Origin of the sequence: Caballeronia sp. LZ028, from assembly GCF_031451415.1 — a bacterium.
Lineage (GTDB): Bacteria > Pseudomonadota > Gammaproteobacteria > Burkholderiales > Burkholderiaceae > Caballeronia > Caballeronia zhejiangensis.
Genome location: NZ_JARUXN010000004.1, coordinates 845,721 through 958,091 on the forward strand (window position 1 = coordinate 845,721; position 112,371 = coordinate 958,091).

The 112,371-nt window shown below is 64.1% G+C and carries 108 protein-coding genes, 1 pseudogene and 1 riboswitch (2 of these 110 running past the window's edge); of the genes and pseudogenes, 43 read left to right on the top strand and 66 right to left on the bottom strand.

What is annotated here, in order from left to right:
- The 3 genes from QCE58_RS26655 to QCE58_RS26665 all read right to left on the bottom strand — a co-directional run.
- Positions 1–1,022, bottom strand: partial view of an ABC transporter substrate-binding protein gene (locus QCE58_RS26655; RefSeq protein WP_008353271.1) — the 5' portion only. It extends 190 nt beyond the left edge of the window; the window shows 1,022 of its 1,212 coding nt (coding positions 1–1,022); its start codon is at positions 1,020–1,022; its stop codon lies beyond the left edge, outside the window.
- Between the two features lie 395 nt (positions 1,023–1,417).
- Complete coding sequence (locus QCE58_RS26660; RefSeq protein ID WP_250521697.1) at positions 1,418–2,137, bottom strand: anti-sigma factor; 720 nt, start codon at positions 2,135–2,137, stop codon at positions 1,418–1,420.
- Positions 2,127–2,798, bottom strand: coding sequence for an RNA polymerase sigma factor (locus QCE58_RS26665; protein ID WP_008353267.1), 672 nt, complete (start codon positions 2,796–2,798; stop codon positions 2,127–2,129). The genes QCE58_RS26660 and QCE58_RS26665 overlap by 11 nt, the downstream gene beginning before the upstream one ends.
- Positions 2,799–3,103: 305 nt before the next feature.
- Between QCE58_RS26665 and QCE58_RS26670 the strand changes: the two genes are divergently transcribed.
- Both QCE58_RS26670 and QCE58_RS26675 read left to right on the top strand, forming a co-directional pair.
- Positions 3,104–4,093, top strand: a complete 990-nt coding sequence (locus QCE58_RS26670; protein WP_175979380.1) for a metallophosphoesterase — start codon at positions 3,104–3,106, stop codon at positions 4,091–4,093.
- A complete protein-coding gene (locus QCE58_RS26675; RefSeq protein WP_008353264.1) occupies positions 4,090–4,503 on the top strand; it encodes a cupredoxin family copper-binding protein in 414 nt (137 codons plus the stop codon). The genes QCE58_RS26670 and QCE58_RS26675 overlap by 4 nt, the downstream gene beginning before the upstream one ends.
- A 6-nt stretch (positions 4,504–4,509) precedes the next feature.
- Here QCE58_RS26675 and QCE58_RS26680 read toward each other — a convergent pair whose 3' ends face one another.
- The 3 genes from QCE58_RS26680 to QCE58_RS26690 all read right to left on the bottom strand — a co-directional run bounded on the left by QCE58_RS26680 (position 4,510) and on the right by QCE58_RS26690 (position 6,574).
- Complete coding sequence (locus QCE58_RS26680; protein WP_250456796.1) at positions 4,510–5,604, bottom strand: 4-hydroxyphenylpyruvate dioxygenase family protein; 1,095 nt, start codon at positions 5,602–5,604, stop codon at positions 4,510–4,512.
- Positions 5,605–5,784: 180 nt separating this feature from the next.
- Entirely contained in the window at positions 5,785–6,033 is a 249-nt protein-coding gene (locus QCE58_RS26685) for a hypothetical protein (RefSeq protein ID WP_033537064.1), read from the bottom strand.
- Positions 6,034–6,070: 37 nt separating this feature from the next.
- Complete coding sequence (locus QCE58_RS26690; RefSeq protein WP_250440632.1) at positions 6,071–6,574, bottom strand: lecithin retinol acyltransferase family protein; 504 nt, start codon at positions 6,572–6,574, stop codon at positions 6,071–6,073.
- Positions 6,575–7,019: 445 nt separating this feature from the next.
- Here QCE58_RS26690 and QCE58_RS26695 point away from each other — a divergent pair, with 445 nt between their 5' ends.
- A complete protein-coding gene (locus tag QCE58_RS26695) occupies positions 7,020–7,358 on the top strand; it encodes a hypothetical protein (RefSeq protein ID WP_250521698.1) in 339 nt (112 codons plus the stop codon).
- Positions 7,359–7,464: 106 nt separating this feature from the next.
- On the top strand, positions 7,465–8,235 hold the full coding sequence (locus QCE58_RS26700) for a protein phosphatase 2C domain-containing protein (RefSeq protein WP_250435870.1): 771 nt from the start codon (positions 7,465–7,467) through the stop codon (positions 8,233–8,235).
- A 7-nt stretch (positions 8,236–8,242) separates the two neighbouring features.
- Here the strand turns inward: QCE58_RS26700 and QCE58_RS26705 are convergent, their stop codons facing one another.
- The 9 genes from QCE58_RS26705 to QCE58_RS26745 all read right to left on the bottom strand — a co-directional run bounded on the left by QCE58_RS26705 (position 8,243) and on the right by QCE58_RS26745 (position 20,880).
- A complete protein-coding gene (locus QCE58_RS26705; protein WP_008353257.1) occupies positions 8,243–9,556 on the bottom strand; it encodes a sigma-54-dependent Fis family transcriptional regulator in 1,314 nt (437 codons plus the stop codon).
- Complete coding sequence (locus QCE58_RS26710; protein ID WP_250521699.1) at positions 9,553–12,612, bottom strand: peptidase domain-containing ABC transporter; 3,060 nt, start codon at positions 12,610–12,612, stop codon at positions 9,553–9,555. The genes QCE58_RS26705 and QCE58_RS26710 overlap by 4 nt, the downstream gene beginning before the upstream one ends.
- A 21-nt stretch (positions 12,613–12,633) precedes the next feature.
- Positions 12,634–13,386 carry a peptidylprolyl isomerase gene (locus QCE58_RS26715; protein WP_008353254.1) on the bottom strand — a complete coding sequence of 251 codons (753 nt, stop codon included), beginning with the start codon at positions 13,384–13,386 and terminating at the stop codon, positions 12,634–12,636.
- Positions 13,387–13,459: 73 nt separating this feature from the next.
- The gene (locus QCE58_RS26720) at positions 13,460–14,833 is read right to left on the bottom strand and encodes an HlyD family efflux transporter periplasmic adaptor subunit (RefSeq protein WP_008353252.1); all 1,374 of its coding nucleotides are present in this window, start codon (positions 14,831–14,833) and stop codon (positions 13,460–13,462) included.
- The gene (locus QCE58_RS26725; protein WP_250521751.1) at positions 14,811–17,336 is read right to left on the bottom strand and encodes an FHA domain-containing protein; all 2,526 of its coding nucleotides are present in this window, start codon (positions 17,334–17,336) and stop codon (positions 14,811–14,813) included. The genes QCE58_RS26720 and QCE58_RS26725 overlap by 23 nt, the downstream gene beginning before the upstream one ends.
- Positions 17,337–17,587: 251 nt before the next feature.
- On the bottom strand, positions 17,588–19,000 hold the full coding sequence (locus QCE58_RS26730) for an efflux transporter outer membrane subunit (protein ID WP_239294402.1): 1,413 nt from the start codon (positions 18,998–19,000) through the stop codon (positions 17,588–17,590).
- 315 nt (positions 19,001–19,315) lie between these two features.
- Positions 19,316–19,615, bottom strand: a complete 300-nt coding sequence (locus QCE58_RS26735) for a hypothetical protein (protein ID WP_008353246.1) — start codon at positions 19,613–19,615, stop codon at positions 19,316–19,318.
- A gap of 341 nt (positions 19,616–19,956) precedes the next feature.
- A complete protein-coding gene (locus QCE58_RS26740; RefSeq protein WP_250440635.1) occupies positions 19,957–20,415 on the bottom strand; it encodes a DUF4399 domain-containing protein in 459 nt (152 codons plus the stop codon).
- A gap of 27 nt (positions 20,416–20,442) precedes the next feature.
- Entirely contained in the window at positions 20,443–20,880 is a 438-nt protein-coding gene (locus QCE58_RS26745) for a DUF4399 domain-containing protein (RefSeq protein WP_033537047.1), read from the bottom strand.
- Between the two features lie 319 nt (positions 20,881–21,199).
- Between QCE58_RS26745 and QCE58_RS26750 the strand changes: the two genes are divergently transcribed.
- Positions 21,200–23,137 (top strand): SUMF1/EgtB/PvdO family nonheme iron enzyme, encoded by a 1,938-nt coding sequence (locus QCE58_RS26750; protein ID WP_250521700.1) that lies wholly within the window; start codon positions 21,200–21,202, stop codon positions 23,135–23,137.
- A gap of 3 nt (positions 23,138–23,140) precedes the next feature.
- Here QCE58_RS26750 and QCE58_RS26755 read toward each other — a convergent pair whose 3' ends face one another.
- Positions 23,141–24,988: a DUF3857 domain-containing transglutaminase family protein gene (locus QCE58_RS26755; protein WP_409014181.1), complete on the bottom strand. Its 1,848-nt coding sequence runs from the start codon at positions 24,986–24,988 to the stop codon at positions 23,141–23,143.
- A 256-nt stretch (positions 24,989–25,244) separates the two neighbouring features.
- On the opposite strand from QCE58_RS26755, the gene QCE58_RS26760 reads away from it, so the two are divergent.
- From QCE58_RS26760 to QCE58_RS26770, 3 genes are read left to right on the top strand one after another with little or no spacing between them, the layout of a single operon-like run.
- Positions 25,245–26,399 carry an HPP family protein gene (locus QCE58_RS26760; protein ID WP_008353239.1) on the top strand — a complete coding sequence of 385 codons (1,155 nt, stop codon included), beginning with the start codon at positions 25,245–25,247 and terminating at the stop codon, positions 26,397–26,399.
- A gap of 19 nt (positions 26,400–26,418) precedes the next feature.
- On the top strand, positions 26,419–26,829 hold the full coding sequence (locus QCE58_RS26765; RefSeq protein ID WP_008353238.1) for a MarR family winged helix-turn-helix transcriptional regulator: 411 nt from the start codon (positions 26,419–26,421) through the stop codon (positions 26,827–26,829).
- Positions 26,830–26,846: 17 nt separating this feature from the next.
- On the top strand, positions 26,847–28,631 hold the full coding sequence (locus QCE58_RS26770) for a chloride channel protein (RefSeq protein ID WP_250521702.1): 1,785 nt from the start codon (positions 26,847–26,849) through the stop codon (positions 28,629–28,631).
- Here QCE58_RS26770 and QCE58_RS26775 read toward each other — a convergent pair.
- On the bottom strand, positions 28,588–29,853 hold the full coding sequence (locus QCE58_RS26775; RefSeq protein WP_250521703.1) for a glycosyltransferase family 9 protein: 1,266 nt from the start codon (positions 29,851–29,853) through the stop codon (positions 28,588–28,590). The two genes, QCE58_RS26770 and QCE58_RS26775, sit on opposite strands and share 44 nt — an antisense overlap.
- A 279-nt stretch (positions 29,854–30,132) precedes the next feature.
- Between QCE58_RS26775 and QCE58_RS26780 the strand changes: the two genes are divergently transcribed.
- The 5 genes from QCE58_RS26780 to QCE58_RS26800 all read left to right on the top strand — a co-directional run bounded on the left by QCE58_RS26780 (position 30,133) and on the right by QCE58_RS26800 (position 33,397).
- The gene (locus QCE58_RS26780; protein ID WP_250521704.1) at positions 30,133–31,035 is read left to right on the top strand and encodes an aldo/keto reductase; all 903 of its coding nucleotides are present in this window, start codon (positions 30,133–30,135) and stop codon (positions 31,033–31,035) included.
- Positions 31,036–31,045: 10 nt separating this feature from the next.
- Complete coding sequence (locus QCE58_RS26785; RefSeq protein ID WP_175979389.1) at positions 31,046–31,468, top strand: DUF1810 domain-containing protein; 423 nt, start codon at positions 31,046–31,048, stop codon at positions 31,466–31,468.
- A 54-nt stretch (positions 31,469–31,522) separates the two neighbouring features.
- Positions 31,523–31,738 carry a DUF2945 domain-containing protein gene (locus QCE58_RS26790; protein ID WP_175979390.1) on the top strand — a complete coding sequence of 72 codons (216 nt, stop codon included), beginning with the start codon at positions 31,523–31,525 and terminating at the stop codon, positions 31,736–31,738.
- A gap of 161 nt (positions 31,739–31,899) precedes the next feature.
- Entirely contained in the window at positions 31,900–32,337 is a 438-nt protein-coding gene (locus QCE58_RS26795; protein WP_008353227.1) for a PRC-barrel domain-containing protein, read from the top strand.
- 64 nt (positions 32,338–32,401) lie between these two features.
- The gene (locus QCE58_RS26800) at positions 32,402–33,397 is read left to right on the top strand and encodes an MDR family oxidoreductase (RefSeq protein ID WP_008353225.1); all 996 of its coding nucleotides are present in this window, start codon (positions 32,402–32,404) and stop codon (positions 33,395–33,397) included.
- 7 nt (positions 33,398–33,404) lie between these two features.
- On the opposite strand, the gene QCE58_RS26805 is transcribed toward QCE58_RS26800, so the two are convergent.
- Entirely contained in the window at positions 33,405–35,099 is a 1,695-nt protein-coding gene (locus QCE58_RS26805; protein WP_250435881.1) for a methyl-accepting chemotaxis protein, read from the bottom strand.
- 263 nt (positions 35,100–35,362) lie between these two features.
- Between QCE58_RS26805 and QCE58_RS26810 the strand changes: the two genes are divergently transcribed.
- A complete protein-coding gene (locus QCE58_RS26810; RefSeq protein ID WP_250435882.1) occupies positions 35,363–36,619 on the top strand; it encodes an aminotransferase class V-fold PLP-dependent enzyme in 1,257 nt (418 codons plus the stop codon).
- A gap of 3 nt (positions 36,620–36,622) precedes the next feature.
- On the opposite strand, the pseudogene QCE58_RS26815 reads toward QCE58_RS26810, so the two are convergent.
- Positions 36,623–37,459: pseudogene (locus tag QCE58_RS26815) on the bottom strand (NAD-dependent protein deacetylase); the annotation flags it as partial.
- Positions 37,460–37,638: 179 nt separating this feature from the next.
- Between QCE58_RS26815 and QCE58_RS26820 the strand changes: the two are divergent.
- Positions 37,639–38,649 carry a zinc-binding alcohol dehydrogenase family protein gene (locus tag QCE58_RS26820; protein WP_008353221.1) on the top strand — a complete coding sequence of 337 codons (1,011 nt, stop codon included), beginning with the start codon at positions 37,639–37,641 and terminating at the stop codon, positions 38,647–38,649.
- 9 nt (positions 38,650–38,658) lie between these two features.
- Here QCE58_RS26820 and QCE58_RS26825 read toward each other — a convergent pair whose 3' ends face one another.
- The 3 genes from QCE58_RS26825 to QCE58_RS26835 all read right to left on the bottom strand — a co-directional run bounded on the left by QCE58_RS26825 (position 38,659) and on the right by QCE58_RS26835 (position 40,446).
- A complete protein-coding gene (locus QCE58_RS26825) occupies positions 38,659–39,054 on the bottom strand; it encodes a GFA family protein (RefSeq protein WP_250521705.1) in 396 nt (131 codons plus the stop codon).
- A complete protein-coding gene (locus QCE58_RS26830) occupies positions 39,051–39,623 on the bottom strand; it encodes a hypothetical protein (RefSeq protein ID WP_033537049.1) in 573 nt (190 codons plus the stop codon). The genes QCE58_RS26825 and QCE58_RS26830 overlap by 4 nt, the downstream gene beginning before the upstream one ends.
- 205 nt (positions 39,624–39,828) lie before the next feature.
- Complete coding sequence (locus tag QCE58_RS26835; protein WP_175979572.1) at positions 39,829–40,446, bottom strand: OmpW family protein; 618 nt, start codon at positions 40,444–40,446, stop codon at positions 39,829–39,831.
- Between the two features lie 248 nt (positions 40,447–40,694).
- Here QCE58_RS26835 and QCE58_RS26840 point away from each other — a divergent pair, with 248 nt between their 5' ends.
- Positions 40,695–40,988 carry a hypothetical protein gene (locus tag QCE58_RS26840; protein ID WP_144403815.1) on the top strand — a complete coding sequence of 98 codons (294 nt, stop codon included), beginning with the start codon at positions 40,695–40,697 and terminating at the stop codon, positions 40,986–40,988.
- 1 nt (position 40,989) lies between these two features.
- On the opposite strand, the gene QCE58_RS26845 is transcribed toward QCE58_RS26840, so the two are convergent.
- Entirely contained in the window at positions 40,990–41,487 is a 498-nt protein-coding gene (locus QCE58_RS26845) for a hypothetical protein (protein WP_309780493.1), read from the bottom strand.
- 115 nt (positions 41,488–41,602) lie between these two features.
- The gene (locus QCE58_RS26850; protein WP_250521706.1) at positions 41,603–42,571 is read right to left on the bottom strand and encodes a GlxA family transcriptional regulator; all 969 of its coding nucleotides are present in this window, start codon (positions 42,569–42,571) and stop codon (positions 41,603–41,605) included.
- A gap of 186 nt (positions 42,572–42,757) precedes the next feature.
- Here QCE58_RS26850 and QCE58_RS26855 point away from each other — a divergent pair, with 186 nt between their 5' ends.
- Positions 42,758–43,447 (top strand): HD domain-containing protein, encoded by a 690-nt coding sequence (locus QCE58_RS26855; protein ID WP_250521707.1) that lies wholly within the window; start codon positions 42,758–42,760, stop codon positions 43,445–43,447.
- A gap of 1 nt (position 43,448) precedes the next feature.
- On the opposite strand, the gene QCE58_RS26860 is transcribed toward QCE58_RS26855, so the two are convergent.
- The 10 genes from QCE58_RS26860 to norR all read right to left on the bottom strand — a co-directional run bounded on the left by QCE58_RS26860 (position 43,449) and on the right by norR (position 53,507).
- Complete coding sequence (locus QCE58_RS26860) at positions 43,449–44,159, bottom strand: extensin family protein (protein WP_250503012.1); 711 nt, start codon at positions 44,157–44,159, stop codon at positions 43,449–43,451.
- Positions 44,156–45,211: an NAD(P)/FAD-dependent oxidoreductase gene (locus QCE58_RS26865; protein ID WP_008353206.1), complete on the bottom strand. Its 1,056-nt coding sequence runs from the start codon at positions 45,209–45,211 to the stop codon at positions 44,156–44,158. Before QCE58_RS26865 ends, QCE58_RS26860 begins: the two co-directional genes overlap by 4 nt.
- Positions 45,212–45,328: 117 nt before the next feature.
- Positions 45,329–45,841 carry a GNAT family N-acetyltransferase gene (locus QCE58_RS26870; RefSeq protein WP_175979400.1) on the bottom strand — a complete coding sequence of 171 codons (513 nt, stop codon included), beginning with the start codon at positions 45,839–45,841 and terminating at the stop codon, positions 45,329–45,331.
- Between the two features lie 541 nt (positions 45,842–46,382).
- A complete protein-coding gene (locus QCE58_RS26875) occupies positions 46,383–47,198 on the bottom strand; it encodes a cytochrome c (protein ID WP_250521708.1) in 816 nt (271 codons plus the stop codon).
- A complete protein-coding gene (locus QCE58_RS26880) occupies positions 47,195–48,820 on the bottom strand; it encodes a b(o/a)3-type cytochrome-c oxidase subunit 1 (RefSeq protein ID WP_008353201.1) in 1,626 nt (541 codons plus the stop codon). Before QCE58_RS26880 ends, QCE58_RS26875 begins: the two co-directional genes overlap by 4 nt.
- Positions 48,810–49,376, bottom strand: coding sequence for a cupredoxin domain-containing protein (locus QCE58_RS26885; protein WP_175979402.1), 567 nt, complete (start codon positions 49,374–49,376; stop codon positions 48,810–48,812). The genes QCE58_RS26880 and QCE58_RS26885 overlap by 11 nt, the downstream gene beginning before the upstream one ends.
- Before the next feature lie 18 nt (positions 49,377–49,394).
- Positions 49,395–49,565: a hypothetical protein gene (locus QCE58_RS26890; RefSeq protein WP_250435895.1), complete on the bottom strand. Its 171-nt coding sequence runs from the start codon at positions 49,563–49,565 to the stop codon at positions 49,395–49,397.
- Positions 49,566–49,579: 14 nt separating this feature from the next.
- Positions 49,580–50,797 (bottom strand): cytochrome c, encoded by a 1,218-nt coding sequence (locus tag QCE58_RS26895; protein WP_008353197.1) that lies wholly within the window; start codon positions 50,795–50,797, stop codon positions 49,580–49,582.
- A gap of 58 nt (positions 50,798–50,855) precedes the next feature.
- Complete coding sequence (locus QCE58_RS26900) at positions 50,856–51,467, bottom strand: c-type cytochrome (RefSeq protein WP_081851858.1); 612 nt, start codon at positions 51,465–51,467, stop codon at positions 50,856–50,858.
- 438 nt (positions 51,468–51,905) lie between these two features.
- Positions 51,906–53,507: a nitric oxide reductase transcriptional regulator NorR gene (gene norR, locus QCE58_RS26905; protein ID WP_250503015.1), complete on the bottom strand. Its 1,602-nt coding sequence runs from the start codon at positions 53,505–53,507 to the stop codon at positions 51,906–51,908.
- A gap of 124 nt (positions 53,508–53,631) precedes the next feature.
- Between norR and hmpA the strand changes: the two genes are divergently transcribed.
- The 5 genes from hmpA (at position 53,632) to QCE58_RS26930 (ending at position 57,326) form a co-directional block, all read left to right on the top strand.
- A complete protein-coding gene (gene hmpA, locus QCE58_RS26910) occupies positions 53,632–54,813 on the top strand; it encodes an NO-inducible flavohemoprotein (protein WP_008353194.1) in 1,182 nt (393 codons plus the stop codon).
- A 190-nt stretch (positions 54,814–55,003) separates the two neighbouring features.
- Positions 55,004–55,441 carry a carboxymuconolactone decarboxylase family protein gene (locus QCE58_RS26915; RefSeq protein ID WP_008353193.1) on the top strand — a complete coding sequence of 146 codons (438 nt, stop codon included), beginning with the start codon at positions 55,004–55,006 and terminating at the stop codon, positions 55,439–55,441.
- 10 nt (positions 55,442–55,451) lie between these two features.
- Entirely contained in the window at positions 55,452–55,862 is a 411-nt protein-coding gene (locus tag QCE58_RS26920) for a cupin domain-containing protein (protein ID WP_008353191.1), read from the top strand.
- A 7-nt stretch (positions 55,863–55,869) separates the two neighbouring features.
- Positions 55,870–57,099, top strand: coding sequence for an NnrS family protein (locus QCE58_RS26925; protein WP_008353189.1), 1,230 nt, complete (start codon positions 55,870–55,872; stop codon positions 57,097–57,099).
- A gap of 83 nt (positions 57,100–57,182) precedes the next feature.
- On the top strand, positions 57,183–57,326 hold the full coding sequence (locus QCE58_RS26930) for a hypothetical protein (RefSeq protein WP_167561851.1): 144 nt from the start codon (positions 57,183–57,185) through the stop codon (positions 57,324–57,326).
- Positions 57,327–57,375: 49 nt separating this feature from the next.
- Here the strand turns inward: QCE58_RS26930 and QCE58_RS26935 are convergent, their stop codons facing one another.
- The 8 genes from QCE58_RS26935 to QCE58_RS26970 all read right to left on the bottom strand — a co-directional run bounded on the left by QCE58_RS26935 (position 57,376) and on the right by QCE58_RS26970 (position 67,380).
- Positions 57,376–58,431, bottom strand: a complete 1,056-nt coding sequence (locus QCE58_RS26935; RefSeq protein ID WP_250521709.1) for an acyltransferase — start codon at positions 58,429–58,431, stop codon at positions 57,376–57,378.
- Between the two features lie 228 nt (positions 58,432–58,659).
- Positions 58,660–59,976, bottom strand: a complete 1,317-nt coding sequence (gene oxlT / locus QCE58_RS26940; protein ID WP_008353183.1) for an oxalate/formate MFS antiporter — start codon at positions 59,974–59,976, stop codon at positions 58,660–58,662.
- Positions 59,977–60,323: 347 nt separating this feature from the next.
- Entirely contained in the window at positions 60,324–61,766 is a 1,443-nt protein-coding gene (locus QCE58_RS26945; protein ID WP_250521710.1) for an OprD family outer membrane porin, read from the bottom strand.
- A 171-nt stretch (positions 61,767–61,937) separates the two neighbouring features.
- Positions 61,938–62,921 carry a murein tripeptide/oligopeptide ABC transporter ATP binding protein OppF gene (gene oppF, locus QCE58_RS26950; protein ID WP_250521711.1) on the bottom strand — a complete coding sequence of 328 codons (984 nt, stop codon included), beginning with the start codon at positions 62,919–62,921 and terminating at the stop codon, positions 61,938–61,940.
- On the bottom strand, positions 62,914–63,900 hold the full coding sequence (locus tag QCE58_RS26955; RefSeq protein WP_175979411.1) for an ABC transporter ATP-binding protein: 987 nt from the start codon (positions 63,898–63,900) through the stop codon (positions 62,914–62,916). Before QCE58_RS26955 ends, oppF begins: the two co-directional genes overlap by 8 nt.
- Before the next feature lie 3 nt (positions 63,901–63,903).
- Complete coding sequence (locus tag QCE58_RS26960) at positions 63,904–64,794, bottom strand: ABC transporter permease subunit (protein ID WP_409014175.1); 891 nt, start codon at positions 64,792–64,794, stop codon at positions 63,904–63,906.
- An 11-nt stretch (positions 64,795–64,805) separates the two neighbouring features.
- A complete protein-coding gene (oppB, locus tag QCE58_RS26965; protein WP_008353177.1) occupies positions 64,806–65,726 on the bottom strand; it encodes an oligopeptide ABC transporter permease OppB in 921 nt (306 codons plus the stop codon).
- 16 nt (positions 65,727–65,742) lie between these two features.
- The gene (locus tag QCE58_RS26970; RefSeq protein ID WP_250521712.1) at positions 65,743–67,380 is read right to left on the bottom strand and encodes a peptide ABC transporter substrate-binding protein; all 1,638 of its coding nucleotides are present in this window, start codon (positions 67,378–67,380) and stop codon (positions 65,743–65,745) included.
- 439 nt (positions 67,381–67,819) lie between these two features.
- Between QCE58_RS26970 and QCE58_RS26975 the strand changes: the two genes are divergently transcribed.
- From QCE58_RS26975 to QCE58_RS26990, 4 genes are all read left to right on the top strand, one after another.
- The gene (locus QCE58_RS26975; protein ID WP_008353175.1) at positions 67,820–68,749 is read left to right on the top strand and encodes a LysR substrate-binding domain-containing protein; all 930 of its coding nucleotides are present in this window, start codon (positions 67,820–67,822) and stop codon (positions 68,747–68,749) included.
- 92 nt (positions 68,750–68,841) lie between these two features.
- A complete protein-coding gene (locus QCE58_RS26980; RefSeq protein WP_008353174.1) occupies positions 68,842–69,603 on the top strand; it encodes an SDR family NAD(P)-dependent oxidoreductase in 762 nt (253 codons plus the stop codon).
- 134 nt (positions 69,604–69,737) lie between these two features.
- On the top strand, positions 69,738–71,405 hold the full coding sequence (gene ggt / locus QCE58_RS26985) for a gamma-glutamyltransferase (protein ID WP_409014182.1): 1,668 nt from the start codon (positions 69,738–69,740) through the stop codon (positions 71,403–71,405).
- Positions 71,406–71,741: 336 nt separating this feature from the next.
- Positions 71,742–73,148 carry an NCS2 family permease gene (locus QCE58_RS26990; RefSeq protein WP_008353171.1) on the top strand — a complete coding sequence of 469 codons (1,407 nt, stop codon included), beginning with the start codon at positions 71,742–71,744 and terminating at the stop codon, positions 73,146–73,148.
- Positions 73,149–73,220: 72 nt separating this feature from the next.
- On the opposite strand, the gene QCE58_RS26995 is transcribed toward QCE58_RS26990, so the two are convergent.
- From QCE58_RS26995 to QCE58_RS27025, 7 genes are all read right to left on the bottom strand, one after another.
- Positions 73,221–73,658, bottom strand: coding sequence for an SRPBCC family protein (locus tag QCE58_RS26995; RefSeq protein ID WP_008353168.1), 438 nt, complete (start codon positions 73,656–73,658; stop codon positions 73,221–73,223).
- Positions 73,651–73,974 carry a helix-turn-helix transcriptional regulator gene (locus QCE58_RS27000; RefSeq protein ID WP_250440656.1) on the bottom strand — a complete coding sequence of 108 codons (324 nt, stop codon included), beginning with the start codon at positions 73,972–73,974 and terminating at the stop codon, positions 73,651–73,653. Before QCE58_RS27000 ends, QCE58_RS26995 begins: the two co-directional genes overlap by 8 nt.
- A 119-nt stretch (positions 73,975–74,093) precedes the next feature.
- Positions 74,094–74,243 carry a hypothetical protein gene (locus QCE58_RS27005; RefSeq protein WP_157695790.1) on the bottom strand — a complete coding sequence of 50 codons (150 nt, stop codon included), beginning with the start codon at positions 74,241–74,243 and terminating at the stop codon, positions 74,094–74,096.
- A 109-nt stretch (positions 74,244–74,352) separates the two neighbouring features.
- The gene (locus tag QCE58_RS27010; RefSeq protein ID WP_250521714.1) at positions 74,353–74,820 is read right to left on the bottom strand and encodes an RbsD/FucU family protein; all 468 of its coding nucleotides are present in this window, start codon (positions 74,818–74,820) and stop codon (positions 74,353–74,355) included.
- A 69-nt stretch (positions 74,821–74,889) separates the two neighbouring features.
- Positions 74,890–76,014 (bottom strand): succinylglutamate desuccinylase/aspartoacylase family protein, encoded by a 1,125-nt coding sequence (locus tag QCE58_RS27015; RefSeq protein WP_008353162.1) that lies wholly within the window; start codon positions 76,012–76,014, stop codon positions 74,890–74,892.
- Positions 76,015–76,100: 86 nt separating this feature from the next.
- Entirely contained in the window at positions 76,101–76,889 is a 789-nt protein-coding gene (locus tag QCE58_RS27020; RefSeq protein WP_175979415.1) for an ABC transporter substrate-binding protein, read from the bottom strand.
- A 105-nt stretch (positions 76,890–76,994) separates the two neighbouring features.
- Positions 76,995–78,089, bottom strand: coding sequence for a calcium:proton antiporter (locus QCE58_RS27025; protein ID WP_250440658.1), 1,095 nt, complete (start codon positions 78,087–78,089; stop codon positions 76,995–76,997).
- 254 nt (positions 78,090–78,343) lie between these two features.
- On the opposite strand from QCE58_RS27025, the gene QCE58_RS27030 reads away from it, so the two are divergent.
- The 3 genes from QCE58_RS27030 to QCE58_RS27040 all read left to right on the top strand — a co-directional run bounded on the left by QCE58_RS27030 (position 78,344) and on the right by QCE58_RS27040 (position 81,002).
- Complete coding sequence (locus QCE58_RS27030; RefSeq protein WP_175979417.1) at positions 78,344–79,318, top strand: diguanylate cyclase; 975 nt, start codon at positions 78,344–78,346, stop codon at positions 79,316–79,318.
- A 349-nt stretch (positions 79,319–79,667) separates the two neighbouring features.
- Positions 79,668–80,450 carry a DUF2092 domain-containing protein gene (locus QCE58_RS27035; RefSeq protein ID WP_250521715.1) on the top strand — a complete coding sequence of 261 codons (783 nt, stop codon included), beginning with the start codon at positions 79,668–79,670 and terminating at the stop codon, positions 80,448–80,450.
- Positions 80,451–80,579: 129 nt separating this feature from the next.
- On the top strand, positions 80,580–81,002 hold the full coding sequence (locus tag QCE58_RS27040; RefSeq protein WP_309792415.1) for a DUF6515 family protein: 423 nt from the start codon (positions 80,580–80,582) through the stop codon (positions 81,000–81,002).
- Positions 81,003–81,020: 18 nt separating this feature from the next.
- Here QCE58_RS27040 and QCE58_RS27045 read toward each other — a convergent pair whose 3' ends face one another.
- The 3 genes from QCE58_RS27045 to QCE58_RS27055 are packed head-to-tail and all read right to left on the bottom strand — an operon-like array spanning position 81,021 to position 83,963.
- A complete protein-coding gene (locus QCE58_RS27045) occupies positions 81,021–82,337 on the bottom strand; it encodes an MFS transporter (protein WP_008353154.1) in 1,317 nt (438 codons plus the stop codon).
- 40 nt (positions 82,338–82,377) lie between these two features.
- Positions 82,378–83,121: an SDR family NAD(P)-dependent oxidoreductase gene (locus QCE58_RS27050; RefSeq protein WP_250521716.1), complete on the bottom strand. Its 744-nt coding sequence runs from the start codon at positions 83,119–83,121 to the stop codon at positions 82,378–82,380.
- Positions 83,118–83,963, bottom strand: a complete 846-nt coding sequence (locus QCE58_RS27055; protein ID WP_008353152.1) for a fumarylacetoacetate hydrolase family protein — start codon at positions 83,961–83,963, stop codon at positions 83,118–83,120. Before QCE58_RS27055 ends, QCE58_RS27050 begins: the two co-directional genes overlap by 4 nt.
- 132 nt (positions 83,964–84,095) lie before the next feature.
- On the opposite strand from QCE58_RS27055, the gene QCE58_RS27060 reads away from it, so the two are divergent.
- Positions 84,096–85,034 (top strand): LysR family transcriptional regulator, encoded by a 939-nt coding sequence (locus QCE58_RS27060; protein WP_008353151.1) that lies wholly within the window; start codon positions 84,096–84,098, stop codon positions 85,032–85,034.
- Positions 85,035–85,073: 39 nt separating this feature from the next.
- On the opposite strand, the gene QCE58_RS27065 is transcribed toward QCE58_RS27060, so the two are convergent.
- Complete coding sequence (locus QCE58_RS27065) at positions 85,074–85,505, bottom strand: OsmC family protein (protein WP_008353150.1); 432 nt, start codon at positions 85,503–85,505, stop codon at positions 85,074–85,076.
- Positions 85,506–85,675: 170 nt separating this feature from the next.
- Here QCE58_RS27065 and QCE58_RS27070 point away from each other — a divergent pair, with 170 nt between their 5' ends.
- Both QCE58_RS27070 and QCE58_RS27075 read left to right on the top strand, forming a co-directional pair.
- Positions 85,676–87,016 carry an FAD-binding oxidoreductase gene (locus QCE58_RS27070; RefSeq protein WP_250521717.1) on the top strand — a complete coding sequence of 447 codons (1,341 nt, stop codon included), beginning with the start codon at positions 85,676–85,678 and terminating at the stop codon, positions 87,014–87,016.
- A 131-nt stretch (positions 87,017–87,147) separates the two neighbouring features.
- Positions 87,148–87,801, top strand: coding sequence for a DsbA family protein (locus QCE58_RS27075; RefSeq protein ID WP_033537055.1), 654 nt, complete (start codon positions 87,148–87,150; stop codon positions 87,799–87,801).
- A 16-nt stretch (positions 87,802–87,817) separates the two neighbouring features.
- Here QCE58_RS27075 and QCE58_RS27080 read toward each other — a convergent pair whose 3' ends face one another.
- The 3 genes from QCE58_RS27080 to QCE58_RS27090 all read right to left on the bottom strand — a co-directional run bounded on the left by QCE58_RS27080 (position 87,818) and on the right by QCE58_RS27090 (position 90,978).
- Complete coding sequence (locus tag QCE58_RS27080; protein WP_008353144.1) at positions 87,818–88,720, bottom strand: flagellar brake protein; 903 nt, start codon at positions 88,718–88,720, stop codon at positions 87,818–87,820.
- Between the two features lie 176 nt (positions 88,721–88,896).
- Complete coding sequence (gene waaC, locus QCE58_RS27085; protein ID WP_008353143.1) at positions 88,897–89,910, bottom strand: lipopolysaccharide heptosyltransferase I; 1,014 nt, start codon at positions 89,908–89,910, stop codon at positions 88,897–88,899.
- 195 nt (positions 89,911–90,105) lie between these two features.
- Positions 90,106–90,978, bottom strand: a complete 873-nt coding sequence (locus QCE58_RS27090; RefSeq protein WP_175979423.1) for a neutral zinc metallopeptidase — start codon at positions 90,976–90,978, stop codon at positions 90,106–90,108.
- A gap of 403 nt (positions 90,979–91,381) precedes the next feature.
- On the opposite strand from QCE58_RS27090, the gene QCE58_RS27095 reads away from it, so the two are divergent.
- Genes QCE58_RS27095 through QCE58_RS27105 form a run of 3 tightly spaced genes read left to right on the top strand, consistent with a single transcriptional unit; the run spans position 91,382 to position 93,900 of the window.
- Complete coding sequence (locus QCE58_RS27095) at positions 91,382–92,779, top strand: cytochrome ubiquinol oxidase subunit I (protein ID WP_175979424.1); 1,398 nt, start codon at positions 91,382–91,384, stop codon at positions 92,777–92,779.
- A gap of 4 nt (positions 92,780–92,783) precedes the next feature.
- Positions 92,784–93,785 (top strand): cytochrome d ubiquinol oxidase subunit II, encoded by a 1,002-nt coding sequence (gene cydB, locus QCE58_RS27100; RefSeq protein WP_008353140.1) that lies wholly within the window; start codon positions 92,784–92,786, stop codon positions 93,783–93,785.
- Entirely contained in the window at positions 93,763–93,900 is a 138-nt protein-coding gene (locus QCE58_RS27105) for a hypothetical protein (protein WP_167357759.1), read from the top strand. The genes cydB and QCE58_RS27105 overlap by 23 nt, the downstream gene beginning before the upstream one ends.
- A gap of 14 nt (positions 93,901–93,914) precedes the next feature.
- Here the strand turns inward: QCE58_RS27105 and QCE58_RS27110 are convergent, their stop codons facing one another.
- Positions 93,915–94,964, bottom strand: coding sequence for a permease (locus tag QCE58_RS27110; RefSeq protein WP_008353139.1), 1,050 nt, complete (start codon positions 94,962–94,964; stop codon positions 93,915–93,917).
- A 29-nt stretch (positions 94,965–94,993) separates the two neighbouring features.
- Positions 94,994–96,058 (bottom strand): tRNA 2-selenouridine(34) synthase MnmH, encoded by a 1,065-nt coding sequence (mnmH, locus tag QCE58_RS27115; protein ID WP_008353138.1) that lies wholly within the window; start codon positions 96,056–96,058, stop codon positions 94,994–94,996.
- 145 nt (positions 96,059–96,203) lie between these two features.
- Between mnmH and QCE58_RS27120 the strand changes: the two genes are divergently transcribed.
- Together QCE58_RS27120 and eutC are read left to right on the top strand one after the other, a co-directional pair.
- Positions 96,204–97,580: an ethanolamine ammonia-lyase subunit EutB gene (locus tag QCE58_RS27120; RefSeq protein WP_008353137.1), complete on the top strand. Its 1,377-nt coding sequence runs from the start codon at positions 96,204–96,206 to the stop codon at positions 97,578–97,580.
- A complete protein-coding gene (gene eutC, locus QCE58_RS27125; protein WP_008353135.1) occupies positions 97,577–98,335 on the top strand; it encodes an ethanolamine ammonia-lyase subunit EutC in 759 nt (252 codons plus the stop codon). Before QCE58_RS27120 ends, eutC begins: the two co-directional genes overlap by 4 nt.
- On the opposite strand, the gene QCE58_RS27130 is transcribed toward eutC, so the two are convergent.
- The 3 genes from QCE58_RS27130 to QCE58_RS27140 all read right to left on the bottom strand — a co-directional run bounded on the left by QCE58_RS27130 (position 98,332) and on the right by QCE58_RS27140 (position 101,805).
- Positions 98,332–100,194, bottom strand: a complete 1,863-nt coding sequence (locus QCE58_RS27130) for a sigma-54-dependent Fis family transcriptional regulator (RefSeq protein WP_250521718.1) — start codon at positions 100,192–100,194, stop codon at positions 98,332–98,334. The two genes, eutC and QCE58_RS27130, sit on opposite strands and share 4 nt — an antisense overlap.
- Before the next feature lie 118 nt (positions 100,195–100,312).
- Entirely contained in the window at positions 100,313–100,486 is a 174-nt protein-coding gene (locus QCE58_RS27135; protein ID WP_008353131.1) for a DUF1328 domain-containing protein, read from the bottom strand.
- 161 nt (positions 100,487–100,647) lie between these two features.
- Complete coding sequence (locus QCE58_RS27140; protein ID WP_175979428.1) at positions 100,648–101,805, bottom strand: OpgC domain-containing protein; 1,158 nt, start codon at positions 101,803–101,805, stop codon at positions 100,648–100,650.
- 268 nt (positions 101,806–102,073) lie between these two features.
- Here QCE58_RS27140 and QCE58_RS27145 point away from each other — a divergent pair, with 268 nt between their 5' ends.
- Positions 102,074–102,814, top strand: a complete 741-nt coding sequence (locus tag QCE58_RS27145) for a TerC family protein (protein ID WP_008353127.1) — start codon at positions 102,074–102,076, stop codon at positions 102,812–102,814.
- Positions 102,815–102,870: 56 nt separating this feature from the next.
- Positions 102,871–104,079: a glycosyltransferase family 87 protein gene (locus QCE58_RS27150; RefSeq protein WP_008353125.1), complete on the top strand. Its 1,209-nt coding sequence runs from the start codon at positions 102,871–102,873 to the stop codon at positions 104,077–104,079.
- Positions 104,080–104,085: 6 nt separating this feature from the next.
- Here QCE58_RS27150 and QCE58_RS27155 read toward each other — a convergent pair whose 3' ends face one another.
- The 5 genes from QCE58_RS27155 to cbiE are packed head-to-tail and all read right to left on the bottom strand — an operon-like array spanning position 104,086 to position 108,266.
- Positions 104,086–104,493, bottom strand: coding sequence for a DUF4186 domain-containing protein (locus tag QCE58_RS27155; protein ID WP_008353123.1), 408 nt, complete (start codon positions 104,491–104,493; stop codon positions 104,086–104,088).
- A gap of 4 nt (positions 104,494–104,497) precedes the next feature.
- Positions 104,498–105,226, bottom strand: coding sequence for a precorrin-4 C(11)-methyltransferase (gene cobM / locus QCE58_RS27160; protein ID WP_250521719.1), 729 nt, complete (start codon positions 105,224–105,226; stop codon positions 104,498–104,500).
- A complete protein-coding gene (locus QCE58_RS27165) occupies positions 105,223–105,954 on the bottom strand; it encodes a cobalt-precorrin-6A reductase (RefSeq protein ID WP_250503034.1) in 732 nt (243 codons plus the stop codon). The genes cobM and QCE58_RS27165 overlap by 4 nt, the downstream gene beginning before the upstream one ends.
- On the bottom strand, positions 105,951–107,048 hold the full coding sequence (locus QCE58_RS27170; protein WP_250503035.1) for a cobalt-precorrin-5B (C(1))-methyltransferase: 1,098 nt from the start codon (positions 107,046–107,048) through the stop codon (positions 105,951–105,953). The genes QCE58_RS27165 and QCE58_RS27170 overlap by 4 nt, the downstream gene beginning before the upstream one ends.
- A 6-nt stretch (positions 107,049–107,054) precedes the next feature.
- Positions 107,055–108,266, bottom strand: coding sequence for a precorrin-6y C5,15-methyltransferase (decarboxylating) subunit CbiE (cbiE, locus tag QCE58_RS27175; RefSeq protein WP_250521720.1), 1,212 nt, complete (start codon positions 108,264–108,266; stop codon positions 107,055–107,057).
- A gap of 76 nt (positions 108,267–108,342) precedes the next feature.
- Positions 108,343–108,532: riboswitch (cobalamin riboswitch) on the top strand.
- A 63-nt stretch (positions 108,533–108,595) separates the two neighbouring features.
- Between cbiE and cobG the strand changes: the two genes are divergently transcribed.
- The 4 genes in view from cobG to cobJ are tightly spaced (each overlapping or abutting the next) and all read left to right on the top strand, a layout consistent with a single transcriptional unit that may run on beyond the window.
- Positions 108,596–109,864, top strand: coding sequence for a precorrin-3B synthase (gene cobG / locus QCE58_RS27180; RefSeq protein WP_250521721.1), 1,269 nt, complete (start codon positions 108,596–108,598; stop codon positions 109,862–109,864).
- Positions 109,857–110,483, top strand: coding sequence for a precorrin-8X methylmutase (locus QCE58_RS27185; RefSeq protein WP_008353117.1), 627 nt, complete (start codon positions 109,857–109,859; stop codon positions 110,481–110,483). Before cobG ends, QCE58_RS27185 begins: the two co-directional genes overlap by 8 nt.
- Complete coding sequence (locus QCE58_RS27190) at positions 110,480–111,208, top strand: precorrin-2 C(20)-methyltransferase (protein WP_250521722.1); 729 nt, start codon at positions 110,480–110,482, stop codon at positions 111,206–111,208. Before QCE58_RS27185 ends, QCE58_RS27190 begins: the two co-directional genes overlap by 4 nt.
- On the top strand, positions 111,196–112,371 hold the 5' portion of the coding sequence (cobJ, locus tag QCE58_RS27195) for a precorrin-3B C(17)-methyltransferase (protein ID WP_008353115.1). It continues 477 nt past the right edge of the window; 1,176 of the gene's 1,653 nt are visible here — the first part of the coding sequence; it begins with the start codon at positions 111,196–111,198; the stop codon falls past the right edge of the window. Before QCE58_RS27190 ends, cobJ begins: the two co-directional genes overlap by 13 nt.

Sequence of the window (112,371 nt, forward strand, 5' to 3'; positions counted from 1 at the left end):
AAATTCTCGAGCGCTTCCTTGACCTTCGGCCCATCCGTCGTCCCCGCCTGCTTGATCGCCGCAGCAAGCAAATACACCGAGTCATAACCTTGCGCAGCAGAAACCGGCGAATCGATCCGCTCGTTCTTCGGCTTGAATTCCTTCAGATAAGCCTCGATGAAGGCCTTGCGCTTCGGCGTGTTCGCTTCCTGAATGAAAGTCTGCGGCATGCGCGCACCTTCGCCGTTAGTGCCGGCATTGTCGATGTAATTGGCCATCGAAAGCGTCCAGCTACCGATCAAAGGCACCTTCCATCCAAGCTTGGCCATGCCGTTCGCGATCTGCGCAAGCTCGGGCCCGATGCCGTAAGTCAGCACCGCTTCCGCACCCGCCTCCTTCGCCTTCAGCAACTGGGCCGTCATGTCGACGTCCTTGATGTTGAACTTCTCCACGGCGACGGGCTTCACGCCTTTCGCGGCAAGCGCCTTTTCCAGATCCTCGCGGCCGAGCTGGCCGTAGTTGGTCGAATCGGCGAGAATCGCGACCTTCTTGAAGCCACGCTTCGTCACCGCTTCCTCGACGATCATCGGTGCCTGAATGCGATCGGCGGCAGCGTTGCGGAACACGTAGTTATCGGGCTGATCGTCGAATTGCTTCGTCACCACCGTGCCGGTCGCGACATTGTTGAACACCGGAATCTTCGCTTCCTGAAAGAAGCGCTGCGATGCGAGCGCTACGCCCGTGTTGATATAGCCGACAACCGCGACAACCTTCTCCTTGTTGATGAGCTCCTGCGCGATCTGCACGCCGCGCTCGTTCTTCGCTTCGTCATCGCGCTCGACCAGCACGATCTGACGCCCAAGCACGCCGCCAGATTTGTTGATCTCGGCGGTGGCAAGACGCACGCCATCGCGCATGCTGACACCCATGGAAGACGAACCGCCCGTGAACGGACCATCGACGCCGATCTTGATCGGGTCGGCCGCGTGCGCCAACGAGAAAACGCCGAACGCGAGCGTGCTCGCAATGAGCTTCATCTTCATGTGTGTCTCCGTCGCCTGATTCGTTATTTGAAAGTCCCATGCAACGCGGCGAATTTCGCAATGCCTTTTAAACGCATTCCGCGTTATCGATTACATCGACTGTGAGCGAGTTTAGAAAAATGTAAGGATATGACCATATTCGGACATACCCGAAGAGCACGAGCGTTAGGCCACACCCAATGCATCGCAACTGTGCAAAGCCCGGCATAACCCGGAAAAGATGCGAATTTAGACAGCATCCCAAAGCGTTTTCAAAGCTTTCGAAACGGAGAAAACAGCGGGTATACGCGTAACGCCAAAGAAAAAAACGCGCGGCATCCCGGAGGATGACCGCGCGTAACCTTGCGCACTCTTCAGGCTATCGCAGCGATGACAGCGTTTGCGCGATGCACTTGTTATCGCGGCGCACCGGTTTCGATCGCGTGCGCGAACTGACGCAGCACCGCGCCCGATGCATCGGTGACGGCCCAGAACGTCATGCCATCGTGATTCCAGCGCGCGAGCGCGTAACCATCGTCGGATTGCGTGACGACCGGCTCCGTCTTCGCTTCGCCCTTGCGCTCGGGAAATACGTACACGTCGATCGGATGCTTCAGGTAGCGATACACGACGACCGCCACCGGCCGATGATCGATGTAATCCAGCCGTCCGCCGACGAGCGCGAAGCCCGGACCCGCCGGATCGATCACCGGCGGCGCATAGTCGATCCGGCCGTTGAACCACGGCTTAACCGTGTGCTTGTCGCTGGACAACACGTCGATCGGACGATCCGACATCAGCGCGCGCACATGGCTCGACACGATCTCCTGCGCGATGGGCGAGCCCGTCGATACGGACGAGACGAGCGGCAGCGCCTGGAACCACAGCATCGTGCCGAGCACGAGCGCCGAGAGCGTCGCGCCCGCGAATGCGCCGCCGAAGAACGGCCACGGCGCGGCAAACGGATTGCGCGAGCCGCGTTTCGCCGGACGCGCCGGCTCGCGCCTGCGCGCCTCTTCCTCGGCCTGAGCCCGCACGCGCGCCAGCACTTGCGTGCGCAGATGCACCGGCGCGCGCTGATACAGCGAACCATCGGTAAGCCTCGCATCGAGCGAGGCAATTTCGTTATTTTCCATTTCCCGACTCCTCTGCGTGACCCGGTCCCGCGCGGCGCACGAGGCGCACGCTCGGCTTGTCCTGCCCGCCCTGGGCCGCGCGCACCGCCCCCGCCAGCATCTTGCGGCCGCGCGCGAGCCGTGACATCACCGTGCCGATCGGCACGCCGGTCACGGATGCAACTTCCTTGTAGCTCATGTCTTCGAGTTCGCGTAACACCAGCACCTCGCGAAAGGCGATCGGCAGCGCCTCCAGCGCGCGATGCACCAGATGAATTTCGTCGCGGCGCACGGCGAGCGTTTCGGGATCGGCCGCGCCTTCCTCCGACCATCCCGGCAAGGCTTCGTCGCCGCCCAGTTCCTCGTCGTAGGGCGTCGCGTCGGCGAGTTGCACGCGCCGCCGCCATTCCGTGAACCACGTATTGCGCACGATCGCGAGCAGCCACGCACGCGCGTTCGCCTCCTCGCCGCCTTCGAATCCGCCGAAGAAACGGAACGCGCGCAGATAGGCTTCCTGCACGACATCGTCGGCATCGTTCGCGCTTCCCGATAGCCAGCGCGCGAGGTTGTACGCGGCGTCCAGATGCGGCATCACCGTCGCTTCGAAGCGCGCGTGGACCGCCTCGGCGTCCGCCTGGCCGCGGCGCCCGGACCTGTCTTCTTTCGACCTGCCTGGCCACATCGCGCGGGTCTCCTTTCCACAATCACGTTCGGAAAACTTCGTTCGGGCGCGGCGGCATCGCTTTTCCGCGCCTTCCCATCCGTTACTCCTCACGCGGGCGCTTTATTCCCGTTTGCAACGGCGACTCAAAAAAATATAGCGGGAATATCCCGCCGCATTCGCTGGTTCGATGGACGGATGCCAACGCGATCCTGCCCGCCGCAACGGGCATCGCCGGCTTCGCGCCCATGCACCGAGCCGCCGTGGGCCCGACTTCACCGATTCGAACGACAAGAACCGCGGCCGTCATCATCAAAGGAACCATCATGAAACCCGACCCGAACGCACTGCCGCCCGCGCAGCAACGCGACGAACTCGACGAGCACGGCAAGCGCCGCCGCACCGCACTTTCGTGCATGGCCTGGGCGGGCGCCGGCGTCATCTGGACGGTGAGCGGCGGCGTGCCCGTTTCGCGCCTGATCTCTTCGGCGGAAGCGGCCGAGCAGACCGGCTCGTTTAGCTTCGTGCAGATCAGCGACAGTCACATCGGCTTCAACAAGGATCCGAACACGGAGCCGACGAGCACGCTCGAAGAAGCCATCAACCGCGTGAGCGCGATGGAAAAACGCCCCGCGTTCATGATCCACACGGGCGACATCACGCATCTGTCGAAGCCCGCGCAATTCGACACGGCGACGCAGATCATCGGCAAGTCGGGCATGGACGTGCATTACGTTCCCGGCGAGCACGACGTGCTGGTCGAAGAAGGCAACGCGTTTTTCGACCGCTTTTCCGGGCAATACGGCAAAGGCAGCACGCGTCACTGGTACAGCTTCGATCAGGGCGGCGTGCATTTCATCGGCTTGACCAACGTGATCGACCTGAAGGGCGGCGGCCTCGGCTTTCTCGGCGATGCGCAGCTCGCGTGGCTCAAGGCGGATCTGCAGGGCAAATCGAGCAGCACGCCGATCGTCGTGTTCGCGCACATTCCGCTGTGGGCGTTGTATCCGCAATGGGGATGGGGCACCGACGACAGCGCGCAGGCGCTCGCGCTCTTGAAACGCTTCGGCTCGGTAACGGTGCTGAACGGCCACGTCCATCAGGTGGCGCAGAAAGTGGAGGGAGAGATGCGCTTTTATTCGGCGATGTCGACGGCGTTTCCGCAGCCCGCGCCGGGCGCACCGTCCGGTCCGGGGCCGATGAAAGTGCCATCCGAACAATTGCGCACGATGCTCGGCCTGCGCGAAGTCACGCATATCGCGGGACGCGGGCAACTTGCCGTCACCGATACGTCGCTCGCGGGGGTGCAGTCATGATCGCATCGACGATTGCGCACTACGTTTCGCCCGACAATCTCCGCCCGCTCGCCGGCAAGCTGCTGCGCCAGGCCGCGCTTGCGCTGGTCGTGAAAGGCGTCATCGGCGTGGCGATTCCGTCGGCGTGCGCGGCAGAACCCGCGCAACAGGTCGCGCTGGCGAACGCGCCGACCGTTTCCATCGACAACTTCGCGTTCAATCAGGCGACGATTACCGTGCCCGTCGGTACGAAGGTGACGTGGGTGAATCACGACGACATGCTGCATACCGTCGCCGACGAGGGAAAGAGCTTCAAGTCCGATCCGCTCGACAGCGGCGACAGCTTCTCGCATGTGTTCGACAAACCGGGCACGTACAAGTACTTCTGTTCGCTGCATCCGCACATGACGGGGACGGTCGTCGTGCAATGAGTCGCGTCAGCCGCGCGCCTTCGCGATCGCGGCGAGATTGCCCTCGCCGAATCCGTGATGCCCGCGCCGCTCGACGATCTCGAAGAACATGTCGCCGGGCTTGCGCTCGACGAACGTCTGCAGAAAAAGCTGCGGCGTGCCGTCTCCGAGAATCTCGCCGTCGACGAGAATGCCGCGCGTGCGCAGCTTTCCGATGTCGAGACCGTGGCCCGGCAGACGCTCGTCGATCTCGTCGTAATAGCGCGGCGGCGGCTGCAGGAAGCGCACGCCGCGCGCCATCAATGCATCGACGGAAGCGAAAATATCCGCCGATGCCAGCGCGATATGCTGCACGCCCTCGCCTTCGTGATCGGGCAGATATTGCTGCATCAGATCCGTGCGATAGGTGCCTTCCTCGTACACCGGAATGCGGATCGAGCCGCACGGCGAAAGCGTGACGGCGGAATCCTGCGAGACGTGCCAGTCCGGATGCACCTGATGAATCTCCGAGAAGTGCAGCACTTCTCGATAGAAATCGAGCCATTCCTGAATGCGGCCTGCGCCGACCGTCTGCGTGAAGTGGTCGACTTCGAGCAGGCCCGTGCCGTTGAGATCCGCGCGTGCTCCCGGAATCGGACGAAAGTCGATGTCGTAGATCGATGTCTCGCCGCTGTTCTTGCCTGGCCAGTGATCGACGAAATAGATATGCGAATCGCCGATGCCTTGAATCGCCGGAATCGCAAGCTCGTTCGGGCCGATTTTTTCGCCCTCGAAATCCCACGCGCCGTATTCGAGCGCGCGCTCGTGGGCGACCTGCGCATCGAGCACGCGAATGCCGATCGCCGCGATGCCGACGCCATGCGACTCGGCAAAGCGCGACGCGAACGAATCCGGCTCCGCGTTCAACAGAAAATTCATGCTGCGCTGGCGAAAGAGCGTCACCGCCTTGCTGATGTGCTGCGCGACGGGCACGAAGCCGAGCGTCTCGAACAGTCGGGCGAGCCCTTCAGGATCGGGGCTGGAAAACTCGACGAACTCCAGCCCCGCGATGCCGAGCGGATTGTCGCCGAGGTTCGAATCGGGCGTCGCGCGGGCGGAGGAAGAGGAGTCGGGCTGGGTCATCGGCAATACCTCGAAAATGTACGATCTGGTTCACGGACGCAAAACTACCACGACCTGCTGCTTCCGTGCGACCGGCGGCTTCATCCAAATGGCCGCGACGATGCGCCTAGAGTAGCGGCAGCGGGATTGCCGTGTCAAAGCCGGGGCCGCCCGACGCGTCCCGGCCGATCGTACGCGCCTTCAGGCGGCGAGGCGCGCCGCGCTCATCGACGGACGCTTCGCTTGCGGCGGAAACACGTTCCAGGTGCCGTCGTCATGGCGGAAGAAGATGATCGCGAGCGGGCCGCCCGGATGCTGCGCCTCGATGCAGACGTAGCGCGCGCCGGTGACATGCGAACGGCACAGACGCACGACGCGTGCCGGATGCGCGGCAGTCGGGGCGAGCCATTTGTCGACGGCCCAGTGCAGCGAGTTTTCGGTGGTTTGCATGATGGTCTCCTCGGAATCGATCGGCAAAACGTGAGGTTCAGGCTGCGAGCGCCACATTCATGCGGCGGCGGCGTTCGGCGGCGACATAGGCGCGGAAGAGTCCCGCCACGGCTCTGACGGCCGCGTGGGGATCGATGAAGCACGCTTGCACCTGACGGCTGCGGGCGCGGCCGTCGAGGCACCACGTAACGAAGTGCTCGCAGTTGTTGGTGAGCAGGTGATAGTTGTCTTCGCCGAGGCGGCTGCGGGCGCGGCGCACCGCTTCCATGCCGACGAACTTCGCGGCCGGGTTCTGGCGGATCGTGACTTCATGACCGGCGGCGAACTGCTCGACCGGGACTTCCTCGACCGGGCCGCGATGCAGCGACTTCGCGAAACCGGCATAGTGGATGACCATGCCGTTGCCGGCGTAGATGCCGTGATGTTCATAGCCGGAACGGCGCGTGACGAGTTCGGTGCCGAGCGCGGGTTCGTCGTCGAGCGAGAAGCCGTTCGCGGCGGCTTGCTGTTCGATCAGTCCGATTTGCTGGATGGTTGACATGGCTGGCTCCGATTTTTCTTTGCCTGGCGCCAGGTGTTTGTTCGGCGCCGGGTTGCCTAGCCTTTCGCATCTTCCTTGCCAGTTCCGATAAGCCATTGATTACGCGTGGTTATTGCGGAATCGGGAGCGTGTTTCGACGGCGTTGTGTTTTTCATCGGCCAACAGTTTTCTTGCGCGTTTGTTGGACCTGCTGCACCAGAATTCGCGTCGTGCGGGCCGATCGGACGCGCGCCGCGTGTGTTGGTTATGCGGCGCGACGCCAACATCGCTTGTTGGCGACGATCCAACGGATGCGATTCGGCACCCTGCCATTTCGTTTGCGCCGATGCCGCCAGAACGCCGCCCCATCGGCGATTCGGACGCAATCTCCGCCATTTGGCGTGCGTCGGCATGGGCCTTGCATTGATCCGTGCGTCCTGCTCACAGGCCATCCCGGAGAAACGACATGTGCGCCTTGACCGTCAGCGATCTCGAATACGACCGCGTGCTGGATCGCGCGGCGATGTCGGCCATCAGCGGCGGAGGCGGTGCGCCGTGGGTGTTCGGCTGGATCACGCCTTTCGTGGAGCGTTCATCGGGCGGCGGGGCCGCAGCCGGCGCGATTACCCTGGTCGATGTGACCAACAACATCTACGCGGTCACGAACAACATCACCAATAACGTGACGAACATCACGGTCGGCCAGATGGTCAATCAGTTTCAGAACGTCGCGGTCAGCAATACGGGCAACGGCGCGACCCTTACCGTCAGCCCGAATTCGGTCGCGGGGAATCGCGCGGGCTAAAGCGGTGCAGATCAAGATTCGCTTCGGACGCGCGTTGGTACACAATGAGCGGGATCGTCCGCAAGGCCCGCCCGACGCCGCGTCACCCACCATTCCGGAGGTTGCCGTGACCTTCACCACCGAGTTTCGATGGACATCCGCCGCCCGCACCGACACCGGCTGCGTCCGGCAGATCAACGAAGACGCGCTGCTCGATGCGCCCGAGCGCGGACTGTGGGCCGTCGCCGATGGCATGGGCGGCCACGCGGTCGGCGATCTGGCGAGCCGGATGGTGATCGAGAGCCTCGCGAAGGTATCGCCGGCGAACGATCTTGCGGGCACCATCGCCGATGCCCGCGCGCGTCTTCTCGACGTGAACGACAAGCTGCGTGCGGAAGCGGCGCGGCGCCAGGTGTCGCGCATCGGCAGCACGGTCGTCGTGCTCGCTGCGCGCGATGGCGCGTGCGGTTATGTATGGGCCGGCGACAGCCGCATCTATCTGCTGCGCCAGGGACGGCTCGTGCAGCTCACGCGCGATCACAGCCACGTCGAGGAACTGAAGGCGCGCGGGCAACTCACGGCGGAAGAAGCGCTGCATCATCCGGCGCAGCATCTGATCACGCGCGCGGTCGGCGCGCTCGATGTGCTCGAACTCGACGAGAACACGCTCGCCCTGAACGACGGCGATACGTTCCTGCTATGCAGCGACGGTTTATCGAACGAAGTCAGCGAAGCCGAAATGATGAGCGAGCTCGCGCCGGGCAATTGCGATGTCGCCGCGCAAAGGCTGCTGGAAATCGCGCTCGCGCGGGGCGGGCGCGACAATATTTCAGTGGTCGTCGCGCATGCGGTCGATTTGATGGCGACGGATAAGACGCAGGTGAATCCGTCGATTTAAAGGCGGCTCAACCGCCCGCCTCCTTGTTCTTCTGCGCCGCCGCTCGAAACTCCTTCGAATGCAGCCCGTGCTTTTTCAAAAGCATCTGCAGATGCGAGCGGTTCATCTCGTACCGTCTCGCAAGCTCGGCCACCGTTCCGCCGGTTTCCTGCAAGCCTCGTTCGAGAAACGCGCGCTCCGCTTCGTCGCTGGCGACGCGCTTCGCTTCCGCGAGCGAGCTCGCCGTCGCGATTCCGTTTCCGCTCGCCGCCGGCCCGCCCATTGCGAGCGAGAGCGATGACTTCGGCCGTATGTCGACCGGCAGATGATCGATGTCGGCCATATCGCCCGCAAGACACGCGAGGCGGTACACCACGTTCCGCAACTCGCGGATGTTCCCCGGATAGTCATAGTTGCGCAGAAAATCCCGTAGCCGCGGCGACAACTTCACCGGCCGGCGCTTCAATGTCGCGGCCGCTTCGTCGCCGAAATACGCGAGCAGCAGCGGAATTTCATCGCGCCGTTCACGCAAAGCAGGCAGCGTCAGATGAATGACGCTCAGCCGATAAAACAGATCCTCGCGAAAACGCCCCTCGTCGCAGAACTTGCGCAAGTTGCGATTGGTTGCCGCGACGATGCGCGTATCCACCGCGATGGGCTCGTCCGAACCCACGCGCTGAATTTCATGCGCTTCCAGTACGCGCAACAGCTTCACCTGCCCCTGCAAAGGCAGTTCGCCGATCTCGTCGAGAAAGATCGTGCCCGTGTGCGCGCTTTCGAATTTTCCCTTGCGATCATTGCTCGCTCCGGTGAACGCGCCCTTGCGATGCCCGAATAGTTCGGACTCCAGCAGATTGTCCGGAATCGCGCCGCAGTTCACCGAGATATACGGCTTGTCGGCACGCGATCCGTTCGCGTGAATGACCTTCGCCATCAATTCCTTGCCGGTGCCGCTTTCGCCATCGATCAATACCGGCAAGTCCGTCGGCGCGGCTTTTTCCGCGATTTCCAGCGCTTCCAGCAACTTCGGGTTATCGCCGAACGTGCCTTCGAATACGAAGCTGCGTTCGATCAGCGCCTGCCGCCGCGCGCCTGGCGGAAGATCGCGCTTCGGTTCGGCGGCCGCCGCCTGCACGAAGCGCTCCTTGTGCGACAGTTGCATGACTTCGTCGCGCAGGGTGCTCGCCTGCCGCAACAGCTTTTCGATCTCGGGACGCTCGAGCCGCGAGGTCCATCGAAGCGTCGAGCGCAAGATCTCGATCTTCTCGATGAGCCCCGCATACGAAATCGCCGATGACGCGGGCGCGCTGGTATCGCTTTCCGGTTGGTCGAGTATTTTCATGCTGCGCTCAGTTGCTTTTGCACGAGTTGGTAGTACATGCCCTTTCTCGCGACGAGTTCGTCATGCTTGCCCTGTTCGACGATGCCGCCTTCGTACAGCACGAGAATCTTGTCGGCGCGCATGATCGTCGAAAGGCGGTGCGCGATGATGACCGCCGTTCGCCCTTTCAAAATCTCCTGCATGTTGCCGAGAATATTGCTTTCAGATTGCGTATCGAGCGCGGACGTCGCTTCGTCGAATACGAGCAGACGTGGATCGTGATACAGCGCCCGCGCGATGCATAAGCGCTGGATCTGTCCGCCCGACAACCCTACGCCGCGCTCGCCGACCACCTGCTCATAACCGAGCGGCATCTTCGCGATGAACGCGTGCGCGTCGGCCATCTTCGCGACTTCTTCGATACGCCTTCTGTCCGGCGCTTCATCGCCGCTCGCGATGTTCTCCGCGATCGTCCCCGAAAACAGCAGGTTGCTCTGCATCACATAGCCGATCTGCGCGCGAAAGAAACCTTTATCGACGACGTTGATGTCGTAGCCATCGACGGTCATCTTGCCTTCGCTCGGCGCATAGAAGCCGACGAGCAGTTTCGCGAGCGTCGTTTTACCGGAGCCGCTGCGCCCGACGATCGCAATCAGCTCGCCCGGCTTGATATCGAAGCTGATGTTCTCCAGCACGTAGGGCGCATCGCCTTCACCATAACGGAAGTACACGCCGTTGAAACTGATATCGCCCTGCAGGTCGGGCAGCATGACGCGCTGCTGCATGTCTTCGGGCTTCTGCTCCGGCTCGATATCGAGCACGTCGCCGAGCCGCTCCATCGCGACGCCCGCATCGTTCAGCAGGCTCCACAAGTTGATGAGACCCATCAGCGGCGCGAGCACGCTGCCCATGTAGGCATTGAACGCGATCAGTTGCCCGATGGTCAGTTCGCGCGCAAGCACGAGATTCGCGCCGACCCATAACACGCCGATGGTCGTCGCCGCATTGAGCAACTGGCTGCACAAGCCCACCACGATATTGAAGCGCTGCGACTTGTATTGCACTTCGAGCGACTTCGCATACTTCTTTTCCCACTTGAGACGCACCGCGCGCTCGATACCCATGCCTTTCACCGTCTCGACGCCGCCGAGTGCTTCCATCAGATACGAACGCGCATCCGTTCCCGCTGAGAACGTTTCGCGCGCGTTCTGCTTGATGCGCGGCGTCGCGACGACCGTGAGCACCATCATCGGGATGACGAACGCAATCAGCAGCAACGTGAGCTTCACGTTGTAGAGGAACATGATCGTGAAGTAGATGAAGATCATCAGCAGGTTCAGCACGGTCGATACCGTCGATTCGGTGAGAAACGCGCGAATCGTGTGATTCTCCTGAAAGCGCGCGAACACATCGCCGGTCTTGCGCTTCGCGAAGAAGCCGAACGGCAGCGAGAACGTGTGCCTGAAGAACTGCGACATCATCGCGAAGTCCATGTTGCGGACCATGAAGTTCGCGAGATACGCACGTATCGTCGTCATGAGCTGCGTGAACAGGCTCGCGATGATGAGCCCTGCGATCAGCACATGAAGCAGGTTCACGTTCTGATGCACGATCACGCCATCGAGAATGTTCTGGATGATGAGCGGCGGTATCACGCCCAGCACTTGAATGACGAAGGTCGCGAGAAAGAGATGCAGCAGGATCTTCTTGTACGGCTTCAGATAGCCGACGAAACGCAGCCACGGCGAACGCGACACGGCCTTTTGCGTGAGATCCTGCCCCGGCGTGAAAAGCAGACACGTCCCGCTCCAGCCGCGCTCGAACTCGCCGACGGTCATCTTCCTGAAGTCGATCGCCGGGTCCGCGACCCATACGTTCTCGCTCGACACGCCATAGACGATGATGTAGTGGTATCCCTCCCAATGCGCGATGAACGGCATCTCGAAGCCGCGCAACGATTCGAACGTGCACTGCACGCCGCGCGTCGTGAAGCCGAGCGATTCGCCGGCGCGTGCGAGTGAATCCAGCGTCGCGCCGGATGTCGTGACGTTGGCCAGTTCGCGCAGCTTGCCGAGCGTCATGTTGATGCCGTAGTGACGGCAGATCATCGCGAGACAGGCCGCGCCGCAATCCATCTCCTCCGCCTGCTCGATCCACGCGAAGCGCTTGATGACGCGCTCGCCCAGTTCGGGCTTCGTGTGCAGATCGAGCATTGCGGGCAGCTTGCGGCGCTCGGTGATCTTCTTCTGCCGCTGCAATTCGCGCTCGGTGAAGCGGATGCGCTCTTCGAGCACTTCGCGCAGCTTCACGTTTCGCTCGATGATGAAGTGCACGGTCTTCTCGGGAATCACGAGCAGGCGCGTATCGGTGCTCGCGATGGCGGAGGCCATCTGCTCCTGGCGCATCACGCAGGCCTTCTCGCCGAAGATCTCGCCGGGACCGAGCGTCGCGAGCACATGCCGCTCGCCGCCCTCTTCGCGCACGATCCGCACTTCGCCTTGCCGCACGACATAGAGACGCCGGTCGTCGCGCGACTCCTGCTTGAGAATCTCCTTGCCTTCCGCGACACGCTTCACGCCGACGCTGCGCACGCATTCTTCGAGTTCGGCCTTGTCGAGCTTGCCGCGCAAATCGAAGAGCTTTGCGACGAAACCGCCCGCCGAGTTAATGGCGACATAGCTCGTGACGAAGGCGAGCGCGGCGGGATTCTTCGCGATGACGGGGTCGATCGCCGTGCGCGGGATGAACAGCAGCTCGGTCTTGCCGGAGGAGCGCACCGACGACTCATGGCGATAATCGCGCAGCATCGCGATATCCGCGAAGGTCTCGCGCTCCTTCTTCACCCCCATGCTGATTTCCTTGCCGTGCTCTTCGGTGAAGATACGCACGGACCCCGCTTTCACGATATAGAGTCCATCGGCCGCATCGCCCGCGTTGCACACGGTCTCGCCGAAACCGAAGCGCCGCGACTCCGCTTGCGCCGCGAATTGCTCGATTTCCTCGCGCGTGAAGGGCGAAAGAATCTCCACCGACGAAAGAAAGTCGGCAGGCGAATCAAGGCTCGATGGAGCGTCCATGTCGTGTCGCGTTCCGGTCGATCAGCGTGCTTCGATGACGTGTTCCTGCGCGCGCGCCATCATCCAGTCTTCGCGCAGCAGGCGGCGAATTTCCGCGGACACGTCCTCGTCGAGCTTCGCCGGATACTTCGCCGTCACCGCGAAAATCTCATACGATGCGCCGTCCGCCGATACGAACGGCCCGAGCAGATCACCGACCTCCGCGTTGAAGACTTTCGCCTCGACGTCCGGTTTCATCTGTCCGCGCATCACGCGGCCGATCACGCCGCCCGCGTCGCGCGTGTCGGCGAGCGAGTGCTCGCGCGCCATGTCGGCGAAGCTGTCGGGATCGTCGTTCAGATACGAGATCATTTCCTTCGCGCTGCCTTCGGTGTCGAGCAGGATATGACTGACTTCGATGCTGTCGAACTTCGGCGAGTTGAGCTGGAAGTACTCTTCGATCTCGCGCGCCGTGCCTACCTTGTCGAGCATCTTTTCCTGATACAGCGTGTCGGTGATGAAGACCTCGAACTCGTCGAGGCTCACATGCAGCGCATCGAGATAATTGTTCATGTCCGCCGCGCGATGCAGACCGCGAATGCGCCGGAACTGATCGGCGCGATTCTGGATTTCATCGTCGCTCACGGCGATACCCGACTTCTTCGCCGCGCGCACCGTGAGCTTGTCGCGCACGAGCTGCTCGATGAGACTGTCGAACTGACCATTCAACTTCAATAACCTGATGAATTCGCCGACGTCGACCACTTCGTCGTCGATACGCACAATCGCCGTCATATCGTTCTCCGTTCGGTTCCATGTTGAATTGCGCATCATGTTCGCGTTGCGGCGCCCGTGTAACCCCCCATATTTATCCCGCTACATTGCGGAACGGATCCAGCCCGAGATCGATGAGGCGACGCTCGCGCACGACGATCTCAGCGGTCGCCGTCATGCCGTAACGCAGCGGATACTTCGTGTCCGCGATCTGATAGGAATCGCGATCGAGCGTCACGCGTCCTTCGTAGACGGGTTGCTTGCTCGTCGGGCTCGGCTTGGTCGCGGGCGAAATGAACGCGAGCGTGCCCTCGATCACGCCATAGCGCTGATAAGGAAACGCATTGAACTTGAGCTTCACGCGCTGCCCTTCGCGCAGAAACGCGCGGTCGTGCTCGGCGATCTCGATCTTGAGCACCGGCTTCGCATTGGCCGGCGCGATGCCGCCGAGCGGCGTGTTCGCCTGTATCTTGTCGCCGGGCTGCGTCGATGTCACGTCCGTCACCACGCCGGACACCGGCGCGAGAATCAACAGGAAATTGTCCTTGTCGATGTTCTCGAACTTGATGCGCGCGGCCGCATCCGCGACGAGGCGCGCGGTCTGTAGTTGCAAACGCAACTTGTCTTCGGTGCTCGCGACTTCGCGCATCGCGGCTTCGTATTGCAGACGCAGGCTCGTCGCTTCCTGACCGCTCGTTTCCAGTTGACGCTTGGCCTGCGTGAAATCGTGACTCAGACGGAAGTCGAGTTCCGCGAGCCGCGATTGCTCGACGCGATACGCGCCGTCCGCTTCGAGATAGGCATTGCGTTTCTGATCGACCTGCGCTTCCGCAATGCCGCCGCCGCCCGGCAACGCGAGCAGACGCTGAAAGCGGTCGAGTTCGACCTTCGCGGCATCGCGGGCGCGGCGCGCGTTTTCGAGCGTGCTGCGCGCTTCCTGCAACTGCGCCTTCTGACCTTCCGCGAGCTTGCTCGTGCCTTCGGCCACGCGCTGCTGATGTTGATGCTCTTCCACATCCATCTGATCCTTGAGCGCGGCGATCTTGCGCTCCATCAGCAGCTTCTTTTCGGGGAACTGCTTCCATTCGCGCTCGGCATCGTCGAGCTTGAGCTGCGCTTCGAGCGCATTGGTCGCCGCTTCGATCGCACCGCGCGCATTCAGGCGCGCGACGACATCGTCCTTGCGCACGGGCTGCCCTTCGGCGATATAGAGATCGGCAAGCTCGCCGTCGATCGGCGCATAGAAACGCCGCACTTCCGATTCCGGCGCGAGCGTGCCTTGCGCCGTCACCATCACGTCCGCATGGCCGACGAACGACCACACGAGCGCCGACGCGACGAGCGCCACCATCGCGAAGACAAGGCCCTGCGTGAGCCGCGCGGGCTCCGCCGTGAGAATCGCGATGCCTTCGGCGCCGTGTTCGCCTAGCGCCTCCGACAGCGGCTTAAGGTGTGCGTCTCTCTTCACTGCTCGTGCCTCCGCCGATCAGACTCAGCTTGGTATTGAGAAGCCCCGGTTCGAGCACCATCCGCAGATCCTGCAGCGAACGCCGTTGCAGATCCGCTTCGGTGCTGATCTCATTGGCGAGCGCGGTCCACTTCGCCGTCGCGCTGTCCGCCTTAACCTGCCGGAAAATACGCATGCCGCGCGTGGCCGCGTCTTCCGCGTCGGACAGCAGCCGTGCCTGCGTCCGGAACACATCCGAGACGCCCGATTCGAGCCGCTGCGATCCGCCGATGCCGCCGTTCGTCCGATACTGCTGCCACGACGTTTGCGCCTGCGTCATCAACGCTTGCGCGCGGGCCGTCGCCCTGTCCTTCAACGCGGTGAATTCAGGCGCGACGGCTTTCGCGTAGAACGCGTCGCTCTCGAGATCGAGCGTCTCGTAGAACGACAGCAGCGCGTCTTCGTAGCCCTTCGAGCCGCGCGCCTTTTGCAGCTCGGCGAACTGCGCGGCCACGGCTTTCTTGTGCGCGAGTTCCTTCTGCACGGTCTGCGTCCACGAGCCTTGAGGCAGCTTTTGCAGCGCGTCGATCGCCTGCGCGCTCTGTCCGCGATTCCATGCATCCGCGACGCTCGTGTATTGCGCGAGCACGTCGGGCGGCGGCAACTGGCTCGCGGTCATCTGCCGAAATTTTTCCTGGAACGGCGGCGTCGAGAAATGGGCCTCGCTGACCGAACCCGCGAGCGGCGCGAGGCTCGCACCGTTGATGCTGCGTCGCAAGCCCGCGTAGGCATCGAGATCGGCGCGCACGCGATCGAGACCCGCGAGCCGCGGATACTTGTCCGCATATTCCTTCAACGCCGCGCCGATCGCATCGGGATCGTCCTGGCCGAGATTCTTCGCGATGCTCGCATCGAGCCTCTCGATGGCCGCGAGATACACCGAATCGTCGCTTTGCAGCTTGCGCAGATGACTCAGCGCGAGCGCATACGGATCGCGGAACTCGGGCACATAGCCCGCGATGCGGTCCAGATCGCGCTGATGTCCCGCCGCGTCCGCTTCCCAATGCTTCAGGATTGCGCCGATGCGCGGCTCGTCGCCGTACATGCGGATCGGCGCTTCGGCGCCGCCACGGCTCATCACAAAACTTTCCAGCTTGCCGATCCATTCGAGTTCGTCGATAAGCGAATGCACGTCTGCGTTGTGCTCGCTGAGCGAACGCATCTGCGCGATGATCGCGTCCGCGTTCGCGAAATCGCCCTTTTTCAGTGCAGCAAGCCAGCGCGGCACGTTCGACTTGAGCACGGCCTCGGTGTTCATCGACGTGAACGGCGCGTCCTTCGGATGCGTCTTCAGATAATCGTTCGTGACGGCCGCGGCCTCGGCGTACTCGCCGTGCTCCATCAGCGATTTGGCCTCACGCTCGTTCGAACCGCTATAGAAAAGCGCGGCGCCGACTGCAACGAGCGCCGTCAGCACGCACGCCACGATGATGCGCGTGCGGCGCGCGGCGCGCGCATCGTCGTTCGCGAGCACACGGCGCAACTCCGACACGAAGAGCCCGAACTTGCTGCGCTTCGCGGCGCGCGCGTCCGGGCGCTTTTCCTCGGCGGGTGTCGGCTGCGCCTCTTCGTTGACTTCATCCTCGCGCGCCGCGGCCTGATCGACGCAGAAGATGTCGAGAAACGAATGCGCCGAGCCGACGAAGGTCGTCTTGTCGCTGTCGGATTCGTCGTCGTGCGATGGCGCGGCGACCTGCGCGACGATTTCCGTGAGCGTCGATTCGCTTTCGTCGCCGTGCAGATGCACCACGTACGCGAAGTGCGTTCCGCCGAACGCGACGGTATCGCCGTTCTTCAGTTCGACCGCCGACGCGCCGAGCCGCTCGCCGTTCACGAACGTGCCATTGGTGCTGCCGAGGTCTTCGACGAACGGCGCGCCGCTCTTGATGAACACATGCGCGTGGCGCCGTGACACGTAATTGACCTGATGCGGATACTCATCGCGATAACGCGAAAACGTGTCGTCGCTCTTGCTGACGAGAAACGGAAACTGCGCGAGTTCGATCGGCTGAAGACCGAGATCGTCGCGCTGCGGCGTAAGCGTGAGGCCGATTGGTTTCGGCGCATTCAGACGCCGCGCGCGCGGCGCGAACTGCACGCGATACGACAGCTTGCTGCCGAACGAAATGACATCGCCGCTTCGCACGCGCGCGGGCGTCTCGCGCACGGGCGTGCCATTTACGGCCGTGCCGTTCTTGCTGGCGAGATCGGCGATATAGACGAACCCGTGCTCGATGAAGATGCGCGCATGACGGCGCGAGAGCTGCGCCACGGCTTCGGGCGGACTCGTATCGAACGGCGCTTCGGCGCGGCCGATAGCGAAGAGATTTTCGTCGATACGGATCTCCGTGAGTCTCTCCGCCAGCTCGCGCGCAAGCTCGCCATGCGGCGCGGGCTTCAGGACGACGTCGAACGCCTCGCCCACGCTCGGCTGCGGATCCGCCACGGAAAAGCCTTGAGCCATGTCCATGTCACGAGGTACGTCCAGCCGCTGCCGCCGACGCGCCAGAGGATTGCCCGGCAACGTCGGGCGCATGGACAAGTTGGACCGCGCCGTAATCGAAGTCATTTGCAGCCGGCGGCTGTTGAGAGTTTAAGTCACGCATCGTCGTAGTCAATCGTGCTGCACCGCTGCATCACGCCATCCATAAGCGATTCGGCACGATCGTTAGCAATTCATATTATTAATTTGGTGCACATTATTCATGGAGTGCTTCACTTCAATCCGTCCTTGCTTGCGCTTTGTACATCGACGGTCGGCCAGCCGCCGCCGAGCGCCTTATAAAGCGTCACCGTGTCCGACAGAATTTGCTGATGGTTTGCGAGCAGCGCGAGTTGCGCCGCGAGCAGCGTGCGCTCCGTCTCGAACACCTGAAGCTGCGAGATCACGCCCTCTTTCAGTTGCGCGTCGATCTGGGCGGCGACGATCGTCAACTGATCCACTTCCTGTTGCAGCTCGACGCGCTGCTTCGTATGCGAATCGAGATTGACCAGCGCGTTCTCCACTTCTTCGAACGCGTTCATCACCGTGCTGCGATATTGCTGTTCGGCCACCGTCGTCTGCGCCTCGGTCGTCTTGACGTGAGCGCGCACGGACGGATCGAGAATCGGGATATTGATGCTCGGCACGAAACTCAGCGTGAAGATCTTCAGGAGATCGGTCAGTTGAAAGCTTGCAGTGCCCGCGCGTCCGGTCAGGTTGATGGTCGGCAGTTGCGCGAGCTTCGCCTGGCCGACGAGGTCATACGCTTCGAGCACGCGATATTCGGCCGCGATCAGATCGGGGCGACGCGCGAGCAACTGCGATGGCAATCCCTCCGGCACCGGCGGAATCTGCACGCGCTTTTGCAGCTTGCCGTCGGGCATCCGGAACTCGCCTGCCGGCACGCCCATCAGCGTCGAGAGCGCGTTGTTCGCGAGATCGCGCGAGCGGCGCAACTCCAGCAACTCGCGCGTCAGCCGGTTGAGTTCGGCGCGCTGCGTGAGCACCTGCGTCTTCGGCACGAGGCCGTTCTTCTGCATGCCTTCGAAGATCGTCAGGATCTGCTGGTTGGTCGCGATGGTCTGCTTCTGCTGATCGATCTGATCGTCGAACTGGAGAATCTGGAAGTACGTCGTCGAGACGAGTGCGACGAGTTCGAGATAACCGGCGCGCCAGTCGGCCTCGGTCGCGCGGAATTCGGCTTTCTGCGCCTGCACGCCCTTCTCCACCGAGCCCCAGATATCGATGTCCCAGCTCACCTGCGTCGCCAGGTTGTACTGCTTCGAGAACTGCTGGCCGGTCGTCTTCTCGAAGCTCGCGCCCGCGCCGAGATCCATCGACGGCAACGCGCCCGCGCGCGCCTCGCCGATCTGCGCGCCCGCCACCTGGATGCGCGCGGCCAGCACCTTGATGTCGAAGTTGCCGCTGATGGCCTTTTCAACCAGCGAGTCGAGATACGGGTCGTTGAACTGCTTCCACCAGTCGGGCCGGATCGTGTCGGATGCGGCGACCTTCGCTGCGTCGGTCTTCGTGAAGGCGGTTTTCTCGGGCGTGTCGGGCCGCTGATACGTCGGCGGCGTCACGTCGATGCAGCCCGAAAGCAGCGCGGCTGCAACCAGCCCTAACGATGGCAACAAGGCTCGCACGATCTCGCTCCCGGTGAACGCGCACCGACGGTCAGTTTCATGGGTGAGAAGCACGGCGCCGGCCGTCCGGTCATTCAAGTAAATCACACGGCGCGCCGCGACTCCATACGGGTTAAGTCACGTTGCGCGCGCGTGCTCTTGAGGCACGTCGCGCGTCGTCGTGACGCGGTCCGGCGACGGATGCGACCCGCGCGCGAACCACTACGCCCGATGCTGAGGGCGGTGTTACGGCGAAGCTCCCCGCGCCCCGCCTTTGCTGCGACTACCTCGATGCTTACCGCACCGATATGCGGTTCATTCCTCGCGACGTTTCGCTTATGCGAGATCGCCCGCGATGCCGAAGTTCACGTTGGCGATGTTCTTCGCGCTCTGCGTCGGCGTGACCGTCGACTGCGACTTCAGCGCTTCGGCGAAGGCGATGTTGCTGCCGTTCTGATTGAACGTCGTCTGCGTCTGATTGATGATCTGCTGCGGATTGAACGGCATCGAGAGCGTCGTGCCGTTCATCGAGATGAAGCCGGGAAACAGGACCGCGGAGCCGCCGCGCACCGCCGACATTGCACGCGTGTCGAGATCTTCGGTGACGGGAAGGTCCTTGATGGTCAGCGTCTTCATTTCCGCTCTCCTTGGGTGCGCGTCGCGCATTCGGTGGTGGCTCGGAGCAACTTGTCTGCTCGCCGCCATTCAATGCACAGGCTGTGCCAATCGCGTCATGCGTCATGCGTTTTTCTCTGCGCGCCGTGCTGCATATGGGCTGCGCCGATTTACGCTGCATCTGTCCTTCTAAGCCGATGATGCTGCCCGCCCGACACTTCCGATCTTAACTGTCGGTTGCCCGGCGACACCCGTGCGATTTGCAGGGGACGAACGACCCCCTCCGCGATACGCACGCGGATACGAGTTGGATGAAAGCAATCGGGAAAGGCGCCGCTCGATGCATCACGCGGCGCCCGGACTTACTTGACGTAGATCGTGATCTTTCGGGAATAGACGGGCGGGTTATGCGGTATGTGCTTGTCATCGCCCATCAAAAGCTGAAGCGTGTGCTTGCCCGGCGGCAGTTCGATCATCGTTTCGGTTTCGCCGGCGCCGTAGTGCAGATGATTGCGATCCGATGGAATCTCCTGATCCATCGGCGGCAGGTCCACATCGATCAGCAAATGATGATGCCCCGTGTTCGGAAACTTCACGCCGCGCGGCGCGACGCCCATGAAACGCAGCCCGAACCAGACGCGGAACGGCTTGCCCGCGGGCACGGTCTGGCCATCGTTCGGAAAGCCGATGTACGCATACGCGTTGGCCGGCGCGGGCGTCGTCCCGGCGAGCGCATGAGACGCGGCGAACGCCGTCGCGAGCGTGGCGGCGACGAGGAGCGAACGCGGCAGCGCGAGCGCATCAGCGGATCGTTTTTTCATGTCATGTGCCCTCGGCAAGTGCACAGCTCATTTCACGATGATCGTGATCTTCTTCGAATACACCGGCGGGTCGTGCGGAACGTGGTTGTAGTCGCCCATCAGCAACTGCAAGGTGTGCTTGCCCGGCGGCAATTCGAGGCGAGCATCGGTTTCGCCCGCGCCGTAATGCAGGTGATTGCGATCGGACGGGATCTCCTGATCGAGCGGCGGCAGATCGGTATCGACGAGCAGATGGTGATGCCCCACGTTCGGCAGATCGACGCCCTTCGGACATACGCCCATGTTGCGCAAGCCCATGCGCACCCAAAGCTTGCCGCCCGTGATCACGGCCCCGTCCGGCGGCCAGATGATGTAGGCCTCGGCGTTCGGCGGCGCGGGCGTGCGGGCACGCGCGGCGGAAAACGACGAATCGGCGGCCAATGCGGCCAGGGAAGCCAGCGCGCCAAGCACGGTTCTTCTCAGCATGTTATGCACGCCTCTCTCGTTGAAAGGCCTCGCGGATGGGCCAGGGAAATCGCTCCGGGCACGGACGAACGCTCGTGCTCGAGCGCGATGCGGATTACCTGATGCTGCGTCGCTGGTTTTTAGATTAGGACGTAACGTTTAAAAAAGATACGGTCACGCGGGGGGGCCTGATTAACCTCATGACGGATACCTCCTTTCAGGGGATTAAGCGGCGTCTGAGCGCGTGCTATCGTTGTTGATGCCGTACCCGAAGCGTTGGCATCGCACGCGAATGCAGTGCGATGCCCTCCACTCAAAGCCGGACGGACAGGGTGTGAACATGTGGCGAACTCTTCTTATCGCGAGCGTTGTCCTGACGATCGGCCAGACGCTCGTATCAGCGAACGCGGCATCGGTCACAGCGCCGCCCTCTTCCCCGATCTCGACGATCGCACACGCGCCCCGTCATCTCGCGCTCGTGATCGGCAATGCCGACTATCTCGATCAGCCGCTCGCGAGCGCATCGCGCGATGCCGACGACATGAGCATCGCCCTGAACGCGCTCGGTTTCGACGTCACGCGCCGCACGAATCTCGACGAAGCCGCGATGCGCCAGGCACTCGATGCGTTCGCCGCGCGCCTCGGCCCCGACGATACGGCGCTCGTCTATTTCGCCGGCCACGGATTGCAGGCGGGCGGCGATGCGTTGCTCGTGCCGCTCGACGCGCGCGAGCAACGCCCCGCGACGCTCGTGCGCGATGCGATTTCCGCGCGGGACATCGTCGAGCGCATTACGCGGGCGCGGCCGGACGCGGCGAACATCGTCGTGCTCGACATGTGTCTCACCGATCCCTTCGAGACAACGCGCGCGCGGGCGTGGACGCTGCCGCCGCGCACGCTCGTCGCGTATGCGGCTGCGCCGGGCGATGCCGCATCCGAAGACGCGCGCAACGGGCGCTATACCGCGGCGTTGCTGCACGCGTTGGGCGCGCGGTCATCGGTGACGCCGGCGGCGTTCGCTGCGGCGGCATCGGATGTCGCGCGGGCATCGCATGGCGCGCAGCGGCCGTGGGTCGCGTCGACGCTCGATGACGGCTTCGCCATCACCGATACGACGTCGAACATGCGTATAGCGGACGCGACCGCCATCGTGCCTGCCGAATCCGCCAGCATCGTCCGCACGCGCGGCATTCTGCCGAAAGACAGCAACGAGCAGTACGAACTGACGTTCTGGGATTCGATCAAGGACAGCACCTATCCGAGCGATTACGAAGCCTATTTGAAGGCTTATCCGAACGGCCGATTCGCGGCGCTCGCGAAGGCGCGCATCGAGCGTTTGCGCGCAGCCGGAAATGCAAAGCCCGCCGCTTCCGCGCCACCTGCCGCGACCGCCGCACCGGCCGCACCCGCACCCGCACCCGCGCCGAAGCCGACGCCCGCGCCGTCCGCGCCGGCTACCGCTGCCGCGCCTGAAAAACCGCGCCCGAGCACGGCGGCAGCGCCTGCCGCGCCGCCCGCCGCCGTGACCACCAAACCGGCCGCCAAGACGGCGAGCGGCGGCGAGATCAAGGATTGCCCGGCGTGCCCTGTGCTGATCCCGATCGCCGCGGGCAGCTTCACGATGGGCAGCAACAACGACGATCCCGCCGAGAAGCCGCCGCATCGCGTGTCGGTCGGGCGTGCGTTCGCCATCGGCAAATACGAAGTCACCGTCGAGCAATGGAACGCCTGCGCCGATGCGGGCGCGTGCACGCGCGTCGCGCCCGAAGGCGAATCGACGCCGCCCGGCAACGCGCCGATGCGCAACGTGAGCTGGGACGACGCGCAGGTCTACGTCAAATGGCTGAGCAAGGTGGGCGGCAAGCCGTATCGCTTGCCGACGGAAGCGGAATGGGAATACGCCGCGCGCGGCGGCACGCAATCGACGTACTGGTGGGGCGATCAGATGAAAAAAGGCACCGCCGACTGCAAGGATTGCGGCGATCCGTACAAGCCCGAAGCGCCGACGCCGGTCGGATCGTTCGCCGCGAACCCGTACGGCCTCTACGACATGAACGGCAGCGTCTGGGAATGGGTCGCCGACTGCTGGCACAGTTCCTACAAGAACGCGCCCGCCGATGGCCGCGCCTGGGACGATCCGTCGTGCAGCGTGCGCGTGATTCGCGGCGGCTCGTGGCGCGAAGGCGCGGCCTACATGCAGTCGGCGACGCGCTTCAAGTACAGCTCGAGCGTGCGGCAATCGCAGAACGGCTTTCGCGTCGCGCGGGACATGGAGTGAGGTTCATCCGCCCAGCGCTTTCAGGATGATCTGCGCCTGCGTGTCCCGCTCGATTTTCTTGAGCAGCGGCAGCGCCGCCCGAAAATCGTCGGGCGTGCAGACTTGCTTGCCGAAGCGGGCGTCGAGCGTGCGCGATATCTGGATCACGTTGGTCGACGGATCGAATACATAGCGCGCGCGATAACGAAAAACATCGCTTGTCAGATCGAGATCGTCGGGCACTTCGGCGACGTGCGTCGTCTTCGGCAGCGTGATCTGCGCGGTTTCGTCGAACGTGCCGCCGATGCACAGATACGGCTGCGTGCGCGTGCGCTCGGCGAGCCAGTTGCGCACCGCCGTCGCGATGCCGCCCGACAGGCTCGACAGCGCGGGCAATGCCGTCGTGCCCGTCGGCCAGACGACGTCGTCGAGCGTGCCGCGCAGCGTCGTCGCGAACGGGCCGCCGGTTGCATCGACGTCGCTCGTCGTCAACGCGCCCGCGCCGCGCAGATTCGTGTAACGGAGCCGGTCCGCCGCGATCTGGTCGCGCCGTTGCGCATTCGCGAGACGCAGGTTGATCCGCTCGATTTCCGCGCTCCATCCCGCGTCCTCGACCCAGTAGGCGAAGTTCGCCTCGCCCTTGTCCGCGACCTCGATCTGCAGCCGTGCCGTGCGCGCGAGCGGCTGCGTCGCGGGCGTGCGGGCCAGCGCGCCGGTATTCACGAGCAGCGCGGGCCGGTCCATGTCGGCGAGCGGCAGAAAGCCGAATTCGACGCTCGCCGCCGTGCTGTCGGCGAACACGTTCAGATCCGGCAGCCAGGTGACGATGTGGTTGATCGCGCCCGATCCGTAACCCGGCACCGACGGCAGCGTATAGACCGAACCGAGCCCGATGAGCGCGGGCTCGTTGCGAATGCCGACGGCATCGAGCAGCGCGCCGTAGAGCGCGACGTGATCCTTGCAATCGCCGTAGCGATTCGCGAGCACGTCCGTCACGCGATGCGGCACGGCCGGACTCTGCCCGATGAACATTGCGACGTAGCGGATATGGTGACGCACCCAGTCGTAGAGCGTTTTGGCTTTGGCGCGGTCGTCGGCGGCGTTTTGCGTGAGCGATTGCGCGAGCGCGCGGATCGCGGGATCGGTCGCGCCCGGATCGGCGGCGGCGTCGCGGTAGGCCTTCGCGAAGCTCGCGTAATCGGGAAAGGTCGTGACCATCAGCCGATCGCCGTATTGCGCATAGCCCACGGAGCCGCTTTCGATGCGCGCGAAACGATCGTGCCGGTACGTGAACGCGTAACGCGTGCGCCCGTTCGCCGTGACGGGCGGCTCGGCGACATAGCCGCGCGCATCGGCATAAAGCGGCTTGTCGGCGGGCAGATCGAAGACGAGCGTCTGCTGCACGACGGGCCGCTGCCCCGGATCGACGTAATAGTTGAATTGCCCGGGAATGACCGCCGCCGCCTGGCTCTTGCGAAAACGCAGATGCACGGTCGAGCCGATGCCCATCGCCGGAAAGATCACCGCGCGCAGTTTCGCGTCCTGAAACGTCGGCGCGCCCGCCGAGCGCGGCTCCTGAACGTCGCGGATCTGATCCGGCGAGACGTCGTGGCGCGCGCCGCTCGCATCGATCGAATAGGCCTCGACGATCTCCACCTTCGACACGCTCTTGTCATACCAGACGTAGCGCTGCGCGATTTCGTCGACGCCCGCCGACGTGTTCGCGCGCAGCACGGTGATGTCGTCTTCGGTGAGCGAGCCGTCGCTCGCGACGACGAACTCATGAACGTCGCTGACGATCGTCGACGGGTCTTCGTCCGCCGCGACCGCCGCGCACGGCCACGCGCACGCGAACGCGATGTAGCACGCCATCCGGGAAATGTTGCGACGTGCCATGTCGAAGTGTCCGCGCCGCGCAAGGGAAAACTCATCGTACAGGAGGACATGGCGGCCGCGCACGCCCGTTCAACCGGATCAAAAGTGCGACGAATCCTGGGACGAATCGAAGCGCGCGACAATTTGTATCATATTGCGATACAATTTCACGATTGTCGCACGCTTGCTTTTCGCGCCCTCGATCCGGCCAGCCAGTGTGACCTTCCACTGACTCTTCCCGGAACGCTGAAAAGTGACGCGTATCGCATTGCTTCGCTGGCTCCAAGGCTTTCTTCCCGCTCCGGTCACGCTGCGCTGGACCGAGCGATTGCGCGCGGGGCTCGGCGCGCTGATCGGCATTGCGCTGACGGGCGGGCTGGCGCATCTGCTGATCGGCGATGCATCCGCGATTCCGTATCTCATCGCGCCGATGGGCGCGTCCGCCGTGCTGCTCTTCGCCGTGCCCGCGAGTCCGCTCGCGCAGCCGTGGTCGATCATCGGCGGGAACATCGTGTCGGCGACGGTTGGCGTCAGCTGCGCGATGTTCGTTCACGATCCCGTCGACGCTGCCGCGCTCGCCATCTGTCTCGCGATCTGCGCGATGTTCGCGCTGCGCTGCGTGCATCCGCCTTCGGGCGCGGTCGCGCTGACCGCCGTGCTCGGCGGGCCGTCGATTCACGCGCTCGGCTATGGCTTCGTGTTCGCGCCGGTGGCGATCCAGTCGGCGGCGCTGCTCGTGTCGGCGATCGCATTTCACGCGCTCACCGGGCATCGCTATCCGCACGGCCACGCCGCGCCGAAACCCGCGGTCGCGCCGCCCGGCGCCGACTCGTTCACGCGCGCCGACCTGCAGGCCGTGCTGTCGCGCCGCAGCGAATTGCTCGACGTCGATCCGGACGATCTCGAAGCGCTGCTTCGCGAAGCGCAGTTGCAGGCCTACGCGCGCCGGTTCACGGAGTTCACGTGCGCCGACATCATGTCGCGCGCGATCGTCTCCGTGACGCCCGAGACGAGCGCGCAGGCGGCGCTCGCGCTCATCGACAGGCATCAGGTGAAGGCGCTGCCGGTGATCGACGCGACGCGACGCGTGTGCGGCATCGTCACGCGCGCGGACCTGGCGCCGGTGCGCCGCGACGGCATCGGGCAACGCGCGCAGCAGGCGATCGAGCGGCTGATGCGCGGCCCGTCGACGACGCCGCCGCTCGTCGCCTCGCTGATGACAACCGACGTCTGCACCGTGAAGACGAGCACCGCCATCGCCGATCTGGTGCCGATGTTCGCGCACTTGGGGCATCACCACATTCCGGTGGTCGGCGCGCACGATCAGCTCGCGGGCATGATCACCGAAGCCGATCTGATCTCCGGCCTCTATCGACAATCGTTCGCGGGCGAGCGCAAGACCGCCTGAGCGCGTCCACTGAAATCCGATGAACACTCCGCGCAAACTCGACAAGCCGGACTTCGAGCAACTGTCCGAATTCCGCTATCAGATGCGGCGCTTCGAGCGCTTCTCCGAGCAGGCCGCGCAGAACGAAGGCATCACGCCGCTGCAATATCTGCTGCTCCTGCACATCAAGGGCTATCCGGGCCGCGAATGGGCAACGGTCGGCGAACTCGCGGAGCGGCTGCAATCGCATCATCACGGCGTGGTGGCGCTCGTCACGCGCTGCGAGGCGGCCGGGCTCGTGCGACGCGCGCAGAGCGAAGAGGATCGCCGTCAGGTGCGAGTGCATCTCGAAGCGCGCGGCGAAGAAGTGCTCACGCGCCTCGCCGCGCTGCATCGCGCGGAGATCAAGTCTCTCGATGGCGCGTTCCGCGTGCCGCAGATCGATTTCTGAATTCCTGGAGCGCCTTCATGGACCATCACAGACGTGACTTTTCGGTCAACGACCGGCTGCTGAAGATATGCGGACTCGCCGCCGTCATCGGCGGCATCGCCACGCTCGCGGCCGTCGTGCTCCTTGCGCTCATCCATCTGTTCACGAACCTGTTTTTCTTCGGCACGCTTTCGCTCGAGGACAACTCGCCCGCGCTCTATACGCTCGGGCCGTGGGTGATCGGCATTCCGGTGATCGGCGGACTGATCGTCGGCATGATGGCGCGCTTCGGCTCGGACAAGATTCGCGGACACGGCATTCCGGAGGCGATCGAGGCGATCCTGTTCGGCAAGAGCCGCATGTCGCCGAAGGTGGCGATCCTGAAGCCGCTGTCGTCGGGGATCGTGATCGGCAGCGGCGGGCCGTTCGGCGCGGAAGGCCCGATCATCATGACGGGCGGCGCGCTCGGCTCGCTGATCGCGCAATGCATCGACGTGACCGCCGCGGAGCGCAAGACGCTCTTGGTCGCGGGCGCGGCGGCGGGCATGACGGCCGTGTTCGGCACGCCGGTCGCGGCGGTGCTGCTCGCGGTCGAACTGCTGCTGTTCGAATGGCGGCCGCGCAGCTTTCTGCCGGTCGCGCTCGCTTGCGCGGTCGCGGGCTTCGCGCGCGCGGCGGTATTCGGTACGGGCGCGCTCTTTCCGCTCGAAACGCCGCCGCCGCACATGATTTCGCTGCTTTCGTGCCTCGTGGCCGGGCTGTTGTCGGGCGCGCTGGCGTCGGGGCTGTCGGCTGCGCTCTACAAGCTCGAAGACCTGTTCCACAAGCTGCCGATTCACTGGATGTGGTGGCCGGCGCTCGGCGCGGTGATCGTCGGTATCGGCGGATATCTCGAGCCGCGCGCGCTCGGCGTGGGCTACGACGTGATCGGCGATCTGCTGCATCAGCACATCGCGATTCAGGTGGCGCTGTCGATTCTCGCCGTGAAGGCGATCATCTGGGTCGTCGCGCTGGCTTCGGGCACCTCGGGCGGCGTGCTCGCGCCGCTATTGATGCTCGGCGCGGGCCTCGGCACCGCGCTCGGCGCGATCCTGCCCGGCCACGACACCGCGCTCTGGCCGCTCGTGTGCATGGCCGCGACGCTCGGCGCGACGCTGGGCGCGCCGCTCACCGCGATCGTCTTCGCCTTCGGCCTCACGCACGATGCGAACGCGCTCCTGCCGCTGCTCGCCGCGACGCTCGTCGCGCACGGCTTCGCGACCGTCGTCATGAAGCGCTCGATCATGACCGAGAAGATCGCGCGGCGCGGTTATCACATCTATCGCGAATACGGCGTGGATCCGCTGGAGCGCCATCACGTCGATGAAGTCATGACGCGCGACGTGCTGACGATCGACGCCGCCACGCCGCTTTCCGACGTGCTCGCGAAGCATTTCGGGCCGCAACAGGTGCATCGGGCGTATCCGGTGGTGCGCGAAGGCGTGCTCGTCGGCATGCTGGACCGGGCGTCGCTCGGGACGTTGATCGGGGCGTCGCCGCTGGCGCAGTCGGGCGTCAGCATCGGCGATGCCTTGCAGCGCATGGAGCACGGCGCGCCGGCGTTCGCGCTGCCGGGCGAGCCGTGCCGCCTTGCCGCGACGCGTCTCGCCGTGCATGAACTGGAGCGCCTGCCGGTGGTCGCGGACGAGGCGTCGCGGCGGCTCGTCGGCATCGTGTCGCGCAGCGATCTCGTGAAGCCCGCACGCGCGCACTTCGACGAGGAACATCGGCGCGAGCGCTTCAGGGGCTTTCGGCGGACGGCGCCGGCGCTGAAGAAGCACTGAAGGATGCGAGGTCGGCGCAGAGATCGGCGAGCGGCTGCGTCCAGTCGCCCAGTTCGGTCTGACGATACAGCCGCATCGACGGATACCACGGCGTGAAGCGCTGACAGTCGAGCCAGCGGCTGTCGCAGGCCCGCGACAGCAACACCCGCACCGGCCGATTCAGCGCGCCGGCGAGATGCCCCGTGCCCGTATCGATGGTGACGAGCAGATCGAGCTTCTCCAGCACGCCGGCCGTGTCGCCGAAGGTCGAGAGATGCGGCGCGATATCGGTCACGCCGTGGCGGTTCATGAACGCGCGTTCGTCGTCGCCGAGTTCGCCGACTTGCAGCGAATAGAACTGACAAGCCTGATTCGTCAGCAAGGATTCGAGCCGCTGAAGCGGCATCGAACGATACGGTTCGTGCCGCACGCCGCTCGCGCTTCTCCAGATCAGGCCGATTTTCGGGCGCGTCGTTTCGACGTTCAACAGCGCATTGGCGTCATCGGACAAACGCTTGGCCGGATCGATGGCGATGCGCGCGGCGGGATTTTCCATCGGAAAGTATGGCGAGCGTTGATAGCGCGCGTAGAGACTGAAACCGAAGGTCACGCGATCGCAGCACGCGAGTTCGGCCGCGCGCTGCTCTTGCGTCGCCATCGACAGCTTGACCTGCTCGCTCTGTCGGAAGACTTCCTCCCAACCCGAAAATTGCTCGGAGACGATCATGCTCGCCCCTTCGCGCAGCAGCGCGTCGATGTAGCGCGAGAACTGCACGAAATCGCCGAAGCCGCCCTCCGCGGAAATGAAAATTCGCTTGCCCGCGACGGACTCGTCCATGCCGAGCAGCTTGTCCGGGAGCGCGCCGGCCCAATCGGGATCGGATTCGAGAACGAGTTGATGAAAGACTTCGGCATACGATCTGCCGCGGATCGTGCGATAGCGTTCGTTCGCCGCGTGAAACTTGCCGAGGGCGAACTGCACCATGCATAGCTCTTCGGTCAGCGCGTATCGATTGGCCTGCGAAAGCGGCTCTTCGAGTCCGAGCTTCAGGAATTTCTCGGCTTGCGCGTGCATCCCGAGAAAGCTCAGGTCGACGCCGAGTTGGGCAAGCCAGCAATCCGGGTTCGCCGACGCGGCGAGTTGCCCGGCGAGCGCACAGGCTTCGGCGGCGCGTCCTGCTGCTCGCAAAGTGCGGATGAGGTCGAGCGGCGCCATGTCTCGTATGTTGTCGATATCGGCCATGCTGATTTTTTGTAGGAAGGCTGCGGGCGGGAGGCGGTATGTTAGTTCCCCGATGCATCGCGAGCGCAAAAAAGCGTCAATCCAAGGTAGATGTATCGGCCCAATGGGGGAAGGCACTTTGCGTCAAAAGGCGTTTCGGGGAGAGAAAGAATCGTGGGTGGCGCTGGGCTGTGCCGATGAATGCATCGGCGTCGGATTGCGCGTTCGCTGACGAACGTTCGAAACGGATCGCCCGATGTTCTCTACTATGCAAACTCTCCCGCTGACATCGCCCCGCCCATGCCCAACCGCCGCGCTTTCCTCCGCCTGACCGCCGCCGCGCTCGCCACGCAGGCATTCGACACGGCACAGGCAGCCCAACCCATGCACACCCGCCCGATCCCGTCGACGAAAGAGCCTTTGCCCGTCATCGGCTGCGGCACCTGGCGCACCTTCGACGCCGGCGACGACCCCGCCCGCCGCCGCGAGCTCGCCGAGGTCCTGCGCGCGCTTTTCGCCGCGGGCGGCTCGGTAATCGATTCATCGCCGATGTACGGCTCCTCCGAAGCCGTCGCGGGCGCGCTGCTCGCGCAATCGCATACGCGCGACAAAGCGTTCATCGCGACGAAAGTCTGGACCGACGGACGCGAGGCCGGCATCGCGCAGATGGAGCAATCGCTGCGCTTGTGGCAGACCGATCGCGTCGATCTCATGCAGATTCACAATCTGCTCGACTGGCGCACGCATCTCGCCACGCTGCGCGACTGGAAAGCCGCCGGCAAGGTCCGCTACATCGGCGTCACGCATTACACGTCGAGCGCGTTTGCGCAGGTCGAGGCGGTGCTGCGCTCGGAGCGCATCGATTTCGTGCAGATCAACTACGCCGCCAACGACCGCGATGCCGAAGCGCGCCTTCTGCCGCTCGCCGCCGAGCGCGGCGTCGCGGTCATCGTGAATCAGCCGTTCGGCGGCGGATCGCTGCTCGCTAGCCTGCGCAACCGGCCGCTGCCGGATTTCGCGCAGGAAATCGGCTGCACGTCGTGGGCACAGCTCCTGCTGAAATTCGTGCTGGGCAACCCGGCCGTGACCTGCGTGATCCCCGGCACAGGACGCCGCGAATACATGATCGATAACGCGCGCGCGGGCATCGGCAACTATCCCGATGAAGCGATGCGAAAGCGCATCGCCGATGCGGTCGCGTAAGGAGATGAGCATGAGCGATCCGTACGACCTGCAGCGTTTCGTCGACGCACAGGAAAGCGTCATCGACGACGTGCGCGCCGAGCTTTCCGCCGGCCACAAACGCACGCACTGGATGTGGTTCGTGTTCCCGCAGATCGTCGGCCTCGGGCACAGCGCAATGGCGCAGCACTACGCGATTTCGTCGCGCGACGAAGCCCGCGCCTATCTCGCGCATCCCGTGCTGGGCGCGCGGCTCGTCGAGCTGACGCGCATCGTCAACGGGCTGCAGGGACGCACTGCCGGGCAGATTTTCGGCTATCCGGACGACATGAAATTCCATTCGTCGATGACCCTTTTCGCGCACGCCGCCGACGATCCCGCCGTCTTCGAAGAAGCGCTGCGCCGATATTTCGACGGCCAGTCCGACGAGGCGACGCTTTCCCGCCTGACATGACGGGCATGGCCGTTGCGCTTCGGGAAACGTCCACTTTTTCCGGGAGCGCAAGCCATGGGCCAATCCTTCAAGCTGCACGATCACGTCCGCTGGAATACGCCGCAAGGCGAAACGACGGGCCGCATCGTGCGCATCGTCACCGAGCGCGCGACGCTCGACGGCCACACGGTCAACGCATCGCACGACGATCCGCATTTCGAAGTCGAAAGCGACAAGAGCGGCAAGCGCGCCGTTCACAAAGGCGACGCGCTCAAGCGGATCTCGCATTGACCGCGCGCACCGCACGTTCGCACTATTGCAGTGCGCGCGACGCCACCTGACACCGTTCCTGCAGAAACCATGATAAACGTTCAAACTTCTACCGCGCTGGAAGCTTGAATCGCGCATTTCAATTGAACCGGATTGCCCCAATCCTTTGAGGAATCGAACCAATGAAATCGAAACTCGTGGCACTGCTCGTTGCATCGTCGGCACTTGGCCTGACTTCCACGGCATCGTTCGCCCAAGTCGCAGGCACGCAGCCGCTCGGCGTATCCGTCGAAGTATCGACCGCCATCATCGATGGCTGGAGCATCAAGAAATCCGTGTTGAACAAGCCGGTCGTCAACGAACAGGGACAACGCGTCGGCGTCATCAACGACATCATCGTCGCGCCCGACAAGTCCGTTTCGTTCGCGATCATCGCCGCTAACAAGTTCCTCGGCGTGGCGCGTCACGACGTCGCGATTCCGATCGAGCAACTGGACGTGAAAAACGGCCAGTTCGTGCTCGCGGGCGCGACCAAGGAGGCGATCAAGGCGCTGCCCGAGTTCCAGTACAACAAGGTGAAGGCGACGCCGATCCCGCGCGCGCAATTCGAGCATCATTGATTCGCCGTAGTGCCTGACGGGGCGGCCGCGCGCCGCCTCGCCCGAACTCAACCGGAGCCAGCCGATGTTCAAAGCCCTCATCCTCGACAAACAGGACGACCGCACGGTCGCGTCCATTCAGTCGATCGACGAAGCCCGACTCGCTTCATCCGGCGATGGCGGCGACGTGCTCGTGCGCGTCGACTTCTCCACGCTCAACTACAAGGACGGACTCGCGATCACCGGCAAGGCGCCCGTCGTACGCACCTGGCCGATGGTGCCGGGCATCGACTTCGCGGGTGTCGTCGAGACGAGTTCGCATCCGGATTACAAGCCCGGCGACAAAGTCGTGATGAACGGCTGGGGCGCCGGCGAAACGCATTGGGGCGGGCTCGCGCAGAAGGCGCGCGTGAGCGCCGCTCATCTGATCGCGCTGCCCGCGAACATCACGACGCGCCAGGCGATGGCCGTCGGCACCGCGGGCTATACCGCGATGCTTTGCGTGCAGGCGCTGGAAAAGCACGGCATCGGCGCACAGGACGGCGACGTGCTCGTGACGGGCGCGAACGGCGGCGTCGGCAGCTTCGCGGTCGCGATTCTGGCAAAGCGCGGCTATCGCGTGATCGCGTCGACGGGCCGTCCCGAGGAAGCCGCGCGGCTGCGCGAACTGGGCGCGGCGGATATCGTCGAGCGCGCGACGCTTTCCGAGCCGGGCAAGCCGCTGCAGAAAGAGCGCTGGGCGGCGGCCGTCGATTGCGTCGGCAGTCACACGCTCGCGAACATCTGCGCGAGCCTGCGCTATGGCGGCGCAGTCGCCGCGTGCGGCCTCGCGCAAGGCATGGATCTGCCGGCGTCGGTCGCGCCGTTCATCCTGCGCGGCGTCGCGCTGCTCGGCGTGGACAGCGTCTACGTGCCGCGCGAGCGGCGCATCGCGGCGTGGCGGGCAATCGCCGATGAAGTGCCGGTCGCGACCATCGAAAGCGTCGCGACGACGATCCCGCTCGCCGATGCGCCCGACGTCGCCGCGCGTCTGCTGCGCGGCGAGGTGAAGGGGCGCGTGATCGTCGACGTGAACGCCTGAAGCGGCGTCAGAACGTGCTCCAGCCGTCGGCGGTGGCGGGCTGCGCCACGGCCGCTTGAGCGACGCGCGGCGCGGGTTTCGCAACCGGCGTGCGCGGCGCGTGCGCCACGCGCGGCGCGGCCTGCGTGATCGCAGCCGCCGCGCCGTCCACCGTGAAGAACGCGACCGCCTCGTTGAGCCTGCGCCCCTGCTCTTCGAGCGACGTCGCGGCGGCGGCGGCTTCTTCGACGAGCGCGGCGTTCTGCTGCGTGACCTCGTCCATCTGCGTGATCGCGAGATTCACCTGCTCGATGCCGCGCCCCTGCTCCGCGGACGCCGCCGCGATCTCCTGCATGATGTCCGTCACGCGCGCGACGGCCTGCGTCACTTCGGCCATCGTCGTGCCCGCTTCGCTTGCCAGCAGCGAGCCGTCGCGCACCTTGCCCACCGAATCCGCGATCAGTTCCTTGATTTCCTTCGCCGCCGTCGACGAACGCTGCGCGAGGCTGCGCACTTCGCTCGCGACGACCGCGAAACCGCGGCCCTGTTCGCCCGCGCGCGCCGCTTCCACGGCCGCGTTGAGCGCGAGAATGTTGGTCTGGAACGCGATGCCCTCGATGATGCCCGTGATATCCGCGATCCTGTCCGAGCTGTCGCTGATGCCGTTCATCGTGTTCACGACTCGGCCGACGACATCGCTGCCCTTCTTCGCGATATCCGACGCGTTCGATGCAAGCGAACTCGCCTGCTGCGCGTTCTCGGCGTTCTGACGCACCGTCGACGTGAGCTCTTCCATGCTCGCCGCCGTCTCCTGCAGGGAAGCGGCCTGTTCTTCGGTGCGCTGGCTCAGATCGGTATTGCCGGTCGCGAGCTCCTTTGCCGCGCCGCCGACCGCGCCGCTGCTTTCGCGCACGCGGCTCACGATGTCGGTGAGGCGCGCGTTCATCGTGGCGAGCGCGCGCAGCAAATCGCCCGTTTCGTCCTTCGTATTCGCGACGATGCGGCTCGTCAGATCGCCGCGCGCCACCGTCTGCGCGATGCCGACCGCCTCGCCGATCGGCGCCGTGATCGAGCGCGTGACCAGCACGCCGCCGATCACCGCGAAGAGCGCCGCCACCACGCATAGCGCGATCAGCACGTTGCGCTGCGTCCGATAGCTCGCCTGATCCGCGCGCACGATTTCCTCGCGGCGCGTCGCGGTGTAGGCCGCGTAGTCGTCGGTGGCCTTGACGAGTTGCGCGAGCAGCGGACGGCACTCGTCGTCGAGCGCCGTCACCGCTTCCTCGTGCTTGCCCGCGAGCGCCAGCCCGGCGATCTTCGTCGCGACGGGACCGTACAGCGCCTCCACGCGCATCATTTCGGCGGCGAGACTCTTCGCCTTGTCGCTCGTATCGCTCGCGCTGGCGAGCATGTCGTTGAGTTGCTTCAGGCGCGCCTGCACGTCCTCGTGGGCGCGCGTGGCTTCGGCTTGCTCGAGTTCGATATCGGACGGTTTCGTGACGAGCACGAGATTGCGCGCGGCGATCGCGCGGCGGTCGACGGCCGTGCGAATCTGACCGGCGACATCGGCGCGCGCGTTGATGCCGTTGACATAGTCCGCGAAGCCGTCCGTCGCGACGGACAGCGCGCGCAGCGACATGCCTGCCACCAGCACGACCAGCACCGCCAGAATGCCGAAGCCAGCGATCAGCCTGTTCTTGATCGTGATGTTCTTGAGGTTCATTTTCAGGGTTCTCTCAGGGTCCGTTCGGGGGACATACGGCGTCCGTGTGATCGCTTCGCGCGGCATACTGCGACAGGAGCGAACGATCGAGCGCAAAAGATGCGCGACGCTCTAAAGCTGATTACGGCTCACGATTTTTGGACTGAAGGGAAAAGATGCAAATAGTCTGCACTTTGTCCACGACGTTCGGTAATACCGTTACCATACAGATGCGCGAAGTTAGGTAAGCATTTCATTTTCTTTCCACGAACTTCTACATTCCGATGCCCGAGATCCTCGATCACCGCACGCCCGGATTCGCCGATGCGCTCGCGACGCTTCCGCCGACGCCAACCGCCGGTCTCGCCACGAACGAACGCTACTGGGATGCGGTGCGCGCGCTGTGGCGTCACTCCGACGAGCTCATCAACCTTGAGAACGGCTTCTGGGGTGCGATGACCGAGCCGGTCAAGGCGATGTTCCATTACTGGACCGAGCGCGTGAACCGCGAGACGACGCTTCTGATCCGCCCGCATCTGATGTCGCTGTATCAGGGTTTGCGGGAGCGCGTCGCGATGGAAATGGGCTGCGCGGTCGAGGAGATCGAGCTGACGCGCAACGCGACCGAAGCGCTGCTCGCGCTCATCAGCGGCTACAACCGCCTCGCGCCGGGCGACACGGTGCTCTACAGCGATCTCGATTACCCGTGCGGCAAGGACGCGATGGAATGGCTGCGCGAGCGGCGCGGCGTCACGCCCGTGCGTATTACGATGCCGGAGCCCGCGACGCGCGAAGCGGTGCTCGACACCTACGCGAAGGCGCTGCGCGCGCATCCGCGCACGCGGCTCGTGCTGTTGTCGCACGTCTGCTTCGCGACGGGCCTCGTGATCCCGGTCGCGGAGATTTCGGCGATGGCGAAGGAAGCCGGCGCGGACGTGATCGTCGATGCCGCGCATTCGTGGGGGCAACTCGCTTTCGACGTGCCCGACTTGAACGCGCCGTTCGCCGCGCTGAACCTGCACAAGTGGATCGGCGCGCCGCTCGGCTGCGGCGCGATCTACATCCGGAAGGGACACGTCGCGTCGATCGATCCGTATCTCGGCGACCGCTCCTGGCCCGCCGACGATATCCGCGCGCGCGTGCATACCGGCTCGCCGAACTTCGCCGCGTGGTTCACGCTGCCGTCGGCGCTGGACGTGCATCGGCGCATCGGTGCGAAGGCGAAGGAAGCGCGTCTGCGTGCGTTGCGCGATGCCTGGGCGAAGCCCGCGAGCGAGCTTCCCGGCGTGCAGATCCTGACGCCGCACGATCCGTCGATGACCGCCGGCATCACTGCGTTCCGCCTGAACGGGCGCGCGACGAAAGCAGGTTGCGATGCGATCGTCGCCGCGCTGCGCGATCGCTTCTGCGTCTTCACGGTGACGCGGCCCGGCCCCGACGCGGGCGAAGTCGTCCGCGTGACGCCCGCGCTCTTCTCGCGCATGTCGGATGCCGAGCGTCTCGTCGAAGGCATCGCGGCGCTTGCGCGCGAAGCGAAGTAAGCGTCAGCGCGTCACCGGCCGTGCGTCGAGATGCTCGATCAGGCGTTCGAGCGCGTCCGAGCACGGCGCTTCGACTTTCAGCGCGAGGAGCGCGTCGGCGCGTGTCTTGCCGATGTTGATGGCCGCGATCGGCTTGCCGCTTTTCGCGGCCCACTCGCAAAAGCGATAGCCCGAATACACCATCAGCGATGAGCCGACGACGAGCATCGCATCGGCGGCTTCGAGCGAGCGTGCCGCGTCGTCGACGAGCGCGCGCGGCACGCTCTCGCCGAAGAACACGACGTCGGGCTTGAGCACGCCGCCGCAGCGCGTGCAGCCGGGCACGTCGAAGGCGGCGAAATCGAGATCTTCGATATGCGCGTCGCCGTCGGGCACCGCGGGCGCCGTATAGCCGACGAAATCCGGATTCGCCGCTTCCAGCATCCGCTGCACGGCCGCGCGCGTATGCCGCTCGCCGCATTCGATGCAGCGCACTCGCCCGATATTGCCGTGCAGCTCGATCACATCGGGATTGCCGGCGCGCGTGTGCAATCCGTCGACATTCTGCGTGACGAGCCGATGTACCCGGGAACGCGCGGCGAGCGCGCGCAGCGCGTGATGCGCGGCGTTCGGCTGCGCGTTCTGCACGACCGGCCAGCCGATGAGGCTGCGCGCCCAATAACGCCGGCGCGCGTAGTCCGAACCGAGAAAGTCCTTCAGCAGAATGGGCGCGCGGCCCGTGCGCTGGCCTTCGCGATCGCGATAACAGGGAATGCCCGATTCCGTGCTGATGCCCGCGCCCGACAGCACGAAAAGCCGCGGATGCCGCTCGACGAATTCATGAAGCTGCTGCACTTGCCGTCCTTTTTTCGCTTGTCCGAGCGATTTGCTCTGGTGGAAATATAAGGCGAAACCGCCCGCGCCGCTGGCTGCGCATCCGGCCTTACCACTTTTTCGATATTGAAATTGGCTTGACCAAATCGGCGCGCATCGTTAGATTGACGGACGCCCCACTCCAACGACATATCGAGACATCCAGCATGCTGACCGTCATCTGCGAAACGCCCGGAACCCTGAAAGCCGAACAGCGCGAGAAACCGCAGCGCGCCGACAACGAAGTGCTGCTGCGCGTGAAGCGCGTCGGCGTGTGCGGCACGGACCTGCACATCTTCACCGGCAATCAGCCATATCTGTCGTATCCGCGCGTGATGGGCCACGAGTTGTCGGGCGTGATCGAGGAAGCGGACGCATCGAGCGGGCTGAAGGCGGGCGACACCGTCTACGTGATGCCGTATCTGTCGTGCGGCAAGTGCATCGCGTGCCGTCAGGGCAAGACGAATTGCTGCGTGAACATTCAGGTGCTCGGCGTGCATCGCGATGGCGCGTTCACCGAATATTTGAATCTGCCCGCGCAATTCGTCCATAAGGCCGAGGGCGTCACGCTCGATCAGGCCGCGATGGTCGAATTCCTCGCGATCGGCGCGCACGCCGTGCGTCGCGCGGACGTGCAGCCGGGGCAGCGCGTGCTGGTTGTCGGCACGGGTCCGATCGGCATGGCGGCCATCACCTTCTCGCGGCTGCGCGGCGCGAACGTCACCGCGCTCGATACGCGCGAAGACCGGCTCGCGTTCTGCAAGCGCGAACTGAAAGTGGACGCGACCGTGCAGATCGGCGAGCAGGACAAGGAACAACTGTCGACGCTCACGAATGGCGAATTCTTCGATGTGGTGTTCGACGCGACCGGCAATTCGCGCGCGATGGAACGCGGCTTCGAATTCATCGCGCACGGCGGGAAGTACGTGCTGGTGTCGATCGTGCCGGATCGCATTTCCTTCGCCGATCCGGAGTTCCACAAGCGCGAAGCGACGCTGCTCGCGAGCCGCAACGCGACGCCCGAGGACTTCGAGACCGTGCTCGCCGCGATGCGCAAGGGCGAAGTGCCGACGGATGCGCTCAACACGCATCGTCTGACGCTGAGCGATGTGCCGACGCAGTTCTCGTCGCTGCTCGATCCGAAAGCGGGCGTCGTGAAAGCGATCGTCGAATGCTGACGGGTTGAATCAGGGCGCGCCGCGTACAAAGCGCGGCCGTCCTTGCGCGTCGTGCCACGGCTCGGCGCTTTTGCACCAGATTTCGTACTGCGGCGGATAAAGGCCGGTTTCATCGAAGATGCCGGTCGGCACCTCGATTTCGTCGACGCCGTCGAACGCCAGATAGACCGGCGATCCGCACAGCGGGCAATGATGCCGCCTGCCCGTCGCGGAGCTCGCCCACGCGACCGTTTCGCCCGTCACGGCAAACGCATGGCGCGGAAAGATCGCGTAAACGCCGAACGGCGCACCGTGGATGCGCCGGCACGTCATGCAGTGACACAGATTCACTTCCTTCGGCGCGCCCGCGACGCGCACCCGCACCGCGCCGCACGCACATCCGCCTTCGTGAAGCGGCTGATTCATCGGGTGAAGTAGCCGCGGTTCTGCATGCATTCGCTGTAGGCGCGCCAGTAGCGCGTCATCGGCGGCTCGGGCGGCGGCAGCGGCGGCATCTTCATGTCGCCGCCGTAGATCGCGTCGGATGCGCCGGATGCGCCCGCCGCCATCGATGCGGGCATCGCCGGCATGCCGGGCATCGCGCCGGATGCGGGATGCGGCAAGGCGGTCACGCCCGTCGCGCCGGACGCACCCGACGCGGCGATCGCCGCCGATGCGCCCGATGCAGGCGCCGCCGCAGACGCCGCGAGCGCACCCGATGCGCCCGCCGCACTCGCCGGCAACGGCGGCTCGACCGGACGCGGCGGCGTGAGCGTGCGCGTGTCGCGCTGCGCCTGAGCGTCGCGCGATGGCGCTTGCGACTCGCGCGCCATGTTCACTTTGGTCGTCTGATTGGCGTAGCCGTAGCAGGCGGCGTTATCGATCGATTGCTGCCACGCGCTCTGGCTGCGGCCTGGCACGGTGAGCGGCTGTTGCGCGAAGGCGGCGCCACACGCCGCGAGCAAAACGAATCCCGCGTAAGTGGAAGGTCTCATTGGCTTGCAGTTCCCCGATGCGGTTTTATTAGTCGTTGCAGTTTCTTGCGCCGCTCGGACACACTTCGAGCGACGCGAGTCTGCGCCGGGCCTGCTGTCAAGGATACCGCGCCCGCCGAACCGTCCACGCCAGAAGCACTGGCATCTTCCGCCAACTTTCAGACGATGCGCGGCGCGGCGCACATTTGCCGCGATGAACCGCGCATCAGAACTTCATGCCGACGCCAAGGCCGATCACCCACGGATCGATCTTGAGCGAGCCGAGATCGGCGCCGCCCGCCGATGCGCTCGTTCGCATCCAGATCTTCTTCACGTCGGCGTTGACGAACAAATTCTTCGCCACCTGTACGTCGACGCCCACCTGCAACGCCGGGCCGAAGCTGCTGTGCTTGATCGACACCGGCGTGTCGCCCGCCTTGAGCTTGTCGTTGTAGAAGTACGTATAGTTCACGCCCGCGCCGACATACGGACGCACGCGCCCCGCGTGATTGAAGTGATATTGCAGGAGCAGCGTCGGCGGCAGCACGCCTACGCCGCCAAGCCCGCCGATGTTCGACGTCACCTGATGCCGCGACGTGCCGAGAATCAATTCCACACCGATGTCATCGCGGATCATGTACGTGAAATCGAGCTCCGGCACGATCGCGTTGTTGACGTTGACACCGAGCGTGCCGAGCGTGCCCCCCGCTGTCACATCGGGCTGAATGCTGATCGCGCGCAGGCGAACCAGCACATCGCCGGCGTGGATGCCGCCCATCGCATCGCTCGACGATGCATCGCCTGCCGCCTGCGCCGCGCCCGCGAACAACGCCGCGCATGCCATGACGATTGCCCCGAGACCCTTTCTCATTTTTAGCTCACTCACGTTAAAAGCGAGAATTGTCCGAGCGAGGGTCGGTCGCGCCTTTGACCACAATCAACGCGCGCCAGACGCGCGCCGCCTATCGCAGCAAGCCTTGCGCGCGGACAAGCATGCTTTACGCATCGGCGGGTCTGCGACCGCGCGCCACTTGCGGGCGGGTCCGCGCCTTGCTGAACGAAGAGAACGTGCAGAACAAAGGGAGGAAGCAGATGAGACCCACAATCGGCACACTCGGGCGCATGACGGGGATTCTGCTCGGCGGCACATTGGCCGTCGTGGCGAGCGCGCAGCAGGCGCCGCAAAAACCGAACAAGCTCGATTACGACAGTACGCCCGCGTATCAGGAGAAAAACGTGACGCCGCCCGCTGCGGCCGCCGCGAATGCCAGCGATGCGCTGAAGACGCGGCCGGGCAAGACGTCATCGGGCAAGGGCGCAGCGCCCGACCGGCCGAACGGACTCGGCTTCGACTCGGGCGCGAGCGGCATGAGCAAGAAGCAGTAGATCACGCGTCGGCCGGCTTGTCCGGCCACGGCCACGTCGAATAGCGCGACGGCTTTTCCGCTTCCGCTGCCGGCGTGGCTTCGTGCGCAGGCGCCGCGCTCGTTGCGACTTCGGGGAGATCCTCGCCGAACCACGGCACTTCCTTGCGCCGCTCTTCCATGTAGGCGTTCCAGCCCTTCGCGTTGTCCGCGAAAAGATCGTGCTTCACGGTGTTCGCCAGCATCGGGCGATTCAGCGTTTCATCGAGCAGCGCTTTCGGCCAAACGAAAAACGCACCCGATGCACGGCGGATGAAATCGCGCGGCGGCATGGTCGCGTCGACGAAGCCGAGCAGCGTGAAGCCCGCGAGCGCGTCGTTGCCCTTCACCGCTTCGCCGATGCTCGCGTATTCGTCGGCGCATTGGCTCAGGCAAAACACGGACTCCAGCACGTGGCCGAGATGCAGCAGCAGTGCGCGTCGTTCGTAGGGATCTTGCGTGGCGGTCTCTTGTTTCGTCATTCGCTGTTCCGATATGTCGAGGGTGGATTCTGCGGCGCGCGCACTGTCGCACGGGCCGCGTTCATCTCGAATTTTAGCGAACCCGGCGTCACGCGTCGGCGCGCCAGCGCCCCGATCACTTCACAAAGCGCGTGCGAAAGCTCAGTCGATAATCATTCGGCGATACACCGAGCCGCCGCGTGAACACGAGCCGCATGCGGTCCGCCGTGCCGAAGCCGCAGTCGTAGGCGACGGTTTTCAGCGGCGTGTCGCTGCTTTCGAGCATATTGCGCGCCGCGTCGACGCGCGCCCGTTCGACGAACTCGTGCGGCGTCAACTGCGCGAGTTGCACGAAGGCGCGCGCGAAGTTGCGCTCGCTCATGCCCGCGACGCTCGCCATGCGCGCGACGGACAGCCGCTCGCCGATGTGCTCCATGACGTACGCCTGCACTTTCGCGACCGGCGACGTGTCGTCGGCGGGGGCGCTCAGATAAGGGCTGAACTGCGATTGTCCGCCGCGCCGCTGCGCGAATACGACGAGCCGTTTCGCGACCGCGAGCGCGACTTGCCCGCCGTGATCTTCGGCGACGAGCGCGAGCGCGACATCGATGCCCGCCGTCACGCCCGCCGACGTGACGAGATTGCCGTCGCGCATATAAATGCGATCGAGTTCGACGCGTGCGCGCGGAAAACGCTCCGCGAGCCGCGGCGCATTCTGCCAGTGCGTGGTGACATTGCGGCCGTCGAGCAGGCCCGCGTGACCGAGCGCGAATGCGCCGGTGCAGATCGAGCCGTAACGCTCGCAGCGCGACGCCGTATCGACGAGCCAGGCGTCAAGGCGCGGATCGGGTTCATCGACGGGAAGGCTCGGACCGCCCGCGACGAGCGCCGTGCCGTAATGGCGATCGGCTTTGTCGAACGGCAGATCCGCGACGAGCCGCGTGCCGTTCGACGCGCGCACGATGCGCTCCTCCGGTCCGACAAGCGTGATCTCATACGCGTCCGAGGCAGCGATGAAGCCGTTCGCTTCCGCGAAGACATCGACGGGACCGGCCACATCGAGCGCCTGCACGCCCTGAAAGATTGCGATTGCAACTGTCGGCATCGGAGAGAAAGTCGGTGATGAGCGCGCGTGGCGGAAGACGGCGTGCGCCTGGCAGAGTTCGACGCGTCGTTTCGATTGAGACGCGAGCGCCTTTTGAAGAGACTGAAGGCATCGGACGCGCTGCGCGATTTTAGCAACGCACGACGCTTCGCGTCTTTCATCGACTCACATTCCGGAGCTTCAAACATGAGCGAAATCATCGCAGGCATCAGCATTCCCGACAGCCAGATGGCGCGCGAAGCCACGCAACTCGTACGCGATACGGAACCCGACCTGCTCTATCATCACTCGCGCCGCGTGTTTCTGTTCGGCGCGCTCGCGGGCGAACGCAAGCGGCTGAAATACGATCCCGAACTGCTTTATATCGGCGCGATGTTCCACGACATGGGCCTCACCGATGCATACAGCAGCCCGCACGACCGCTTCGAAGTCGATGGCGCGAACGCGGCGCGCGATTTCCTGCGCGGGCATGGCATCGGCGAAAGCGAGATCGAGCAGGTGTGGGATGCGATCGCGCTGCACACGACGCCCGGCATTCCGCAGCACAAGAAACCGGTGGTCGCGCTCGTCACGGCGGGCGTCGAGATGGATGTGCTCGGTCTCGCCTACGACGAGTTCAGCGCCGATCAACGCCGGCTCGTCGTCGCGGCGCATCCGCGCGAGGCGAACTTCAAGGAAGGCATCATCGACGCCTTCGCCAAAGGGACGATCGCCAAGCCGGAATCCACTTTCGGCAACGTCAAGGCCGATGTCCTCGCGCTGAAAGACCCGAACTACAGGCGCCTGAACTTCTGCACCATCATCCTCGGATCGGCGTGGAACGATCAGCCGCACGATCATGCGACCTGCCGCAATCCTTCGCATCGACACGCGTAGTTCAGCGACAAACGCGATACGGACCCATGTCGACGTGAAAGTGCGTCTTGTGCAAGGCGTTGTAGTCGGGGCCTAATGTGGTATCGAAGGCATGACACGCGCCTTCGTGAACGCGGCGCAGGAACTGGCCGTCGGGCGACGCGGCATCGTCCCAACGAGCGAGCGTGATGCGGCGTCCGTCATCGAGCACGAAGCCGGTCAGATCGATGGCGTTCGCGCTCGCGTGCTGGCTCAGCGCCGCGTCCTGCTGATGATTCACATTGCGGCAAGCATAACTGCCGACATGCTCGATGCGCGCGATGCGCTCGCCATATGTATCGAGCGCGGCCGCCTGAAGATATTGATGCTCGAAGTAGGCGATGCCGAGCGCGAGCGGACACGTCGCGAGAAACGGCGCGCTGAAGCGCACGTCTTGCGATTGCGTGACGCGTACGACGCTTTGGAGCGCGCATCCGCCCGGTCCGGTCGCATCGGCCATCTCGCGATAGACGAGACCCGAGCGCGCGAGCGCGGCATCGCAGCGTTGCGCGTCGTGCATCGTGCGCCATAGTTTGAAGCGCGTGAGCGGACCTTGCGGCGCGCGCACGTCGAGCGGTGCGAACGGATCGTAACGCTCGGGCAGCACGATGCGTTTCGAATAGACCGCGTAGCCGAACATCGCCGCGCCGGCGAGCAACGCGAGCAACAGCCATCCGACGATGCGTGCGATCACGCGTGATCGGCCGTGTGCGCCGCGCTCACGCGCTCGGCGAGCTTGGCGTCGTAGCTCGAATGTACATGCACGCGCTTTTTCTCGGGATACGCGTACGAATACGCCTTGCGCAACGCGAGCGACGCTTCGTGAAAGCCCGACAGAATGAGCTTCTGCTTGTTCGGATAGTTGGCGATATCGCCGACTGCGAAAATGCCCGGCCGCGACGATTCATAGTTGGACGTATCCACTTCGATGCGGCCGCCGCGCACGTCGAGATTCCATGTCGCGATCGGCCCGAGCTCCGACACGAGACCGTAGAGCGCGACGATCTTGTCGACGGCCAGATCGGTCGAGCCTTCCACCTGCTTGATGCGTGCGCCGCGCAGCACGCCATCGGGCGCATCGAGCGATTCGATCATGCCGACGACGAACGACATCTCACCGGCTTCGACCGCGCGCTTCATCGTCGCGACGGAATTCGCGGCTGCTGAAAACCCGTTGCGCCGATGCACGAGCGTGAGCTTCCTGGCGATGTCCTTCAATGCGAGCGCCCAGTCGAGCGCCGAGTCGCCGCCGCCCGCGACGACGATCTCCTTGTCCGCGAAATCGGCCGCGCGCGAGACGCTGTAATGCACGTCGCGGCCTTCGAGCGCGGCGGCTTCGGGCAACTGCAGACGCTGCGGAACGAACGCGCCGTTGCCCGCGGCGATGAGGATCGCGGCGCAATCGAAAGTCATGCCGTTTTCGGTAGTCACGGTCCAGCGATGATCGTCATCGCGCTGCGTGACGGATTGCACGCGTTGATCGAGGTGGATCGGCACGTCGAAGGGACGAATCTGTTCCAGCAGGCGATCGACGAGCTCGCGCGCGGTGCATGAGGGAATCGCGGGGATATCGTAGATCGGCTTGTCGGGGTAGAGCTCGATGCACTGTCCGCCGATGCGGCCGAGCGTATCGACGATCTGGCACGAGAGGCCGATGACGCCCGCCTCGAAGGCCGCGAATAGCCCGACCGGGCCCGCGCCTATGATCAACACATCGGTTTTTATCGCTTCGCTTTGAGGTTCCATTTCGGGGTTCTTTCCTTGGCCTGCTGACTTTTTCAGCATTCTTCGGGCCACGATACAGAAAGCGTTCTCTCGCGGCAACGAAACCCCTTGCGGCTTAGCGGCGATTGCTTTCAGGCGTCAGGCGCGGGCATCGAAGGCTTCGTCGAAAGAAACGGTTCCGGCGGGGACTTTTTCGCTGAAAGCTAACGCCTGGAAGTATTCGGCGGGCACGCCGGGGAGCGTGAGCGCGGATTCGGGTCGGAAGCCGAAGCGTCCGTAATAACCTGGATCGCCGAGCACGACGCAGCCCGCGGCGCCATCGCGCTTCAGGTGCGCGAGCGCTTCCTTCACGAGTTCGCCGCCGATGCCTTCGCGTTGACGCGCGGGCGTCACGGAAAGCGGACCGAGGCCGAACCAGCCGCTCGCGGTTGCGCTGATGCTGATGGGCGAGATCGCGATATGCCCAATGATGTCGCCGTTTTCCACCGCAACGAGGGATAGCGTGAGGCGGCCCGTTTTTCGCAATGCGTTGACGATGAACTGCTCGGTGTGGCTCGAATAGGGCATATCGAGAAATGCGGCAGTGGTCAGTATTTCGATCGCGTCGATGTCGCTGAGTTGCTCGTGGCGGATTGTTGTGGATGCCTTCATAGCGTGCTCTGTCTTGCGGTGGTGAGGCGTGCATTCTAGCTCTGGGCTATGTCGCCGGATCCCGTTTTCGTGTCGGTCTGTTGGCGTTGCCCCTGTGCGGGGCGGCACTCACTTTCTTTGCCGCTGCAAAGAAAGTAAGCAAAGAAAGCAGCTTTTCAGGCCCCCGGTCACACGCAATTTGGGTAGTTCTCTCATCGCAGATGGCACTCGCCTAAAGAGTGCCCTCATAGGCCCAATCCAGCTTGGATCGCGCACGGTCTGCCGCCCGAATGCGTTGAGCGCGCTGGTTCAGCACGAAAAAGCATCGGCACAGCGCTACGCGCTGCCGCCGGGCATTCAAGGGAAACCATCGGTTTGCGCACGCAGTGCGATAGCGATGTCACTAGCGAAGCACACGCATCCCCGATTGCCAAATCGCGCATGACCGCGGGCCTATCAGTAGCTGCTTTCTTTAGTTTTAGTTACTGCAGCCCCGCACAGGGGAAGTGCCAATAGACCGACGCGTAATCGGATTTGATAGAAGCCGAAGGCAAACCAAACATCACTTCGCATTCGCCCCCGAATTCAACTCCCGCGCGTAATACATGGCAGCAGCATCGATCTCCTCGGGCGTCATGTTGCGCGCGACATTGCGCATGACCCCATCGATATCGTTGGTCCGCGTCCCATTGGCAAACGCCAGCAACTGCGATTTGGTGTAAGCCGCCGGCAAGCCATCGAGCCACGGACTCCCCGCCTTCGTATCGATGCCCCCATGACACACCGCGCAAGGAGCGATATTTCTCATCGGCGCACCGTGCGCGACGATCGGCGGCGCAAGCGCACTGCTCACCTTGCGCTGCGCCGGCGGCCGCGGCAAGTTCGCGTAATACGCAGCGAGATCGCGCATGTCCTGATCCGAAAGATTCATCGCCATCGGCGACATCACCGCGTTGCTCCGCGCGCCCTTCTGAAAATCGATCAATTGCTTGTAAATCACCGACGCATATTGCCCCGCCAGATTCGGCGAGTTGGCCTCGCTCATGCCACGCTCGCCGTGACACATCGTGCATCGTAGAGCCAGCGTCGCGCCACGTCCGATCGAATTCGCGCTCACCTTGTCGAGCAGTTGAGGCGTCATCTCCACGCTCGTCAGCTTCTCTTTCGGCTCGACCGCCGCGCCGCCCGCATACCACTCGCGCGGCACGCCCGCCGCGCTGCAGATCGCATTCCAGATGCCGGCGAACTGCGCATCGCGCTGCACCGAAGGCAGCCACACGAATCCGATCAGCGCCGATACCACCGCAACCGCGATCGTCCCCAATACGCTGACCGTGAACCAGCGATTGCGAAATGTGAAGAGGCGTTCGTCGCTCATCGCTGTGCTCCGATCGGCACCGCAGGCACCGCCGTGTCCGAACGCGCCAGCAACTGCGCGATCGGATAGCCGTAGTTGACGAGCGTAAGCCCGATCATCAGCACGAGCCACAGCGCAAAGCTGTTCAACGCCACCGGAAGCGTGCGCGGCTCATGCACCGCGCGGCTGAAGCGGAACGCCTCGGGCTGCACCAGCGGCGCGCGATGTCCCCTTATCAGCACGATGAAAAACAGCACCGCCGACACAACCAGAATCAGCCCGCCGACAACCGATATCACGACGGACAGCGCCTGCGCCGCAAGCGCCGGATCGTTGTAGTCGTAGAACGCCATGCGTCGCGGCATGCCAAGAATGCCGACGAAATGCCACGGAAAAGTCAGCACGATCATGCCGATGAACCACAGCCACAATTGCCAGCGCATCAGCTTCACGCTCTGCAATGCGCGGCCCGTCAGATGCGGCCACAGATCGTAGGCGATCACGAAGTACATGATGACGATCGCGCCGCCGAAGATCAGATGGAAATGCCCCGTCACCCATTGCGTGTTGTGCACGGTCGAATCGAGCTGATAGCTCATGTTGATGAGCCCGCCCGCGCCGCCGAAACCGAGCATCACGAACGAGAACGCGAGCGCAAGCATCATCGGGTTGTCCCACGGCAACGCCTTGATCCAGCCGAGCGGACCGCGTCCGCCGCGCAGCCGCGCCGCAATCTCCACCGACGCGCAGATCGTGAACACGGTCAGCAACGTCGGCACGGCGACGAGCGTCGTAAAGACCGAATGCATGAACTTGAAGCCCGAGCCGACTTGCGGATCGGCAAACAAGTGATGAATGCCGATGGGCATCGACACGACGAGGAACAGGATGAACGAGATGCGTGCCATCGCATCGCTGTAGAGACGGCCGCCGATCGCGCGCGGAATGATCGTGTAATACGCGATATACGCCGGCATCAGCCAGAAGTAGACGATCGCGTGCAGCGTCCACGAGAAGAACACGCGCGCGAGTCCCGCGTCGATGGTCGTCTTCCAGCCGATCGCGACAGGCAGAATCATGAACAGCACTTCGATGGCCGCGCCCACCGCCGTCCAACCCCACAGATACGCGCCCGCGACGGTCGCGAACATCGCGAGCGGGATCGGCTTGCCGCGATTCTCGCGCTTCCACGACGCGAGATTCACCGACATCAGCGCCACCCAGACCCACGATCCGACCACGACGAACACGACGCCGACGTAATAGAACACGTTGCCGATCATCGGCGGATAAAAGGTATAGAGCACGGATGCGAGACCCATTGCGACGGGCACAGTGGCCGTCACCGCGCCGATCGCGACGAGCCAGAAGCCGAGCCACGCGAAGCGCAAACCCACGAGCGGGCGCTTCAACGCAAGCTCGCTGACTGCATAGCCGAAGCCCATCGCGATGAGCGTCGGGAACGCGTAGCCCATCACCGTGCCGTGCTCCGTCACCGAGCGATAGTAAAGCTCCGGATTCTGCAGCCACGGATGCAGCGGACTGCGCACGAGCATCTGCCATGCGCCGAGCAGCAGCGCGACACCGAAGGCGATGAACGCCAGCCAGAAATGCGCGAGGACGAGGCGCTTGCTATTGAACACAGGACACTCTCCGCGAATTGGCCGGCATCTTGTCGGCCATCTGCATGAATTCGGCGCGATCCACCACCTTCACATGCGCCCACATGTTCTGATGCCCGGTGCCGCAATACTCGTGACAAGGCATCAGATGGTCGCCCGGCTTGTCGAAGGTCGTCTTGAAGGTCGAGACATAGCCCGGCTCCAGCATCGAATTGATGTTCGTGTCGGTGATCAGAAAGCCGTGCACGACATCCGAACTCGTCGCGCGGAACGTGACCGGCACGCCCGCCGGCACGACAAGACATTGCGGCGTGAACGAATACTGCTGCGCGACGATACGCACCGTCACGGAGCCGTCCGCCTCGGGCGCGCTGCCGAGATTGCTTTCGATGAATTCGCCCGATACGTGCAGCGTTTCCGGGCGGACCGTCTCGACGCGCGAGGGCGGCATCATCGCCCAGTGCACGCCGGTGTAGACGACCATGCCGACCAGCACGACGACGATCGCGAGCACGAGAATCGCCCAGCGCCGTTCGACCCGTTCGGCGACATCGTGCGAGCTTGGATGGATGGCCATATGCGACGCCTTAATGAATCACTGGATCACGCCGCGCGGCAGGAACACGGCGAAGTAAAAGATGAACCAGATGCCGATCACGATCGCGGTCGAAATGCCCGCGAGCGCGATCGCGCCCGCCGGGCCGCGCTTCACGATCTCGTCTAGCTGCGCGTCTTCCTTCGCGAGTTCATTCGGGTCTTCGGTCATGGTGTCGTCGATGCTCAATAAAGTGGCGCCGAACGCAGCTCGTTCACTTCCTTCACGGAAACCGGCGTGCCGTGGTTGCCCCACGCGGTGCGGATATACGTGACGACCGCCGCGACCTCGACATCCGAGAGCGACTGCGCGAACGGCGGCATGCCGTAAGGCTTCGGGTTCTTGAACGTGCCCGGCGGATAGCCGCCGTTCAGCACCATGCGGATCGGATTCACCGACGAGTTCATCACGATCGATTGATTGTTCGCGAGCGGCGGGAAATCGGGCGGCTTGCCCTGGCCTTGCGTCGCGTGACATTCGGCGCAGTGCTGGTCGTAGACCTTCTTGCCGAGCGGCGCGAGATCCGAGCGCGCCTCGACGGCCGCCTGGCTCGGCGGCGCGGGCTTGTCGCCGGAACGCGCGGGCAGCGCCTTCAGATAGACGGCCATCGCGCGCACGTCTTCCTCGCTCAGATATTGCAGACTGTCGTAGACAACTTCGGCCATCGGTCCATACACCGCGCCGCGATTCGACACGCCCGCATGCAGCAGGCCGACGATGTCCTCCATGCTCCAGTCGCCGAGACCCGCTTCCTTGTTCGACGTGAGCGACGGCGCGTACCAGTTCTGGATCGGGATCAGCCCGCCTTCGAACGCCTTCGACTTCACATTGCCGCCGAGCGCGTTGATCGCGGTGTGGCACATCGAGCAATGACCGAGCCCTTCGACGAGATACGCGCCGCGGTTCCATTCCGCCGATTGCGTCGCGTCCGGCTGATACTCGCCCTCGCGAAAGAAGAGCGAACGCCAGCCGTACAGCAGCTCGCGTCGGTTGAACGGAAAACGCAATTCGTGCGGCCGGTTGGGCTGATGCACCGGCGGCGTGGACATCAGGAATGCGTAGATTGCGTCGGAGTCGGCGCGCGTGACTTTTGTATAGGACGTATAGGGCATCGCGGGATAAAGCAGCGAGCCGTCGCGTGACTTGCCCGAGTGCATCATCGTGTAGAACTCGCCGGCGCTCCAGCTGCCGATGCCCGTCTCCTTGTCCGACGAGATGTTGGGCGTGAAGAGCGTGCCGAAGGGCGTGTCCATCGGACGGCCGCCGCCGAACGTCTTGCCCGCCGGCAGCGTATGGCACGCGATGCAATCGCCCGCGCGCGCGAGATATTCGCCGCGCTTGACGGTCGCGGCGTCGGCGCTCTGCGCGATGGCATGTTCGATCGGCGCGGCGCACGCCGCCATGAAGACCGCGACGGTCAGCGCTCGGAATGGGCGAAAACGGAGCACGTCGGGTCCTCGATTAGTTGTGGACGCTGCCGCACGCGAGCGGCATCTTGAGCGAACCGGCGGCGACCGGCACCGGATCGGCCGGCGCGGGCAGCGTCGCGAGGTAGGCTGCGATCGCGGTGATGTCGCGGTCGGAGAGCAGTTTCGCGACCTGCCCCATGCAATCCGGCGCGACCGTCGAGCGCGTGCCGTATCGCCATGCGCCGAGTTGCGCGCTGATGTAGTCGGCATGCAGGCCGAGCAGACCGGGAATCGCCGGCTCCATGCCGGTCATCGACGCGCCGTGGCAGCTCACGCAGGCGGGCACGTTGCGCGTAGCGTTGCCCTTCGTGACGAGCGTCTTGCCGAGCTCTAGCGTCTTCGAATCGACGGTGACGGGCGACGGCGGCGGAAACGGCGGATGTTCGCTCGCGAAGTATTCCGCGATCTGCTTCAAATACGCGTCGGGAAGATACGCGAGCAGGTAATTCATCGGCGGATACTTGCGCCGGCCGTCGCGAAAAGCGAGCAGTTGGTTGTACAGATAGCCGGCGGGCTTGCCGGACAGACGCGGGAAGTAGTCGTTGTCGGTGCCCTGGCCCTGCGAGCCGTGGCATGTGGCGCATCCCATCACGCGGGCCTGCATCGTGTCGGGCGCGCGCTCCAGCGGCGCGTTGTCGGCCGCGAACGCTCCGATGCTGAAAAACGCGAAGAGCGCGGACCAAAAGAATGTGCCGAGCTTTGCCACGTTTCGCACGTAACCCCCGTTGTCGATTTGCCGTGTTCGATGTGCCGGGCGCGTGCTGCTCGTCCGGCTCGGTTCTTCAAGGCGCTGCAATGTTCTTGCTGCAGATGGGTTGCGCTAGGCTTTTCTGATCTTAGAAGAGATCGCCCGTTTTTCCCAACTCAGAGATTGTCTCAATCTGTCACATCGATGCGCGTGACAAATCCAAGTGTTTTTTGCGTTCGAACAATGAACCGCATTTTTTTGAGACGAGCAACGACGTCGACCCGATCTGCTAAGGACTGTAGATAGTCGCTTTGCGCGGCCATGTCCATCATTTCGAGATGAACGAGGTGTTGCTCATTTGAGCCCGAGGCGCTTGGCGAGGCGATTGAGATTCGCGCGATCCAGACCGAGCTCGCGCGCCGCCGACGCCCAGTTCTGGTTGTGACGCTTCAACGCGTCGAGGATGAGCGTGCGTTCGTAGGCCGTCACGGCGTCGCGGAAGTCGGCGCCCGGCGCGGGCAGCGGCGCGGCTTCGACGCGCGTCGCGGCATCGGCGGCCAGTGCGGTGTCGCCGGCGAGCGTGAGGTCGGCGGCGGTGAGCGTGAGGATGCGCGGACGTTCGCGATGCGCCGCGAGCGCCTTCAATGCGCTGCGTCCGATCAGATGCTCCAGTTCGCGCACGTTGCCGGGCCAGCGATACGCGAGCAGCGCGGCTTGCGCATCCGCGGAAAGACGCAGGCTCAGGAGGCCGAGGCGCGAGCGGTTCTCTTCGAGAAAGTAGCCGGCGAGCAGCAAGACGTCGCGTCCGCGTTCGCGCAACGGCGGCACGACGAGCGGATACACCGACAGCCGATGATAGAAGTCCGCGCGAAAGCGCCCTTCACGCACTTCCTCGGCGAGATCGCGATTGGTGGCGGCAATGAGCCGCACGTCGACCTTGTGCTCGCTGTCCGAGCCGATCCGCTGCAACTGGCCGTTCTGAAGCACGCGCAGCAGCTTGGCCTGCACGGGCAGCGGCAGCTCGCCGACTTCATCGAGAAAGAGCGTGCCGCCATCGGCGAGTTCGAACTTCCCGCGCCGGTCCGACGACGCGCCCGAAAACGCACCGCGCACATGCCCGAAGAGCTCGCTTTCGACGAGCGTATCGGGCAGCGCCGCGCAATTCAGGCTGACGAGCGGTTTGTCGGCGCGCGGCGAAAGCGCGTGAATCTCGCTCGCGACGAGCTCCTTGCCGACGCCCGTCTCGCCGGTGATGAGCACGGTCAGATCGCTCGACGCGACGATCGCAATCTCTTCCTGCAAGCGGTTATGCGGCTCGCTGCTGCCGATCATTTCGCGCCTTCGCGGTCCGCTCGCCTGCCGATACACCTCCGCACGCTGACGCTCGGCCTCGCTCGATTTCGCGAGCGCATCGATGCGTTCGGCGACGCTCACGGTCGCCGCCGCTAGACTCAAGAACGCCTGCAGCGAAGCCATGTCGATGCCGTCGAAGCGCGCGGGATCGAGCGCGTCGAGCGTCAGCAAGCCCCACGCGCGCCCGTTGATGACGAGCGGGCAGCCGAGACAATCGTGCACCTCCAGATCGCCGCTCACGCCCTTGACCAGTCCGTCGTAGGGATCGGGCAAGTCCGAGCCGGCGGCGAAGCGCGTCGGTTCAGCGCGCGCGAGAATGCGTGCGAACCGCGGGTGGTCGCTCACGCGAAAGCGCCGGCCGAGCGTATCGCCCGAAAGACCGTCGATGGCGAGCGGCACGAGCGTATCGCCGTCGAGCCGCAACAGCGCGGACGCATCGCTCGGAAACAGCGCGCGCGATGTGTGCAGCAAACGGCGGTAGCGCTCGGTGTCGGGCATCTCGCTCGACAGGTCCTCGATAAGCGGAACGAGCGCATCGAGCAGCACGCGTGAAGTCATTGCGACTACGTCAGCAGTCCTTTTGACTAGAGTCGAATCGACCATGTTTGATAATAAACGATTGATTTATCGACGATTCTACTCTGGCACGGATCGTGTATAGATTCTGCCGAAGAATTCAGACGCGAAAGCGCCCCGCTTTCGCCTTTATCACACGAGGAAACGAACAATGCTGTCAGCAGAACACCGTGCCATCGTCAAAGCGACCGTTCCCCTTCTGGAAAGCGGCGGCGAAGCCCTCACCACGCACTTCTATAACAAGATGCTCAGCGAGTATCCCGAGGTCCGCCCGATGTTCAACCAGGCGCACCAGGCAAGCGGCGCGCAACCACGCGCGCTCGCCAACGGCGTGCTGATGTACGCACGGCACATCGACGAACTCGAGAAGCTCGGCGGGCTCGTCGGCCAGATCATCAACAAGCACGTCGCGCTGGACATCCAGCCGGAACATTATCCGATCGTCGGACGCTGCCTGCTCGCGTCGATCCGTGAGGTGCTCGGCGCGGAAATCGCCACCGACGCCGTCATCGAGGCGTGGGCCGCCGCCTACGGGCAACTTGCGGATCTGCTGATCGGACTCGAGGAAGGCATCTACAGCGAGCGCGAAAACGCGCCGGGCGGCTGGCGCGGCACGCGGCGTTTCGTCGTCGCGCGCAAGGAGAAGGAAAGCGACGAGATCACGTCCTTCTATCTCGTCCCGGAAGACGGCGGCGCGCTGCTCGACTTCCATCCGGGTCAGTACATCGGCTTGCGCCTGTTCATCGACGGCGAGGAACTGCGCCGCAACTACTCGCTCTCGGCCGCACCGAACGGCCGCGAATATCGCATCAGCGTGAAGCGTGAGGCGAATGGCAAGGTGTCGAATTTCCTGCATGAACACGTCGGCGAAAACAGCGTGCTCGATCTCTATCCGCCCGCAGGCGACTTCAAGCTCGAACACAACGACAAGCCGCTCGTGCTCATCAGCGGCGGGGTCGGCATCACGCCGACGCTCGCGATGCTGCAAGCCGCGCTCAAAACGCAACGCCCGGTGCACTTCATCCACTCGGCGCGGCACGGCGGCGTGCACGCGTTCCGTGCGGCGATCGAGGAACTGGCGGCGCGCCATCCGCAACTGAAGCGCTTCTACTGCTACGAGCACAAGCGCGATGGCGATCTCGAAGCGCACGGCATCGGCTTTGTCGACGAAACGCTGCTCGATACGTGGCTGCCGAAGAACCGCGATGTCGATGCCTACTTCCTCGGGCCGAAGGCGTTCATGAAGGCGGTGAAGAAGCATCTGAAGGCGCTCGGCGTGCCCGAAGCGCAGAGCCGCTACGAGTTCTTCGGCCCGGCCGCCGCGCTCGACTGATTCCGTGCGTGGTGCGGCCCTCGACCCGCGGCGCATTTGGCCGCGGGTTTTTTTGCGCGTTCCAGCCTTTGCAAGTGGTTACCTCGATTTTGTAGAAACCGGCCATTTCAAAAGGCCAGCCAGACGCCTAATCTGATCTTGCCGCGCCGATCTGGCGCACTTTCAGAACCCAGGCAAAGAGGATACGCAAATGGAACCCCGTCTCGACTTCTACAAAGCCAATCCCGCAGCAATCAAGGCGCTGGTCGGCGTCGAGGAGCGCATCGCGAAGTCCGCGCTCGAGAAATCGCTGACCGAACTGGTACGGCTGCGCGCATCGCAGATCAACGGCTGCGCGTTTTGCGTCGACATGCATACGACCGATGCGCGCAAGGGCGGCGAAACTGATCGGCGGCTGGCGACGGTCGTTGTCTGGCGCGAGACGCCGTTCTTCACCGATCGCGAACGCGCCGCGCTCGAATGGACCGAGGCGTTGACGCTGGTGTCGCAAGACCACGTACCCGATGCCGTGTGGGAAGCCGTGAAGCCCCATTTCAGCGACGATGAAATTGTCGACCTGACGCTGCTCGTTTCCGCGATCAATAGCTGGAACCGTTTCGCGATCGCTTTCCGCAAGCTGCCGGCGTGAGGGCATCGACATGAGAAAGCGCGAAATTCTCGTGCTGGCGGCCGCGCTGATGATCGGTGCAGCGAGCGCCGGCGCGCACGACGCGGCGGGCGCGGAACTCGTCACGCCGATGATCAAGCAGGCCGTGCCGGAAGTGGCCGGCAAGAACGTGCTGATGGCGACCGTCTCGTACAAGCCGGGACAGTCGTCGGAGGCGCACATGCATCCGGGGTCGATCTTCGCTTACGTGCTGGAGGGCCGCGTGACTTCGCAGCTCGAAGGCGGAAGCGCGAAGACGTATGGCCCCGGCGAATCGTGGTACGAACCGCCGGGCGCGCATCACATCGTGTCGAAGAATGCGAGCGCGACGAAGCCGGCAAAGCTGCTCGTGTTCGCGATCGTCGGCGATGGCGATCCGGTCAAGCAGCCGATCCCGCATTGAGGACAACATGAAGATCGCAGAACCCGACACCGTTTTCATCGCGACGCCGCAGAAGCGTTCGCCGGAGCATCGGCCGCGTTTCGCGCTGTTCGATCTCGGCTTCCGGCCGTTCTACCTGTGCGGCGCGGCGTTCGGCGCGCTCTCGGTGACGGTGTGGCTACTGGTGCTGTCGGGCGTGCCGCTGTTCGGCGGCTATCTGCTGCGCGCGGATCCGGTCGCTTGGCACGCGCACGAGATGGTGTTCGGGTTCGCGGCGGCGATCGTCGCCGGCTTTCTGCTGACGGCCGTGCGCGCGTGGACCGGACGCGACACGGCCAAGGGCGCGACACTCGCATCGCTCGTGCTGCTGTGGCTCGCCGGGCGCGTGCTCGTGTGGAGCGGCCCGGCGCTGCCGGCGGCGATCGTCGATAGCGCGTTCCTGCCGGTCGCCGCGATTCTGCTGCTGCGGGTGCTCGTCGAGGCGGGCAACCGGCGCAACTACTTCATCGCGGTCGTTGTGTTCGCGTTCGGCGCGCTGAACGCCGCGTTCCACGCGTTCGCGATCGACGCGCGCCCCGATCTCGCGATGCGCGCGGTGTGTGCGTCGGCGGGCATCGTCGTGTTGCTCGTCGGCGTGATCGGCGGACGCGTGATCCCGATGTTCACCGCCAATGCAATGCCCGGTTTCATCGCACGGCGCTGGCGCTTCGTCGAGTTGATGGCCGCGCCGCTCACGATCGCGGCGTTTGTCGCGGACGCCTTCGCGCTCGATGGCGCGATCGTCGCGCCGATCGCCTTGCTGGCCTGCGGCGTGCATCTCGCGCGGATGATCGGCTGGCGCTCGTACGCGGTGCGCGGCCGGCCGATTCTCGCGATCCTGCATCTCGCTTATGCGTGGCTGCCGCTCGGCTTCGCACTGCTCGCGCTGTCGGCGCTCGGATGGACACGCGTGCCGCACAGTCTCGCGATGCATGCGTTCGCGGCTGGCGCGATCGGCGGCGCGATCATCGCGATGATCACGCGCACCGCGCGCGGGCATACCGGACGGCCGCTCGTCGCGGACACGCGCGATGTCGCGTGCTACGCGCTCGTGATGTCAGCGGGCGCACTGCGCGTGCTCGGGCCGCTCGTCGCGCCTTCGTGGCATTCGACGTGGGTCTTTGCGGCTGGGTCGTGCTGGGTTCTTGCGTTCGGGCTCTACGTCGCCGCTTATGCCGCGCCGCTCTTCAAGCCGCGTGCGGATGGCAAGCCAGGTTGAGACGGCGACGGATTTTGACATCGGGAAGCGAGGGTTCCGCGAGAATCGCGTCCGGCTTTCCCGATTCCGATTCCGATCCCGCCATGAAGCACCTTCGTTCTCTTTGCGCCGCGGCGACGCTCATCGCCGCTTTGCTCGCCCTTTCCGGCTGCGGCCTCTTCGGATGCAGCGGCTTTGCCACCAACGGCGGCGGCTTCGGCGGCTGCAGCGTCGGCACGCGGTTCTGATTCGATGGCGCGAGGCGGGCGACAAGCCGGGTCGCAAGGGTCATCGTCATCACAGCGCAACGCCGCCCGCGGCCTTCGCCTTTTTGGCGCCCGAATACCTCGCCTTCAATCCGAGCGCCTGCTTCTCGATCAAATACCAAGAGAGCGCGCCCGCGAGCCAGGAACCGGGCAGCGCGATCAGCATCATTTGTAGCGCGGAGCCGTCCGGATGGAAGTGATTCACGACCTGCTGAATCGGCCAGCCATAGAGATAGATCCCGTACGAATAGTCTTCGATGGGTCCGAGATTGAGCTTTGGCGCGAAGGCGATCATGAACACGCCATAGGCAATCACCGCGCCGCAGGCAATCTCGAACGCCGGCTGACGGTAGGAAAGCACCGCCGCAAGCAGCAGCGCGAAGAGACCCTGGCGGTTCAGCGGGATGAAATCCCGGTTGACGTAGAGAAAGACACCAGCGGCGAAAAACACGGCAACGCGAAGGTTGGACGGATCGCCCGTGATGAACGGCATGTACGTCGGCGCGAAGAGTCCGATCGCGACCAGGGCGGCGATGCAGAGGTTAGCGACCCATCGACTGCGAAGCGCGCCGAGCGCGCCGAACACCAGTACCAGGACGTAAAGCCGGACCTCGACCCAGATGCTCCACAGCGTTCCGTTCACGGCGTTCCGCGCGTGATTGTCCGCGAAGACGCCGGGCAAGCGCTCGGCATACTCATACAGAGAGGCGTTGCGCCAGACAAAGCCGTACGTCTCGGGTGACTCGAAGTAGATTCCGCGCGAAAGCGTCGTCAACGACGGACCGAGCACGAAGGCGAGCAGCGCCATGCAAACCACCAGCGCCGGGAACAGACGCAGGGCGCGCGAGATGACGAAGTCTTTCACGCTGTGCCGACGATCGAAGCTGAACGTGATGAGAAATCCGCTGATGACGAAAAAGATATGCAGACCGAGATCGCCCGAATATCGGTAATGCAGGATCGACGTCGTGAAATCTCTGAGACCGTTGGTCGTGGCGGCAAGCGCGAACGAATGCCCATAGACAACGAGCGAAGCGGCGATAAGACGCAACAGCAGGAAATTATTACTGTCCTCTCGGCCGTTCATATTAAAAGCTTGTCCCAGCGTTCTCATGAATGCCGCCTATGTGGAAGGCGGAATTGTAACGCGGTGTGACACAAATTAATAAGTTGCCGAAGCGGCGGCCCGTTTGAACCGCTCCCTTCTCCGCGCGGCTTCAGCCGAAGACGCGCGGAGAGGACCTTCACACGAGCACTGCCCGGCCACGAACCGGCACAAGGACGTTCGCGGACGACAGTGAAAACCAGGCTAATTTCAGGAAGATATCTGGTTCGTTTTGGTTAGCCCTTGTTGCATGAGACTTTGCTGGGTCTGCGAATGTGCATTGCGCATCGGCTTCAGCACGAAAAGCGCGAGCAGCGCCGATATCGCCGCCATCCCCGCCGCAAGCATGAACACGGCGTGCCAGCTGCCGGTCATCGTCGTGATGACGCTCGAGAACGGCACCAGCAACGCCGCCGTGCCCTTCGCCGTGTACAGCAGGCCCGCGTTCGTCGCCGCGAACTTCGGACCGAAGGTATCGCCGCACGTCGCCGGGAAGAGACTGTAGATTTCGCCCCACGCGAAGAACACGATGCCCGTCAGCACGACAAACGCGATCGGGCTATGCCCGTACTTCGACAACGCGACGATGCCCACCGCCTCGATCGCGAACGCGACGAACATCGTGTTTTCCCGTCCGATGCGATCCGAGACCCAACCGAAGAACGGCCGCGTCAGACCGTTGAGCACGCGGTCGATCGTGAGCGCGAAGGTCAGCGCGGGCAAGGTCAAGCCGAGTATCGACACGGGCGAATCGTGCAAGCCGAAGTCCTTCGCGATCGGACCGAGCTGCGCGGTCGCCATCAGGCCGCCGGCGGCCATCATCACGAACATCAGATACATGACCCAGAAGATCGGCGACTGCAGCACCTGCTTCGGACTTGCGTTGTAGACCGCGGCCTTGACCGTGCTCTTCACCGTCGCGAGCAACTGCGCGGGCGGCGCATAGAGCGCCATGCCGAGCAGGAAGACCACAAGGCCCTGGCCGAGACCGAACCACAGGAACGTCGCTTCATAGCCGCTCGATTTGATCATGTGCGCGATCGGCACGACGGTCGCGGCGGAACCCATCCCGAAGCCTGCCGCCGTGATGCCCGCAGCAAGTCCGCGCCGCGTCGGGAACCACTTGAGCGCGTTGCCGACGCACGTGCCGTACACCGCGCCCGCACCCACGCCACCGACCGCCGCGGCGAAGTACAGAAGCGGCAGCGACGACGCCACCGAGTTGATCGCCCACGCGATCGCGCATAGCAGCCCGCCACCGACCACCACCGGCCTTGGACCGTACTTGTCGACGAGATAACCCTCGATAGGCACGAGCCATGTCTCCGTCACGACGAAGATCGTAAACGCCACCTGAATGGCCGCGCGGCCCCAGTGGTACTTCTCGTCGATCGGATTGACGAAGAGCGTCCAGCCGTACTGCATGTTCGCGATCATCGCCATGCAAATCACGCCGAAAACCAACTGCACCCACGGCGACGCGAGGCGCGACGCCTTGTCATCGCGGCCCATCTGGTTCATTCCCATGCCTGTCTCCTTGGCAAATATGCCTTGTGTATGCGGACGTCGAACGACGCCTCCCGCGACGCCCATTCATGCTGCGCGCATATACACAGTATGTGATATATCAAGTAAGTCAAGCGAAAGAAATGGCGGGGTTTTCACTTAGAGGATGAAACGGTGTAAGCGCATGAAAGCTGCAGTGGGCGCGGATCGTACAGACGAAAAAAAGCCCGGCAGAGGGAGACCTGCCGGGCGATGAGCGTGGGCGAGACATGGCAATCCGCAGCACGCCCTCTCTTTATAAATGAAAGTTAAACGTAATGTAAACGGGTATTTTTGTAGGGTTTACGCTGCGGTGTTTTTAGGCGTTTTCAGAACACGTTCACAGGGACATTGACCATCAGCCGGTAGACGTCGCTCGTGCCGTCCGGATAGTACGCGCTATTGCTGTGATGATGCATGTAGTAGAACTTGATCGACGTGTTCTTGAACTTGCCGTCGGGAATCGTGTAGCTCGGGATCACGCCGATCTCGTAGTGCGTACCGCTGATCGGCTTGCCGTTCACCAGATAGTTAGCCGCCTGAGCGCTGTCGCCGTTAGCCATCGCGCTGCCATCCGCGCCCCAGCCGTAAGCACCCCACAACGCGAACTTCGCGCCGGGCAGGCCGTATTCCTTGAGGTTGAGCGAATAAGACAGGCTCACCGATTTTTCATGCGGCTGGTTGTAGTCGACATCGAGCGAATTCGACAGATAATCGCCCGCAGATTGCCCCATGTAGTCGAACGTCTGATCGCTCACGATCTGCTGGAACGCGAACTGCACCGTATGCGCGCCGTGCGTGCCGGCGAGCGCGAGCGAATACGCGTTATTGTTGATCGACCCTTGACGCTTGTCGCCGATCGCGCCGGTGTAGTAGTAGTTCAACGAACCCGTCCAGCGGATGCTCTTCGGATCGCCGATGCTCTGCGTCGCCGTCAGGTAGTACTGCTGCCATACGTTGTTCGCGACGCTGCCGTAGAGCGAGACGGCCGTATCGTCACCGTGTGTCCAGTCGCCGCCGAAGTACGTGAACTGCGAGACGTGCGTGCCGCCGTATTCCGTCGTGAGGCCGGTGACGGTCGTCATGCCGCGCGCGATCACGCCATCGACCGTGCCGGCCTTGAGCGTCAGGTTCTTGATCTCGTCGCTGGCAAGCGAGAAGCCGCGATACGTCGGCGGCAACGCGCGGTTGTCGTGCGGCACGAGGAACGGGTTATCGAAGAGTTGCTGACCGTATTTAAGCACCGTGTTCGACACGCGCGCCTTCACGTCCCACACGCCCGGATACGCCCACGCGAGCTGGTTCGCGCCGCTCGGGTCGCCGCTCGAGGAAACGTGCACGCGATTGCCCGCGCCCTGCCCGCCGTTCAGCTTGAACGCACCGAAGAGCGACACGTCCGCACCCACGCCGATCAGCCCTTTCGTATAGCCCGACTCGAACACGGCCTGCGCACCGAGGACCCACGCGTCCTTCTTGCCTGCGCCCTTGAATTCGTCATGCTCTGTGAAGGACCGCATCAACAGATTCAAGTGCGAATCCTCGATGAATCCCTTCGATTTCGCCTGATTGCTGACGGGCGCATCGGCTTCCGTGTTGGGCGGCGAATCCGGTGCCAGCGCCTTTTGACGCGTGAGCAGATCATCGTCGGCGGATGGCTGCTGCGCCTGCGCGGCCTGCGTCGGCGCCTGTTGCGCATGTGCCGGAACGGCTGCGGCGATATAAGCGCCGAAAAGCAAAATGGACAATGCCGCTGACGTTTTTTGTTTTCTCATGAAAAGTATCTCCACTGACTCGACCCGCAAACAACATGAAATGAACAACTAGAAAGGATTCCGAATTACCTGACGAAGTGAACCGTGCCCGTCGATCGCGAAGGATCGGCACGAACGGTCCGTTCAGGGACGCGCTAGTAAAAGAGAAAGTGTCCCTTTACGCCGGGGCCATCACGCATACAGACAGGCGGCCGACGAACTCTCACCAAGCGCGCGCAACACCGGTACTTCGCGTGCGCAACGCGCGTCGGCCATCGGACAGCGCGTATGAAACACGCAGCCCGAAGGCGGATCGATCGGGCTCGGAATGTCGCCCGACAGAATCTGCACGGTCTTTGCGCGCTCGACGGCCGGATCGGGTACCGGTACCGCCGACAGCAACGCCCGCGTATACGGATGACGCGGCGTGTCATAGAGCGCGTGCTTCTCCGCGAGCTCCATCACGCGGCCGAGATACATCACCATCACGCGATCGGAGATGTGCCGCACCACGGCCAGATCGTGCGCGATGAAGATGAGCGCGAGCTTCATCTCTTTTTGCAGCGACTTCAGCAGATTGACGATCTGCGCCTGAATCGACACATCGAGCGCGGACACCGGTTCATCGCAGATGACGAGCTTCGGCTCGACGATCAGCGCCCGCGCAATGCCAATGCGCTGACACTGCCCGCCCGAAAACTCGTGCGGATAGCGGTTGATCATCTGCTCGCGCAGACCGACCTTGGCCATCATCGCGCGCACGCGTTCTTCGACTTCGCGCGTGTTCATGCCCGGCCGATGCTCGACGAGCGGCTCCGCGATGATCTGCCCGATCGTCATGCGCGGATCGAGCGATGCGAGCGGGTCCTGAAAGATCATCTGCACGTCGCCGCGCACGCGATGCCATTCACGCGTCGAAGCGCCCGACAAGCGCGCGCCCATCCACACGATGTCGCCGCTCGTCGCGGGAATGAGATTGAGGATCGCGCGCGACAACGTGGACTTGCCGCAACCCGATTCGCCGACGACGCCGAGCGTCTCGCCCGCCTCGAGATCGAAGCTCACGCCGTCGACGGCCTTTAGCGTGCGGCGCGCCGCCCACGGCAGACGGTTCTTCGGCTTCACCTGAAAATGCACGCGCATGTCGCGCACGGAGAGAATCGGCGCGTCAGACATGGCTCGCTTCCTTCTTGATCAGATGAACCGGACGATGACAGGCCCGCAGCCAGCCCGGTCCGATCGCCTTCAGCGCGGGCGCATCGACGGCGCATTCATCGCTTGCATCGGCGCATCGTTCGTGGAACGGACAGCCCGCCGGCGGATGGGCCATGTTCGGCGGATTGCCGGGGATGCCGGTCAGCTCGCCGCCGTCGTGATCGAGACGCGGCAACGCGCGCAACAGGCCGACCGTGTACGGATGCGAAGGCTGCGCGAACAACGTGTTCGCATCGCACTGTTCCATCACACGCCCGCCGTACATCACCATGACTTTTTCGCACAAGCCGGCGACGACGCCGAGATCGTGCGTGATCAATACGATCGACGTGCCGAAGTCATGCTGGAGATTGCGCAACAATTGCAGAATCTGCGCTTGCACGGTGACGTCGAGCGCGGTGGTCGGCTCGTCGGCGAACAGCACTTCGGGCTCGCACAGCAACGCCATTGCGATCATCACCCGCTGACGCATGCCGCCCGACAACTCGTGCGGATACTGCCCGATGCGATGCGCGGCCTCGGGAATGCGCACGGCTTCGAGCATCGAGATTGCGCGCTTCTTCGCTTCGCGGCGCGTGACGTTCTTGTGCAGTTCGAGCACTTCGGTCATCTGCCGCTCGATCGTGAGATACGGATTGAGCGAGCTCATCGGATCCTGGAAGATCATCGACAGGCGATTGCCGCGGATGCGGTTCATCGCGCGATTCGTCATGCCGATGAGATTCTCGCCGCGATACATCGCGCGTCCGCTCGCGCGCCCATTCGATGCGAGCAGGCCGAGCATCGCGAGCACGCTCTGGCTCTTGCCCGAGCCCGACTCGCCGACAATGCCGAGCGTCTCGCCCTCTTCCAGCGTGAAATTCACGCCGTTGACGGCGCGCACGGCGGCGTCGTGCGTCCTGAATTCGACTTGCAGATCGTTGACTTCGAGTAGCGGCATGGCTCACCTGTCCTTCGGATCGAGCGCGTCGCGCAGCCCGTCGCCGACAAAGTTGATGCAGTAAAGCGTGATCGAGAGCAGCGCCGCCGGAAACAGCAGAATCCACGGCGACGACTCCATCACGCCGACGCCGTCTTGAATCAGCACGCCCCAGCTCGTCATCGGTTCCTGCACGCCGAGGCCGAGGAACGACAGCACGGATTCCGTGAGGATGACGGCAGGCACGGTGACAGTCGTATAGATCGCGACGATGCCGAGCAGATTCGGCACCACATGCCGCGCGATGATGCGCCGCGTCGGCACGCCGATCGCGCGCGCCGCTTCGACATATTCCTTGGAGCGGATCGACAGCGTCTGGCCGCGCACGACGCGCGCCATGTCCATCCACGAAAAGATCGTGATGGTGATGACGACGAGATAGAACTCGCGGCCGAGCAGTGTCACCATCAGGATAGCGATGAGCAGATATGGAATCGCGTACATCATGTCGACGATACGCATCATCGCGTTATCGACGCGTCCGCCGACGAAGCCCGCGACCGCGCCCCACAGGATGCCGAGCGTCACCGACGTGAGCGTGGCGAGCGCGCCGATCATCAGCGACACGCGCCCGCCGATCAGGCAGCGCACGAGCAGATCGCGGCCAGTGTCGTCGGTGCCGAACAGATGCCAGTTGGCGAGCGTCGGCGCGACGCTCGTCGCGTTCCAGTCGGTCGAGTCGAATTCGTTCGGCAACAACCACGGTCCGACGATGCACGCGAGCGTGATCAGCACGAGCAGCGCGAGACTCACGACCGCCGCCTTGTTGCGCAGGAAACGCGCGCGCGCGTCCTGCCACGGGCTGCGGCCGGCGACCGCCTTTTCGAGCATCGGTGCAAGAGAAGCAGATTTCATCGCGCGCCCTTTCAGTAACGAATCTTCGGATCGAGCCACGCATACGCGAGATCGACCAGCAGGTTGAGCAGCACGGCCACCACCGTGACGAGCACGACGAGTCCGAGCACGAGCGTGTAATCGCGATTGGCCGCGCCGTTCACGATCAGCTTGCCGATGCCCGGCAGCGAGAACACCGATTCCGTGACGACCGCCGCCGTGATCGACGAGATCGCGAGCGGGCCGATCACCGAGACGACAGGAATGAGCGTCGGCTTCAGCGCATGGCGCAGCACGATGGTGCGCATCGGCAAGCCTTTCGCGCGCGCGGTGCGGATGTAGTTCGTGTTCAGCACTTCGATCAGACTCGCGCGCGTCACGCGGCCGACCGTGGCGACGTTGATCATCACGAGCAGCGCGACGGGCAGCGCCATATAGCGCAACTGGAAGTCGTTCCAGCCGCCCGCGGGCAGCCACTTGAGCAGGATCGCGAAGACGAGGATCAACACCGGCCCGAGCACGAACGACGGGAACGCATTGCCCGCGTTGCTGGCGAGCATCAGCACATAGTCCGCGATGCTATTGCGGCGCAGTGCCGCGGCGATGCCGAGCGCGACGCCGATCACGATGGCAAGCAGCATCGACACGCCGCCGATCGTCAGCGACACCGGCAGCGCACGAAGCACGAGATCGTTCACGCTCCAGTCGGCATAACGGAACGACGCACCGAGATCGCCGTGCAGAAGGTCTCGAAGATAGAACACATACTGCTTCCACAGCGGCTCGTCGAGGTGATACTTCGCCTGCAGATTCGCGAGCACTTCCGCCGGAATCTTGCGCTCGCCATCGAACGGACCGCCCGGCGTTGCGTGCAGGAGCAGATAGCAGATCGTCACGACGATCAGCAGCGTCGGCAGCGTGAGCAACACGCGCCGCAAGGTATAGGACCACATGAAAGGCTCCTTGCCGTCAGTGCTTGACGATGTAGAGATCCTTGCTGCCGTAATGATCCATCGGATTCTTCAGCGAGTATCCGCCGACGTAGCTCTTCACGAGGCGCGGCAGGCCGTATTGCAGGAGCGGCAGCATCGGATAGTCGTCCATTACGATCTTCGCGGCCTGCGTCTGCAACTGCGTGCGCTTGGCTTGATCCGTGGTTTCGCCGGCTTCCTTGATGAGCGCGTCGGCCTTCGGGTTGCAGCTGAAATTGTCGTTCTGCTCCGACTTGCATTGCACGAGCGTAAGGAAGGTCGTCGCGTCGTTGTAATCGGCGACCCAGCCGTTGCGTGCGATCTGATAGTCGCCTTCATGGCGCTTCTTCAACAGCACCTTGAACTCCATCGATTCGATGTCCATCGCGAGGCCGAGCTTCGACTTCCATTCCGATGCGACGAAGATCGCCATCTTCTTGTTGTAATCGCTCGTGTTCATCGCGAATCGCAGCTTCGTTCCGGGCTTCACGCCCGCCTGTTCGAGCAGCTTCTTGGCTTCCTCGACCCGCTTGGCCATCGGCCACGTCGCCCATTCGTAATTAGACACGTCGGCGCCGCTCACGCCCTTCGGCAGCAGGCCGTAAAGCGGCGTCTGACCATCGGCGGTCACGCGTTGCGCGAGCAGGTCGCGGTCGATGACCATCGAGAGCGCCTTGCGCACGCGCACGTCCTTCAGCAGCGGATCGCGATTGTTGAAGCTGTAGTAGCGCGTGCCGAGAATCAGCGAGTTGCGGATGTCCTTCGGGAACTGCTGGCTGTACTTCGCATAGGTGCCGGTCGGAAGCTGATACGTCATGTCGTTCTCGCCGGACTGGAACAGCTTGACGTCGGTGTTCTCGTCTTCGACCGGCAGATACGTGACTTGCGTCAGTTGAACGTTCGCCTTGTCCCAGTAGTTCGCGTTCTTCGTCAGCACGAGCTTGCTGTTGACCTGCCAGTCCTTCAACTGGAACGCGCCGTTGCTGACGATGTTGCCCGGCTTCGTCCATTCCTTGCCGAATTTCTCGATCGTCGCGCGATGCACCGGCCCGAGGTTCGGATTCGACATCAGTTCCGGCAGGAACGGCACGGGTCCGGCGGTCTTGATTTCGACGGTGCTCGCGTCGATGGCGCGCACCCCGAGCGCGCTCGCCGGCTTCTTGCCCGCGGCGATATCCGCGCCGTTCAGCAGGAACGGGCCGTACACGCTCGCATACGACGACGCCGTTTTCGGGTCAAGGAAGCGCTGGCAGCCGTACACGAAATCGTTTGCGGTGACGGCGTCGCCATTGGACCAGCGGGCGTTCTTGCGCAGATGGAAAATCCAGGTCGTCGCGTCCTTCTGTTCCCATTTTTCCGCGACACCGGGCGCGACCGTGCCGTCCGAATTCGTCGCGGTCAGGCTCTCGAACAGGTCGCGCGAGACGTTGGCCGCCACCACGGTTTCGACCAGCGCCGGATCGAGCGTCTCGACCTCCGAGCCGTTGTTGCGCACGAGTTCCTGCTTCGCGGCGAGCGCAACACCCGGCGGCACGATGGCGGCCGACGCGTTCAGCGCGGAGAACGCGAGCAGCGCCGCGGCGGCGGCGAGTTTCGTGCGTTGGATCGATGCGTGGGGAACGGCAAAAAACGTCATGGGGAATCCTCTTTCCTGTCTCGTTTATCGATTGTTGCCTTTCGCCGGGCTTTCGGAATTTGGCAGTCCTTCGTGTAGCGGATCGTTTATCGCCGTTGGGATAAACAAAGCAGCTTCAAGCCCGGAGAATCTAACGTATTGCTTTCTATCTTCTGTCGGCGCGCCAATGCCGATAACTCGTTGAAAACCGCGCGTCTGGCGGATATTTCTTACGTAGACGCTTTCATTCGTGCTTCAGGCTGGCGGCGAGTATTTCGTATCAATAAGACGGATGCCACTCACATGTGCTTATAGTCACTAAATTTTTCGAATAGTCGTTCAATTTGTTGGTTTAACGCACTTTCGGGCTTTGGTTAGCTGAACAGGGTTAAGGCAGCAAGTGTTTGTTTCCTATAAGATTGCGTCGCCGTATAACCGCCGCTTCAGAGCCGTCCGAAAGATGATCCGTTTCCGCCAGATCGAGGCATTTCGCAGCCTCATCATGACCGGCACCAGTGTCGGCGCAGCAAAAAAACTCCATGTGACGCAGCCCGCAATCAGCCGCCTGATCGCCGATCTCGAAGCCGATCTCGGCTTCAGCCTGTTCTCGCGCATCGGCGGCCGTCTCAATCCGACGACCGCCGGCCTGCGCTTCTACAAGTCCGTCGAGGAAAACTTCCTCGGCCTGGAGCGCTTGAAGCAGGTCGCCGCAATGATTCGCGAGGAAGCTTCAGACAGCCTCACGGTCGCATGCATGCCCGTGCTCGCGACCACGCTTTTGCCGCCCGTACTCGCCGATTTCACCGAACGTCATCCCGGCGTGCCGATCAAGGTCGATTCGGTGAAAGTGCCGGAAGTGCTGGTGAACCTGCAGAACCACAAGGCCGATGTCGCGTTGAGCCTGGCGTTTCCGGCGGTCGCGGGCATCGAGGTGGAGACGCTGCTCAAGGCGCGCGCGTCGTGCGCGATGCCCACGACACACAAGCTCGCGAAGAAGAAGATCGTGCGCCCTTCCGACTTGCGCGGCGAAAAGCTCATCGGCTGGCTGCCGAACGCGCGCCAGCCGTACGAGGCGGAGCAATCGCTGATTTCATCGACGGAAGACCGGCCGCGTTACACCGTTTTCACCGACACGGCGCACACGCGTTACGCGATGGTGGCGGGCGGGCTCGGCATTTCGATCGTCGAGCCGTTCGCGGCCAAGGTCTGGCGCGCGCACGGCGTGGTCGTGCGGCCGTTCGAGACCGACATCGAATATGAATACGTGCTGTCGTATCCGAGCAGCGGCATCCGCTCCGATCTCGTCGCATCGTTCCGAAGTTCGGTGAAGCGCGTGGTCGAGCACTATTCGTTCGAGGCCGCCGAAGAAGCGCCTCTCGCGGAGGACTGACGCACCGCGCGCCACTCGGCCGCCGATCGGTTTTCCGTTTCATACTCTCGTCTGTTGCGCCCGCTTCAAACCCTCATCCATACGGAGCACACATGCACGATCTGAAAGGCAAGTCGATTCTCATCACCGGCGCGAGCACCGGCATAGGCGCGGCGGCGGCGCGGGCGTTCGCGCAATACGGCGCGAATGTCGCGGTGCACTACAACAGCTCGAAAGACAAGGCCGAGGAAGTCGCGAAGGACGTGCGCGCGCTCGGCGTCACGGCGATCACCGTCGGCGCGGATGTGCGCGATTCAAAAGCCATCGATGCCGCCGTCGCGCAAGTCGCCGATACCTTCGGCAAGATCGACGTGCTCATCAATAACGCGGGCAGTCTCGTGAAACGCGAGCCGATCGCGTCCGCGAGCGACGAGCTCTTCGACGAGATCATGCACATCAACGCGCGCTCGGTCGTCGCGTTCACGCGCGCGGCGCTGCCGTCGCTGCGCTCGGGCGGCGGCGGCTCGATCATCAACGTGACATCGGTGGCGGCGCGCAACGGCGGCGGGCCGGGCGCGCTCCTCTACGCGGCGTCGAAGGGCTTCGTCAGCACCATCACCAAGGGCATGGCGAAGGAACTGATGCCGGATCGCATCCGCGTGAATGCGGTCGCGCCCGGCGTGATCCAGACGCCGTTTCAGGAGCGCTTCACATCGCCGGAACAACTCGAATCCTTCCGCAAGGCAATTCCGATGGGCTTCATCGGCGAGCCGGACGATTGCAGCGGCGCGTTCCTCTATCTCGCGTCGGAAGCGATGTCGCGCTATGTGACGGGCCAGATCATCGACGTGAACGGCGGCCAGTTGATGCCCTGAGCGTCGCGCGGCTCGTGGTATATAAAGCGCTGGTCTTTCGTCGCATGCAATAAAGGAGAACGCAGGAGATGCTTTTGAAAAAGGAACTTCGCATCCGCTCGGTCGCACTCGGCGCCATCGTCGCGTCGGCGCTCATGACGGCGGGATTCGTCGAGACGGCGCCGGCTTACGCAAAAACCACCGACAATCAGGCGGCGGTGCTGACCGCGTCGGCTGTCGCGGTCGCCGACAAATACGCCGCCGACACCGCGGAACAAATCTTCAAGCTGGGCGGCAATGCGGTCGATGCGGCCGTCGCGATCGCCTTCACGCTCGCCGTGACGTATCCGGAAGCGGGCAATATCGGCGGCGGTGGCTTCATGACGCTCTACGTCGATCATCGTCCGTACTTCCTCGACTATCGCGAGCGCGCGCCGCTTTCGGCCACGCGCAACATGTATCTCGACGACAAGGGCGAGGTCATCAAGGGCATGAGCCTCATCGGGCATCGCGCGGTGGGCGTGCCGGGCACGGTCCAGGGCATGTGGGAAGCGCAGAAGCGCTTCGGCAAGTTGAAGTGGAAACAGGTGCTCGCGCCGGCCATCCAGTACGCGCAGGACGGCTTCGAAGTCGACGATCAGCTCGTCTCGCGACGCGACAACGCATCGAAGGAGTTCGCCGGCAAGACCAACTTCGATCTGTACTTCGGCGGCATGAAGGCCGGTCAGGTGTTCAAGCAGCCGGATCTCGCCAAGACCTTGCAGCGCATCTCCGATAAAGGCGCGAAAGGCTTCTACGAAGGCGAAACCGCCGAGCTGATCGCCAAGTCGATGGAAGGCCACGGCCTCATCACGACGCGCGACCTGAAGGACTACAAGGCGGTGTGGCGTCAGCCGATCACGGCGAGCTGGAACGGCTATCGCGTGATCACCGCGCCGCCGCCGAGCTCCGGCGGCGTCGGCCTCGTGCAGTTGCTCAAGATGAAGGCCGACCTCAAGGACAAGTTCCAGGACGTGCCGCTCGATTCCGCGCAGTACATCCATCTCGTGGCCGAAATCGAGAAGCGCGTGTTCGCGGACCGCGCGCAATATCTCGGCGATCCGGACTTCTACAAGGTGCCGGCCGCGCAGCTCACCAACGACGACTACATCCTGAAGCGTGCGCAGGAAGTCAATCCCGACAAACCTTCGGACACGAAGAGCGTGCAGCCGGGACTCGGCACGTCGATGCCCGAGAAGGCGGAAACGACGCACTTTTCGGTCGTCGACAAATGGGGCAACGCGGTGTCGAACACGTACACGATCAACGGCTATTTCGGCTCGGGCGTGATCGCGGAAGGCACGGGCGTCGTGCTCAACGACGAAATGGACGACTTCGCGTCGAAGCCGGGCGTGCCGAACATGTTCGGCGTCGTCGGCAGCGATGCGAACGCCATCGCGCCGAAAAAGCGTCCGCTTTCGTCGATGACGCCGACCATCCTCACGAAGGACGACAAGGTCGCGATGGTGATCGGCACGCCGGGCGGCTCGCGCATTTTCACGTCGATTTTCCAGGTCATCACGAACGTGTACGACTTCGACATGCCGCTGGCGGAAGCCGTCGGCGCGACGCGATTCCATCATCAGTTGCTGCCGCCGGACACGATCTATCAGGAGCCGTTCCATCAGCTCGACGCGAGCGTCGTCAAGCAGCTCGAAGACAAGGGCTACAAGTTCACGATGCAGAACTTCAATGGCGACATTCAGGCGATCCGCATCGACGGCGACAAGCCCGAACCGATGTCCGATCCGCGCGGACGCGGCGTGTCGCGCGTCATCCAGTAACGCGCCTTACAACGTCGAACGAGTAAAATAGCGGCCCGGTCCGGACTAGGCGTTTCCCCTAGTCCGGCCTTTTTTCGCTCATGCGGGAGCCCCGCCCCGCGCGGGATTCGCGGCATATAAGCCGCTCGGCATGAGCGGCATGTTTTTCATGGGATTGGACCCCGCGTTCTGTTCCCCTAGTCTCTGTCCTGACCGAGTGCAGCCATCAGAGCGCGTCACCCGGCATTCATCCAGAACTACATACGAGACGACCCTGACGATGGACCCGCGGTGCCGGCGAGCTGACAAGCGCGGCGCACGGCGTTCCGTTTCAGCGTGCTGATAAAGGAGCAGCTCATGTTGGAATCCTCCGCCCAGCAGCTTGGCGACATCGACATCACCCCCACAGAACGAGAGGAAAGCGTTCAGACCGCCAGCGGCGGATTTCTCGATCGCTATTTCGGCATTTCCAAAACCGGCAGCACGGAAAAACGCGAGATCGTCGCGGGCGTTACGACGTTCCTCGCGATGGTCTACTCCGTGTTCGTCGTGCCGGGCATGCTCGGCAAGGCCGGCTTCGACACGAGCGCGGTGTTCGTCGCGGTGTGCCTCACGACCGCGTTCGGCTCGCTGCTGATGGGCGTGTGGGCGCGTCTGCCGATCGCGATCGGCTGCGCAATCTCGCTGACTGCGTTCACGGCCTTCGGTCTCGTGCTCGGCAAGGGATTGACGCCGAACATCGCGCTCGGCGCCGTGTTCCTGATGGGCGTCGTGTTCACCGCGATCTCCGTCACCGGCGTGCGTTCGTGGATCCTGCGCAATCTGCCGACGGGCGTCGCGCACGGCACGGGCATCGGCATCGGCTTGTTCCTGCTGCTGATCGCATCGAACGATGTCGGGCTCATCATCAAGAATCCCGCGCCCGGCATGCCGGTGTCGCTCGGGCATATCACGGCGTTTCCCGTGCTGATGTCGGTGGCGGGCCTCGCCGCGATCTTCGGTCTGGAGCGCCGGCGCGTGCCGGGCGGCATCCTGCTGGTGGTGATCGGCCTGTCGGCGATCGGCCTGATCTTCGATCCGTCCGTGCGCTTTCATGGCGTGTTCGCGCTGCCGGCGTTGTCGGCGCCGGGCCATGCATCGCTGATCGGTGCGATGGACATCAAGGGAGCACTCTCGATGGCCGTACTGCCGAGCGTGCTCGCGCTCGTGATGACCGCCGTGTTCGACGCGACCGGCACGATCCGCGCGGTCGCGGGCCAAGCGGGCCAGATCGACAAGAACGGACGCATCGTCAACGGCGGCCGCGCGCTGACCGCCGATTCGCTCAGCTCGATCTTCTCCGCCTGCTTCGGCGGCGCGCCGGCTGCGGCGTATATCGAATCGTCGGTGGGCGTGGCGGCGGGCGCGAAGACGGGTCTCGCGGCAAGCGTCGTCGGCGTGCTGTTCCTGGTGGTGATGTTCCTGTCGCCGCTCGCCGCGCTCGTGCCTTCCTACGCGACGGCGCCTGCGCTGATGTACGTCGGCCTGCTGATGCTCGGCAACGTGAGCAAGCTGCATTTCGAGGACACGGTCGACACGATGTCGGGCCTCGTTTGCGCGGTGTATATCGTGCTGTCGGCGAATATCGTGACGGGCATCATGCTCGGCTTTTGCACGCTCGTGATCGGCCGCATCGTCGCGGGCGAATGGCGCAAGCTGAATGTCGGCACGGTGGCGATCGCGGTCGTGCTCGCGGTTTTCTATCTCGGCGGCTGGGCGATCTGATCGACGGCTCGATCGCGTGAAGCGAAACGGCGCGCTACCCGAGAGGACAGCGCGCCGTTTTTCATGGCCGTGTTACTTCGTGACGAGCGCGACGGAACCCGTCTCCAACAACGACTTCAAATTCGACAGAATCTTCGGCCATCCGCCCGACACGGCCTCGATGAACGGTTTGCTCTCGCTGACGTGCGTGACCGTGAGCTTGACCGCATCGCCGAGCGCCTCGATGTCGTAGGTGCAGCGCGACCAGCCCGCGTCCTTCAGATCGTCGCGAAATTCGTTGCGCCATTTCAGCACGAGGCGCTTGCCCGGCTCGGCTTCGAGCACTTCTCCGGCATCCGCGACGCGTCCATCGGAAAACAGCATCTTCCACGCGGAGCCTGCTGACCAGTCGGATTCCTGATGCATCCCGAACCAGTACTGCCGAACGAACTCAGGCGTCGTCAGCGCTTCCCACAGCTTTCCCGGCGTCGTGCGGATGTAGGTCACATACACAAACGTGTCGCTACTCATGATCGTCTCCTTCAAGCGAGCGTTTCAGGTCGGACAAAGCGTCCAGCCGCGGACGCTCGAACTTGCTGATCCAGCGTTGCGCGATCTCGTGGATCGGCACCGGATTAAGGAAATGACGCTTCTCGCGGCCATGACGCTGCGTCGACACGAGATTCGCGTCTTCGAGTATCGCGAGATGCTTCGACACGGCCTGCCGCGTCATGACGAGGCCGTCGCATAAATCGCCGAGCGTCTGGCCATTCGCCTCGCGAAGCCGGTCGAGCAGTTGCCTGCGGCTCGCGTCGGCGAGCGCGCGAAAAACCGAATCGTCATCCATGAACGGATTATGCAACCATTTGGTTGCATGTCAAGCGGGAAAACGACAACGCCCCGGAAGCTCTTCACTTCCGGGGCGTTGCGGATGATGCTCTTGACCGGGATGCTGTCGCGCGCGGCTTACTTGCGGCGATACGATTCGACGAGAATCTCGCAGTTCTGGAGATGCAGTTGCAGCGCACGGTTCCACTCACGACGCACCGCAGCCTTTGCCGCGCGCAGCCAGGAACCGAACGAAACGACCAGGGATTGTTGTGCGGTGGTTTTCATGCGGGTCTCTCAGGGTAAGTAGCTAGGGAATAACCCTAACTATACGCCTTTCTCGCTGCACCGCAACACGTTTTCAAAAAAGCAACAGGGTATTCCCTAGGTCGATCGGTCAATTTTTCTCCGGCGCGTCGGGCGCCAACTGCACGCCCTTTTTGAAGATGAAGCAGCCGTAACCCCGAGATTCGCCGGTGGCGATCACGCAATACGCGTTCTTCGCGCGCTCGTAGAAGGCAAAACGCTCGATCGACGCCAGCGGCCCGGCGCGCCCCTCGGCGTCATCGACTTCACGCTGCGCTTCGCGTTGCACGGCGGGCAGCGCGGCCGCGTCGCCGACGACCTCCATGCGCTGAGCAGGATGATCGACGAACGTATCGAGCGGCAGCACCGACAGCACCGCCCGCACCGCGCGCGGCGAACTCACGCCGTCGAGCCGCAGCACGCGCCCGAGCACCGTCTGTCGCGCGACGGAATCGGCGGGAAAGTTGGCGTCGCAGATCACGACTTCGTCGCCGTGACCCATCGCGCAGAGCGCGTGCAGGATGTCCGCGTTGAGCAGCGGATCGATGTTCTTGAGCATGTTTCTTGTTCTCCATGACGTAAGGCCAGCCGAATCTATGGTACCCGCCGCCGCGCAACCGAGGCGCAGCTAAGGCACGAGCAGGTCGCCCTGCCGCGCCGCGTCCGCGCCCGCGATGCGCGCGACCAGCATTCCCGCCGTCGCGAAGCGCGTCCAGTGCCGCGCGTAGAGCAGCCCTTCCGTCTGCGCCACGAGCGGCACGAGGCGATCGTCGAGCGGATCGAGCACGTCGGCGATGACGTCGCCCGCGCGAATCCGCTCGCCGATTTCCCGCCGATGCAGAATCACGCCCGACATCGGCGCGTGAATGTACTCGCATCCCGCAAGCGGCGTCGCGGGATTGCGCAGCGGCGGCGGCTTCGGCGCATCGCCTGCGATCATGCCGATGTGCGTCAGATAATCGACGATCGCCTGTGCATCGCGCGCCGCCATCTCGTGCGACACGTCCCGCACGCCGCGCAGTTCGAGCGTGACGGATTGCGCGCCCATCGGAATCGGAAAGCGCTCGCCGAGCGCACCGCGCAGATAGCGCCACGCCGCCGTGCACGCCTCGTCGAACGGCTCGCCGCCCGACACGTCCGCAAGCAATTGCGCCTCGCTGCCGAGATAGCGCGCGAGCGGTTCGATCGCGGGCCACGCGCCGGGCGTCGTATAGAGATGCGCGACGGCTTCCCAGTCGCAATGCAGGTCGATGACGAGATCCGCGTCGCACGCGAGTTTCATCAGCTCGATGCGTTGCGATTCGAGCTCGGTCGCCGCTTCCAGCGCCGCCAGATGCTCGCGCAGCGCCGCGCGGATGAGCCGAGCGTTCCGCGTCGCGTCGCCCGTCAGACGGTTCTTGAGTTCGAGCGCCAATTCCGCGCCGAACTCGGGAAAGCGCCGGTTGAAGTCCTGCCCCGAGCGCATCTCGAAGCGGCCCATTTGCGTGCCGAACCAATGCTGGTTCAATCCCGCCGGATTCGCGACCGGCACGACTACGACACGCGCGTTCAGCTTCCCCGCTGCTTCCAGTTCGGCGAAGCGCCGCTTCAGATACCACGCGACGACCATGCCCGGCAATTCGTCGGCATGCAGCGAAGCCTGGATATAGACCTTCGGCGCCGCATCGCCGTCTTGCGGACCGAATCGATAGCTCGTGATCGCGCGCCCTGTGCCGAGCGACGCGCCGACGAGCGGATGATGATGAACCTGCATCTTCGATGTATCTCTCGTCGAAAGCGAAAAGAAAAGGCATCGCGAACGATGCCTTTCCGGTCGAAAACGAATGCGGCGGACGGCGCTTACCGGATCGAGATATCCGTCTCGAAATACTTCGCCATGATGCGCTTGAACGTGCCGTTCTTCTTGATCTCGGCGAACGCGTTGTTCAGGCCGTTCTTCAGATCGGCGTCGCCCTTGCGCAGACCGATGGCCGTGCCCGGACCGATGATCGCCTTGTCCTCGACGATCGGGCCGACGAGCGCGAACGGCTTGCCCTGCGGCTTCTTCAGAAAGCCGATGGCGGCTTGCGCGGCGTCGGTGAAGATCGCGTCGATGCGGCCCGCGACGAGATCGGCCTCGACCTGTTCCTGATCGCCGTAAGCCACGACGGTCACGCCTTGCGGCTCCCATTTCACTTTCGCGTAACGCTCCTGCACCGTGCCTTGCTCGACGCCGACGCGCTTGCCCTTCAATGCCTGCGGCGTCGGCAGGATGCCCGAGCCGGCGCGCGCGACGAGTTGCGCGTGCGTGTCATAGAGCGGATCGGTGAAATCGATCTGCTTCAGGCGCTCTTCGGTGATGCCCATGTCGGACAACACGGCGTCGAATTTGCGGGCCTTGAGGCCGGGAATCATGCCGTCGAAATTGTTTTCGACCCACACGCACTTGACCTTCATCTGCGCGCAGAGCGCATTGCCGAGATCGATATCGAAGCCGGCGAGCTTGCCGTCGGCCTGCTTGGATTCGAACGGCGGATAGGACGGATCGACGGCGAAACGGATTTGCGTGATTTCCTTCGCTTGCGCCGAGAAAGACACGGCGGCGAGTGCTGCAAGCATCGCGAACGATGCGGACTTCTTCAATGACATGCTTTTCCTTCAGGACTTTCGATGAGACCGCGAAACGTCGCGCGCGGACGCGCGCGAAAAACCGTGAATGGTAACAAAATCGCACGATTGATCGGACGACGCGCGTCAAGGCACGACCGAAAGAAACAGGAAAGCCGCGAAGATCACGAGATGCACGACGCCTTGGAGCACGGTCGAGCGGCCCGTGCCGAGCGTAATGACGGACACGAGCAGCGTGAGCGCGAGCATGACGATTTCCTTGGGCGCGAGCCCGAGCGAAATCGGCTGGCCCATGAAGATCGACACGACGGCCACTGTGGGAATGGTCAATCCGATGCTCGCGAGCGCCGAACCGAGCGCGAGATTCAAGCTCGTCTGGAGGCGGTTCAGGCGCGCCGCGCGCAAGGCGGCGAGTCCTTCCGGCAGCAGCACGAGCGCGGCGATCACCACGCCGACCACAGTCTCGGGCGCGCCCGCCGCCGCGACGCCCGCTTCCACCGCCGGCGACAGCAGCTTCGCCAGCCCGACCACCGAAACCAGCGAAAGCATCAGAAAGATGAGCGCGACCCACGCCTCCCGGTTGCTCGGCGGCGGCGCGTGCGGCGCCTCGTCCTCGTCCTGCACGCCCGCGGCGGCCGGCGGCGTGAACGGCAGGAAATAATCGCGATGGCGGATCGTCTGCACGAACACGAACGTCACGTACAGCACGAGCGAAATCACGCCGACGAAGATCAGTTGCGACGTCGAAAGCGCGGGACCGGCGACCGTGCTCGTGAAATTCGGCAAGACCAGTGTAAGCACGGAAAGCGCGCACAGGATCGCGAGCGCGGCGCTCGCGCCTTGCAGCTGAAAATCCTGCACGTGATGCCGCAAGCCGCCGATCAGCAGACACAGCCCGACGATCCCGCAACTGCAGATCATGATCGCGGCGAACACCGTGTCGCGCGGCAGACCGGCTTTTTCCGGGCCCCCGGAAAGCATCACGGAGACGATCAGCGCGACTTCGATCACCGTGACGGCGACCGCGAGCACCAGCGTGCCGAACGGCTCGCCGACGCGATGCGCGACCACTTCCGCGTGATGCACCGCCGCGAACACGGCGAACGCCAGCGCGATGGCCGCGAGCACGATCAGCGCGCCGCTGTGTATGAAAGCGGCCGCGGCCAGCACGACGAGCGCGAGAATCGGGGAAACGAGGGTCCAGTCCAGCTTGAATTTCATCGGCGCTCCGGGCGGATCGGTTGAATGGGATCGTCGGCTCTTGCGATGTAGCCACGAGGTTGCAGCAAAAACGCGCCGAATGCATCGGACCTGCGCGAGCGCCGCGCGTGCGAAGGGATTGCCGTGACAAAGGGCCGCAGACCATCGGCATCATAGCGAAAACGCAACCGCGCGCCTTCGGCACGAACGGGTGTATTTATTGCGCAATTGTCAGAGAATAACGGCTCCAGTGGTTACGTTAAGCACGGAGACACATGCTCGTCGCACCGATACCCGAGAACGAATCCGCCCGCCTTGCCACCCTGCGCACGCTCGGCATCCTCGATACGCCCGCCGAAGAACGCTTCGACCGGTTGACGCGTCTCGCGCGCCGCGTCTTCGACGTACCCATCGCGCTCGTCTCGCTCATCGACGAAAACCGTCAGTGGTTCAAGTCGTGCGCGGGTCTCGGCGTGCAGGAAACCTCGCGCGACATTTCTTTCTGCGGACACGCGATCCTGCAAGACGACGTCTTCATGATTCCCGACGCCCGCGCAGACGTCCGCTTTCACGACAACCCGCTCGTCTCGGGCCATCCGGGCATCCGTTTCTACGCCGGTCAGCCGCTCATGGTGCCCAACGGCAGCAAGCTCGGCACACTCTGTCTCATTGACACGCGCCCGCGCGAGCTGGACGGCGACGAACGCGGCCTGTTGCGCGATCTCGCGCATATCGCGGAACAGGAGATCGCGGCGATCGAGCTCGCGACCGTCGACGAGCTGACGCTCATCGCGAACCGGCGCGGCTTCGAAGCGCTCGCGCAGCATGCGCTGAACGTCTGCAAGCGCCTTGAGCGCGACGCGTCGCTGCTCTTCTTCGATCTCGACGATTTCAAGCAGATCAACGACACCTTCGGTCATGCGGAAGGGGATCGCGCGCTCGTGACCTTCGCCGCCGCGCTGCGCGAATCGCTGCGGGAGAGCGATGTCATCGGCCGTCTGGGCGGCGACGAATTCGTCGCCCTTCTGACCGACGCCCGCGAAGACGAAACGCGCCGCGCGCTCGATCGCCTGCGCGAATTGCTCGCGGCGAGCAATGCGGCATCGGCGCCGGGTTATCGAATTCGCTTCAGCGTCGGGCAGACACAGTTCGACGCCGCTCGGCATTCGTCGGTGATCGATCTGCTCGCGGCAAGCGACAGCAAAATGTACGCGCAGAAAGCCGCGCGCAAAAGCGCTCCGGCGCGCTAGCGCCAACGAGCATTGCGATCTGTGCATTGATCCGAAACAGATTGCGTTTATTCAAATAAACGGCGTCGCAGGCAGCGATTGTCCAGCGCGCCGCCAAACGAAATACTTATTCAACGCGCCGAAAATACGGCGGGAATAAGTTCGACGTCAAAAAACGTAATAATCGCGTCAGCCGGGCACGAAGCAAAAACCGAAAATCAGTGTTTCAGTTGAACTGACGCACTTCCATCATATAATTTATTTCAATCGGCAAAGAAAATTTACGCGGACTAAATCATGTTCCTATAACAAAAAGGTATTCTCTGATGATTATCTCGTCGAATTTCAATCATCAATTCAGGAGAAGACAATGACGACTATCTTCGCGAAACTCGCGCTGTGCGCCGCGGTTGCAGGCGCGTTATGCAGCATGGTAAGCGCATCGGCGAAGGAAACGGCGACCGCGCATAAACCAGATCCCGCCGCAATGGAAGCGCTGGCCAAAATGAGCGCTTATATGCAAACCGTGAAGCAGTTCGTTCTGGATGTCGATTCGACGACAGATCAAATCATGGTGGACGGTAAAACGGCACAATTGGTCCAGTTGTCGCACACGACGAAGCTGACCGTAAATCGCCCCGATCATCTCAAGGCGGAGATTTCCGGCGGTGCGCCTGGCAGCAGTCGTCACGCCTATTTCGACGGAAAGCACTTCACGCTTTACACTGAGCCGGGCAAATACTATGCGACGGTGCCGGCGCCGGCCACCATCAAGGAACTGATCAGCGATCTCGGCGACAAGTACGGAATCGAATTGCCGTTAAGCGATATTTTCACGCTGGGAGCGAATCCGGACGACATGAAAAGAGTGCTTTCCGCCGCCTATCTCGGTGACGAGACAATAAACGGCGCGACGTGCTCACATTATGCATACCACGAAAAATCGGTCGATTGGCAGCTCTGGGTTCAGAAAGGCGATAAACCGCTGCCGTGCAAGTTGAATATCGTGACATTGTCGGACAAGGAGCGGCCGCAATACACGGCGATTTATCGCTGGAACCTCAATCCTGAAATCGGAAATGGCGCATTCGCATTCTCGGCCCCTGAGAACGCGCGCGAAATCAAAATCGTGCAGGTCAAAGACACGCAATAATCGATTAATGTAGAGATCATCATCATGAATTTGAAGAACTTCTCAAGCACGGCATGCGCGGCGCTCTTACTGGCAGCAATCGCGTCGACGGCAAGCGCCTTTCAAGTCCGCGGCGGCGCTCAAACGTCCGTGAATAGCGGCGCCTGGCAGAGCGCGCATGAAACCAATGTCGCGACACGGCAAGCCAACCGCACGACGCGTGAGGGCAACCGGCAGGACACCGTTCAGCAGGTCAGTTCGAACCGAACGAACGCGGCGACAAACATCAGCAATAACCGGATGAATGCGGCGCAGAACATCAGTGACAACCACGGCTGCTGCTACAACAACGGCGGCTGGTACAACGACCATCCGGTGGCAACCGCTGCCGCCGTCACGACAACCGTGGTCGCGACGGCAGCCATAGTCGGCTCCATCGTTCATACACTGCCGCCCAGTTGCTCCGCGATCAGCGTCAACGGCGTGACGTATCAGCAATGCGGCTCGACGTGGTATCAGCCGCAATACTCGGGCACGTCCGTTCAGTACGTGGTGGTCAACGCGCCTCACTGACCGGCGGTCGAGTTCGCTTCACTCGCTGCCGCTCTCGCGGAAATACAGGCGGCGCGGCAGGCCCCACACGATCAGCATCGCGCCCAGCAGGCACGCGCATGCGATCGCATAGAGGCCGGGCGTCGCGCTGCCGGTCATCGTCTTCACTTTGCCGACCATGTACGGACTGATGATCCCGCCGAACTGCCCGACCGAATTGATGAGCGCGATGCCGCTCGCCGCCGCGATGCCGGTGAGAAAGCGCGTCGGCAGAATCCAGAACAGCCCGAGCGACGTAATGATGCCCGTCGCGGCGATCGTGAGGCCGATCACGAGCATCACCGTGTTCGTCGGGAAGAAGCCGCACAGCACGTAACCGATCGTGCCCGCGAGCGCGCATGCGCCGAGGTGCCAGCGCCGTTCGCCGGTCCGGTCCGAATGCTTGCCGATCAGGATCATGCCGATGCCCGCGACCGCGTAAGGCAGCATCGAGATCAGGCCGATCATGAACGGATCGCTCGTGCCCGCGGTTTTCACGAGCTGCGGCATCCAAAAGACGAGCCCGTAGATGCCCATCGCGAGGAACAGATAGATGAGCGCCATCACGAGCGTGACGGGCTGGCTGAACGCGGCCTTCAGCGAATGCACTTCGCCGACTTTCGGATCGCGCGCGAGTTGCGCTTTCAGCGCGCGCTTTTCGCCGGCGTCGAGCCACTTTGCGTGATCGACGTCGTCATCGACGAACGCGAGCACGACAAAGCCGAGCAGCACCGACGGAATGCCTTCGAGCAGAAAGAGCCATTGCCATCCGGGCATGCCGTTCAGGCCATCGCAGAACTTCATGATCGCGCCCGACAGCGGGCTGCCGATGATCCCGCACAGCGCGATCGACGCCATGAAAAACGAGTTGATGCGCCCGCGCCGCGACGACGGAAACCACTTCGTGAAGAAGTACAGCGCGCCCGGCACGAAGCCCGCTTCGAGCGCGCCGATCAGAAAGCGCAGCACGTAGAACCACGTTTCGCTGCGCACGAACATCATGCACGCCGACGCGATGCCCCACGTAATCATGATGCGCGCGATCCAGCGCTTCGCCCCGACGCGATGCAAAACGATATTGCTTGGCACTTCGAATAAAAAGTATCCGACGAAGAATACGCTCGCCCCGAAGCCGTACATGGCGTCGGAGAAGCCGAGCTCGCTTTGCATCTGCAGCTTCGCAAAGCTGATGTTGATGCGATCGAGATACGAAAACACGAAGCACGCGACGAACAGCGGCACGAAGCGCCAGAACACTTTCTTGTAGATGCGGCTGTCGTCGAGCGTCGCCTCGCGCGGGGCGGCGAAGGTATTCATGTGGCTTGTCTCCTTGATTTTCTTGTCTTGACGCGTGTGTTCAGTAAGTCGCGCGTCCTCCGGAGAGATCGAAGACCGCGCCCGTCGTGAACGAGTTCTCCGACGAAGCGAGGAACGCGACCATCGATGCGATCTCGTTCACTTCGACGAAGCGTCCGCGCGGAATCTTCGACAGCATGTAGTCGATGTGCTCCTGCTTCATCTGCTCGAAGATTTTCGTGCGCGCGGCGGCGGGCGTCACGGCGTTCACCGCGATATCGAGGCCGGCCGTTTCCTTGCCGAGACTCTTCGTCAGCGCGATCACGCCCGCCTTCGCCGCACTGTACGCCGACGCGTTCGGATTGCCTTCCTTGCCCGCGATCGACGCGATGTTGACGATGCGTCCATAGCCGCGCGCGATCATCGCCCTGACGATCGCCTGATTCGCATGGAACGCCGCGTTGAGGTCGACGTCGATCACGCGCGACCATTCTTCCGGCGCGTAATCGGCGACCGTCGCGTTCGCGCCCGCGATGCCCGCGCTGTGCACGAGCACGTCGATTTGCCCGAAGCGCTCCAGCGTGCGCGACGTCGCGTTGGCAACTGCATCGCGATCCGTCAGATCGACGAGCACGGTCTGAACGTCGCCCAGACGCGCGCGGGCATTCGCCAGCGCGGCTTCATCGCGATCCCACAACGAGACGCGCGCGCCGCCTTCGAAGAGACGCTGCGCCACCGCGTAGCCGATGCCCTGCGCACCGCCCGTCACGACAGCCGCGCGATTCGTGAAGTCGTATCGGTTCATGCGTCCACCGTGCGTTGTTGTTGAACGCCCAGACCTTCGATGCCGAGGCGCATCGTCTGTCCCGCGCGCAAATAGATGGCGTCCGGCTTCTGCCCCATGCCGACGCCCGGCGGCGTGCCCGTCGAAATGACATCGCCCGGTTGCAGGCTCATGAAGCGCGAGAGATACGCGACGATCTCGCCGACCTTGAAGATCATCGTGCTCGTGTTGCCGTTCTGATAACGCTTGCCGTCGACTTCGAGCCAGAGCGGGAGCTTGTGCGGATCGGGCACTTCGTCGGCGGTGACGAGCCACGGACCGATCGGGCCGAACGTATCGCAGCCCTTGCCCTTGTCCCAGGTGCCGCCGCGCTCGATCTGATATTCGCGCTCGGAGACATCGTTGATGACGCAATAACCGGCGACGTGACTCATCGCATCGGCTTCGTCGATATACGCGCCGCCCTTGCCGATCACGACGCCCAGTTCCACTTCCCAATCAGTCTTCTTCGAGCCGCGTGGAATGCGCACATCGTCGTTCGGGCCGACGACCGCCGAGAGCCACTTGTTGAACACGACCGGCTCCGACGGCACCGGCAGATTCGATTCCGCCGCGTGATCGGCGTAATTGAGCCCGATGCAGATGAACTTGCCGATGCGTCCGACACACGGCCCGATGCGTTCGTTCGAAGGCACGACGGGCAGCGTCGATGGATCGAGCTTCGCGAGACGTGCGAGCGATTCGGGCAGGAGCGCATCGCCCGCGATATCGCCGACGACGCCGGACAAGTCGCGGATCGCGCCGCTGGAATCGAGAAGGCCGGGTTTTTCGCGGCCGGGAGCGCCGTATCGCAGCAGCTTCATGAGTCGGTATTTCCTTGACGAGGTGAACGGAACCCACAATGTAGAGAACGCTGCATCGCTTGAATAATGAAAGCTGCTGCCGGGGCAATAACTTTCCGTTATCTTCTCGTTGTCCCTATGCCTGCCGAAACCATGCTGCCGAATGCCGATTCCATCGCCGCGCGCTTGCGGCTCAAGCAACTGCGCCTGCTGATCGCGCTCGACGATCATGGCTCGCTGCATCGCGCCGCCGACGAAATGGCGCTTACGCAGCCCGGCGCGACCAAGGCGCTGCGCGAGATCGAAGCGACGCTCGGCGCCACGCTCTTCACGCGTTCGGCGCAAGGCATTCAGCCGAACGAACTCGGGCGCTGCGTGATCCGCTATGCGCGGCTGATTCACATGGACGTCGCGCATTTACGCGAGGAAATGGCGGGCATTCTGCAAGGCACGGGCGGACGGCTCGCCATCGGCGCGATCACCGGCGCGGTGTCGGGCGTGCTCGTCGATGCACTCGCCCGACTGCGCGAGCGGCAGCCGGCGCTGACCATCGAAGTCGTCGAAGACACGAGCGCGCGCCTGCTCGCGCTGCTGGATCAAGGCAGGCTCGACGTCGCGATCTGCCGTGCGAGCGTCGCGCGTCAGCCGGATCATTACCACTACGTCGAGTTGCGCGACGAACCGCTCGCGATCGTCGCGGGCGTCTCCCATGCGCTCGTCGATGCACCGCGCGTCGAGTTGAGCGAACTCGCTTCGAGCCGATGGATCGTCTATCCGGCCATCATGCCGATCCGCAGCCTCTACGAGCGCGAGTTCAAGGAAGCGGGGCTGCCGCTGCCCTTGCATCCGATCGAAACGGCATCGACCATCACGACCGTCCTGCTGCTGCAGCGCGATCCGACGCTCGTCGCGATGATGCCGCTCGACATGGCGACGTTTCTCGCCGGACACGGACTCGCGAAGCGGCTTGCCATCGCGGTGCGTTCGCGCACGGAGCCGTATGGCGTCGTGACCAGAAAAGGCGCGGCATTGCCGGCGCCCGCGCGGCTCATCATCGAGGAACTGACGCGCGAAAAAAACGCGGACGGGTGATGTGCCCGTCCGCGTTTTCGGCTTCGACTGCCACGCCGCTTACGACACCAGCTCGGCGTTCAACGTGATCTTCGCGTTGCCCGCAAACAGCTTCGACACCGGACAGCCCTCTTTCGCGGCCTGCGCAGCCTTGTCGAAAGCGGCTTTGTCGGCGCCGGGAATCTTCGCCTTGAGATCGAGCTGGCAGGCGGTGATCGTGAAGCCGTCGCCGTCTTTATCGAGCGTCACGGTCGACTTGGTTTCGAGGCTCTCGGCCTTCATGCCGGCCAGCTCGAGTTGCAGCGAGAGCGCCATCGTGAAGCAGCCCGCGTGCGCCGCGCCGATCAGCTCTTCCGGATTGGTGCCCGGACCTTCCTCGAAGCGCGACTTGAAGCCGTACGGCGCCTCGTTGAGCACGCCGGTCTGCGTCGAGATGAAACCCTTGCCGTCCTTGATGCCGCCGCTCCATTTTGCCGATGCTGTCTTTTGCACGAGAGTTCTCCAGAAGATAAATTGGAACCGACGATTCGCACGCGCCGTGCCCGAACGGCGCCCTTCGATAGCCCGAGCGCTTGCATCGTAGCCGATCGCTCGAGCGGGTGCAGGGAGCCTGCGCATTGGACTATCATCGCCCGTTCGCGTTTAACACAACACCACATCACATGGGTCCACCTACCGAACGCATCACCGAAGACCGCACGCCGCCCGATCACGTCGATGTCGTCGTCGTGGGCGGCGGCGTCATCGGCATCAGCACGGCGCGCGCGCTCGCCGAAAAAGGCTTGTCGGTCGCCGTGTGCGAAAAGGGCTATATCGCCGGCGAGCAATCGAGCCGCAACTGGGGATGGTGCCGCGCGACGCACCGCGACCTGCGCGAACTCGAACTGAGCCTCGAAAGCCTCAAGCTCTGGCGGCGCATCGATGCGGAACTGGGCATCGACACCGGCTTTCGCGAATGCGGCATTCTCTACGCCGCCGACGATGCCAAAGCCCTCGCCGATCACGAAGCCTGGCTCGCGCGCGCCGTCGCGCTCGTCGGCCGCGACGCGCTCGATTCGCGTATCACGTCGCCCGACGAAACCGGCGCGTTGATGTCCGGCACGTCGCGACGCTTCGCGGGCGGCATCTACACACCGAGCGATGGCCGCGCGGAACCGCAACGCGCCGTGCCCGCCATGGCCGCAGCGCTGCGCGAACGCGGCGTGAAAGTGCTCACGCCCTGTGCGGTGCGCGGCATCGAAACGAGCGGCGGCGCGATACACGGCGTGGTCACGGAACACGGACGCATCCGCTGTTCGAGCGTGGTCATCGCGGGCGGCGCGTGGACGCGCTATTTCGCGGGCAGTCTCGGCGTAGATGTGCCGCAACTCATGGTGCGTTCGTCGGTCATGCGCACCGCGCCGCTCGACGGCGGACCCGACGTCAGCGCGTGCAATCAGGAAATGGGCTATCGCAAGCGTCTGGACGGCGGCTACACCATCGCGAATGCGTTTCACAGCTATCACGACATCACGCCCGACAGCTTTCGGCTCCTCGTCAAATTCCTGCCCGCGCTCAAGAGCCAGATCGGTTCGATCAAGCTCGGACTCAACGCGCGCTTCTTCGAGGAACTTCGACGCCCGCGCCGCTGGCCGCTCGACCGGCCGACCGTCTTCGAAACCGCGCGCACGCTCGATCCGGTGCCGGTCGAATCGTTCAACGAAGCGGCGGTCACGGAGTTCCGCAAGCTCTTTCCGGCGCTGAATCCATTGCGCATCGAACAAGCGTGGGCGGGCTATATCGACGTGACGCCAGATGCCGTGCCGGTCATCTCCCGCGTGGATGGCAAACCGGGGCTTTTCATCGCGACGGGTTTCTCGGGGCACGGCTTCGGCATCGGTCCGGGCGCGGGCCGACTGATGGCGGATATCGTCGCAAACGACGCACCGATCGTCGATCCGCGCGCGTTTCGCCTGTCGCGCTTCTTCGACGGCAGCAAGATCGAGCTCGACGGCGGATTCTGATGCGTCGCGCGACCGCGCGTCGGCGGCGCGCACGCGCTAACATACCGGTTTTGCGGACGTCGCCGGAAACGCGGCGTTCGCCCGGTTCAGTCAAACGGCGCAAACACGCGCCGTTCGTTTTTGAGGCTCACATGGCATCCACGTCAGTTCTTTATATCGACGTCTGGTCGGACTTCGTGTGTCCGTTCTGCTATCTCGAGACGCCCGTGCTCGACCAGTTCCGCAACGCATACGGCGATGCGGTCGAGATTCGCTGGCACGCGTTCGAATTGCGTCCGGAGCCGACGCCGCTCGTCGATCCGAACAGCGAGCAGATCGTCGAATCGTGGGAGAAATCGGTGCGTCCGCTCGCGGAAGAACGCGGCGTGACGATGCGTATGCCGCCGGTCGCGCCGCGCAGCCGCAAGGCATTCGAGACGGCGATGTTCGCGCGCGAATCCGGCCGCTACGATCTCGTGCATCGGGCGATTTTCAAGGCGTATTTCGAGGAAGGCATCGATATCGGCGATACCGACGCGCTGCTCGACATCGCGGCGACCTGCGGCGTCGATCCCGAACTGCTCGAGGAAGCGCTCGATGACGGCACGTACACCGATCTCGTGATCGAAGACGAAGAGTTCGCGAAGAAGCTCGGCGTGACGGGCGTGCCGTTCGCTGTGCTGTCGCGCGAGCCCGCGCCCGGCCAGGAACCGCCGCCGCCGATCGCGCTGCGCGGCGCCGCGCCGATTCAGCATTTCGAGGCGGCGGTCGAGCGGCTCTTTCCCGACGGCTTTCCGGGCGCCTGAAGCGCGTCGAGGCCGCTTAGCTGTGCTCGGCCATGAACGATTTCAGCGCGATCCGCTGCGACGGTTCGAGCGTTTCGAACTCGAGCCCGTACGCCGCGCTGCCATCGGCAGGATCGGTCGCGCCGACATGGCGCACGATCGCGATGGTCTCGATCTTCACCTCGACGCCATCGGTCCTGAACTGAAATGAAAGTTGCAGACGCTCGCCCATGTGCGCGACCGGATTCGCGACGGTCAGCGACATGCCGTACGGACTGATGTCGCTCACGCGGCCCAGTTGCAGGGCGCTCTGCGGCTCCCCGACGGCCGCGAAATGCGCCGCGAGACGAGTCGGCATCCGCGCGAACTTGCGCGTGCGCAATCGGCGGATCGCGCCCGGCGCCGATAGCACCGCGTAATTGAACGGCTCGCGGCAGGTGGCATCGACGGTGCAGGCGAAGCGGAACACGCCCCGCCCCGTCAGCGCGACCAGATCGACCTGCTCGCCCAGCGTCAGAACGAGCGGATCGAATCCCGCCATCAAAGGCTGCGTCACGAAGAGCGAACGCTCGCCATTGCGGCGCGGCGTCGAAAAGCCGATCACGCGGCTCGCGTACATGGCAGAACCCGTGCCGCCCGTGCCGCGCAAGCCGACCCGCGCGCCGATCGTGAGACCGATGTCCTCCAGCGTCAGCGGCCCGTCCTTCGCGAACTCTTCCTCGGGCGCGCTCGGCGCTGCCGCCTGAATCGCACGATTCGGCTCGAAGTGCCGGAACATGAATTCGAGCGCCGCGCCGTCCGGCACGACGGCGCCGGCGTCGAACAACATCGCGCCATCTGCGGCGACGATCGGCCATTCGAGCGGCGTGCCAAGCGGAATCTCGGACGGTTCGAGACGCGCCAGCGACTGGCGCGCATCTGCGACGGTTTCTTCGGTCATCTTATCGGACGATTCTTAGGTGTTTTCCGCAATCGTCGTGCTTGCCGGGGTTGCCGTCAAGTGCTGTATGGCAAGTTTTACGTTAGCGTACTGATATTTTTACCGCGCGATGGATTTTCTACCGGGCCAAGCGTCGGCATGAGTTTATGCGCACAAAGTTTCGGTGCGACTCATGTTCAGCGAACCGTAGCGCCCGATTCGGCCGAATGAGGAACGGGTTTTTGCGGCGAATTCGTCACGCTTTCGATGGCAGCCAGCACTTGCGGCACGTCGGGAGGTGCGCCCTCTTCGCCGATCGACACCGACCGTCCGGGATCATTCACGCCGAAATGCTCTCGCGAGGTCGCGGCAAACAACATCACGGTGCGGCGCTGCAAGGCGTGCGCGAGATGCACGAGCCCGGTATCCGCGCCGACAACGAGTTCAGACGCCTGAATCCAGTGGGCGCATTCCACGACCGACAGCTTCGGCAGCACGGTCGCACCCGGCACGAGCGCGGCGATGGCTCGCGCCTCGTCCTGCTCGCGCTCCGTTCCCCACGGCAGCGCGATCGAATAACCGCGCGCGGTCAGCCAGCGGCCGACTTCGCCCCAATGCGACTGCGGCCACTTCTTCACGTCCGCCGACGTCGCATGAAACAGCATCGCGATGCGCGCGTCGCGCGGAATGTTCAGCTCGCGGGTGGGCGCGGGCAGGCGGATGTTGAAGTCGGGCGGGTCTTCCAGACGATAGCCGAGCGCATCCGCGACGCTCACGCGCATGCCGCGCCAGGCATCGGTGAGCGGACGCGGACCGAAGCGCGCGTTGTACGCGAAAGCCGCGCCGCGCTCGCCGAGATCCTGATTCAGATACCCGTAACGCCGCCGTCCGCGCGCGATGAACGCGATGATCGCGCTCTTGTAGACACCGTGAATATCGACGATCACGTCGTATTTTTCGGCGCGCAACTCACCGATCGACGCGCCGATCTCCTTCAGATCGTTCCAGCTGCGCGCCTTCTTGAACTTGCGCAAGGGCGCGCTCAGCACGCGATCGACGCCGGGATTCCAGCGGATGATATCGGCGAAGGCGGCGTCCGCGGCCCAGTCGATTTTGGCGGAAGGAAATGCGCGCCGCAGATCGGCAACGACGGGTAGCGTCTCGACGATATCGCCGAGAGACGTGACTTTGACGATCAGAATTCGCTTCATGAACGGGACGAGAATGTTCCGGTGCGAGTCGCGGCCAGCGGCAATGCTGGGCCGAACCCGGAAAACCAGCGATTCTAATGAATTTGAGACGAACGCGATGTCAGCGTTTGTAAGGACTATCCGGAAACGGACGCTGCGACGGCTTCAGAATAGACCAATTCGCACCGTCCGGTTGCCGCGACGCGCGCCCGTCGATCAGAGCGAACGCGTCGAGAACGTGTCGCACTGGGCGACATCGCCCGATGACATGCCGCGCCGCAGCCAGCGCTGGCGTTGCGCGCTCGTCCCGTGCGTGAACGCCTCGGGCACGACGCGACCTTGCGATTGCTGTTGCAGACGGTCATCGCCGATCGCGGCCGCCGCGTTCAAGCCTTGCTCGAAATCGCCCGGTTCGATCAGCTTCGCGTTTTCGCGCTGCGCGACCGCGGCCCAGACGCCCGCGAAGCAATCCGCCTGCAACTCGACGCGCACCGACAGCGCGTTCGCCTGCTCGCGCGACATTTGCGAGCGCGCCTGATCGACCTTGTTCATGATGCCGAGCACGTTCTGAACGTGATGCCCGACTTCATGCGCGATCACATACGCCTGCGCGAAATCGCCGCTCGCGCCGAAGCGGTCGCGCAACTCGCGATAGAACGAAAGATCGATGTACACCTTGCGGTCGTTCGGGCAATAGAACGGGCCCATGGCTGCCTGCCCGGTGCCGCACGCGGTTTGCGTGGCGCCGGAAAACATCACGAGCCGCGGCGCCGGATAGTCCTGATTGAACTGCGCGCGAAAGATGTGCTGCCACGTCTGTTCCGTGTTGCCGAGCACGCGGCGCACGAACACGGCGCCGGGATCGTTGGCCGGTTGCGCATTGGACGGTGCGGCCTGCTGTTGCGGCGCGTTGCCATGCAGAACTTGCGCGCCGTTGATGATCGTCATCGGATTGATGCCGAAGAAATACGACGCCGCGAGCGCCACGACGATCGTCCCGATGCCGATCGATCCGCCGCCCATTCGAAAACCGCCCCCGCCGCGCCGGTCCTCTACATTCTGACTTTCCTGCTGGTCATCGAGGCGCATGATGCTTCTCCTTCCTACGCGCACGTCGCGCGTGTCAAAAGCGATTATGGTAACCGCGCCTGTCGCACGTCCCGTGCCGCGACAACGTAAAAGTTCTTTCTGAACCGATCAAAACCGGCGCCTCTTGCGCGCGGCGATTCCAGTGCGGTCGATTGTCGCGAAAACGCGTGCGCGATCTTGCCGCAGCGCACTAAATCTCCATCTCGAAATCATCGAGAAATCAATCCGATAGCGGTGCTAAACCCTTGAAACTGCGGCATTTGCGCGCAATGACAATTCACTGACGCAGCGCAACACCCGTCTCGAAATAGAGCTAAGCTCCGGCCCGTCGCACGTCTCGATCAGCACAGGACACAACCGCTCCCGACTGCGGGCGCGCGTGAATTTCAAGGCACAAGTCATCATGCATTCGACTCCCGAAGCACTCGATCTGGCGCGCATCCAGTTCGCGTTCACCGTCTCGTTCCACATCATCTTTCCGGCGCTTTCCATCGGGCTCGCGAGTTTCATCGCCGTGCTCGAAGGCGCGTGGCTCAAAACCGGCAAGCCGGTCTACAAGGAGCTGTGTCTCTTCTGGTCGAAAGTCTTTGCCGTCGCGTTCGGCATGGGCGTCGTGTCGGGCGTCGTCATGGCGTACGAATTCGGCACCAACTGGGGCGGCTTTTCGAGCTTCGCCGGTCCGATCACCGGGCCGCTGCTTACCTATGAAGTGATGACCGCGTTCTTCCTCGAAGCGGGCTTCCTCGGCATCATGCTGTTCGGCTGGAACAAGGTCGGCCCGAAGGCGCACTTCGGCGCAACGCTGATGGTCGCCATCGGCACGCTCATCTCCACCTTCTGGATTCTCGCCTCGAATAGCTGGATGCAGACGCCGCAGGGCTTTCGCATCGAAGGCGATCATGTCGTACCGGTCGACTGGTGGGCGATCATCTTCAATCCGTCGTTTCCGTACCGGCTCGCGCATATGGCGATTGCGGCGTTCATCGTGGCGGCGCTCGTCGTGGCCGCGACCGGCGCGTGGCATCTGCTGAAAGGCCGGCGCGATCCGGCCATCAAGAAGATGTTTTCGATGTCGCTCTGGCTGCTGCTCGCCCTGACGCCGATTCAGGCGCTCGTCGGCGACGCGCACGGCCTCAACACGCGCGAACATCAGCCGGCGAAGATCGCGGCGATCGAAGGCATCTGGGAAACGGAGAAAGGCGGCACCGCGCTCAATCTCTTCGGCATTCCCGACATGGAAGCCGAAACGACGAAATACGCCGTGCAGATTCCGCATCTCGGCAGCCTGATCCTCACGCATAGCTGGGACGGCGAGATTCGCGGCCTGAAGGAATTCCCGAAGGAAGATCGTCCGAACTCGACGCTTGTGTTCTGGAGCTTCCGCGTGATGGCCGGACTCGGCGTGCTGATGATCGTGATGTCGTTCGCGGCGTGGTGGCTGCATCGCAGGCGCAAGCTGTTCGAGGCGCGCTGGTTCCATCGCTTTGCGCTTGCGATGGGTCCGAGCGGATTCATCACGCTGCTCGCGGGCTGGGTCACGACCGAAGCCGGACGCCAGCCTTGGGTCGTGTACGGCGTGATGCGTACTGCCGATGCCGTCTCGCCGGTCACGGCGCAGCAAGTCGGCGTGTCGCTGCTCGCGTTCGTGATCGTCTACACGATCGTCTTCGGCACGGGCATCTACTACTTGCTGAAGCTGCTGCGTCACGGCCCCGCGTTGCCGGGCGCGTCGACGCAGCCGTCGGACGGCAGCGCGCGGCGTCCGCTCAGCCTTCCGAATCAGTCCATCGAAGGAGCTTAAGAACATGGACCTCACACTCGCCTGGGCCGCGATCATCGCGTTCGGCCTGTTCCTTTACGTCGTGCTCGACGGCTTCGACCTCGGCATCGGCATTCTCTTCCCGTTCTTTCCGGATCAGCACGATCGCGACGTGATGATGAACACCGTCGCGCCCGTCTGGGACGGCAACGAAACGTGGCTCGTGCTCGGCGGCGCGGGATTGTTCGCCGCGTTCCCGATGGTTTATTCGACCGTGCTGTCCGCGCTGTATCTGCCGCTCGTGCTGATGCTCGTGTGCCTGATTTTCCGCGGCGTGTCGTTCGAAATCCGCGCGAAGGCGCAGCGCACGAAGCATATGTGGGATCTGGCGTTCATCGGTGGATCGGCGGGCGCGACGTTCTTTCAGGGCGTGGCGCTCGGCGCGTTTCTCGACGGCATTCCGGTCGCCGACGGCCGTTTTTCCGGCGATGCCTTCGGCTGGTTCACGCCCTTCTCGATCTTCACGGGCGGCGCGCTGGTCGTCACTTATGCGCTGCTCGGCGCGTGCTGGCTGATCGCGAAAACGGAAGGCGATCTGCAGCGGCGGATGTATCGCGTCGTGTGGCCGCTGACCGTTCTGCAACTCGCGACGATCGCGGTCGTCAGCATCTGGACGCCGTTGCAAGACGCGGGCATCGCGTCGCGCTGGTTCGATTCGCCGTGGTTCTATCGCATGTTGCCGGTGCCCGTGCTGGTCGCGGTTTGCGCGTGGGCGATGCGCCGCTCGATCGCATCGCGTCACGAGAAGCGGCCGTTTGCCGTCGCGCTCGGCTTCGTGTTTCTCGGCTACTCGGGTCTGGTGCTGAGCGTGTCGCCGCACGAGATTTTCCCCGGCGTTTCGATCTGGGATGCGGCCGCGCCCCGTTCGAGCCAGCTCTTCACGATCGTCGGCGCGGCGGTGATTCTGCCCGTGATCGTCGCTTACACGACGCTAGGCTATTGGGTCTTCAGAGGAAAGGTGCGTCATGGCGAACATCACTACCATTGAGCGCGCGCGCAAGGTGTTCTGGTTCGTCGCATTGTGGATGGCGGGCGTCGGCGGCGCGATGCTGCTCGCGCTGCCGTTCAAGTTGCTGATCAAGGCGGGCGCGGCGATTCATTGAGGCGCCGCGCGCGTTCAGAACACCGCCGCCGCAATCACCCCGCCAACGATCCCGAACACCACGACCGACGCGGCCACGAACGCGAGCACGCGCGGCGGAAACGACCGCGCGAGCATCGCGAGCGACGGCACGCTGACGGGCGGCAAGGTCATCAAGAGCGCGCCGGCCGGGCCCGTCGCCATGCCGAGCGAAAGCATCGCCTGAATGATGGGCACTTCGCCGGCGGTCGGAATCACGAAGAGCGTGCCCGCGACGGCAAACGCCGCGATCCACCACATGCCGTTGCCGATATCCGGACCGATGTGCGGAAAGAGCCAGGCGCGCGCCGCGCCAAGCAGCAGCACGAGCACGATGTATTCGGGCACGAGCCGCAACGTCATGCGTCCGAGAATTTTGATCCAGCGCGAAAACGCCGTGCCCGGCTCGTCCTCTTCGATCAGCTTGGCAAGCGCCTGACGCGACGACGCCGCCTGCGCCGGCGTCACCATCCGGTTGATCGCGTAGCCGAGGCCGAACACCATCAGCACGCCGAGCACGAGCCGCAAACCGGTCCACTGCCAGCCGAGCACGAAGCCCATGAAAACCAGCGCCGCCGGATTGAGCACGGTATTGCCGAGCCAGAACGCGACGGCCGCGCCCGGCGCCGCTTCGCGCGCACGCAGCCCCGCGACGACGGGCGCGGCGCAACACGTGCACATCATGCCGGGCAAGGACATCAACCCGCCGTTCACGACGCTGCCGAAGTTGTGCTCGCCCAGCGCCCGCGCGACCCAGCGCGGCGGAATCAGCGCCTGCACCGCGGAGCCGAGCAGAAGGCCGAGCACCATCGCCTGCCAGATAGCCTTGCCGTAGGCGATCGCGTAGTCGAGCGCGGCTTGCCACGACGGCTCCGGCGCGCTCGCCGACGTGCCCATCAGAATGGATTTGCCGATCGAATGCTGGCTCGCCGCGACGAACGCGCGGTTGTAGTACGGAAACCATTTCACGTAGAACAGGCCCACGACGGCGATCAGCAGGAATACCAGCCAGCCGCGTGCGACGCGAGGTTGTGAAAACGTGGTCATATCTTTTTCTTTCGAGTGATGAGATTGAATCAGAGCGCGGGCGTCGTCTCGGCGAGCCGGGCGAGCAAGGCTTTCGCCTGATCGACGCTGTCCGCGTCGTTCGGACGGAACAGCACGTGCGCCGCATGCGGCAGCTTCGTATAGAGCGCCTGGCTGCTGCGTCCATACGCCGGATCGTAATGACGGTCGATCAGTTCGGCGAAAAGCTCCGCGCGCGCGTTGTCATCGATCAGCCGATGCCAGTGCGCGACGCGCTCCCGGCTATGCAGCGCGACGAGCTTCGACAATTGCGCCTTGAAAAACGCGGGATCGTCGAAAAGATGCGCGTAATCCTGCAGCAAGAACGCGATGCGGTCCTCGCGCCGCGCCTCGACTTCCACGCACGACGCCGCGTGCAGATTGTCGAGGATGGCGTCGGGCATCGTGATCGATCCGATGCGCCGCCCTTCCGCTTCGACAAAAACCGGTTTCGCCGGATCGAAGCCCGAAAGCGTCTTCAGGAGCGCCGAATCGAACGCTTTTTGCGTCGGCTGCGGGCGTCCCGGCAGCGCGCCGAGCAAGGAACCGCGATGCGCGGCGAGTCCTTCGAGATCGAGCGTCTGCGCGCCCGCCGCGTCGAGCGCCTTCAGCAGCCGCGTCTTGCCGCTGCCCGTATGGCCGATCAGCGCGACATAGCGAAAACGTCCGGGCAGCGTGCCGAGCCGCTCGATCACGTCGCGCCGATAGCTCTTGTAGCCGCCGTCGAGTTGCCGGGCCTGCCAGCCGATCATGTTGAGCCAAGTCGTCATCGAGCCGGAGCGCTTGCCGCCGCGCCAGCAATAGACGAGCGGACGCCAGTTGCGCGGCTTGTCGGCGAAGATCGTGTCGAGATGCATCGCGATATTGCGCGCGACCATCGCCGCGCCGACGCGCGTCGCCTCGAACGGCGAGACCTGCTTGTACATCGTCCCGACGATCACGCGCTCTTCGTTGCTGAGCACGGGCGCGTTGATCGCGCCGGGAATGTGATCCTCGGCGAATTCGAGCGGTGTGCGGACGTCGACGATTTCATCGAACTCGCTCAGGCGATCGATGGGAACGAGCAGGTTTTTCACGGGCTTGCGGGCGGGTTTTGGCTGAATCAAGCGAAAAATTATCGCATGCGGGCGGATTTCGGCCCGGACGCGCTTTTTTTGACCGACGCGCGATGCCCGCGAAAGCGGCTAAAGTGCATGAATCGATGCTTCCGAGAGGAAAGCGATGAGCTTTCACGAGACGATTGGCGCGCGCCGCTACCGCTTCGACGATCTGAAGACGCTGCTCGCGCGCGCCAGCCCGCGGCGCTCCGGCGACGAACTCGCGGGCATCGCGGCCGCCACCGAGGAAGAACGCGTGGCCGCGAAAATGGCGCTCGCGCAGGTGCCGCTCGCCGCGTTTCTCGACGAGCCGCTCATTCCCTACGAGGACGACGAAGTCACGCGCCTCATCGTCGATACGCATTCGCGCGAAGCGTTCGCGCCGATCGCGCACCTGACGGTCGGCGAATTCCGCGAGTGGCTGCTCGCCGATACCACCGACACCGCCGCGCTCGAACGCATCACGATGGGCGTGACGCCGGAGATGGCCGCCGCCGTTTCCAAGCTGATGCGCAATCAGGATCTGATCCTCGCTGCCAGAAAACGCCCGGTCGTCACGCGCTTTCGCACGACGATCGGCCTGCCGGGGCATCTCTCGGTGCGCCTGCAGCCGAATCATCCGACCGACGATCCGAAGGGCATCGCCGCATCGATGCTCGACGGCCTGTTGTACGGCTGCGGCGATGCCGTCATCGGCGTGAATCCCGCATCGGATTCGCCCGCCGCCATCGGCAAGCTGCTCGCGATGATGGACGATTTCCGCCAGCGCTACGACGTGCCGATGCAGTCGTGCATCCTCACGCACGTCACCAACACGCTCGCCGCCATCGAGCAAGGCGCGCCCGTCGATCTCGTGTTCCAGTCCGTCGCGGGCACGGAGCGCGCGAACGCGAGCTTCGGCGTGTCGCTCGCGTTGCTGGAGGAAGCGCGCGACGCGGCGCTCTCGCTCAAACGCGGGACCGTCGGCGATAACGTCATGTACTTCGAGACGGGGCAAGGCAGCGCGCTGTCGGCGAACGCGCATCACGGCGTCGATCAGCAAACCTGCGAAGCGCGCGCGTACGCGGTCGCGCGCCGCTTCCAACCGCTTCTGACGAACACGGTGGTCGGCTTCATCGGCCCGGAATATCTCTATGACGGACGGCAGATCATCCGCGCGGGACTCGAAGACCACTTCTGCGGCAAGCTGCTCGGCGTGCCGATGGGCTGCGACATCTGCTATACGAATCACGCCGAAGCCGATCAGGACGACATGGACACGCTCCTCACGCTGCTCGGCGTGGCGAACGTCAACTTCATCATGGGCGTGCCGGGCGCGGACGACGTGATGCTCAACTATCAAAGCACGTCGTTTCATGACGCGCTCTATATCCGCCGCGCGCTGAACCTGAAACGGGCGCCGGAATTCGAAGCGTGGCTCGCGAAGATGCGCGTCACCGATGGCCGCGGCAATCTGCTCGCCGCGCCCACGCAACCTTTGCTCGACTGGATCGACTCATGACGAACGCCGATGCCTGGGACGCGCTGCGGCGCTTCACCAACGCGCGCATCGCGCTCGGCCGCGCGGGCAGCAGCCTGCCGACCGCGCCCTTGCTCGCATTCGAACTCGCGCATGCGCAGGCGCGCGACGCGGTGCATCAGCCGCTCGATACCGTCGCGTTGCGCGAAGCCGTTCGCGCCGCCGGCTTCGATACGCTCGATGCGCAAAGCGCCGCGCCGGATCGCGATCGCTATCTGCGTCGGCCGGATCTGGGCCGCGTGCTGAACGATGAAAGCGCGCAACGGCTTGCAGCGCACGCATCCGAAAGCGATATCGTTTTCGTCGCCGCCGATGGCTTGTCGGCCTTCGCCGCGCAACGTCACGTCGCGCCCTTGCTTGCGACATTGCGTGCGCGGCTCGACGGCTGGAACGTCGGTCCCGTCGTGATCGCGACGCAGGCGCGCGTCGCCCTCGGCGATCGCATCGGTGAGCTTTTGCGGGCGCAGATCGTCGTCGTAATGATCGGCGAACGGCCGGGGCTCAGTTCGCCCGACAGCCTCGGTCTTTACGTGACCTACGCGCCGCGCGCCGGACGCAACGACGCCGAGCGCAACTGCATATCGAATGTGCGGCCCGAAGGACTCGACTACGAAATCGCCGCATTCAAGCTGATGTGGCTGCTGAACGAAGCGCGCCGCCTGAAGCTCACCGGCGTCGGGCTGAAGGATCACAGCGGCGCGTTGCCCGCGTCCGACGCGAAATTGCCAGCCGATTAAACGCGCAACTTCCGATACAGCGTCGTGCGCGATATGCCGAGCGCGCGCGCCGTCGCGGATACATTGCCGCCGTGCGCCTTGAGCGCGGCGCTCACCGCGCTCGCTTCGATGTCGACAAGACGCGCGCCGTTCGCGGGCGGCGTTGCGTTATCGAATTTGGGCTGTTCGCCGAGTTCATCGACGAAATCGTGCGGAAGATGTTCGATGCGGATATGCGTGTCGTGATCGTCGAGCATCGCGGACGCCGTGCGCAAGACGTTGCTCAACTGCCGTATGTTGCCCGGCCACGGATGACGCGCGAAGAGCGCGAGCACGTCGTCGTCGACGTGCACGACGCGCCCGGCGAAACGCTCGTGCCGCAGAATCTTGTCGACGACCGCGCGCAGGTCGGAGCGCGCGGCAAGCGGCGGCAGCGTCACCGAAAGACCGTTGATCCGGTAATACAAATCTTCGCGGAATTCGCCCTGCGCGACGCGCTCGCGCAGCTTGCGATTGCTCGCGCAGACGAGCATGAAATCGACCGGCACCGCGCGCGCGGCGCCGAGCGGCTCGACGACGCGTTCCTGCAGCACGCGCAGCAGACGGCTTTGCATCGCGAGCGGCATGTCGCCGATTTCATCGAGAAAGAGCGTGCCGCCGTTCGCCTGCACGATCTTGCCGATCGCGCCGCGCTTCGCCGCGCCCGTGAACGCGCCCTGCGCATAGCCGAAAAGCTCCGATTCGATCAGCGTCTCCGGCAGCGATGCGCAGTTCACCGCAACGAACGGCCCCGCGCGGCGCGGCGAATCGTCGTGGATCGCGCGCGCGAGCATTTCCTTGCCCGCGCCCGTTTCACCGCCGATCAGAATCGGTATGTTCTTGCCAATGACCTTGCGCACGCGCGCGACGATGTCGTTCATCTGCGCATCGCCGGTACAGAGATCGGCGAGGCTCGAACCGGCGCGCTCGCGTGCGGGGATCGTGCTCGTCGTGCTCGGGACGCTCGACATGTTCCGCGCGTGAAAATCGACGCTCGCGAACACCGCGACGCCGCTATGCAGTTCGAGCCGGCAAGGCGCATCGCCCGCGCGCGCGATGAGTTCATCGACGCGCTCGCCGAACAGCGCATCGAGCGTCTGCGAACGCAAAGCGCCGAGTTCGAGACCGAGCTGAAACTGCGCGCTGCGGTTCGCGCAGAGCAGGCGCCCGTCGAGATCGAATACGGCGATGCCTTCCATCAACGTGCCGATGAACTCGGGCCGGCTATGGAAACGGATGCGCAGGCCGTCGCTGAAGCCGCTCGCGATCAGGCGGTTCTCGATCATCTGCGCGGACATTTTCACGAGCGCCATCGTGTGCTGGTGATAGCCGCGTCGGTCGCCGGTGACATCGAGCACGCCGGAGAGATTGCCGTGCGGATCGAGGATCGGCACGCTGGAACACGTCAGAAAGTGATTGGCGCGCAGGTAGTGCTGGTCGCCGTGCACGGTGACGGCCGTGCGCTCGGCGATCGTCGTGCCGATCGCGTTCGTGCCCTGATGCTCCTCGCTCCAGAGCGCGCCCGCGCGCAGCGCGACTTTTTCGGCGCGCGCGAGGAAGTCGTCGTCGCCGAGTGAATGCAGGATCAATCCGCTCGCGTCGGTGAGCGCGATCATGCTGTGCGTATTGGCGATCTGCGCGTACAGCGTTTCCATCACCGGCAGCGCGTGAGCGAAGAGCGCACGGCTTTCATCGAGCTTGACGGCGAGCTCCGTGCCCGACAGCACGGCGTAATCCGGGCGCATCGTCTCGCACAGCCCGAACGTGGCCGAGCGCTCGTGCGAATGACGGATGACGTCGCGTTGCGCCGGCTGCAAGGCCGCGCCGATGGCATGCTGCATCGCCTCCTCCTTTTCGATTCACGGTCGCGTGAATGTCTTCTCGGGGCAATGTAACACCGTCGCCGCACGCGGGTCGATGCGAGGAACCACGCGGTACGGCGCCCGGCGCTTTCCCGCGCTACAGCACGAGCGAGCCCGCCGAAATCGCGACGACGAGGAATATGACGAACAGAATCAGGAAGATGAAGAAGCAGATCTTCGCGATGCCCGCCGCACCCGACGATACGCGCGTAAAGCCGAAGAATCCGGCGACGACAGAAATGATCGCGAAAAGAATGGCGAGCTTGAGCATGGCAGGTCCGATTTTTGTGTTGTGTTCGGTGACTGCTTGCAAGACCTGTGCCTCGGTTCTTCGCGGGCGGTGCTTATCGAAGTCGGCGGCAAAATCAGACCGTTAGTTGCAATGAAAGCGCGATAAAAAAGCGGGCAGTTCGACTGCCCGCTTCGAAGAGATCACCGTATGCCGCGCGCCCGATTGTCGGCTGCGGCGACCGTCGCGGGTGCGGCGGCGGCCGTCGCCGGGACCGGCTGACGGGTGCCGAGCCAGTTCGAGATCCGCTGATGCACATGCGGCACGGCAAGCAGCGCGCCGATCGCGATGGCGTCGGCGGCGAGTCCGGCAGGCACGTTGATGAGGCCATCGGTCAACGTGAACAGGATCGAATCGACGACGAGCGAAATCACCGTTCCCGCTACGAATGACACCATGCCCGCGCGTCCCAATGCGCCGACCCACGGCAGGCGCGTCGCCACCGCCTTGACGACGCCGTAGCGCGCCAGATTCGCTGCGATCCACGCGATGGCGAGGAAATTCACGACGCGCGGACCGGCAAGGTCGCGCTTGAAGGCGCTGTCCAGCACCGGCGGCAGCACGAGCAGCTTGTAGTACGCCATGCCGGCGATCAGCGCCACGGCGCCCGCGCTCACGATCCAGCCGAAGCGGTTCGCGCTCACGCGTTGATAGATCGGCTGGCAGCGCGCCAGCACGCCGAGCACGAACATCAACTGCCAGGCGGCGGGATTGAAGTCCCACAGATTGTCGTCGACGGACGGCATGAATTCGCCGATCTGCGCCGCGAACGCCCACAACGCGAGGCTTAGACCGAGCAGCAGCCAAGGCTTGCTGCGCGCGAGCGGCAGCATGAGCGGCACGGCGAGTGCGAAGAGCGCGTACATCGGCAGGACGGCCGAGAGATAAGGCTGGCGCTCGAATGTGAGAATTTCCGCGATCGAGGAAACCGGCTGCGACATCAGCGTGTCCAGATCATGCAGCGCGAGATTCGGCGCGTGGCCAAAAAAGGGCCGCAGCAGGAACGATGCGACGAGCATCAGCGCCGCCGTGACGAGAAACGCCCGATAAAGCTCGAACGCGCGTTTCACGAAGCGCCTGCGCGCCGCGCTTTCCGAGCGGCGCTCCGCGAGCGACGCGTAGGCCGTCGCCGTGGCGAAGCCGCCGAGGAACACGAAGACTTCGGCGGCGTCATTGAGCGCGAAGGCATGCAGCGTGAAACGCGACACCATGCTGCCGCCGATATGATCGACGACGATGATCAGCAGTACCAGTCCCCGGAAGAAGTCCAGCTCGACGAGACGTTTTGATTTTTGCTGCATGCGGCTTGCTCAGTGTCCTTGCGGCGACAGTTAAACACGGCCGCGAACACGCGGCGCGAAAGCATTGGAGTTTACCCGTATTTGCGGCAGTGCATCACGCGAACAGATGCAAATAAGCGTTTCAAATCCGATATTTGTCGGTTTGAACAACATCTCGCGTCGGGGATTGTCACCGGCTGGTTTCGATCAGGCGCAAGCTTTCAAGTTCATTTCATTTTTCCCGCCGAACAGGCTAATATCTCGCCCTCATCTCGAACGCTCCCGAACCATGGACTATCTCGTTGCCCTTCTCGCCGATCCCGCCGCCTGGGCCGCACTCGCGACGCTCGTCGTCATGGAAGTCGTGCTCGGCATCGACAACCTGATCTTCATTTCGATCCTGACCAACAAGCTGCCCGCGGCGCACCGCGAACGCACGCAGCGCATCGGCATCGCGCTCGCGCTCGTGATGCGGCTCGGCCTGCTCGGCACGGTCGCGCTGATCGTCCGCCTCACCACGCCGATCTTCGAAGCGTTCGGGCACGGCTTTTCCTGGCGCGACCTGATTCTCATCGCGGGCGGCGTGTTTCTCGTCTGGAAGGCGACGACGGAAATCCGCCACCACGTCACGCACGACGCCGACGAACACGCCGGCCCCGCGTCGGGCAAGAGCCTGACGCCGCTGTCGGCGATCGGCCAGATCCTGCTGCTCGATCTCGTGTTTTCCATCGACAGCATCGTGACGGCGGTCGGCATGACCGAGCACATTCCGATCATGTTCGTCGCGGTGATCGCCGCCGTCACCGTGATGCTGTTCGCGGCCGGTCCGCTGTCGCGCTTCATCGAGCGCAATCCGACGATCGTCATGCTCGCGCTCGGCTTCCTGCTCGTGATCGGGATGACGCTGATCGCCGAAGGCTTCGGAACACACGTGCCGAAGGGCTACATCTATGCGGCGATGGCGTTCTCGGCGCTGGTCGAGGGCCTGAACATGCTCGCGCGGCGCGCCAAGGGACGCGTTCGCGAGTAACGCGCGCGGGCGGACGTTCGCTAAAGTTTCGGCGCCATCCGGCCGATATCGGACGGATGAGCACCCAACCCGCTTCCATCGAACGCGCGCCCGGTCGGCGCTGGCTCAACGGCTCGCGCGTGAGCGCTTATTGCGCGACGATCCTCGTCGTGCTCCAGTGTTACGGGCTCGTTCTCGCCGTGCGCAGTGCCGTGGCGGAGAAAGGTCATCCGGCCGGCTGGGACTTTCTGACGTTCTGGTCGGCTGCGCGCCTCGCGCTCGCGGGGCATCCGCTCGACGCCTATTCGGCGGACGCGATCAAGCACGTCGCGCAGCAACTGGGGCCGCACATCATCCTGCCGGGGCCGTGGTTCTATCCGCCGAACTTTCTGCTGCTGGTGCAGCCGTTCGGCTTCCTGTCGGCGCCGCTTGCCTACGCGCTGTTCGCTTCGATTTCGTCGGTCGTCTTCGTGCTGCTGGCCCGCCGCGCGCTGCCGATCCCCGACATGATCATGTGGATCGTCGCGTTTCCCGGCATCTGGCTCAACGCGGCCCAGGGACAGAATGCCGCGCTCACCGCGAGTCTCGCGCTCGCCGCATTTCTCTCGATGCCAAAACGGCCGATGCTCGCGGGCGTCTTCATCGGCCTGCTTTCGATCAAGCCGCATCTGGCCATCCTGTTTCCGCTCGCGCTGGCGTGCGCGGGCATGTGGACGACCTTCATCGCCGCCGCGCTGACGACGATCCTGTTCACCACGGTTTCGGTCGCCGTCTTCGGCCTCGACATCCTGCCGGTCTTTCTCCACGGACTGCACGATGCCAACGGTTTCACCGCGAGCGGCAGTCTTCCTTGGTTCCAGATGGCGAGCCTCTTCGCGAGCCTGCGCATGGCGCACGTCGCGACCGGTCCCGCCTATGTCGCGCAGGCGTGTCAGGCGACCGTGGCGATCTGCGCCGTCGCGTGGGTATGGCGCAATGCGAAAGGACTGGAAGTTCGCGCGACGGCGCTCGTCGCCGCGACGTTCATGATCAGCCCCTACATCTATAACTACGACGGCGTGTGGCTCGGCATCCCGCTGGCACTCATCGCCGCGCGCGCGCTGCGCGACGGATGGCTGCGCGGCGAGCCCGCGATCCTGTTTTTCGCGTGGATCTATCCGCAGTTGGGAAATCAGTTGGCCAAGGACTGCGGCGTAGGTGTAGGACCGCTGGTTTTCGCGTTGCTGATTTTCGTGGCGGTGCGGCGCGCGCGTCTCGAAGCCGCGGGCGCCGATCCGTCGCGTTAGAGCGCGTCAGAAAGGCAGTTCGCGCTGCGGATTGTCGGGCGCGGGCTGGTTCGACGCCGCCGGCAGCGGTTGCGCGCGCAGCCAGCGTTCGATGGCATCGACGACATGTTGGCGCTCGGCGTCGTCGAGCGCTTTTCCCGCCGCGATGCCGTGCCATTTCGCGAGACACGAGCGGCAGCACGTCGCCGTCGCGTGCTGCGCGATGAAGACAGGATGCCCGCGAAACGGTGTCTGCTTGCCGTCGTTCAGCGGCGCTTGCGGCGCAAGCCGCTTGCCGATCAGCTCATGCGCCTGCGCGACGACCGTGTCGACGCCCTTCTCCCTTAAAACTTTTCCCTCACGCACGCCGAGCGCGAAACGGCGTCGGAATGCCGATTTCGCGAGCGCATCGAAGACGGCGTCGAGGTCGCGCATCGCGTCATCGATCCTTCGCGTAGAGCGTGGACTCCGCGAAGCCGTCGGCGGCCAGCACGCGTCCGACGAGAATCATCGCCGTGCGTTCCATGCCCGCCTCGCGCACTTTCGGCGCGATGTTCGCGAGCGTCCCTTCGACGCGCGTTTCGTCCGGCCAGCTCGCGCGAAATACGACCGCGACGGGACAGTCCGCGCCGTAGTGCGGCACGAGCTCCGCGACGATGCGCTCGATATGCCGCACGCCCAGATGAATCGCGAGCGTCGCGCGATGACGCGCGAGATCGGCGAGGCTCTCGCCTTCGGGCATCGACGTCTTCGTCGCGTAGCGCGTGAAGATCACGGTCTGCGAGATGCCGGGCAGCGTCAGTTCGCGCTTTAGCGCCGCCGCCGATGCCGCCGTCGCCGTGACACCCGGCACCACTTCGTAGGGAATCGCGAGCGCGTCGAGCCGGCGAATCTGCTCGCCGATCGCGCCGTACAGCGACGGATCGCCCGAATGCACGCGCGCCACGTCGTGCCCGTTCGCGTGCGCTTCCTGCAGGAGCGCGACGATCGCGTCGAGATCGAGCTCGGCCGTGTCGATGCATTTCAGCGCGCGATGGCCGTCGAGGACTTGCGCCGGCACGAGCGAGCCGGCGTAGAGAATCACGGGACATGCGCGGATCAGCCGCTGCCCCTTTACTGTGATGAGTTCGGGATCGCCCGGTCCGGCGCCGATGAAATAAACGGTCATGGTCTGGTGAGCCAGTGTTGAAGCGCGTCGCGGGCGCTGGCGGCGTCGTCGAAAATACGGTCGGCGTCGGGAAGCGCGGGCCGCGTGAGCATGACGACGGCGATACCGCGCTCCCGCGCGACCGCGAGCTTCGCCTCGGTCGCCCGCCCGCCGCTGTTCTTGCTGACGACGACATCGATACGCGCCGCGTCGAACAAGGCGCGCTCGCCGGCGAGATCGAACGGACCGCGCGCATCGACAATGCTCGCGCGCGCGTTGCCCGGATGCGCGTCGAGACAGCGAATCGTCCAGTGCTGCGACGCGGGAATGTCGTGCAGATGCGCGAGCGCCTCGCGCCCGAGCGTGAAAAGCGGCCGATGAAACGGCGCGATGCATTCGACGATCTCGCGCCAGTCCGACGCCTCGCGCCAGTCGTCGCCCGCCTGCGGCTGCCATACGGGACGGCGCACCGCCCAGAGCGGCACGTCGGCGAGCGCGCAGGCATCGAACGCGTGGCGGCTCATCTGCGCGGCATAGGGATGCGTCGCATCGACGACGAGCGTGATGTGCTCGTCGCGCAGATATCGCACGAGCCCGTCGATGCCGCCGAAACCGCCGACGCGCACCGTGCACGCCAGATCGCCCGGCACGCGCCCGAGGCCCGCGAGACTGTAGACGTGCGTCGCAGGAAGCGCACGCGCGATCGCGAGCGCATCGCCGGTGCCGCCGAGCAGCAGCACGCGCGTCATGCCGCGCTCCCGACGATATTGCCCCGCCGGTCGATCGCGAAGGTCTCGACTTCGATGCCTGGCGGCAGCACGTCGAGCGCGACATCGCGCGCGCGTCGGCAGACGATATCGCCGAGCGCGATGCCTTCGGCGCGTGCGAGCTTGAGCGCTTCCTGACTCGTGTTGGCCGCGCGCATCGACGCCAGCAGTTCGGCGTTCGCGCCCGCATCGGCGGCCCAGACGGCGAGCAGCGGCAAGTCGATGCTCGAACTGCGGCTGTGCAGATCCATATGCCCCGCCGCGAGCTTGGACAGCTTGCCGAAGCCGCCGCACAGGCTCAGCTTGTCGACGCTCGCGCGGCGCAAATGCTTGAGCACCGCGCCCACGAAATCGCCCATTTCGATCAATGCGATGTCGGGCAGGCCGTAGCGCGCGCGCATCGCGTCCTCGCTCTGGTTGCCGGTGCACGCGGCGATATGCCGATACCCGTTCGCCCGCGCCACATCGATGCCCTGATGAATCGACGCGATGTACGCCGAGCACGAAAACGGTCTGACGATGCCGGTCGTGCCGAGTATCGACAATCCGCCGACGATGCCGAGGCGCGGATTCATCGTCTTCTGCGCGAGCGCTTCGCCGTTCTCCACGCCGATGGTCACGTCGAAACCGCCGCGATAGCCGACGCTTTTTGCGAGCGCGTCGAGATGCTCGGTCATCATCTTGCGCGGCATCGGATTGATCGCCGGTTCGCCGACGGCGAGCGCGAGGCCCGCGCGCGTCACCGTGCCGACGCCCGCGCCCGCATGAAAGCGCACGCCCGGTTCCTCCGACAGTCGCACGCGCGCGAACACGAGCGCACCGTGCGTGACGTCGGGATCGTCGCCCGCATCCTTGATGACGCCGGCTTCGGCGGCGGCGCTTTCATCGGGTAAACGGCGGCAGAACGAAAGCATCATCGTCACGCGCTGGCCCTTCGGCAGGACGATCTCCGCGCGCTCGCTCGTCTCACCGAGCAGCAAGAGGCGCGCGGCCGCGAGACTCGTCGCGGTCGCGCAGCTTCCTGTCGTGTAGCCGCTGCGCAGCGGCGCGGCTTTCTCCGGCGTCTCTTCACGCATGACGCATCACGGTTTGCTCGCGTGCAGGACGGTGATCGGCAGCGCCTGACGCCACGTGTCGAAGCTGCCGAGCGGTTCCGCCTGCGCGACGCCGATGCGCGTCAGCTCGCCGCCGTGGCGCGCGCGCCATTCGACGAGCGCCGCCTCGCTTTGCAGCGTCACCGCATTGGCGACGAGCCGCCCCCCCTGACGCAGACGCGCCCAGCACGCATCGAGCAGGCCCGGCACCGTCAATCCACCGCCGATGAACACCGCGTCCGGCGCGGGAAGGCCGTCGAGCGCGGCGGGCGCTTCGCCTCTGACGAGTTGCAGCGCGGGCACGCCGAGCGCATCGCGGTTGTATTCGATGAGACGCTGACGGCTCTCGTTCGCTTCGATCGCGATCGCCCGACACGCGCCATGCGCGCGCATCCATTCGATGCCGATCGAGCCGCAGCCCGCGCCGACGTCCCACAGCAGTTCGCCGGGCTGCGGCGCGAGGCGCGCGAGCGTCACGGCGCGCACGTCGCGCTTCGTCAACTGGCCGTCGTGGCGGTAGGCGTCGTCGGCGAGACCGGGCGTGAGCGGCGGCCCGGCGTGGCCGGCGTGCGTCCGGCACTCGATCGCGATGAGATTGAGCGCGGCAACGACGGGCTCGCGCCAGTCGTCGGCACGCTCGTCGATGCGGCGTTCGTCGCTGCCGCCGAGATGCTCGAAGACGGTCATGCGGCTCGCGCCGAAACCATGCGCGGTGAGAAGCGTGGCGACGGCGGCGGGCGTCGTGCCGTCCGCGCTCAGCACGATGAGGCGCACGCCGCGATGCAGATTCGCGAGCAGCGACGCCGCCGGCCGCCCGACGAGCGATATGCAGACGGCGTCTTGGAGCGCCCAGCACAGGCGCGCCGCCGCGAGCGACAGCGACGACGGCGCGGGAATGACGCGCATTTCGCCGTTGGCGACTTCGCGCGCGAGCGTCGCGCCGACGCCGAAGCACATCGGATCGCCGCTCGCGAGCACGCAGATGCGCGTCTTGCCGTCGCCGCGGTCGGCGAGCACGGCATCGAGCGAGAAGGGTTTCGGCCACGGCATGCGGCGCGCGGCGATGCGATCCGGCAGCAACGCGAGATGACGTTCGCCGCCGTGAATCGACTGGGCGTCGAGAAGCGCGCGACGCGCGGCGCGGGAAAGTCCGTGCCAGCCGTCTTCGCCGATGCCCACCACGGTCAGCCAGTTCGACATGCGCGGTCTCCTTGCTGCGATTCCGATCGCGTTCCCGGATACATGCCGGAAGCGCTCGGAGGGTCGATAAAAGCGGGCATAATACAGGTCCGTCGGCGCCCGGGGTCGTGAGACCGAGGGCTTAAAAGGGAACACAGCAAAACTGTGGCTGCCCCCGCAATTGTACGCAGCGAGTCCGCGCTCCACTGCCACTGGTTTTTACCGGGAAGGCCGGCGCGAATGTCGACCTGCCAGCCAAGAGACCTGCCGACCCAACGCATTCGCGCGACGCCGACCGGGCGGGGTGTACCGGTTCGCTCATCACGCGCGAAGCCCAACGGGTCACGCTTTTGAATTCTTTCGACCGCTCATCGCTCAACGCAACGCCGCGTGCTTCCGCATGCCCGGGCCTGATGCGCATCGTGCCCGCGCGCGATGGCGGCCTTGCGCGTCTGCGTCTCGCGGGCGGCGTGTTGGGCACGCGGGCGGCGCGGGCCGTCGCGCGCGCGGCTCGCGAGTGCGGCTCGGGCGTGATCGAAGTGACCAATCGCGCGAATCTGCAACTGCGCGGCATTCGCGACGATGCCCACGCCGCGCTCGTCGACATCGCCCTCGACGCGGGCCTCGGCCCGTCGACGGCGGGCGCAGACGACATCCGCAACGTAATGCTGAGCCCGCTCGCGGACGACGGCACGCGCGCGCTCGCCGCGCGGATCGTCGATGCGATGCAGGCCGATGCGTCGCTGCATGCGCTGTCGCCGAAATTCGCGCTCCAGCTCGACGCCGGCGAGCGCCTCGCGATGCTCGATCATCCGCACGATGTTTGGCTTTCCGCCATCGACGATGGCGGGCGCTTCGCATTCGGCCTCGCCGGAACGATGCGCGATCCGGCGCTCGGCGCGATCTCGCGCGACGATCTCGTGATGTTCGTCCTGAACGTGTTGCGCAGCTTTCTCGCGCTGGCGACGCCTGAAGAACATCGCATGCGCGATCTGCTTGCGCGTATCGCCGTTGCGCGCTTTCTCGACGCCTTGCGTTTCGACGCCGATATCGCGACATGGACACGCGCACCCGCCGATGCATCGCTGCGTCTCGGCGCGCACGAGGAGCCGCATCGCGCGACGTGGTACGCGGGTGCGCAAACGCCGCTGGGCCGTCTCGATGCGACGACGCTCGAAGCGCTCGCCAATCTCGCCGACGCACACGGCGCAAGCCGCCTGACGATGACGCCGTGGCAAAGCGTGCTGATTCCCGGCCTCGCGGCGCATTCAGCGCATGATGTGCTGCAAGGGCTGCACGCGCTCGGCCTCGCAACGGGCGCGCACGAACCGCTCGCGCGCCTCATCGCGTGCGCGGGTTCGGAAGGCTGCGCAAAGAGCCGTGCCGATACCAAAGCCGATGCTCACCGGCTCGCCGCGCTCCTGCCTTCGGATGACGAGACGCAGGTGCATCTGAGCGGCTGCGAGCGTTCGTGCGCGGCGGCGCATCCGGTTCCGGTCACGCTCTACGCAGTCGCGCCCGGACGATACGACTTACATCGCGACGCACGAGCCGTCGCGCGCAATCTGACCATCGAAGAGGCGGCCGAACGGCTCGCCCGGAGCCATGCCGATGCTTGACTACATCCGCGACGGCGCGGAGATTTATCGTCAGTCCTTTGCGACGATCCGCGCCGAAGCCGACCTCGCCGCCATTCCCGCCGATCTGGAGAAGCTCGCCGTGCGACTGATCCATGCGTGCGGCATGGTGGATATCGTGAGCGATCTGCGCTTCTCGCCCGGCGCGGGCAGCATCGGAAGAAAGGCGCTTGCAGCAGGCGCGCCGATCCTGTGCGATGCGCGCATGGTCGCCGAGGGCATCACGCGCGCGCGCTTGCCCGCCGACAACCGCGTGATCTGCACCTTGAGCGATCCCTCGATTCCCGAGCGCGCCCGCGCGATGCGCAACACGCGCTCGGCCGCCGCGCTCGAACTATGGCGTGCGCAACTCGAAGGCGCGATCGTCGCGATAGGCAACGCGCCGACCGCGCTCTTCCATCTGCTCGACATGATCGATGCCGGCGCGCCGAAGCCCGCGCTCATTCTCGGCTTTCCGGTCGGTTTCATCGGCGCGGCGGAATCGAAAGCGATGCTCGCCGCCGATAGCCGCGGCGTGCCCTTCGTCGCGCTGCTCGGCCGGCGCGGGGGCAGCGCGATGGCAGCGGCCGCAGTGAACGCACTTGCTTCGGAGGCCGAATGATGCGTGGACGTCTCTTTGGATTAGGCGTCGGCCCGGGCGATCCGGAGCTGATCACCGTGAAGGCGCTGCGGTTTTTGAAGGCCGCGCCGGTGGTCGCGTATTTCGTCGCAAAGGGCAAGAAGGGTAATGCGTTCGGCATCATCGAATCGCATCTCGACGATACGCAGATGCGCCTGCCGCTCGTCTATCCGGTGACGACCGAAGCGCTCGAACCGCCGCTCTGCTACGAGACGATCATCAGCGCGTTCTACGACGAAGCCGCGCTCACGATATCCGGTCATCTCGAATCCGGACGCGATGTCGCCGTGATCTGCGAGGGCGATCCGTTTTTCTACGGCTCATACATGTATCTGCACGATCGTCTCGCAGCACGCTTCGATGCAGAGGTCGTGCCGGGCGTGTGCTCGATGCTCGGCGGCGTGGCCGTGCTCGGCGTGCCGCTCGTGTATCGCAATCAGAGTCTGTCGGTGCTGTCGGGCGTGCTGCCTGAAGACGATCTGAAGCGCCGTCTCGAAGCAGCCGATGCGGCCGTCATCATGAAGCTCGGCCGCAACTTCGAGAAAGTGCGGCGCGTGCTGGGCGAACTCGGCCTCGACGATCGCGCGTTGTATGTCGAGCGCGCGACGATGGCCAACCAGCGCATCGTGCCGCTCGATGAAGTCGATCCGATGGCATCGCCGTATTTCTCGCTGCTCGTCGTGCCGGGGAAAAAATGGCGCGCATGAAGGCTTCCATGCCGATGGCGATCGTCGTGCTCGGCGCGGGCGCGCTCGATACCGCGCGTCGCATTCAGGCGCGCTTTCCGCAATCGCGCGTGCATGGACTGGCGAGCCGCGTGAGCGCGGACATCGCGTATGACGACTTCGGCGCGCACGTGCGTGGTCTGTATGCGTCGGGCGCGGCGATCGTCGCGCTGTGTTCCGCGGGCATCGTGATTCGCGCGCTCGCATCCTGTCTCGCCGACAAAGGCAACGAACCGCCCGTGCTCGCCATCGCGCAGGATGGCAGCGCCATCGTGCCGCTGCTGGGCGGCATGAGCGGCGTGAATGTGCTTGCGCGCGAGATCGGCGACGCCTTGCAAGTCGCACCCGCGATCACGACGAGCGGCGAATTGCGCTTCGGGAAATGTCTGCTGGCGCCGCCCGAAGGTTATGCACTTGCGGATATCGAGCAAGGCAAGCGTTTCGTGTCCGACCTGCTGGCGGGCGCGACGACGCGCATCGAAGGCCACGCGCCCTGGCTCGACGATGCCGCGCTGCCTCGCAACGACGATGCGCGTCTTGCCGTTCGCATCACGCCGCTTGCCACGCGCGATGAAAACAGCCTCGTGATTCATCCGCGTTGCGTGCTTGCGTGGATCGAAGATATTTCACACGACGATGACGTCGCCGAACGCGTGCGAGCTGCCTTGAACGAACGTGGTCTCGCACCGCTTGCGCTCGCGGCGTTGACCGCGCCCGCTCGCTACATGGCTTCGCGTCCGCTCGAAGATGCGGCGCGTGCGCTCGATGTGCCGTTGCGCTTCTGCGATGCCCCGCCATTCGCTCGCAACGATGCGCGAGGCGTTGCGCTGCACGTCAGCGATACGCCGATCGATGCGGGATCGATCGGCCATGCGCGCGGCACGCTGACGGTGATCGGCCTTGGTCCCGGCAAGGCGGAACTGATGACGCCCGCCGCAAGAAGCGCGCTTCACGACGCACAAGACGTGCTCGGTTACGAGACGTATGTGCGTATGGCGGGACCGTTTCGCGACGACCAGCGCGTGCACATCACCGACAATCGCGAGGAACTGCAGCGCGCGCGACACGCGTTCGAACTCGCGAGTGAAGGCCGACGCGTGATCGTGGTGTCATCGGGCGATCCCGGCGTGTTCGCGATGGCCGCA

What these genes read in the sequence shown, in the direction of transcription:
- QCE58_RS26660 (WP_250521697.1), bottom strand. Translation starts at nt 2,137, where the DNA reads ATGGAAAATAACGAAATTGCCTCGCTCGATGCGAGGCTTACCGATGGT.
- QCE58_RS26665 (WP_008353267.1), bottom strand. Translation starts at nt 2,798, where the DNA reads ATGTGGCCAGGCAGGTCGAAAGAAGACAGGTCCGGGCGCCGCGGCCAG.
- QCE58_RS26670 (WP_175979380.1), top strand. Translation starts at nt 3,104, where the DNA reads ATGAAACCCGACCCGAACGCACTGCCGCCCGCGCAGCAACGCGACGAA.
- QCE58_RS26675 (WP_008353264.1), top strand. Translation starts at nt 4,090, where the DNA reads ATGATCGCATCGACGATTGCGCACTACGTTTCGCCCGACAATCTCCGC.
- QCE58_RS26680 (WP_250456796.1), bottom strand. Translation starts at nt 5,604, where the DNA reads ATGACCCAGCCCGACTCCTCTTCCTCCGCCCGCGCGACGCCCGATTCG.
- QCE58_RS26685 (WP_033537064.1), bottom strand. Translation starts at nt 6,033, where the DNA reads ATGCAAACCACCGAAAACTCGCTGCACTGGGCCGTCGACAAATGGCTC.
- QCE58_RS26690 (WP_250440632.1), bottom strand. Translation starts at nt 6,574, where the DNA reads ATGTCAACCATCCAGCAAATCGGACTGATCGAACAGCAAGCCGCCGCG.
- QCE58_RS26695 (WP_250521698.1), top strand. Translation starts at nt 7,020, where the DNA reads ATGTGCGCCTTGACCGTCAGCGATCTCGAATACGACCGCGTGCTGGAT.
- QCE58_RS26705 (WP_008353257.1), bottom strand. Translation starts at nt 9,556, where the DNA reads ATGAAAATACTCGACCAACCGGAAAGCGATACCAGCGCGCCCGCGTCA.
- QCE58_RS26710 (WP_250521699.1), bottom strand. Translation starts at nt 12,612, where the DNA reads ATGGACGCTCCATCGAGCCTTGATTCGCCTGCCGACTTTCTTTCGTCG.
- QCE58_RS26715 (WP_008353254.1), bottom strand. Translation starts at nt 13,386, where the DNA reads ATGACGGCGATTGTGCGTATCGACGACGAAGTGGTCGACGTCGGCGAA.
- QCE58_RS26725 (WP_250521751.1), bottom strand. Translation starts at nt 17,336, where the DNA reads ATGGCTCAAGGCTTTTCCGTGGCGGATCCGCAGCCGAGCGTGGGCGAG.
- QCE58_RS26735 (WP_008353246.1), bottom strand. Translation starts at nt 19,615, where the DNA reads ATGAAGACGCTGACCATCAAGGACCTTCCCGTCACCGAAGATCTCGAC.
- QCE58_RS26740 (WP_250440635.1), bottom strand. Translation starts at nt 20,415, where the DNA reads ATGAAAAAACGATCCGCTGATGCGCTCGCGCTGCCGCGTTCGCTCCTC.
- QCE58_RS26745 (WP_033537047.1), bottom strand. Translation starts at nt 20,880, where the DNA reads ATGCTGAGAAGAACCGTGCTTGGCGCGCTGGCTTCCCTGGCCGCATTG.
- QCE58_RS26750 (WP_250521700.1), top strand. Translation starts at nt 21,200, where the DNA reads ATGTGGCGAACTCTTCTTATCGCGAGCGTTGTCCTGACGATCGGCCAG.
- QCE58_RS26755 (WP_409014181.1), bottom strand. Translation starts at nt 24,988, where the DNA reads ATGGCGTGCTACATCGCGTTCGCGTGCGCGTGGCCGTGCGCGGCGGTC.
- QCE58_RS26765 (WP_008353238.1), top strand. Translation starts at nt 26,419, where the DNA reads ATGAACACTCCGCGCAAACTCGACAAGCCGGACTTCGAGCAACTGTCC.
- QCE58_RS26770 (WP_250521702.1), top strand. Translation starts at nt 26,847, where the DNA reads ATGGACCATCACAGACGTGACTTTTCGGTCAACGACCGGCTGCTGAAG.
- QCE58_RS26775 (WP_250521703.1), bottom strand. Translation starts at nt 29,853, where the DNA reads ATGGCCGATATCGACAACATACGAGACATGGCGCCGCTCGACCTCATC.
- QCE58_RS26780 (WP_250521704.1), top strand. Translation starts at nt 30,133, where the DNA reads ATGCCCAACCGCCGCGCTTTCCTCCGCCTGACCGCCGCCGCGCTCGCC.
- QCE58_RS26785 (WP_175979389.1), top strand. Translation starts at nt 31,046, where the DNA reads ATGAGCGATCCGTACGACCTGCAGCGTTTCGTCGACGCACAGGAAAGC.
- QCE58_RS26790 (WP_175979390.1), top strand. Translation starts at nt 31,523, where the DNA reads ATGGGCCAATCCTTCAAGCTGCACGATCACGTCCGCTGGAATACGCCG.
- QCE58_RS26795 (WP_008353227.1), top strand. Translation starts at nt 31,900, where the DNA reads ATGAAATCGAAACTCGTGGCACTGCTCGTTGCATCGTCGGCACTTGGC.
- QCE58_RS26800 (WP_008353225.1), top strand. Translation starts at nt 32,402, where the DNA reads ATGTTCAAAGCCCTCATCCTCGACAAACAGGACGACCGCACGGTCGCG.
- QCE58_RS26805 (WP_250435881.1), bottom strand. Translation starts at nt 35,099, where the DNA reads ATGAACCTCAAGAACATCACGATCAAGAACAGGCTGATCGCTGGCTTC.
- QCE58_RS26810 (WP_250435882.1), top strand. Translation starts at nt 35,363, where the DNA reads ATGCCCGAGATCCTCGATCACCGCACGCCCGGATTCGCCGATGCGCTC.
- QCE58_RS26820 (WP_008353221.1), top strand. Translation starts at nt 37,639, where the DNA reads ATGCTGACCGTCATCTGCGAAACGCCCGGAACCCTGAAAGCCGAACAG.
- QCE58_RS26825 (WP_250521705.1), bottom strand. Translation starts at nt 39,054, where the DNA reads ATGAATCAGCCGCTTCACGAAGGCGGATGTGCGTGCGGCGCGGTGCGG.
- QCE58_RS26830 (WP_033537049.1), bottom strand. Translation starts at nt 39,623, where the DNA reads ATGAGACCTTCCACTTACGCGGGATTCGTTTTGCTCGCGGCGTGTGGC.
- QCE58_RS26835 (WP_175979572.1), bottom strand. Translation starts at nt 40,446, where the DNA reads ATGGCATGCGCGGCGTTGTTCGCGGGCGCGGCGCAGGCGGCAGGCGAT.
- QCE58_RS26840 (WP_144403815.1), top strand. Translation starts at nt 40,695, where the DNA reads ATGAGACCCACAATCGGCACACTCGGGCGCATGACGGGGATTCTGCTC.
- QCE58_RS26845 (WP_309780493.1), bottom strand. Translation starts at nt 41,487, where the DNA reads ATGACGAAACAAGAGACCGCCACGCAAGATCCCTACGAACGACGCGCA.
- QCE58_RS26850 (WP_250521706.1), bottom strand. Translation starts at nt 42,571, where the DNA reads ATGCCGACAGTTGCAATCGCAATCTTTCAGGGCGTGCAGGCGCTCGAT.
- QCE58_RS26855 (WP_250521707.1), top strand. Translation starts at nt 42,758, where the DNA reads ATGAGCGAAATCATCGCAGGCATCAGCATTCCCGACAGCCAGATGGCG.
- QCE58_RS26865 (WP_008353206.1), bottom strand. Translation starts at nt 45,211, where the DNA reads ATGGAACCTCAAAGCGAAGCGATAAAAACCGATGTGTTGATCATAGGC.
- QCE58_RS26870 (WP_175979400.1), bottom strand. Translation starts at nt 45,841, where the DNA reads ATGAAGGCATCCACAACAATCCGCCACGAGCAACTCAGCGACATCGAC.
- QCE58_RS26875 (WP_250521708.1), bottom strand. Translation starts at nt 47,198, where the DNA reads ATGAGCGACGAACGCCTCTTCACATTTCGCAATCGCTGGTTCACGGTC.
- QCE58_RS26885 (WP_175979402.1), bottom strand. Translation starts at nt 49,376, where the DNA reads ATGGCCATCCATCCAAGCTCGCACGATGTCGCCGAACGGGTCGAACGG.
- QCE58_RS26890 (WP_250435895.1), bottom strand. Translation starts at nt 49,565, where the DNA reads ATGACCGAAGACCCGAATGAACTCGCGAAGGAAGACGCGCAGCTAGAC.
- QCE58_RS26895 (WP_008353197.1), bottom strand. Translation starts at nt 50,797, where the DNA reads ATGGCGGCGTGCGCCGCGCCGATCGAACATGCCATCGCGCAGAGCGCC.
- QCE58_RS26900 (WP_081851858.1), bottom strand. Translation starts at nt 51,467, where the DNA reads ATGCAGGCCCGCGTGATGGGATGCGCCACATGCCACGGCTCGCAGGGC.
- norR (WP_250503015.1), bottom strand. Translation starts at nt 53,507, where the DNA reads ATGGTCGATTCGACTCTAGTCAAAAGGACTGCTGACGTAGTCGCAATG.
- hmpA (WP_008353194.1), top strand. Translation starts at nt 53,632, where the DNA reads ATGCTGTCAGCAGAACACCGTGCCATCGTCAAAGCGACCGTTCCCCTT.
- QCE58_RS26915 (WP_008353193.1), top strand. Translation starts at nt 55,004, where the DNA reads ATGGAACCCCGTCTCGACTTCTACAAAGCCAATCCCGCAGCAATCAAG.
- QCE58_RS26920 (WP_008353191.1), top strand. Translation starts at nt 55,452, where the DNA reads ATGAGAAAGCGCGAAATTCTCGTGCTGGCGGCCGCGCTGATGATCGGT.
- QCE58_RS26925 (WP_008353189.1), top strand. Translation starts at nt 55,870, where the DNA reads ATGAAGATCGCAGAACCCGACACCGTTTTCATCGCGACGCCGCAGAAG.
- QCE58_RS26930 (WP_167561851.1), top strand. Translation starts at nt 57,183, where the DNA reads ATGAAGCACCTTCGTTCTCTTTGCGCCGCGGCGACGCTCATCGCCGCT.
- QCE58_RS26935 (WP_250521709.1), bottom strand. Translation starts at nt 58,431, where the DNA reads ATGAACGGCCGAGAGGACAGTAATAATTTCCTGCTGTTGCGTCTTATC.
- oxlT (WP_008353183.1), bottom strand. Translation starts at nt 59,976, where the DNA reads ATGGGAATGAACCAGATGGGCCGCGATGACAAGGCGTCGCGCCTCGCG.
- QCE58_RS26945 (WP_250521710.1), bottom strand. Translation starts at nt 61,766, where the DNA reads ATGAGAAAACAAAAAACGTCAGCGGCATTGTCCATTTTGCTTTTCGGC.
- oppF (WP_250521711.1), bottom strand. Translation starts at nt 62,921, where the DNA reads ATGTCTGACGCGCCGATTCTCTCCGTGCGCGACATGCGCGTGCATTTT.
- QCE58_RS26955 (WP_175979411.1), bottom strand. Translation starts at nt 63,900, where the DNA reads ATGCCGCTACTCGAAGTCAACGATCTGCAAGTCGAATTCAGGACGCAC.
- QCE58_RS26960 (WP_409014175.1), bottom strand. Translation starts at nt 64,794, where the DNA reads ATGAAATCTGCTTCTCTTGCACCGATGCTCGAAAAGGCGGTCGCCGGC.
- oppB (WP_008353177.1), bottom strand. Translation starts at nt 65,726, where the DNA reads ATGTGGTCCTATACCTTGCGGCGCGTGTTGCTCACGCTGCCGACGCTG.
- QCE58_RS26970 (WP_250521712.1), bottom strand. Translation starts at nt 67,380, where the DNA reads ATGACGTTTTTTGCCGTTCCCCACGCATCGATCCAACGCACGAAACTC.
- QCE58_RS26975 (WP_008353175.1), top strand. Translation starts at nt 67,820, where the DNA reads ATGATCCGTTTCCGCCAGATCGAGGCATTTCGCAGCCTCATCATGACC.
- QCE58_RS26980 (WP_008353174.1), top strand. Translation starts at nt 68,842, where the DNA reads ATGCACGATCTGAAAGGCAAGTCGATTCTCATCACCGGCGCGAGCACC.
- ggt (WP_409014182.1), top strand. Translation starts at nt 69,738, where the DNA reads ATGACGGCGGGATTCGTCGAGACGGCGCCGGCTTACGCAAAAACCACC.
- QCE58_RS26990 (WP_008353171.1), top strand. Translation starts at nt 71,742, where the DNA reads ATGTTGGAATCCTCCGCCCAGCAGCTTGGCGACATCGACATCACCCCC.
- QCE58_RS26995 (WP_008353168.1), bottom strand. Translation starts at nt 73,658, where the DNA reads ATGAGTAGCGACACGTTTGTGTATGTGACCTACATCCGCACGACGCCG.
- QCE58_RS27000 (WP_250440656.1), bottom strand. Translation starts at nt 73,974, where the DNA reads ATGGATGACGATTCGGTTTTTCGCGCGCTCGCCGACGCGAGCCGCAGG.
- QCE58_RS27005 (WP_157695790.1), bottom strand. Translation starts at nt 74,243, where the DNA reads ATGAAAACCACCGCACAACAATCCCTGGTCGTTTCGTTCGGTTCCTGG.
- QCE58_RS27010 (WP_250521714.1), bottom strand. Translation starts at nt 74,820, where the DNA reads ATGCTCAAGAACATCGATCCGCTGCTCAACGCGGACATCCTGCACGCG.
- QCE58_RS27015 (WP_008353162.1), bottom strand. Translation starts at nt 76,014, where the DNA reads ATGCAGGTTCATCATCATCCGCTCGTCGGCGCGTCGCTCGGCACAGGG.
- QCE58_RS27020 (WP_175979415.1), bottom strand. Translation starts at nt 76,889, where the DNA reads ATGTCATTGAAGAAGTCCGCATCGTTCGCGATGCTTGCAGCACTCGCC.
- QCE58_RS27025 (WP_250440658.1), bottom strand. Translation starts at nt 78,089, where the DNA reads ATGAAATTCAAGCTGGACTGGACCCTCGTTTCCCCGATTCTCGCGCTC.
- QCE58_RS27030 (WP_175979417.1), top strand. Translation starts at nt 78,344, where the DNA reads ATGCTCGTCGCACCGATACCCGAGAACGAATCCGCCCGCCTTGCCACC.
- QCE58_RS27035 (WP_250521715.1), top strand. Translation starts at nt 79,668, where the DNA reads ATGACGACTATCTTCGCGAAACTCGCGCTGTGCGCCGCGGTTGCAGGC.
- QCE58_RS27045 (WP_008353154.1), bottom strand. Translation starts at nt 82,337, where the DNA reads ATGAATACCTTCGCCGCCCCGCGCGAGGCGACGCTCGACGACAGCCGC.
- QCE58_RS27050 (WP_250521716.1), bottom strand. Translation starts at nt 83,121, where the DNA reads ATGAACCGATACGACTTCACGAATCGCGCGGCTGTCGTGACGGGCGGT.
- QCE58_RS27055 (WP_008353152.1), bottom strand. Translation starts at nt 83,963, where the DNA reads ATGAAGCTGCTGCGATACGGCGCTCCCGGCCGCGAAAAACCCGGCCTT.
- QCE58_RS27060 (WP_008353151.1), top strand. Translation starts at nt 84,096, where the DNA reads ATGCTGCCGAATGCCGATTCCATCGCCGCGCGCTTGCGGCTCAAGCAA.
- QCE58_RS27070 (WP_250521717.1), top strand. Translation starts at nt 85,676, where the DNA reads ATGGGTCCACCTACCGAACGCATCACCGAAGACCGCACGCCGCCCGAT.
- QCE58_RS27075 (WP_033537055.1), top strand. Translation starts at nt 87,148, where the DNA reads ATGGCATCCACGTCAGTTCTTTATATCGACGTCTGGTCGGACTTCGTG.
- QCE58_RS27080 (WP_008353144.1), bottom strand. Translation starts at nt 88,720, where the DNA reads ATGACCGAAGAAACCGTCGCAGATGCGCGCCAGTCGCTGGCGCGTCTC.
- waaC (WP_008353143.1), bottom strand. Translation starts at nt 89,910, where the DNA reads ATGAAGCGAATTCTGATCGTCAAAGTCACGTCTCTCGGCGATATCGTC.
- QCE58_RS27090 (WP_175979423.1), bottom strand. Translation starts at nt 90,978, where the DNA reads ATGCGCCTCGATGACCAGCAGGAAAGTCAGAATGTAGAGGACCGGCGC.
- QCE58_RS27095 (WP_175979424.1), top strand. Translation starts at nt 91,382, where the DNA reads ATGCATTCGACTCCCGAAGCACTCGATCTGGCGCGCATCCAGTTCGCG.
- cydB (WP_008353140.1), top strand. Translation starts at nt 92,784, where the DNA reads ATGGACCTCACACTCGCCTGGGCCGCGATCATCGCGTTCGGCCTGTTC.
- QCE58_RS27105 (WP_167357759.1), top strand. Translation starts at nt 93,763, where the DNA reads ATGGCGAACATCACTACCATTGAGCGCGCGCGCAAGGTGTTCTGGTTC.
- QCE58_RS27110 (WP_008353139.1), bottom strand. Translation starts at nt 94,964, where the DNA reads ATGACCACGTTTTCACAACCTCGCGTCGCACGCGGCTGGCTGGTATTC.
- QCE58_RS27120 (WP_008353137.1), top strand. Translation starts at nt 96,204, where the DNA reads ATGAGCTTTCACGAGACGATTGGCGCGCGCCGCTACCGCTTCGACGAT.
- eutC (WP_008353135.1), top strand. Translation starts at nt 97,577, where the DNA reads ATGACGAACGCCGATGCCTGGGACGCGCTGCGGCGCTTCACCAACGCG.
- QCE58_RS27130 (WP_250521718.1), bottom strand. Translation starts at nt 100,194, where the DNA reads ATGCAGCATGCCATCGGCGCGGCCTTGCAGCCGGCGCAACGCGACGTC.
- QCE58_RS27135 (WP_008353131.1), bottom strand. Translation starts at nt 100,486, where the DNA reads ATGCTCAAGCTCGCCATTCTTTTCGCGATCATTTCTGTCGTCGCCGGA.
- QCE58_RS27140 (WP_175979428.1), bottom strand. Translation starts at nt 101,805, where the DNA reads ATGCAGCAAAAATCAAAACGTCTCGTCGAGCTGGACTTCTTCCGGGGA.
- QCE58_RS27145 (WP_008353127.1), top strand. Translation starts at nt 102,074, where the DNA reads ATGGACTATCTCGTTGCCCTTCTCGCCGATCCCGCCGCCTGGGCCGCA.
- QCE58_RS27150 (WP_008353125.1), top strand. Translation starts at nt 102,871, where the DNA reads ATGAGCACCCAACCCGCTTCCATCGAACGCGCGCCCGGTCGGCGCTGG.
- QCE58_RS27155 (WP_008353123.1), bottom strand. Translation starts at nt 104,493, where the DNA reads ATGCGCGACCTCGACGCCGTCTTCGATGCGCTCGCGAAATCGGCATTC.
- cobM (WP_250521719.1), bottom strand. Translation starts at nt 105,226, where the DNA reads ATGACCGTTTATTTCATCGGCGCCGGACCGGGCGATCCCGAACTCATC.
- QCE58_RS27165 (WP_250503034.1), bottom strand. Translation starts at nt 105,954, where the DNA reads ATGACGCGCGTGCTGCTGCTCGGCGGCACCGGCGATGCGCTCGCGATC.
- QCE58_RS27170 (WP_250503035.1), bottom strand. Translation starts at nt 107,048, where the DNA reads ATGCGTGAAGAGACGCCGGAGAAAGCCGCGCCGCTGCGCAGCGGCTAC.
- cbiE (WP_250521720.1), bottom strand. Translation starts at nt 108,266, where the DNA reads ATGTCGAACTGGCTGACCGTGGTGGGCATCGGCGAAGACGGCTGGCAC.
- QCE58_RS27185 (WP_008353117.1), top strand. Translation starts at nt 109,857, where the DNA reads ATGCTTGACTACATCCGCGACGGCGCGGAGATTTATCGTCAGTCCTTT.
- QCE58_RS27190 (WP_250521722.1), top strand. Translation starts at nt 110,480, where the DNA reads ATGATGCGTGGACGTCTCTTTGGATTAGGCGTCGGCCCGGGCGATCCG.